Source organism: Bradyrhizobium sp. B025, from assembly GCF_042257955.1.
Classification (GTDB): Bacteria; Pseudomonadota; Alphaproteobacteria; order Rhizobiales; family Xanthobacteraceae; genus Bradyrhizobium; species Bradyrhizobium diazoefficiens.
Genome location: NZ_CP170150.1, coordinates 5272611 through 5382959 on the forward strand (window position 1 = coordinate 5272611; position 110349 = coordinate 5382959).

Here is a 110349-nt window from a genome sequence, read left to right on the forward strand (position 1 = left end):
GCTGCAATCCGTTCGGCACGTCGGGCATCGACAACGTGCCCCTCGCCGCGCCGCAAGACGCACGCTGGTATCTGCCCTGGCGCTACGGCCGCTGGCGCGGCGTCAACGCACCCTAAATTTGTTGCGGTCCTTTCTGCATCGCTGCCCTGAGTGGAACCGGAACTTTCTCCTCGCGTTGTTTTGATGCTCCCGCGGGAGGAAACAACAATGCGCTGGAAAATCAGCCCTCATCTTCACTTCAGACTTGGTCCGCATCCCAAATTCAGTCCAAGGGGGCACGATCCAAGAACAATCGATGTGCTCGCCATGGTCGCCCTGCTGGCGCTCGTGCTCGGCTCCGGCTGGTATCTGGCGACGAGCTTGGCCACGCCGCCCAGCAACACGGCGTTCATCGTGCCGAGCCAGAGTGTGCACTGGTAGCTCAGAGATCCAGCACCAGCCGCTCCGCGTCTGATCCGGCGACGCAAACCATGAGATAGCGCTCGCGCTCATATGGCGACAGGATGCGGTCGCGGTGCACGGGCTTGCCCTCGATCCATCCGACCTTGCAGGCGCCGCAGATGCCCCCGCAGCAGGAGGTTGCGATGTCGATGCCTCCTTCCTGCAACGCGGCCAGCATGGTCTGGCCGGCGCGGACCTGGATCTCGGCGCCCGAGCGCGCCAGTGACAGCGTGAAGGACTTTGTGTCGGGATCGATGACCGGCGGCGGCGCGATGAAGCGCTCGATATGGACATTGGCGGCTGGCCAGCCTGCGGTGACCTGCTCGAAATCCTCAGTCATGCCTTCCGGCCCGCAACAGGCGACCAGCGTGTCCGCCCCGCCCTCCCCGATGAGCGCAGCGAGATCAGGACGCCCGGTCCGGGACGTGCAGTGCACGACGACACGGCCCGCTTCGATCAGTGGCGCGAGATGCGCGGCGAGCGGTACCTCCTCGCGCACGATCAGATGCAGCACGAAGCCGGCATCGCCCGTCTGCACGAGGTGCCGCGCCATCGACAGGAACGGCGTCACGCCGATGCCGCCCGCGATGAACACATGGCGCGCAATGCCTGCACCGGGATCGAGCCCGCCGCGCGGCAACGAGACGCCGATCACGTCGCCAATACCGACCTCATCGTGAAGCGCGCGCGAACCGCCCCGCCCATCAGCCTCACGCTTGACCGCAACAACATAGCGCGCATTGTCGGCGGGCTCGTTGCACAGTGAGTAGGTGCGGACAAGTCCGTTCGGCAGATGCAGGTCGATATGCGCGCCGGGCTTGAAGGGCGGCAGCTCCCAGCGATCGGGATCGGCCAGCGTGAACAGTTTTGTGCCTGCCCCCGCCTCCTCGATGCCGGTGACGATCGTCTTGATCGTCGTGATCGGACGCACGTTCATGCCGCGTTCCGCACGGTATCGCCGACCTTGACGACGCCGCCTTGCAGGATCTTGCAGTTCAGGCCGGAGCGATTGATGAGGGGATCGAAGATCGCCTTGCCGGTGATCTCCTCGATATGCCGGCACGGCACCGACAGCCGGGTTGCCTCCAGCAGGGTTTCCCCGAGCCAGAAGCGGCGGCCGACCAGATGGTTCAGCGGCACGCCTTCGACCGTGACGTTGCGCCGATGCTCCTCCGGGCCGAGCTCGATGCCGGCGTCACGCTTGAGCGCGACCAGCGTCTCGAGCTCGAACAGGGTGACCTGCCGGCCTTCTTCCGGCTTGTGCGAATAAAACCCCTCCTCGTTGCCGATCATGTAGCGGTCGCCGTCGATCCCCCGGCCTGCGACGAGCGTGATCGTTTCCGCTGCGCGCATCGGCAGGAACGCACGCGGGGCGAGATGGAGGAAGCGCACCACGCCGGTCCAGCCGAGCTGCGTTGTCGTCTGCGCCGAGCCGGCGCTGATGGTGTCGAGCATGACAAAATCCTTGTGAGAGGCGTTGGCGCGCCGCCGGCAGTGGCGCGCCGCGGGATCAGGTCAGTTCCTTGTTCGCCATTTCCGGCGCGAACGTGGTCGCAGTTGCCGTGATGGCTGCGCAGGCGATCAGCAGCAGCGAGACCGGCCAGGTTGCGCCGCCGCTCCAGGCCATCAGCGACGCCGCGATCAGCGGCGTCAACCCGCCGCTCAGGGCCGCGCCGACCTGAAATCCGAGCGAGGCGCCGCTGTAACGCAGCCGCGCGGAGAACAGCTCGGAGTACCAGGGCGCGCCGATGCCGAACATCACCATCTGACCGAAGGTGATCGCGACCACGATGGTGCAGATGACGACGGCGGGATCGCGGGTGTTGAGCAGCCAGAACAGCGGAAAGGCAAACAGCGCCGAGAACAGGCAGCTCGCATAGAACATCGTCTTGCGGCCGACGAGGTCGGACAGCCAGCCGAACAAGGGAATGGCGAGCAGCGCGACCAGCGATGCGGCGAACGCGCCGTTCAGCACCACCGTGCGCGACAGGCCGAGATTGGCCGTGGCGTAGGACATCACGAACACCCCGCCGATGCTGGCATAGGCGATCTCGGAGATCTTCAGACCAACCGCGGTGAAGAACGGCCTGCGGTGATGCCTGAAGATCTCGACCAGCGGCATGCTTGCGACGTCCTTCTTGGCCTGGACCTGACGGAAGGCCGCGGTCTCTTCCATGTTGAGGCGGATGTAGAGCCCGACGCCGACCAGGAGGATCGAGATCAGGAACGGAATGCGCCAGCCGTAAGTCATGAAGTCGCTTTCCGGCAGGCTCGCCACCAGCGCAAACATGCCGATCGCGGCGAGATTGCCGATGGGATTGCCGACCTGCACCATGCTGCCGAGCAGGCCGCGGCGGTGGGTCGGGCAGCTCTCCACCACCATCAGCACCGCCCCGCCCCACTCGCCGCCGAGGCCGATGCCCTGGAGAAAGCGCAGGCCGATCAGCAGCAGCGGCGCGGCGATGCCGATCTGCTGGTAGGTCGGCAGCAATCCGATCAGGAAGGTGCCGATGCCCATCACCATGATCGTGATCGCGAGCATCGCCTTGCGGCCGACCCGGTCGCCGTAATGACCGAAGATCGCAGCGCCCAGCGGCCGCGCCAAAAAGCCGACCGCGTAGGTGCCGAAGGCGGCGATGGTGGCGAGCGTGGGATTGCCGGCCGCGAAGAAGACCTTGTTGAACACCAGCGCGGTCGCCGTGCCGTAGATGAGGAAATCGTACCATTCGACCGCGGTGCCGATCACGCTCGACCACACGATCCGTCGCAAGCTCGCCGCCTCGTCCGGCGCTACGCTCAGGGTTACGTCGTCTGCCACGGTCATCGATCTCTCCAAAAGGTACCGGCGCCTGGGAAAAGCAGTTGGTTCTGTCGCGGAGCCCATCGGCAGCCGCGGCGGTAAAATCGATCATGTTTACTAATGGAAATCAACGGCACGGAATGCGGCAAATGCCGCCGATCGCGGCAGAGCGCATCAATTGCACCATTATTCGGCTGATTTTCGCGATATACCAGCTCGCCTGCCCACAATATCCGCGGCGCTGCTCGAAATTTCTGCGCGATAGTTTTCCTTTGGAATACACCTGCACGTCCCCCGGAACTGCCCTGCGCGCGCCACCGGGCTGGCAGTTCGGCAGCATCTGATGCAAAAGAAGCATCAGCAGTTCAGGAGACTCATGCGTGCTTGACGTCAGCAAAGCGACAGCGGTCGGGGCCAATATCCGCCAGGCGCGGATTGCCAAGGGCCTGACGCTGGACCAGCTTGCCAGGCAGAGCGACCTCACGCGCGGCTACATTTCGCTGGTCGAGCGCAACCTCAAGATCCCTTCGCTCGCCGCGCTGCTGCGGATGGCCGCCGCCCTCGAGGTCAACGTCGCGAACTTCTTCGACCCGAACGCCGAGCCCGCGCCGCGCTACACGCTGTTCCGCCGCGAAGGCGGCAATGTCCCGCTGTTCCAGGACACCTTTGGCGTGGTGCCGCTGGCAACCGGCCGCACCCGCAAGATGATGGAGCCGTTCCTCCTCAGCCCGCCGCACAAATCGGCGACGCGCGCCTCGCATGCCGGCGAGGAGCTGCTCTTCGTGATCAACGGGAAAATTGCGATCAAGCTCGACGGCGAAGAGCTCGTCCTCGGCAAGGGCGATTGTCTGTATTTTTCGGGCGAGACGCCGCACGAGGTCCGGAGCCTCGGCCGGCAGAAGGCGGAGGTTCTAGTCGTTGTCGCTCAGAACGCGACGACGTAACCCCGGACTTCGGCAAATAGCCTAGCGGAACCAGAAGAAACGCCCGGACGGCGGGACGGATTCGGGCGGACGCGGCCGCTTCGGGCGCGGTGGCTTTGGCGTCGGTTCAGCGGACGAGGTGGTCTCCGCCCCCGGCGCGGTGTCGCTTCCCGGCACCTTCACCGACAGCAGCAGATTCGATTCATGCGTGCGCCAGCGATAACCGACGCCGAAATCGATCGGCTGGGCCCGCGCGAACAGTTCGGCATAGCGCTCCTGGTAACGGCCGGGGAATTCGGCGATCGGTCCGAGGTAGCGGCCGAACGGGAAGAACCGCCATTGCCGCGCATTGTAGTTCGCGAGCGGAATGCCGGAATCGTCCTGGATGATGGTGGCGCTGTTGGCCAGTAGCCAGTCGCGGACGACGGTGAAGTTGCCAGAGTGCAAGAGATAGGACGCGCTCTTGAGCAGGCTATTGCCGGGCCCGAGCGTCTCGCAGAACTTCAGGAATCCAGCCGCGCGCGCGCCGGGATTGGAGAGATCGGTGGAGAAATAATACAGCGTGCGCACTTCGCCATCGCTGCCGGCGAAGGTGATGCGGACGCCGCGCGTCGCGTTCGGTCCCGGATTGTCGTTGCCCGCGTGAATCCCGCCCTTGTCGTCGAGCGCAATCATCTCGACGTTGCGGATGGTCTTGCCGGAGCGGGCGAGGAAGACATAGAGGATCGGCAAGGTGCCGTTGACCTGGTTGGCGTGCAGGTCGACCTTCATCTGCTTGGTGATGAAGAAGGAGAAGCTCAGGATCGAGCCGAGCGAGCGTTCGACATTGTAGAGCGCGGCGCCGACCGAACCGCGCGGCAGCCGCGTCAGGTCGGGCACGGCGCCAACCGGCTCCAGTGCACCGAGCACGTAGGTGCTGGCCTTGGAATAGAAGGCGTCGGCGTAGAGGAAGTCCGGGCCGCTGAACATGTAGAACATGGTCGGCCTGGGCGCGGCCAGGTTGACGTCGGACCAGGTGCGGATCTTCGAGAGCTGCCGCTGCTCGAGCTGGGCAAAGGCGCCGTCGAAGAATTTTGCGTGATGCTGCCAGGACGGGTCTCTGGTCAGCGCCACCAGCGGCGAGTCCGCCGATGGCTGCATGCCCGCAAGGAAGCGCGCGGTGTCGTCGAAGGTGACGTCGGCGGCCCGCACGGACGAGACGGCCGCAGCCAGGAGGGCAACAGCGACAGCCGCAATTCTCAAGGGTCGAAACATGTCTATTCGCGATTGTGTGACGTGCCAGCGGCGACCGGCCGCCTGCGGAAAACAGCATAAATCAACAGGCCCGAGAGCATGACGAGCATCCCCGACAGCGACTGCACCGGCCGCTCGGTCAAGAGGTAGTACATCATGAACGCGGTCACGAGCAGGAAAACGAGGGGGGTGAAGGGGTATCCCCAGGCGCGATAGGGCCGCGGCAGGTCAGGATCGGTGATGCGCAGCTTGATCACGCCGGCGACCGTGAAGAACGAGCAGAACAAGAGCGCGAACTGGATGAAGTCGAGCACCGCCTCGAAACTGCGCGTGAACAGCAGCAGGGTCGCGACCGCGAGCTGAAACAGGATGGCATAGGCCGGCGCGCCGCTCGTCGACTTGCGCGAGAACACGCGCAGCGCCGGAATGTCCTCCCCCATCGTCATCATCACGCGCGGACCGATCCACATCATCGCGCTGATCGAGGAGATCAGGCCGACGCAGATCATGGCGCCGACGATCCGGCCGCCGAGGCTACCGAAGATGGCGCTGCCGGCGACACTGGCGACATCGAGCTGGCCGGCGAGCGCGCCGACCGGCGTGGAGTAGAGAAACACCGCATTCAATGCGACATACAGCACAAGCACGATCAGCGTGCCCGCGAGCAGCGCGCGCGGCAGGTTCTGCTGCGGCATGTTCATCTCGCCGATGATATAGGTCGCCGCATTCCAGCCCGAGAACGAGTACATCACGAAGACGAGGCCGATCGCGAAGGGCGCGCTGACGATATGCGCGAGGTCGCCCGGCTGCGGCGTGAAGGCGATCGGCTGCGGCACGCCGATGATGAAGCCGGCGACCAGGAAGGCGACGATCAGCACGACCTTCAGGATGGTCGAGATCAGCTGGAAGGTCGAGGAGTGCCTGACGCCGGTCAGTTGCACGAGCGAGACCAGCCACACCACGCCGATGGCGAGCGGGATCGGCGGCAGGTCGGGGACGACCGACTTGGCATATTCGCCGAAGGCCATCGCGGCGAGTGCAACCGGCGCGGCAAAGCCGACCGTCGCCGAGACCCAGCCGGCGAGAAAGCCGAAGGCGGGATGATAGGCACGGCCGAGGAAATTGTATTCGCCGCTCGAGCGCGGAAACATCGCGCCGAGCTCGCTGTAGGAGAACACCCCGCACAGTGCGACGATGCCGCCGACGCTCCACAGCAGCAGGATCGAGAAGCCGGACGGGATGTCCTTGACTTGGAAGCCGAGGCTGGTGAAGACGCCGACCCCGATCATGTCGGCAACGACGATGGCGGTTGCGACCAGAACGGAGACACCCGCCCCTCTTCCGGTCAACCGGCCAGTCCAGGGCGCAGTACCCGCATCTGATGCCGTCATCGGGGTCCTTAACCTCAGGCCTCACGTCTCGTGGGAAGCATCGTGCAGTTTGATCCAGTCAATTCAAGCAGGGTTAACAAGGGTTAAATGAGGCAAGGGAAATAGGTATCAAGGCACCTTCTTAGCACGGTCCTAGGCGATAAAGCTGCGCAAACACCGGAGAATCCCGTTTCCGATCCCCACAATCACGACACGATTGCGTGGTCCTTTTGAGCGTTCCGGATGTGGGGAAGTTTCTCCGGACACTTAACGTCACCTAAACGCCAGTCGGCTCAATTATCTCAAGATTGCCGCTGGGCTTGTGGTCATGACTTGGGGTCATGGGTGGATGGTCGGGGCCGTTCCGAAAACGAGAGCTGACATTCGTGCCGATCGGACGCCGTCCGATCGGCGCGGTCGTGCGCTCCGGATCGGCCTGATCTCAGCCTTGGTGCCGCTGTCGCTCACGCTGGTTCAATGCGGCCAAGCGCCGAATCCGACGGCGCTCGCAGCCAACTCGCAGGCCAATGTCCAGGTCGTCGCCAAGACCAATCCGCAAGTTGCGAGCGGCGACACGTTCGAGGATCGCTTCCCTGCCCCGCAGTTCAAGGAGCGCTTCCCCTCGGTGGGCGAGAGCTTCCTGCAACGGCAGATGTCGGACTTCTCGCCCAAGCGCGCCGTACAGCAGCAGCCGCAGCCGGAGCAGGCACCCTACAAGGTCGCTTCGCTCGCACCGCAGGCGCCCTACCAGCGTCCGCCCCGCGAAGACCTGACGACGCTCGTCAGCATGAAGTCGTCGGCCTTCCCCTATTTCGGCAACAACCCTGCCTCCGACGCGCCGTTCCTCAACATCTCCAAGGGTGACCGCCGCGGCCACCGCAGCTATTCGGGGCGCGTCTACTGGCAGGACGAGACCTACAGCGACAGCCGCGTGCTGGTGCACGTCCCCGAGCATTTCGACGCCCGCAAGCCGGGCGTGATCGTGGTGTTCTTCCACGGCAATGGCGCGACGCTCGAGCGCGATGTGCGCGACCGGCAGCTGGTGCCGCAGCAGATTACCGATTCCGGCGCCAATGCCGTCCTGCTTGCGCCGCAGATGGCCGTCGACGCCGCCGATTCCAGCGCCGGAAAATTCTGGCAGGCGGGCGGCCTCAAGCGCTTCATGGATGAATCGGCCAGCCACCTCGCCCGCCTCACCGGCGATCCCAACAGCGCGCGCGCGTTCGCCAATATGCCGATCGTCATCGTCGGCTATAGCGGCGGCTTCCTGCCGACGGCCTGGAGCCTCGAGGTCGGGGGCATCAGCGACCGCGTCCGCGGCGTCGTGCTGCTCGACGCCGTCTATGGCGAAATGGACAAGTTCGCCTCCTGGATCGCGAGCCACCGCTCGGGCTTCTTCGTCAGCTCCTACACTCACTACACGGCGCGGCGCGACCGCGAGCTGATGAGCATGCTCAGGCAGAAGGGCATCAGCGTCTCCGAGGACATGGACGGCCCCTTGCGTCCCGGCAGCGTGGTGTTCGTCGAAACCGGTGACGGCATCACCCATCGCGACTACGTGAACCGCGCGTGGACGCAGTATCCGCTCAAGGACGTGCTGGTGAAGATGTCGGCGACGCCGGCGCTGGCGCTGACGCGCGTGGCGGCGACCACTCCATCGGCATCGAATCGATAGTCCCGATATTGCGCCAGCCGGTATTTCCGTGCGCTGCCTGCAATTCTCTCAAGCCGTGATCAAAATGTGATGTTGATGGCCGACATCCCCGTGAGCCACCGGATTGTTTCCGCTGGCAACGATCATAGTTTGCCGGCCACGTTGGATTTGGAATTTCTGCGGGGACAGGTCGTGCGTCAGGGACTGTACAAGGTCGACTTCCACACGGTTCACGGAACCGGGTGCGGTGTCGTCTATGTGGTGGATGGCAAAATGCGCGGCGGCAATTCCGCCTTCGCCTTCATGGGCACCTATACGGGCGAAGGCGACGCGATCAAGGTCAAGATCTCGACCCAGCGCTACAACGACGACCCGTCCTTCAAGGGGCTGTTCGGCATCGACCGGATCACGCTGACGCTCACCGGCCGCGAGGACGGCGACGCGGCGGAATTCGAAGGCAACGCGCTGCAAGCGCCGGGCGTTGCCTTCAGGGCTGTGCTGAGCCGGATCAGCGACTAGCCGTCCGGCGTCTTGACCTTAGGTCTTGGGCAGCTTCGGAATGCTCTCGGCAAAACCGTTGAAGCAGGCCAGCCGCTCGTCCTCTTCCTTGAAGAAACGGCAATCGGCGTAGCCCTTGGCCTTCGCCGGCTTCGGCTTCGGCGCCGGCGGGATCACCGCGTCGTAGCAATTGAGGCGGTCCTTGGTGCCGTCATCGAGATCGAGGCAGGCCTGGAGCCGTGCGGCGATCGATTGCGGCTTGCCCTTCGGCGCTGCGGCCGGCTTGGCCGCTGCCTCCTTGGTCCCCGCTTTGGTCCCCTTGGGCTTGACCTGCACCAAGGGCTTGTCCCCCACCATCGGTGGCTTGTCGGCTTGCGCAAACGCGGAGGCTGAATAGAGCACCGCGGCAACCGCCAGAATCATCCTCATCTCAGTCAACTCTCTTTGGTCCCCATGACCGGCCTTCTAGCGCTCCCGCGCGCGGTTTGCCAAGCACCTTGCACGCACGAAAACGCAGGTTCAGGCCGCGGCAGCCGGCCCGGGCCGGGTCAGGATCACCAGCACCAGCGCCAGCACGACGAAGCCGACCGCAACGAAGCCGAGCGGGTGCAGGAGCTCGTGGGCGAACAGCAGCCCGCCGATGGCGGAGCCGACCGCCTGGCCGATATAGAGGACGGAGGTGTTGAGCGCGACGGTGGCGGACGCAAGCGGCGGCGCGGCCGCAACCAGCCGCACCTGCTGCATCGAATTGGTCGAGGCAAAGCCGAGGCCCCAGATCGCGACGGCACCTGCCATCAGGACGAACGTGCCGGCGCCGAGCGCCCAGCCCGCAATGCCCGCAAGCAGCAGGCAGGTGAACAGCAGCGAGGTGCGATAGGGACCCCAGGTATCGACGATGCGGGTCGCGATCACGACGCCGAGGAAACCGCAGAGGCCGTAGATGCCGAACACCATGCCGATTGCGTCCGGCCCCGCCCCGGTCAGCTTCTTGAGCAGCGGGCCCATGAAGGTGAACACCACGAACTGCCCGGACATTTGCAGCATGGTGATCGCAAGCAGCAGCAGAACCGTCCTGTCGCGGCCGACCGCGCTCCAGGTCTTCAGGTCCACCGGCGTGCCCTTCAGTCCGGCAGGCAGGCGCAGCAGCAACAACAAGAAGCTGATGCAGCCGAGCGCGCCGATCCCGCCATAGGCCGCGCGCCAGCCGTAGCGGCTGGCCATGAAGGTGATCAGCGGCAGGCCGACGGCGGCCGCCAGCGACCAGCCGAGAAAGATATAGGCAATCGTGCTGCCGCGCCGCTCCGCCGGCACGATCAGCGCCGCCGTGCCGGCCGCCTGCGGCGTATAGAGCGCGCCGACCGCGAGCATCACCAGGCGGATGACGAGGAGGCTCGCATAGTCGGGCGCGAACGCCGAGGCGAGATTGCCGAAGGCGAGCACCGCCAGCGTGGTCGCAAGCAGCGTCCGCCGTTCGATGCGGCTCGTGAGCCAGGCCGTGAGCGGCGAACCGATGCACAGCGTGATCGCGCCGAAGGTGATCAGGAGCCCGGCCGCGTGAATGCTGATGCCGAGCCCCGCCGACAATTCCGGCAGCATCCCCGCCGGCGCCAGCACCGAGCAGCCGGTGACGAGATTGCCGAGCATGAGGGCGGTTGGCGCGAAACGGCCGGCGGCGGGGGATTTTTGCATGCAACTGCATGTAGAGCCGGCTTGCCGCCTGTTAAAGGCCGCTGCCCGAAATAGTTGGTGCAAGGCCGCAGCTTTTGCGTGCCACTTTCTTGGAAATGCCGGATTGCGCAGGCCGAATCGCCTGATATATCGCTCGTTCCCGCTTACCTGCGCTCGTTCGCAGGAGTGAGCTTCAGGAGAAAAGCAATGACCGACCAGCCCAAATCCGAATCCGGCTTCCAGTACAGCCTCTCGAATCTGAAGCCCGTGACCCCCGCAGCCAAAGTCACCCTCACCTTCCCCGACGGCGCCCGGCGCGAATACGACAAGAGCATCACCGGCCTCGAGATCGCCAAGGGCATCTCGCCGTCGCTGGCCAAGCGCACGGTCGCGATGGCGCTCGACGGCGTGGTCGCCGACCTCGACGATCCCATCGAAGCCGATGCCAAGATCGAGCTGATCAACCGCGACGATCCGCGCGCGCTGGAGCTGATCCGCCACGACTGCGCGCACGTGCTCGCCGAAGCCGTGCAGACGCTGTGGCCGGGCACCCAGGTCACCATCGGTCCGGTGATCGAGAACGGCTTCTATTACGACTTCTTCCGCAACGAGCCGTTCACGCCGGAAGACTTTGCCGCGATCGAGAAGAAGATGCGCGAGATCATCGCGCGCGACAAACCCTTCACGAAAGAGGTTTGGGATCGCGAAAAGACCAAGCAGGTGTTCCGCGACAAGGGCGAGGCGTTCAAGGTCGAGCTGGTCGACGCCATTCCCGGCAACGAGCCGATCAAGATCTACTACCAGGGCGACTGGTTCGATCTGTGCCGCGGCCCGCATATGACCTCGACCGGCAAGGTCGGCAATGCCTTCAAGCTGATGAAGGTGGCCGGCGCCTATTGGCGCGGCGATTCCAACAACCCGATGCTGACCCGCATCTACGGCACCGCCTTCGCCAAGCAAGAGGACCTCGACGCCTACCTCAAGCAGATCGAGGAGGCCGAAAAGCGCGACCATCGCAAGCTCGGGCGCGAGCTCGACCTCTTCCATTTCCAGGAGGAAGGTCCGGGCGTCGTGTTCTGGCATCCGAAGGGCTGGACCATCTTCCAGCAGCTGATCGCCTATATGCGCCGCCGCCTGACCGGCGACTACAGCGAGGTCAACGCGCCGCAGATCCTCGACAAGGTCCTGTGGGAGACCTCGGGCCATTGGGGCTGGTACCGCGAAAACATGTTCGCGGCGCAGTCGGCCGGCGACGAGGCCGAGGACAAGCGCTGGTTCGCTCTGAAACCGATGAACTGCCCGGGCCATGTGCAGATCTTCAAGCACGGCCTCAAGAGCTACCGCGACCTGCCCTTGCGGCTCGCCGAGTTCGGCGTGGTGCATCGCTATGAGCCATCCGGCGCCATGCACGGCCTGATGCGCGTGCGCGGCTTCACCCAGGACGATGCGCACATCTTCTGCACCGAGGACCAGCTCGCCGAGGAATGCCTGAAGATCAACGATCTCATCCTGTCGACTTACGCGGATTTCGGCTTCACCGGCGATCTCACCGTGAAACTGTCGACCCGACCCGACAAGCGCGTCGGCACGGATGCGATGTGGGATCACGCCGAGCGCGTGATGGCGACGGTGCTGCGCGAGATCCAGTCGCAGAACAACCACATCAAGACCGAGATCAACCCGGGCGAAGGCGCGTTCTACGGGCCGAAGTTCGAATACGTGCTGCGCGACGCCATCGGCCGCGACTGGCAGTGCGGCACCACGCAGGTGGACTTCAACCTGCCGGAGCGGTTCGGTGCGTTCTACATCGACCATGACGGCGGCAAGAAACCGCCGGTGATGGTGCATCGCGCGATCTGCGGCTCGATGGAGCGCTATATCGGCATCCTGATCGAGCACTATGCCGGCAATTTCCCGCTCTGGCTCTCGCCGGTGCAGGCCGTGGTCACGACCATCACCTCCGAGGGCGACGAGTACGCCAAGCAGGTCCTGGAGCAGGCCCGGCGCGCGGGGCTTCGGGTCGAGATCGACCTGCGCAACGAGAAGATCAACTACAAGGTCCGCGAGCACTCGCTGGCCAAGATCCCGGCACTGCTCGTGGTCGGCAAGAAGGAGGCCGAGACGCATTCGGTCTCCGTCCGCCGGCTCGGCAGCGACGGCCAGAAGGTGATGACGACCGCCGAGGCGATCGCCGCCTTGGTCGAGGAAGCGACCCCGCCCGATGTCGTGCGGGCACGGGGCATCGTTTAGAACCTGCCACTGAACTTGACGAACAGGGCGCGCCTACCGGCGCGCTCTGCGCGTCTGCGCAGCAAGGTGGCCGCCCTCAGAGCGCGATACCAGCCCGACTTCCGGAGCACTACCCCATGAATTGGGGATACCGACGTACCGGGCTCCGCGCGAACATTGGTCATGTTTGGTGAACTCGATACGAATTTGCGAGCCGAGGCCGAGGCAGCCGGGTTTCGGCGGCCGGCTTCAGGTGCCGTCGTCGCTCTTGTCATGTTCGCAGTCGGGTTCATTGTCTTTCCCGAAGCTGTCTACGCCGAAACCTGCCTGCTCGATTCCGGCAGTGGCAGCGCGCCCGTTGCCGATTCATTCGCTTGTGGCAACGCTGCATCCGCTTCGGCTTCCAGCAGTACGGCGGTGGGGAACCATGCAGATGCAGCGGGAGCCTATAGTGTCGCGGTCGGTTTTCTGAGTAGTGCGTCGCAAAGCCACGCCACCGCGGTCGGAGCGACGAGCAATGCCAGCGGGACGGATTCGACGGCGGTGGGCTACGGAAGCGAGGCGACAGCAGCGCAGACTTCCGCCTTCGGCTCCTACAGCAGCGCGACCGCCCAGCAAGCCTCGGCTTTCGGTAATTCGAGCACGGCGAGCGGGACACAGTCCTCCGCCTTCGGCGCTTCAAGCACAGCGACTGGCGTAGCCTCCGTCGCCGTTGGCTACGCCGCGAGCGCCAGTGGTGACTACGCCATTGCGTTCGGCCGGCAGAGTCAGGCAACGATGCAGAGCGCGCTGGCGATCGGGCAGAGCGCCGAGGCAACCGGAGCGGACAGCGTCGCACTCGGCTCGGATGCGCTTGCCGACAATTCAGGCGCAATCGCAATCGGCAGTTCCGCCCAAGCCCATCTCGCCGGAACCGCTGTCGGACGGACGGCGCACGCCTATGGCGACTACAGTACGGCCGTCGGGCAAGCCGCGGCGGCAACCGGCCAGGGGAGTTCGGCCTACGGCTACACAAGTGTCGCGGGCGCCACAGCTGCGTCGGCATTTGGCTGGAACGCGCGCGCCAACGCCGTGGACTCGACCGCTCTTGGTTTCAATACAAATGTTTCAGCGGCGGCAATTTCGGGCGTCGCCATCGGTGAAGGTGCGCAAACGACTGCATCCAACGCGGTTGCGCTCGGTTCCAAGTCCGTCGCCAATGTCGCAAACACGATCTCGGTCGGCTCGGCCGGCAAAGAGCGCAGGATCGTCAATGTCGCCGCCGGCACGCTGTCTTCCACCAGCACCGATGTCGTCAATGGCGGCCAGCTCTACACTGCAAACCAGAGGGTCGCCGCAGCATTCGGCACAACGCTCGATGCCGGCGGACAGATGGTTGCGCCGAGCTACATGATCCAGGGCGTCTCCTACAACAACGTCGGCAGCGCGTTCTCTGCCGTGAACGCTGCGCTAAGCAGCACGGCGACCAGCATCAGCAACTTGCAGACGCAGATCGACAACGGGTCGATCGGCCTCGTGCAGCAGAATTCGTCGACTAAGGTCATCGGTATCGGCAGCAGCACGGATGGCACCGTGGTCGACGTGTCGGGCACATCGGGCAACCGCACCGTGACTGGCGTCGCCGCGGGCGCCGTTGACGCGACCAGCACCGACGCCGTCAACGGCAGCCAGCTCTACGCCACGAACCAGACCGTTGCCTCGCTGAGTGCGACGGTGGCCGGCATCGCCGGGACAACTCAGTACACAAGGTCAACAGCGCTGGCGCAGCGGCCAACGCCTCCGGTACCGATGCGATTGCGATCGGCGGCAATGCGCAGGCCACCAAGTCCGGCTCGATCGCAATTGGGTTGAATTCCGCCTCGACCGGCACCAATGCGATTGCGATCGGCACCGGTGCGGTGGCAACCGGCTCGGTAGCCGTCGGCGCAGCAGCCTCCGCAGGCAATGGCGGCGCGGCCTTCGGCGACGGTGCGGTTGCGACGGGCTCGAACTCGGCCGCGTTGGGCACCAATGCCTCGGCAACCGCGGCCAACTCAGTGGCGATCGGCACAGGCTCGACCAACACCGTCGCCAACACCGTGTCGTTCGGCTCGGCCGGCAATGAGCGCCGCCTCACCAATGTCGCCGCCGGCGTCAACCAGACCGATGCAGTCAATGTCGGCCAGCTCCAGTCGGCTGTCGCAGGCTTCCAGTCACAGATCGGCAGCCTGCAAAGCGAGATCGCCGCCAACCAGCAGGAGGCCCGGCGCGGCATCGTCGCCGCGGTGTCAGCCGCACCGGTGCTGATGCCGTCGGCGCGTGGCAGGACCACAGTCGCAGTGAACGCCGGATATTATCGCGGCCAATCCGGCGTGGGCATCGGCATCTCACATCGCCTGGACTGGACGACGCCGACGGTGCTGTTTGGCGGCTATTCCAATGGCGGTGGAAGCGAGCATATCGGCCGCGCCGGCATGGCGGTCGAGTTCTGAAGTTGGTGCCGCAGATGAAGCTTCCCTTCCCGGCCTTCGTGCTGGCCGCAGTCGTGCTCGGCTCCCGCCCTGTCGTCGCGCAACAGCCGCAACAACCGCCGCCGCAACAATTCCAGCCATCGGGCGAATGGGCCAAGCTTCCGCGCATGCAATTGGAACGGCAATTCGCCGGCCCGCTCCAGGATACGGTGGTCCAGCGCTTGCGCGATCCGGTCGACGGCACCATCTGCTATGTGTATCTGCCGATCTCGGCGCCGCACTCGCCGACGACGGCAACGGGTTTCGTACAATACGGCCCGAACGGCATCGGTAGCATCAACTGTATGCCGGGCACGCCAGCTGTCGCTGCGCCGACGAGGCACAAATAGGCCCCGATCACAATCGGTCTAAATGAGCCTGTTCAGTCTCGTGGCCGGGAGGATCGCATGCTATGCGGTGCCCAATTGGTTCCATGAGAGAGACGCCCGTGCCCGACGCCATCGAACTCCTGAAGACCCGCCGCTCGGTCAAGCCGCGCGAGATGACCGGGCCCGGCCCTTCGGAGGCCGAGCTCGAGACGATCCTCACCATCGGCGCGCGCGTGCCGGATCACGGCAAGCTCGCGCCCTGGCGCTTCATCATTTTCGAAGGCGATGCGCGCCAGCGCGCCGGCGAGGTGATTGCGAAGGTCTTTGCGCGGAAGAATCCGGGCGCGCCGGCGGCCGATGTCGAGATCGAGCGGAAACGGCTCACCGATGCCCCGCTCGTGATCGGCATCGTCAGCTTCACCAGGCCGCATCCGAAGGTACCGGCCTTCGAGCAGGAACTGTCGGCGGGCGCCAGCGCCATGAACATCGTCACGGCCGCGACCGCGCTCGGCTACGGCGCATGCTGGCTGACCGGCTGGTTCTCGTTCGACCGCGACGTGCTCGACGGCCTCGGCCTCAAGCCGGACGAAAAGCTCGCCGGCTTCATCCACATCGGCACGCCGACCAAGCCGAGCGAGGACCGTCCGCGACCGTTCCTTTCGGAAATCGTGACACGATTTTGATCGACGACATGTTGACGCCCTGAATATCTTGCGGCTTTGATCCCGGCGAGGGAGGGGTCCAGATGAAGCGGCGTGAATTTCTGGTCGGAGCCGCGCTGCTCGCCGGCACCATGGCGCGAAGCCGGGCCGCCGACATCCCTGCACCTGCGCCCGAAGGGCTCGACCGCATCACGGCGTTCTTCGACAACGAGGTGACGAGCGGCCGGTTGCCGGGCGCCGTGATCATGGTCCAGCAGCACGGCAAGCCGGTCTATCTGAAGACATTCGGCGTGCGCGACGTCAGGACGGGCCTCGCCATGACGCCGGATACGATCTTCGCCATCCACTCGATGACCAAGCCGATCACCTGCCTCGGCGCGATGATGCTGATCGACGAGGGCAAGCTTGCGCTTACCGATCCCGCATCGAAATACGTCCCCCTCTTCGCCGGCACCAAGGTGGGACTGGAGGTCACCGAGCCGGACGGCAAGCTGGAGCTGGACCTCGTGCCCCCGGTCCGTCCCGTCAACATCGAGGATCTGCTGCGACACACCTCGGGCATCAGCTACGATTATATCGGCGGCAAATGGGTCGAGCAGGCCTACAAGGCTGCCAACATTTTCGAGGATCCCTTCAACAACAGGAAATTCGCCGATCGCATCGCAAAATTGCCGCTGGCACGGCAGCCGGGAACGCTGTGGCGCTATGGCCATTCCACCGACGTGCTCGGCGCCATCATCGAGATCATCTCGGGCCAGACCCTGTACGACTTCCTGAAGCAGCGCATCCTCGACCCGCTCGGCATGAGCAGCACCAAGTTTGCACTCGCGACGGAAGACGAACTGGCTCGGATGGCGCGGCCGCTGCCGAACGATTACATCCTGCTCGCCGCCGAGCGCGACCGGCTCGACCATCCCGAATGGCAGTCCGGCGGCGGCGGCCTGCTCTCGACCATCACCGACTATCAGCGCTTCTCGCAGATGCTGCTCAACCGCGGTGAGTTCGAGGGCAGGCGTTACCTCAGCCCGGCCGCCTTCAAGGCCATGACGACCGATCACGTCGGTCCCGGCTCCGGCGTCGGACGCGACTATTTCTATTTCCCGGGTGACGGCTTCGGCTATGGCTACGGCCTTGCGGTGCGCACCGATCCCGGCAATGCGAAGCCGCCGCCCCCGGGCTCGATCGGCGAGTTGAAATGGGACAGTGGCAGCGGCACCTATTTCGGCGTCGATCCCAAGCTCGACATGGTCTACCTGATGATGCAGCAGACCCAGAACGAACGCAGCCGCATCACGCCCGCCTTCAAGGCGCTGGTCTACGACTGCTTTCCACCCGCGTTACGCCGCCCGTGAGGCGCGCTGGCCGAAATCGGCCAGCAGCTTTTCGATCTCGGCGGCGGGCCGCGCCGCGCTGAACAGAAAGCCCTGCACCTCGTTGCAGCCTTCGGCGCGCAGCCAGTCGAGCTGGTCCTCGGTCTCGACGCCCTCCGCAGTCGTGGTGATGTTGAGGCTGCGGCCGAGCCCCGAGATCGCACGCACGATCGCGACGCAATCGGGCCGCTGCGCCAGGTCCTTGACGAAGGAGCGGTCGATCTTGATCTTGTCGAAGGGGAAGCTGCGGAGATAGCTGAGGCTGGAATAGCCGGTGCCGAAATCATCCATGGAGATGCCGACGCCGAGCTCGCGCAGCTGATGCAGGATCGCGAGATTGGCATCGGTCTCGGCCAGGAAGATCGACTCGGTGATCTCCAGTTCGAGCCGCTTCGGCGACAGGCCGGACTGCGCCAGCGCCGAGATCACGACCTGCACCAGGTTGCGGCTGCGGAATTGCGCCGGCGACAGATTGACCGCGACCTTGACGTCGACGGGCCATTTCACCGCCTCGCTACAAGCCTCGCGCAGCACCCATTCGCCGAGCTGGGTGATCAGGCCGATGTCCTCGGCGACCGGGATAAACTCCGCCGGCGAGATCATGCCCTTGTCGGGGTGACGCCAGCGCAGCAGCGACTCGAAGCCGGAGATGCGGTCGGAGGCGATCGACACCAGCGGCTGATAGTGCAGCTCGAACTCGCCGTTGGCGAAGGCGCGGCGCAGATCGAGCTCCATGTCGCGGCGCTTCTGCGCCTGGAGGTCCATCTCGCGCTCGAAGAAGTGGTGCACGCCGCCGCCGTCGGACTTGGCCCGGTACAGCGCCATGTCGGCGTTGCGCATCAACTCCTCCGACGTCACGCCGTCGCCGGGCGACAGCGCGATTCCGATGCTGGCGCCGATCACCATCTCCTGGCCGTCGATCTCGTAGGGCGCCTTCAGCATGTCGATCAACAGCGTCGCGCAGGCGCTGGCCTCGTTCGGCGAGACGTCGGCCGCCAGGATCACGGCGAACTCGTCGCCGCCGAGCCGGGCTGCGAGATTGGCGCCGCGGACCGCGGTGGTCAGGCGCTCGGCGACCTCCTTCAACAGGCGGTCGCCCGCCGGATGCCCGAAGGAATCGTTGATGTTCTTGAACAGGTCGAGATCGATGTAGAGCACGCCGACCCGCTTTCCGCCGGCCTGGTCGAGCGCCTGCTTCAGGCGCTCCTGGAAATATTCGCGGTTCGGCAGGTCGGTGAGCCCGTCGTGGTGCGCCATGTGGGCGATGCGCGCCTCGGCCTTGCGCCGTTCGGTGATGTCGACCACCGCGACCAGATAGCCGTCGCGGTCGTCGAAGGCCACGCGGCGGCCGAAGGTGAGCACCTCGATCTCGCTGCCGTCGGCACGCAGGTGCCGCCAGTTGCGCGAGGAATGATAGGTGTCGCCGACACGATCGAGCGCTTCGGCGTGGCTGTCCCACTCGTCCTCCGGCCAGATCTCGTGCAGCTTCATGCGCAGGAAGGCGGCACGGCTGTAGCCGTAATGCTGGACCGCGGCATCGTTGACGCCGAGGAACTGCTTGGTCTCGGCGTCGAACACCCACATCGGCATCGGGTTGTTGTCGAACAGCAGCCGGAACGAGGCGTCGCGCCGTTTCAGCGCGGTGACGTCGGAGATCGTCAGCGAGAGCACGTCGGCGAAGGCAGTGGCGCTGAGCCGGAGATGCCGGCCATCGTGCTCGATCTCGAGCTGTTCGCCGCGGCCGCCGCGGACGGCCTTGAGCAGGAATTCCATGATGTCGGACGCAGCCAGCAGGGTGTTGCCCTCGCCGATCCGGCGCCACAGCAGGCCGGCACTCGCGACCTTCAGCAGCGTGGCGGCGCTCTGGTTGTGATGCACGATCTGGAGATCGAACGGCTTGCCGCCGGCATCGCGCAGCGTCGCCAGCGAGATCACCGCGTCGTCGGTCGAGGCGAAAATCGCATCGAGCAGATTGTATTGCGTGCCGCGCTCGTTGACATAGGCGCCGACCAGCGTCGCGCCCCAGCGCGAGGCGGTCGGCAGCGCCAGCACATCGTAGGTCCTGACCATGCCGTCGCGCACGCAATGCGCGCTCGCCTGGTGCGGCCGTCCGTTCGCAAGCGCGCTCGCCGCCGCTTCCGACAGCGCCGTGGCGCAATCGGGCGAGAGCTCGGCGACGGGGATGTCCCAGCGCTCCTCGCCGAGCCATTTCTGCACGTAGCGTCCGCTGCGCGATAGCTCGAGCGCACCGTCGTTCTTCAGCAGTGCGATATGGTCGGCGAGCCGGCCGAGGCTGCCGAGCATCACGTCCTCGTAGCGCGGCAGCCGTTCGCCCGGCTTCAACGCGGCGCGCCATTTGCGCTGAAGCACCGGGATGTCGTCAAACATTTCGGCGGCCGGTTTTCCCAGCATCTTCTTCGCGGCACTCATCGCAGTCCCCAACGCACTTTCCGAGCGCATCCAATGCAGGTGCACTTAACGGCGTGTAAAGAGCGCGCGGGCGCGGGTTCCATTCGGCGATTATGACAGTTTTAAGTCAGGCGTTGGTTAGTAGCCGTTAGAGACTATGACGGTTTTGTTTTTGCGGGCTGCGCGATGAGATGGCGATAGCGTCGCGCCACTCTCAGTGTCGTCCTGCCGAAAGCCAGGACCCATACCCACCGAACTTGGTTGCTGCGAACGCTGGTGGCCACATCGCGCTTCGGCAACGCCGACCGGGGTAATGGGTCCTGGCTTTCGCCAGGACGACATTGGAGAGGTGTGTACAAACTGCATCACCACCGTCATTGCGAGCGCAACGAAGCAATCCAGACTGTCACCGCGGAGGGATTCTGGATTGCTTCGCTGCGCTCGCAATGACGGAGTGTGGGTGACAACGTCGCTCTTTCAACTCGCATTCCCATCGCAGACACACCTTCACCCTCTCGCGGCTCATCTCGCCCGAGCTTTGCTTCGTCACTTCACCCTCAGATGAAAGAGAGCGCAGGGAAGGCCGGGAGCCGGTTGGCTCCCATCGACCGCCATGCGAGATGCAGATTGCGCTACGATGCACAGCGGGTAACAGGGCAACCGGAGACATCCCGGCCTTCCCTGCGCAGTGGTTGGAACGGCTTATGTCGTGCTCTCCCCGGGGAGCGATGCACTATTGCCCCCGTCGCCCTGCGGATGGCTGACGCGCGCGGTCCGGTCGGGCCGCACACATCACCGCAGAACTTGGCGCACAGACCCCGGGCGCCAGGACGACACGATTTGGCCGTACGCCGATCACACCGGTCGTGCGCGCGAGGTCTCCGCTCACAGTCGCCTGCCCTGCGAAGTCGATCGCGCCGATGTGACCCACGTCCACCGCCGCCCGGCCCGCGTTCGTGACGATCGCGATACGCCCCTCTTCCTTGGGCCGGAGTGAGGCGACACATACGCCGTTTCCGAATTTCGGTAAAGTGGAATATTTTCGACGATGGGCGTTGACCCGCATCTTGCGTGTTTTGCCCGACGGGCAACGCAAGGTCTTGTAGCCCGGGCGAGCTAAGCGACATCCGGGATTCTCGATCACCACCGGTCCCGGGTATCGCTTCGCTCACCCTGGCTACGAGACCATCACCCCGCCAGCCGCTCGATCACAAGGTCGAGCATCGCGCGCAGGCGGCCAAGGCGCTTGAGGTCGCGGTGATAGCCGACGAAGGTGTCGCGACCGGGCGGCGTCGAGCCGATGTCGAGCGCGACGAGGCGGCGGTCGCGGTCGCCGAGCGGACGCGGCAGCACGGCCAATCCACCGCCGCCGGCGCAGAGTTCGGCCTGCGCCTGGCGGTTATTGCTGCGCGAGGCGATTTCCGCCCTCGGCAGCACGCGCTTCAGCCACACTGCATCGGGCATGTCGGCGAATTCTGCGTTCATGGTGACGACGCGGACGCCGCTGCCGTCGCCGGCGCGCGGCGGCTTGCTGCCCTTCTTGTCGTAAAGCGCGTAGGGAATGTGAAGCAGCTTTCGCGAGATCACCTCGGGTTCACTGAACGGCTTGATGCGGAAGACGAGATCGGCCTCGCGGCGCGGCAGGCTGTAGAGGCGCGCGTCGGTCAGGAGCTCGACAGTCACCTTGGGGTGACGCTTGCCGAAGGCCGCGATCACCGGCGAGAGCATCACCGTCCCGAACCAGTCCGACGACGAGAGGCGCAGCAAGCCGTCGAGCTGCGTCTCCGCGCCGGTCGCATGCCGCTCCAACGCGAGCGCCTCCTCCTCGATCCGCTCGGCATGCCGCAGCACGGCGGTGCCCTCGTCGGTGAGGACAAAGCCGTCGGCGGTGCGCTGGAACAGTGTCTGGCCAAGCGCCGTCTCGAGCGCGCGAAGCCGCCGGCCCATCGTCGGCTGGGTCTGACCGATCTTTCGCGCGGCAGCGCCGAGCGTACCCTCGCGGGCAATCGCGAGGAAGATGCGCAGATCGCTCCAGTCCATCAAAACCATCCCATACACAAATGCACGACAACCGTACATCTTCGTTTCTTTCCATGCAAAAAATAATGGGCATATTGGAGGCCGACAACGGAGCAAGACGATCATGACCGGACACTCGACCATGCGCGCAAGCGTCCTGGAGGCGTACAACGCACCGCCGCGCGTCTCACAGATTTCCACGCCGGAGCTTGGCACCAATCAGGTGCTGGTCCGGGTGCGCGCGAGCGGGACCAATCCACTCGACACCAAGATCCATGCAGGCTCCGCGGCGCATGCGCGCCATCCAATGCCTGCTATTCTCGGCCTTGATCTCGCCGGCGTCATCGAACGCACCGGGCGCGACGTCACGCGGTTCAAGCCGGGCGACGAGGTCTACGGCATGACCGGAGGCGTCGGTGGTGTGCCGGGATCGCTCGCCGAATTCGCGAGCGTCGATGCCGATCTGCTGGCAACCAAGCCCGCCAATCTCAGCATGCGCGAGGCGGCCGCCCTGCCCCTGATCTTCATCACGGCCTGGGAAGGCCTGATCGACCGCGCCTCGCTGAAGGCCGGCCAGAAGGTGTTGATCCATGGCGGTGCGGGCGGCGTCGGCCATGTCGCGATCCAGATCGCGCATGCGTTCGGAGCAAACGTGTTCGCGACGGGCTCAGCGTCGCAGCGCGCCACGATAGAAGGCTTTGGCGCCGTCTTCATCGACCGCGACATCGCGGTTGAGACTTACGTTGCGCAGCACGCCGGCGGGCGCGGCTTCGACATCGTCTACGACACCGTTGGCGGCAAGGTGCTCGACGCCTCCTTCGCAGCCGTGCGCCGCTTCGGTCATGTCGTGAGCGCGCTCGGCTGGGGCACGCATGCGCTGGCACCGCTGTCGTTCCGCGCTGCCACCTATTCCGGCGTGTTCACACTGCTGCCGCTGCTGACAGGCGAAGGTCGCGCGCATCACGGGGAGATCATGAGCGAGGCAACACGCCTGGTGGAGGCCGGCAAGCTCGTGCCCCTGCTCGATGCAAGGCACTTCACGCTGGAGAGCGTTGGCGACGCCTACGCACTGATCAGGGATCGTGCTGCGAAGGGCAAGCTGGTCGTTGACGTCTGAGGTTGGGCTCGTAGCCCGGATGGAGCGCGTGTCCGGGCCACGGAGCGACGGTCGCGCTAGTCCTCGCTGGACGCGGCCGAGCGGTTGCGCAAATAGGCCTGCGACAACAGGAAGAACAATGCGCGCTCGCCATGATATTTGGCGGACGGCCGGGTGCGCTCGAAGCCGTCGGCAAAGATCTTGCCGGACTGGTCGCACACCTGCCATCGCCAGCCAAACCGCTTACGCCTGGTGAGGATCACTTCGAACATACCGACGGGCTTGGTCCCTGCTCCTGCCGGTCTCGCAAGCGCGCACGCCTGCTCCGGCCTCCCCCATTAGACGGATGCCCGACATATAACGCAGCAGGATGGAAAGAGAATAAAATTGATTATCGGAAATGCGTATCTTGCACCGGCTGTGACGAAGTCGCGACGCCCGTGGAATAAGCCGATGTTTGCGGTGTTTTGCGGCCGCTCGGGCGCCCTGATAGCGCTGACAGAGGTATTCAAATCAGAACACAGGACGAGGACGCCCGGTAAGCGAACGCTCACCGGGCGTTCATGCACGATGTCAGCGGCCGACTCGCGCCTGGAGATGCGCAGGATAGCGATCGCCCTGCACCGCCACCTTGGCCAGCACGGCCGCGATGGCAGCGAGATCCGCATCCGACAGCGTCACCGCGGCCGCGCCGACATTCTCCTCGAGCCGGTGCAGCTTGGTGGTGCCGGGGATCGGCACGATCCACGGCTTCTGCGCCAGCAACCAGGCGAGCGCGATCTGCGCCGGCGTCACTTTCTTCGCTGTTGCGATCTCGCCGAGCAGATCGACCAGCGTCTGGTTCGATTTTCGTGCGCTGGATGAGAAGCGCGGTACGATGTTGCGGAAGTCGCTCTTGTCGAACGTCGTGCTCTCGGTGATCGCGCCGGTCAGGAAGCCCTTGCCGAGCGGGCTGAAGGGAACGAAGCCGATGCCGAGCTCTTCCAGCGTCGGCAGGATCTCCTGCTCCGGCTCGCGCCACCACAGCGAATATTCGCTTTGCAATGCGGTCACGGGCTGCACCGCATGGGCGCGGCGGATGGTCTGCGCGCCCGCCTCCGACATGCCGAAATGCAGGACCTTGCCGTCGCGAATCAGGTCCTTCACCGCGCCAGCGGTGTCCTCGACCGGCACATCGGGATCGACGCGGTGCTGATAGAACAGGTCGATGCGGTCGGTCTTCAGCCGCTTCAAGGCAGCCTCCGCCACCGCCTTGACGTTGGCGGGCCGGCTGTCGAGCCCGTCTTCGACCTTGCCGCCCTTGAAGCCGAACTTGGTGGCGATCACGACCTTGTCGCGGAATGGCGCCAGCGCCTCGCCCAAAAGCTCCTCGTTGATGAAGGGGCCGTAGGCCTCGGCGGTGTCGAAGAAAGTCACGCCGCGCTCGAAGGCGGTCCTGATCAGCGCGATCGCCTGCGAGGTCTCCGTCGCCGGACCATAGCCATAGCTCAGTCCCATGCAGCCGAGGCCAAGCGCCGAGACCTCCAGACCACTCTTGCCCAGTTTACGCATCCGCATCGCAGCTCTCCTTGAAATCACGTTCGGCTGCGAATTTAGGTCGCGCGCGAGCCTGCCGATTAGGTGATAAAACCGGCATGTACTCATGATCCGGATTCATGAATGGCCCGCACCAACGTCAACGACCTCCTCGCCTTCCTCGCGGTCGCCCGCGAGCGCAGCTTCACCCGCGCGGCCGCCCAGCTCGGCGTTTCGCAATCCGCGCTCAGCCACACCGTGCGCGCGCTGGAGGAGCGGCTCGGCCTGCGGCTGCTCACCCGCACCACCCGCAGCGTCGCACCGACGGAAGCCGGCGAGCGCCTGCTGCGCAATATCGGACCGCGCTTTGCGGAGATCGACGCGGAGCTGTCGGCGCTGACCGCGCTGCGCGAGACGCCGGCCGGCACCGTCCGGATCACCACCGGCGAGCATGCGGCACAGACCATCCTGTGGCCGACGCTCGCCAGGCTGTTGCCGCGCTATCCAGATATCAAGGTCGAGCTCGTCGTCGACTACGGCCTCACCGACATCGTCGCCGAGCGTTACGATGCCGGCGTGCGGCTCGGCGAGCAGGTCGCCAAGGATATGATCGCGGTGCGGATCGGGCCGGAGATGCGCATGGCGGTGGTGGGCGCGCCGGCCTATTTCGCCGCGCGCGGCAAGCCGAAGCAGCCGCAGGATCTCACCGAGCACAATTGCATCAACCTCCGCCTGCCGACCTATGGTGGGCTCTATGCCTGGGAGTTCGAGAAGCGCGGCCACGCCATGAAGGTGCGGGTCGACGGCCAGCTCGTGTTCAACACCGGCCTGCTCAGGATGAATGCCGCGCTGGCGGGGCTTGGTCTTACCTATATTCCGGAAGATATGGTGAAGCGGGAGATCGCCGACGGGCGGCTGATCCGCGTGCTCGCCGACTGGTGCGCGCCGTTCGCGGGCTATCACCTTTATTACCCGAGCCGGCGGCAGCCGACGCCGGCGTTTGCCGTGCTGGTGGAGTCGTTGAGGTATCGGAAGTGAGGGGCCGCGCAGACGGTGTGCTCCCCCCGCAAGCGGGGAGAGGCGAAGTAGCCGCACCGGTCGGGCTAATTAGCGCGCGACGACTTCCACTTCGCCGTCGACGCCGTTGACGACGTTGAAGCCGCGCTCGTAGACCTTGCCCTCGTTCTTGGCGATGGCGCGGTATTCGCCTTCGGAGAGCACGACGCGCGGGAAGGCGCCGATCGATTCCTTGATGACGTCGCCGCCGGGGGTCAGAACCGACCAGGCGGTGTTGGCGAGGGCCTCGCCGCCCCTGTCGCTGACGAGCTTGAGCGTGATGACTGCGGCGCGATGGGTGATGGTGACGTCGGTGAGCTTGCCGGCCTGGACGCGAATGTCCGAGCGCACCACCGAGTTGGCATCGCCATAGTTTGAGACGATGTAGTAGGTGCCCTCCGGGATCAGCACGACGTCGCCGGCGGCGACGTTCGGCACCAGCGAGGCGCGCTCGCCGGATTCGAACTGGCTGCCCTTGTAGATCGCGAACGAGATCTGGTTCTGCGGGATGCGGCTGGTGCCGACGCGGCCTTCGATGCGCAGGCCGCCTGCCGGCAGCACGAAGGATTCGCGGTCAGTCTCGGCCTTCAGGCTGACGGTGCGCACCGCGCTGACGAGCCCGAAGGCGACGTGCACGACGTAATTGCCGGGCGGCAGCACGATGTTGGGCGTCGCGTTGCGGTCCTCCCGGATCAGCTTGAAGGTGCCGTTCTCGTCGGGACGGTCGGCGAAGACACGCCAGACCAGGCCGCTGGTGATCGGGGCCGAGTCCTTGCCGTATTTTGCGGTCAGCGACAGCACACCCTGTCCCGGCGCCGCCGCATTGAGCGGCGCGGCCGGCGGCACGGTCGTGACCGCGGGTGGCGGCATGCTGGGGGAAATCGGCTGGGTCAGGGTCGGCGGCAGGCTGGGGGGAGCCGCCCCCGGCCCGGAGGGCGGCGCCAGGCTGACGGCGCCGCCGGGGTCGGGCACCGATGCGGGGGGCACTGGCGGCGGCCGATCGGAGAAAAGCTGCGCCTGGGCAACACCTTGCCCCAGGATGACGAGGCTCGCGGCAAGGATCAGCGCCGGCAGCAGCGATACGCTGCGCCGCCATCCGATGATGCCGTCACCCCCGATAGTCATGCCACCTGCTTTTCACCGAAAACGCGGCAAATTCAAGCCTCTGAAACCCCAGGAAATACGGCCCCGCCACGGATTGATGGAACCTGGTTGACGCCTGCGTGATTAGACAGGAGGCAACCGCCCCTCGCCATACTCCTGCCCAGTGCCCTTTCCAAAGCGGCATAAACCATGCTTCGCCCCGGTTCTGGCGCAGAGCAGGTGCTATGCCTAGTCTGGTGGTGCGGCTGGCCACGCGTAGGAGAGTTTTGGTGCTGGACAGATTGAAGGGCCGCGGCGCGAATGGCTCGAACAGCGAGAAGATCGGCCTCGGCAGCATCCGCCGGCCGGTCATTGGCCTTGCCCTTGGCGGCGGCGCAGCGCGCGGCTTCGCCCACATCGGCATCATCAGGACCCTGCTCGCCAACGGCATCGTGCCCGATGTCGTGGTCGGCACCTCGATTGGCGCCGTGGTGGGCGGCCTCTACGCGTCCGGCAAGCTCGATACGCTGGAGGAGTGGGGCCGCGGTCTGCAAGGCATGCGCAACATCCTTGGTTATCTGGACATCCGCCTCAACGGCTCCGGTCTGATCGGCGGCGAGAAGCTGGCGACCCGGCTCGAGGCAGCGTGCGGCCAGACGTTGATCGAGGACCTCCCGATCAAGTTCGCCGCCGTCGCGACCGAGGTTCGCACCGGCCACGAGATCTGGCTGACACGCGGCCGCGTGGTCGACGCGATGCGCGCCTCCTACGCCCTGCCCGGTATCTTCTCACCCGTGCTGATCGGCGATCGCTGGCTGGTCGATGGCGCGCTGGTGAATCCGGTGCCGGTCTCCGCCGCCCGCGCGCTCGGCGCTGAAATCGTCATCGCTGCAAATCTTTCCAGCGACATCTTCACCTATTCGACGACGGTCTATTCGCACGGCGCGGCACCCGGACCGGCCGCACCTGCGGCCGAAGAGACGACGCCAAAACGGCGCTTCCCGAGATTCTTCTCGCCTGAGAAGACGGTGAAGCGCGAGTTCTTCGGCGGCGGGGACCGGCCCGGCCTCTCCTCGGTGATGGTCGATGCCTTCAACATCATGCAGGACCGCATCACCCGCGCCCGCCTCGCCGGCGATCCTCCGGACCTGCTGATCACGCCGCGGGTCGGCCAGTTCGGCTGGTTCGACTTCCACCGCACCGACGACCTCATCGCATTGGGCACCCGCGCCGCCGAGCGTGCGCTGGACTCGATCCAGGAGGCGATCCACGCGCTGGCGCCGCCGCCCGAGGGCGCGGCGCCCAAAGCCGGCGAGTGACGGCGGTCAGGCCGTCTTGATGTAGTCGCGCAGGGCTTCCTGCTCGGACTCGTATTCCTGGACACGGCGCTTGACGATGTCGCCGATCGAGATCAGGCCGACCACCTTGCCGTTGTCGATCACCGGCAGATGGCGGAACTTGCCTGTCGTCATCGTCTCCATGAGCTCGGCAACCGTGTCGGTCTCCTTGCAGGTCACGACCTTGCGGGTCATGACCTGGGAGACCGGCTCGTCCAGCGCGCCGGCGCCGCGCTCGCCGATCACGCGCACGATGTCGCGCTCGGACAGGATGCCTTCCAGCCGGCTCTGGTTCATCACCAGCACCGCACCGATCTTCTTCTCACCGAGCAGCTTTATCGCGGCGGCCAGCTTGGCGTCGGGCTCGACGCTCATGATCTGGTGGCCCTTGGTGTTGAGAATGGAACGTACCGTCATTGTCGCCTCCCTGAATCGGAGCCGTCCGCCTTTTGGCAGTCGGGACTTGTTCCTCGAGTCTTCAACTAACAGTTTCAGCGCCGGTTTCACGCTCAGGCGCTTTACGAAGCAAAGCCGCTACCCGCTTGTCGCTTCGGAACATTCTTCACGCGAATGATGGATGAATTCGGGCCGCGCCGCAAGCGCCGCTTCAAATACGGTCTGAAACGTCCTGTGATGACGCATCCGCAGCATCGCTTCGCACGCGCGGTACCGGATCGAACAGCGCGAACAGCAACAGGCCGGCGAAGAAGCCGCCGATATGCGCCTGCCAGGCGACGCTCGTGGTCTCGGCATCGACCCCGATCGCACCGACGCCGAAGATGATGTTGACGCCGAACCACACCGCGAGGAAGCCGACCACCCGCCCGTCGCGCAGCGCGCGCGACAGCGGCAGGGCTGGAACCTTTGCGGCGGTATCGGCGTCCGAACGGCTGAACGACAGGAAGCTGCCGCGGACGAAGGCAAAACGGATCGCCGCCGCCATCGCGCCCGACACCGAGGCCGAAGCGCCGATCATCGGCGCCACCGCATGCTCATGGGTGACGAGATGGGCGAGCGCGCCGGCCGCCGCCGTCACCGCGAGAAAGAGGAAGAACCTGATCGCGCCAAAACGCCGCGCCAGCGCGCTGCCGAACGGCAGCAGCCACAGCACGTTGAAGCCGAGATGGGTCAGATTGGCGTGCAGCAGCGAATAGGTGACGAAGCTCCAGACCTTGGCGCCGGCGCCGCCCGGGATCTGCAGATTGAGCAGCGAGGAATCGTAGCGCTTCGGGATGAAGCCGAAGACGTCGATAGTCCAGTTCTCCAGTTCCGGCGGCAGCAGCACCCGCAGATGGATCAGCGCCAGCAGGACGATATAGGCGGTCAGCGCGAACGGCAGCGTCAGGATCGGCTCGCGCGGAGCCGCCTCAACAAGGGCCGGCACGTCCGGCTGAGCATCGTGCGAATCTTGCGGGGAATCCAAGGCGGCTTCGCTTTCAGGCGCAATCGGAGCGATACGCTTGGAGATAGTCGCCTTTGCCGGCCTCGCGCAAGTGCACAAAAGGAAATCGTGAAGAGGGCTCGCCTCGAACCGAGCGAGGCACTGGGTCCCGGCTCAGCAGTGCATCGCTAAGGCGCTGCCCTGCGTCCGGGACACGGAGCCTTAGCGATCCGGACCGATCTCGTGTCCCGGACAAGGTGCGGCACGAAGTGACGCGCCGCCGAGCCGGGACCCAGATTGGCAGCGGGTTCGAATTGTACAACTTTAGGTAGCTGCAACGATCTGCCTCACGCCCATGCAAACCGCCTTCTTCGTCTATATCCTCGCGAGCAAACGAAACGGCCTGCGCTGCGTCCGGGGCACGAGAGAGTGTGCCTGAGAAAGGAAAAGGCAGGGCCCTGGGAAAGCCCTGCCTGTCCGTGTCGGACTTCCGGTACCCCGAGGGAATAAGGTGTATCCCCACCCCTCCCCGCGGCCCGTGACCAAACTGTTTGACGCCTGTGTACAGGCCCCGCCGAGAACCTGGAGAAAAGCGGCGAGGCTTGCGACCGCGGTCACCATAGCAGCGCTGCGGGAGGCGCAAAGCGCATAGTTAATTTAACGTTAACAACGCAAAGACCGGCTTAACAGGCGTGAAAACGCCCCTGCGGCATGGACGCTGCAAATCCCCTCCTGCACAACAACAGAAGGGATCGCGGGTGCACTGAAGCGGGACAGGTCTGTCCCACATGGTGTGGTCCCGGGGTAAGCGTTCAGTCATGAAACATCCGTCGAGCCGCGCATTCTTCGCGTATTGGGACAAGAGGCGCGGCGCTGCGCGGGCCCCCGACCGGGCCGACATCGACCCGGCCGCAGTCCGCGGCCTGCTCGGTGACATCTTCGTGCTGTCCTGCGAACAGAACCTCGGGTTTCCGTTCCGCGTCGCCGGCACGCGCGTCTGTGCGCTCGCCGGACTCGACCTCAAGGACCAGAGCTTTGCGGCGCTGTTCACTGAGGCCAGCCGCAGCGAGATCGGGGAGATCACGACTGTCGTCGCCGACGAGACGCTCGGCGCCATCGCCGGCGTCACCGCCGCGCGCGAGGACGGCAGCAAGGCGCATCTCGAACTGTTGCTGCTGCCTTTCAACGCCCGCCCGCACACACCCGTGAGCGTGACCGGCGTGCTCGCCCCCTTCGACGACGAATGCGGCGCGCTCGGGCCGTTCACCCTCACCTCCTGGCGCTATCTGCACCAGCCGGAGAAGCTGCTGCCGCGCGCCATCCGCAAATTGCAGATCGCACGCGGGCTGATGGTGTATGAGGGGTTGCGGTAGGAGCAGCCCTCGTGTCGCGCGCGCAGCTTCTGCAAACGGCCGACCAGGTTTTCAGCGCGCGAGTCAATTGAAGGTCAAACCGCGTCGGCGCGCGGCGCGCGATCCGTTATTGGAACCTTACCTGCCGAAGTGCGTTTGTCCACTTGCCGTGGCAAGTGTCGGCGCGGCAACGCGGCTCGGCCGGTGACGATGCTTTCGCCCGCCGCCGAGCCTCCGTCGAGGGGCTACTCCCGTGATGGAGCGCGCGACAAGAGTTGGTAATCGCCTGTTAGCTGCGTTACCGCCGGCCGACTTCGCTTTGCTTGCACCGCATTTACGGAAAGTACCGCTCCTGCACGACGCAGTGCTCGTTCGATCGGGCGACCGGATCGAGCACCTTTACTTCCCCTGCAGCGGCGCGATCGCCCTCATCATGGAGTTGCCGAACGGACAGACGGCCGCAACCGCGGTGATCGGCAACGACGGCGCCGTCGGACTCATGACGGCGCTCGGCCCCGTCCGATCTCCCCTGACGGCGGTTGTCCGCGTGGCCGGGACCGCACTGCAGATCTCACCCGCGCGATTTCAAGCGGCGCTCGAACGCAGTCCCGCCATCGCAAACGCGGTTCAGATTGTCACCAGGGCGATGATGACGCAATTCCTGCACGTCGCGGCCTGCAACGCGCTGCACTCCGTCGAAGCGCGCCTCGCCCGCTGGCTGCTTCACATTCACGACCGGACGGATGGCGGTGACATCCTGCCCCTGACCCAGGAGACGCTATCGGAATTGCTCGGCGTCCGGCGCACCACGGTCACGCACGTCGTGAGCGCACTGCGAGCATCAAGGGCCATCAAATCCAATCGGCGCGGCCAGCTCGAGATCGACAGGCAACGGCTCGAGGTCGTCGCTTGCGAATGCTACAAGGTGATGAGCCGCAGGATCGATCGGATCGTGTCGCAGGATGCGGTAAGGCTCCTTCACGCCGCGCCGGCGCGGAATGGCTGCCCGCCCCCGGACTTCCCGTTCGCCAAGACCGACTCGTAGACCCAGGCCTCCCTGGCGAACCACTCGTGCGTCGCCGCGCACATCCGGCAATAGGTGCGCGAGAAAAAGACCGCGCTGCAGCGAAACTTGTCGCTATCCACCTCGATGCCTGTCGGAATAGCGCTCCCCGTTTCCGGGCACTTGATCATCACCATACCCATCCCTGATTTCCCTCCAGCTTGGCATCACCTCACGGCGAGGCTGGCCGCCATCGGCTGGACGGCGTCTCTTCTCGCGAAGACGCTCGTCCAGCCGATCCACGTGGCCAGTAGCTTCGATTCAAGCAGCCCTATGCAGAACCCGGTTGAAGCTGTTCTTGATCGGCTCGGCCGTCTCGGTCGCGACCTTCTGGGCCAGATCCCAAAGCTCCCGATTCTGGGCGGAAGCCGCTTCAAAGGTCTTGCGACCGTGGGCGGTGGAGAGGTTCACGAGGTCCGCAAACGACCTCGCATCCGCAAGCTGGGAGAAGAATTCCAGCGCGGAGCTGGTATTGGCGTTGGATATTTCGATGACCTTGGTGCCGTAATCGGCGGAACGCTTGGCACTGGTCGAACAGGCGTCGCAGAGTGCCGCGGTAATCTCCTCGGACGTCACCTTCATCTGCTCGAAATTTGCCTTGGCCCGTGTCGCGGCCGGCGCGGCGAGATCGCCGAAGATCGCCTGGATGTTGAAAAACGGCATGTCGAACTTGAGCTTTGTATTTCCGTTCGCCGTCCCATTCAGCGGAGCGGCTTTCGTCTCGACTTTCATATCGGCATCACTCACGGGCTTTCATCCTTTCAAGCGAAACTAGATGATGGATTGAAGACTCCCCGACGCGTCCAGGTGCGTGCTGCAACGGGACGCCACTGCCCCTACTTTCACGATGGTGGGATGCTGCTGCGGATATTCCGCTCTCGCCCCCTGCCGGAGCCAACTATGGCCGACGACAATCGACGCTTCGGTTCGCTTTCGGACTCTCGCTTTGAATTTATTCGAATATTGCGACGAAGCGGCGCAGCGAGAATCCTGCGCCCTTAAAGTTGCGGCAATTGCATGCGCCAACTTCAGATCAGCACCGGCGAGCTATTCAGAGGCGTCGATCCCCGGAGCCGTTTGAGCCGGAATGTTCTACCGCCTGCGCAGCCGGCAAGTTGGCCTGCAACGGACCCTGTGCGACAAATTGGCCGGTCTACGCGGGCTGATGGTGTATGAAGGGCTGCGGTAGATTTCGTTTCGACGCGAGCGAGCGCCACAATCTCGATGCAGCCTCTCTCACCTGGACGAAGCAGCCATGCCCGACGTCATCAATTTCGGTACGCTCGAGCTCCGCTTCCTGCACAGCAAGGACGACACCGGCGGCAGCGTCGACATCTTCGAAATGACGTTGCAGCCGAATGCGCGGATGCCGATCCCGCACTATCACGACCGCTGGGACGAAACGATCTACGGGCTGTCCGGCGTCTCGACCTGGACGATCGACGGCCAGCAGACCGATGTTGGCCCCGGAGCCTCAGTCTTCATCAAGCGCGGCATCGTGCACGGCTTTACCAACCGTTCGACGGGGCCTGCGACATGCCTGTGCATCCTGAGCCCCGGGGTGCTGGGACCGCAATATTTCACCGAGATGGCAGCGCTCCTGTCGGCCGGCGCGCCGCCCGATCCCGTGAAGATGAAAGAGACGATGCTGCGCTACGGACTGGTGCCGGCGCCGGCCGCGTGAGCCAAGCTCGCCGGCGAATGGAAATGACCGAGCATCATGCGATCTCGTCGGTCCAGACCTTGAAGCTGACCAGCTCGTTCGGGCCGAAGGTCTGCGTGATCGGAACGTCGCAGGCATCGCGCCCCTGAGCGATCAGGACGCGGCCCTGCCGCGGCACGTTGTTGCGCGGGTCGAAAGTGTGCCAGCGCCCGCCGATGAAGGCCTCGAACCAGCCGGCGAAATCGCCCACCGCCCAAGGCTGCGGCGTGCCGACGTCGCTCAGATAGCCGGTGCAATACCGTGCGGGAATGTTCATGCAGCGGCAGAACGCAATGGCGAGGTGGGCATAGTCGCGGCAGACGCCCTTGCCCTCCTGGTATGCCTCCCACGCCGTCTTGGTCGCGCGCGCATGCTCGTAGCCGAAAGCGATGTGGCCGTGAACGAAATCGCAGATCGCCTGCACCCGCGCCCACCCCGGAGGCGTCTTCTCGAACAGCTTCCAGGCGATCTCCGAGAGCCGGTCGGTCTCGCAGTAGCGGCTGCCGAGCAGATAAACCAGCGTATCGGAAGGCAGCTCTTCGATCCTGTGCTGAACCGCCGACGCAACCACCGGATCCGGCAAGCCGCTGTCGCGAACCACGCCATCTGCTGCAAGGCGCATGCGACCGGCCGGCGCGACCATGCGGCTGCACCAATTGCCGAACATGTCCCGATAGGGCGTGATCTCGACCGCAGGCGTGGTGGTCAGGAAGTCCGGCACGATGACATCGGAGGCGCGCGTGAAATGCGTGCCCAGCACCATGATCATCGGAGTCGGTTGCGGGAAATCATAGAGCATTTCGAATCCGACACGGAATTTCATTCGAAATGCCTTTTTGCTGGGTGTCAGCTCGAAATGGCGATGAATCCGCCGATTACAAGGCATGCAGGCGAACTTGCGCGTGCTCCGCGCCATCATTGCAGTTCGCGCCCGGGCTGGCGAGTTCGTTTTGACAGCTTCACCGGCGCGGCCCGCGCGGCTAAGCTGTGCGCTCCAAAAGGATTTGATCTATGGGAAGAGCATGCTGACCGGAAGTTGCCTGTGCGGCGCCGTTGCGTATGAAGTGGATGCGGAGCCCGCGCCCTTCGTGCATTGCCATTGCCAGACCTGCCGCAAGACGCACGGCTCGGCGTTTTCCAGCGTGATGCCGGTGCCGCGCGCGGCGTTCCGGTGGGTGCGCGGCAACGAGTTGCTCGCCGCGTTCGAGTCCTCGCCCGGCAAATTCCGCCGCTTCTGCACCCGCTGCGGCTCGCACATCATGGCGGAACGGATCGCGCAGCCGAACGTGCTGTTGCGCATGGGATGCCTGGATACGCCGATCGCGGGCCCCGCGCGCGCTCACATCTGGCGCTCGGACGCGGCAAGCTGGTACGACCCCAAGGACGCGACGCCGGAACTGCCGGAAGCGGCCGCCAGCCCTCCCCCGGCGCGATAGAGTCCCTCGCGCGACACGCCGCCTGCGCTATCGGGCCGGACATCGCCTGCCACGGCGATCCCCGGCCCGTGCTGTCAATCGCTCACGGCATCGCCAGATGCCAGGCGCCGTTGAGGAAACCGTCGCCGGTGATGTCGCCGGGCTTGGTATCCTTGGCGAAAGTATAGAGCGGCTTGCCCTTGTAGGCCCATTGCCTGGAGCCGTCGTCGCGCGTGATGATGGTGTAGCCGTCGCCGGCGGCATCGCCGGCCTCGGCCTTCAGCACCGGCCAGTTCGTCGCACACGGACCGTTGCAGGCCGACTTGCCGTCCGCGTCCTTGTCGAAGGTGTAGAGCGTCATGCCCTTGGCGTCAGTGAGCACGCTGCCCTTGTCGGTCTTGCCGGTTTTCGTCGGCGGCGCGGCGAACGCGGCGGGAATGATTGCGAGCGACACGGCTAGCGTGAGCGCGAGGCGAATCGGGGATGTCGTCATGATCTCTCCTGTCATGCAATTGGCTTGCATGGGTAGGACGCCGCGCGAGCCGTCGTATTCCTTTGAGCGCGGCAAAGAAATTTTTCGCTGCACGCATCATTGCACCGGAATAAACTGGAATGAGTGAGACGGACCGACATGAGCAAGCTGCATTGGCGTCCCGCGCACGCCTCCGACCTGCCCGCGATCGGCGCGATCGCAGCGCGCATCCATCCTGGTCTGCCTGAACGCCTCGAGGTGTTCGCGGAGAAGATGCGGCTCTTTCCCGATGGCTGCCGTGTGCTCATCGCGGACGACGAGATCGCCGGCTACGGACTATCGCATCCTTGGCGTCGGCACCGGATTCCGCCGCTCGATGGATTCCTCGAACGACTGCCCGATGACGCGGACTGCCTCTACGTGCACGACGTCGCCGTGCTGCCGGATCATCGTGGCGGCGTAGCGCGTGCCTATGTCGAAACGATCGAGAAACTCGCGCGCTCGCGGGGTATCGCGACCCTCGCCCTGATCTCGGTCTACGCCACGCGACCGCTGTGGGAACGTTTCGGCTTTCGGCCCGTTACGGCGGATGCGGAGCTGCGCGCAAAGCTCGAATCCTACGGCGCCAGCGCGACCTACATGCTCCGCGATCTCACGGAGCCGTCGAGCGCCGGCACATGAGCTCGCCGTCCGATTCCCCGCTCACGCGGGCGTGAAGCCGCCGGCTCGAACCGGTTTCGATCAGCTTCCGTCGAAGGTTCGTGCGAGCCGTTCCGGTCTCGCCGACCCGAGGCTGGAGAATTTCATGAGACTCTCATTGTCGAAAGTTGCTTTCATTGCATGCGTTGCGGCGACCGCGTTCACGGCGACCAGCGCCAACGCGGTGCAGTTGCGGACCTATGGCTGCGACACGGCCTTCTTCGAGGGCTGCGCCGGCTTTGTCGAAGTGCCGCAGCAGCAGGCCGGACGGCGCGTCGTTCGCCTCACTCACGATACCTCGCCGATCTACATGAAGCAGACCGACCCTCGCTACAATTCGGCGATGCGTGATGCCGGCGGCGGTGGTGGTGGCGGAGGCGGCGGCGGTGGTGGCGGCGGCCGCTAAGCCCACCCGATCTTGCGGGAACGCCGCTGGTTCGTGCCAGCGGCGTTCATTCGTTCCGGCCAGGACACGCGGGTAATTCAGCCCCGATGCTTCTTCTTTGCCTTCTTTCCGGGCGCGCCCTTCACAGGCCACGCAGTGACCGCAGGCGGCTGTCCGGCGTGGCCGGGCTTGTTCTTATGCTTCTTTTTCTTCCCGAAAGCAGGAGCATCGTCGAATTTCGGCCCGCGCTCGCCGAAAGCCTTGCTGCGCGGCTTGAATCCCGCCTCGCGCGGGCGATCGTCGCGACGTTCACGATGATCGCTGTCGCCGCTCTCGCGCCGAGGCGGCTTTGACCGCTCTTCCGAAGGCGCTTGCCGCTGCGGCGCATCCGCCATCGGTTCGAGGCGGATATTGTCTTCCTTGTCCGGACGCTTGATCTTGGCAGCGAAGGAGTCCGCGACCCGCTCGGAAATTTCGAACTCGGTTGTCGTGTCCATGATTTTGATGGCGCCGATGTCGCCCTTGTCGATGCCGCCACGACGGCAAATCATTGGCAACAGCCAGCGTGCTTCCGCATTCTTTCTTCGTCCGATGTTGGCCCGGAACCAGACGCTACCCTCCGCCATGCCGTGCTTCGACGACGATTTCCCCGATTTGGGGCGGGCTCTTTCGGGGCGATCATCGCCGCCCTGGGCCCGGACATTGTCGCGACCGCGATCGTCGCGCGGCCGGCTAGCCCGCTCGCCGGGATCGATGATGTCTTCCGGCGACGGCAGCCGCGCGCGATAGAGCCGCGCCAGCGCCGCGGCGATATCCTCGGGCGATCGTTCGGCCAATAGCGCCTGCGCCAGCACCAGATCGTCGGCGGTCGTCTCCTCGGTGAAGAGCACGTCCTTCATGCGCTCGTGATCGAGCTTGCGGATCTCGTCCGCCTGGGGTGCCGTTCCCCAGACCGCGTCGATGCCTGAGAGATTGAGCAGCAGCTCCGCACGCCGCCGCCGTGCGGGCGGCACCAGCAGGACACTCGTGCCCTTTCGCCCCGCACGGCCGGTACGGCCCGAGCGATGCTGCATGACTTCGGCGTCGTTGGGCAGATCGGCCTGAATGACGAGGTCGAGGCTCGGCAGGTCGATGCCGCGGGCGGCGACGTCGGTTGCTACGCAGACGCGGGCACGCCCGTCCCTAAGCGACTGGAGCGCCAGGGTCCGCTCGTTCTGCGTCAATTCGCCCGATAGCGCGACGACGGAGAAGCCGCGCTCCAGCAGTGCCGCCTGCAAATGCCGGACGGCATCGCGCGTGCTGCAGAACACCAGGGCGCTCGGCGCCTCGAAGAAGCGCAGCACGTTGACCACCGCGTGCTCGACATCGGCGGGAGCGATCCGGATCGCGCGATACTCGATATCGGCGTGACCGCCTTCGTCGCCCGCGACCTCGATCCGGAACGCCTGCTGCTGATATTGCTTGGCCAGCGCGACGATGCCGCGCGGAAAGGTCGCCGAGAACAACAGGGTGCGGCGCGTCTCCGGCGTGGTCTCGAGGATGAACTCCATGTCCTCGCGAAAGCCGAGATTGAGCATCTCGTCGGCCTCGTCGAGGACGACGGCCTTCAATTCGGAGATGTCGAGACGGCCACGGCGCAAATGATCGCACAGCCGGCCCGGCGTGCCGACGACGATGTGCGCGCCGGCCGCCAGCTCGCGCTGCTCGCGCCGCGGATCCATGCCGCCGACACAGGAGACGACGCGCCCGTCAGCATGCTCGTACAGCCAGGCCAGTTCGCGCTGAACCTGCAAGGCAAGCTCGCGGGTCGGCGCCACGATCAGGGCGAGCGGCGCGCCCGCCCGCTCGAACCGCTCGATGCCATCAAGCAGATCCTTGGCCAGGGCCAGTCCGTAAGCGAGGGTCTTGCCGGAGCCGGTCTGGGCCGAGACCAGGAGGTCGCGGCCTGCGGCCTCCTCGGTGAGCACGGCGAGCTGAACGGGGGTCGGACGGTCGTAGTTGCGCTCGGCCAAAGCTCGGGCGAGCGGCGGACTCATGGTCGGGAATGACACGGGATAAACCTTGGTTGGTCCAGGCGCGGAACGTCGAGCCGCGCGACCTGAAGCTGCGTGCTCGGCAAATGGTCCGGCCGCACGCGTGGTGATTTGATTTGGACGCTCTTTACGCCAAGCGCGGGCAAATCACCATGCCTATGACGCATGGCTTTGGCGACATCGCGAATAAGCTTACCGGCGGTCCGACCTACTACATGCAGCGTTTCCGGGCCGTTTTGCTGCATATAGTGAGCTTTTGCTCCAAAGCGGCTGATTTTCGCGGCCGCCTCGCTTAAATTGTGCGCGATTGGACGTGCCGGGAATGCGCGCATGATCTCTTCCATCAAACGCACCTGCGGCGATTGCACGCTCTGCTGCAAGGTGATGGCCATCGAGGCGCTGGCCAAGCCCGCGAATGCCTGGTGCCGGCATTGCAAGCCCGGCCGCGGCTGCGCGATCTACGCCGAGCGGCCGGCCGAATGCGAGAACTTCGCCTGCTTGTGGCTGGTCAACGATCTCCTCGACGAGCGCTGGAAGCCGAGCCGGTCGAAGCTGGTCCTGACCACGTCAGAGGACGGTATCGAAGTCCGATCCGACCCGGGCTTTCCCGACGCCTGGCGCAAGCAGCCCTTCGCCGACGACATCCGCGCATGGGCGGTCGAAGGCGAGACCAGCAACATGACGGTGGTCGTGATCGTCGGCCAGCGCATGATCCTCGTCACGCCGGATCGCGAATTCGATCTCGGTGTCGTGGGGCCCGATGAGCGGATCGTGCGGGAGCTGGAGGGCACGAAGGTGGTGGGTGCGGCGGTGGTGAAGGAAAGCGAGATCGATACGGGGAGCGGCGCCCCGCCGACTTAGCCGGCGCCCCTTGGATCTCGCCAGCCAGGATCACGCGATTGACCGGATGCAAGTCTTGTCGCGCCCGCCACTTGATCCCAAATCGTGCCTCACGAGAGAGCAACGGGTGAAACATGACCGACAGCATATCGCTTGCCGACAAGCTCGCGACCTTTCAGGACTATTGGTCGCCGCGCACGATCACGACCTTCAACGATTGCGACGTGATGGTGGTGAAGGTGAAGGGCGAATTCACCTGGCACAAGCACGACGACACCGACGATTTCTTTCTGGTCCTGAAAGGCAATCTGGACATCGAATTGCGGGATCGCACGGTGACGCTCGGTCCGGGCGAGCTCTACGTCGTGCCCAAAGGTGTCGAGCATCGCCCGGTGGCGCGCGAGGAGGTTCACCTGATGCTGATCGAGCCGACCGGCACGCCGAACACGGGCGACAAGGCAACCGCCGCCGCGCGCAAGCTGGCATAGCGTGCAACGCGCCTGGCGCGGCCCTAATCCCTGGAGGTCGCCAGTTTGCTGAAGCTGCCGACCAGCTTGGCTCTTGCGCGCGCAACAGTGTTCTTGGCCGCGCGGGACAGGGCTCGGATGGCACGCCAGGCTTCGGTCGCCTGCAGCCACGCCTTCGCCGCGGCGTATTTTCCGTACGTCCAGGCAAAAGCGGGAATTCGCATCAGCTTGTCGCGCGTGAGATGAAACAGGCGCTCGACCAGCACCAGCTTGAGCAATTCGCCGACAATGAAAGTCACGGCACCACCCAGGACCTGACCGGTTGCGGCGAGGTACGCAGCAACCGGCTTGACCGGCTCCAGAAGAACGACGGGCACGGAGAACAAGGCGAGCGACGGATAAGGCGGCAGCGATTTGATCCAGGCGCGCAATCGCCTGAATTCGAAATGCCGCCCGATCCAGCGCCCAATCGGCCTCGCCACGGCCATGAAGACCGCATCCACCAGGAAGTAGATCGCAGCCAGGATGTAAGTGACAGGTTTCAGGATTTGCTTCACGGCACCTCTCCCGCGAAGTGAAAGTCGGAACTTGGGCCTAAGTTTCACCTCTGCGTGGATAGTTCGGGGATATCGGATGGAACTTTTGGGGCATCGGCTCCTGCTCAGATCTCCGCGTAGCCTCCAATAGATTGCCGTCTGGGTCGCGGAAGCAGGAAATCCCCGCCAAGGCCCGGGATATCGCTTCGCTCATCCGAGCTACAGATCTTCACTCCACCAGTTCCGGCCACGGCACGATCGTCGACTTCACCGTCTTCATCGCCATCGCATCCCTCACCGCCTGCGCGACGCCCTCTTCCGTGAACGGGTAAATCGTCTGCATCTTCAGCCAGGGGTATTTGCCCGCCGTGCGGTAGAGCATGTCCACGCCGAGCGGCAGGTCGTTGCCGGTAAAGCCCCAGGAGCCGAGCACGTTGAGGTCCTTGGTGCAGATGCGATGCCATGAGGTCTCGATCGAGCCGGCATCGGTGAACTGGCCCATCTCGACATAGGTGCCGCCGTCGCGCAGCATCTCGATGCCTTCGGGGCCGGCGGTCGGATGGCCCGAGCAGTCCATCACGAGATCGGCGCCGAAGCCGCCGACGATCTCGCGCACGTGCGCGATGCGCTCTTGCGGTGACTTCAGCTCGTCGATATTCACCGTCGCCTCCGCGCCGAACTCACGCGCGAGCTTGAGCCGCGGCTCCTCCGGCGCGCCGACGCAGATCACGCGCCCTGCCCCCATCTCCTTCGCGGCCGCGACCGCGAGAATGCCGATCGGGCCGGAGCCCTGGATCACCACAGTGTCGCCCCAGGAAAAACCGCCGGCACGGCTGGCGCGGTTGAAGGCGCGGATGCAGGAAGTCAGCGGCTCCGACAGCGCGCCCAGCCGCAACGACATGTCGTCGGGCAGCTTGTAAATCTTGGTGCCCGGCAGCATGTCGAGGTCGACATAGACATATTCGGCCCAGCCGCCCCACATGTGCGGCGCCTTGTCGAAGCCGAGATAGCGGCCGTAATAGACCGGCGTCAGGCACTTGTTGGCGGTCTGCGGATAATGGATGCAGTAATAGCAGCGGCCACACGGCATCAGCGGCGGGATCATCACCTTCGAGCCGACGGTCAGCGGCTTGCTCATGAAGTCCTCGGTGAACTCGTCGCCGCATTCGACGATGATTCCACCGAGCTCATGTCCCAGCGTGAACGGCCAGGGCAGCGGCTTCGGCCAGTGTCCCTTGAGGATGTGCAGGTCGGTGCCGCAGACCCCGCAGGCGCCGATCTTGATCAGCGCAGCCTTGCGGCCGACCTTCGGCCACGGCACGGTGCGGATCACAGGCTCCGAGCCCGGTCCTGCGTGAGTGCAGACGCGGATGTGCTCCATGGTGTGTCCTCGATGCCCGTCTGTTATGATTGATTGGCGCGGGCTGAGGCGAAGCGTATGTGAGATGCGCAGTCGTGCCAAGCGCGAGTCTCGTAGCCCGCATGAGCAAAGCGACACGCGGGAGCAGCGGTCCCGGATTTCGCCGCGCTCCATCCGGGCTACAGCGCCTGCCTGCCACAAGCTCAACCGTCATCCCCGCGCAACCGCAAAGCGGTTGTCGCTGGAGGTGCGAGCCTTGCGACGCGTCTGCGTCGCAAGGAGAAACCTCGAAGGATGACGGTGGTGCTTGTGGCAGCGGTGCATGGCTGATCTCCAAGCACACCCAAGTGTCTTGAGCGGTCGGCGCCGACCGTGTAGGGACGACTTAAGTCCCACCCAGGTGCCCCTTGAACCCCCTTCCCCAAAATCCCGTGGTCGCGTCCGGTTCGTTCGCGGCGATGAAGTCCGTGCCTTATCGTCTCCAGTTCATCGCCTACGTGCTGGCGATGATGGCCGACAATATCGAGCACGTGATCAGCTACTGGGTGGTGTTCCAGAAATTCCATTCGCCGACGCTGGGAGGCTTTGCCGTGCTGTCGCACTGGCTGCCGTTCCTGTTGTTCTCCGTCGCCGTCGGCGGGCTCGCCGACCGGTTCGATCCGCGCCGCATCATCCAGTGCGGCATGCTGCTGTTCATCGTGGCATCGAGCGGCTGGGGCTTCTTCTTCATCACCGACAGCATCCAGATGTGGCACGCGATGCTGCTGCTGGTGATCCACGGCTGCGCCGGCGTGTTGTGGCAGACGCCGAACCAGCTGCTGCTCTACGACCTCGTCGGCCCCGCCGATCTGCCGAGCGCGGTGCGGATGAACGCAATGGCGCGCTATCTCGGCATTTTGGTGGGCCCGGCGGTCGGCGGCGTCATCATGCTGACGCTCGGCACCTCGCACGGCATCATCTTCAACACGCTGTTCTACCTGCCGATGCTGATCTGGCTGTTCTGGGCGCCGGTCCGCGACAAGAGCGTCGCGGTACGGCGCTTCGCCGTGCGCGGTCTCGCCGACATCGTGCTGACGATGCGCGCCATCGGCACCCAGCCGGTGTTGACGGCGATGACGTGGCTCGCCGGCCTCACCTCCTTCATGATCGGCAACGCCTATCACGCCCAGATGCCGGGCTTTGCCGGCGATCTCGGCCATGGCGATCCCGGCGTGTCCTACAGCGTGCTGCTCGCGGCCGACGCCGCCGGCGCGCTGCTCGCCGGCATCGCGCTGGAATCCTGGGGGCGGCTGAAGGGCACGCCGCGCACCGCGATCCTGCTGGCGATGCTGTGGAGCGCCGCGCTGCTCGGCTTCGCCGCGGTGCGGATCTATCCCATCGCGATCGTGCTGCTGTTCTTTGCGGGGTTCTTCGAACTGTCCTTCAACACCATGGCGCAGGCGCTGGTGCAGCTGAACGCGCCGCCCGACATCCGCGGCCGCGTCGTCGGCCTTTATAATATGGCCGGGCTCGGGATGCGGGCCTTCAGCGGCATCACCGTCGGGCTGTTCGGCGCGGCGATCGGCATTCACTGGTCGCTCGGCCTCTCGGCCGCGGTGCTGCTGGCGCTGCTGCTGTGGCTGTATCGGCGGGGGGCAAGGCAGGCCTGACCGGCCGCCCTCGACCCCGGTCGCGCTGACGGTGGCCGGCCTGCCCGCCCCTGATGAGGCTTTTCGCGCGTATTGCGTGCGTCCAACATCGCTGCACCCGATCCTAACGCGGCATTAACCCTATGCACCTTAGGGTCGTCCCGGACTCCGCCAGGCGGGGGGTCGGGTTGTGAAAATGGCGTTGGCGAACAAAAAATTTCTTCCGGCCGCCGAGGAACGTCGGCGTTTCCAGCGGGTCAAGGTGCACCTGCTCGGCCGCTACATGCTGCCGGACCGCCGGGAATTCCCTTGCCAGGTGATCAACATGTCGCCGGGCGGCCTCGCTTTGCTCGCCCCCGGCATCGGCAATGTCGGCGACCGCGTGGTCGCCTATCTCGACCATATCGGCCGCGTCGAGGGCAAGATCACCCGTATCATCGACAATGGCTTCGCCATGACGATCGGGGCGACGCCCAGGAAGCGCGACAAGCTCGCCGCCCAGCTCACCTGGCTCGCCAACCGCGACATCCTCAACCTGCCGGAGGATCGCCGCCACGACCGTATCGTGCCGCGCAACCCGATCGCGGTGCTGACGCTCGAGGACGGCACCAAGATGACCTGCCGCATTATCGACCTGTCGCTGTCGGGCGCGGCCATCGCCGCCGAGAACCGCCCGCCACTGAAATCGATCGTGCTGCTCGGCCGGGTCCAGGGCCGCGTGGTCCGGAACCTCGAAGACGGCTTCGCGCTGGAGTTCATGCACGAGCAGCCGATCGAGACACTCGAAGAGAGCGTTACCGCGCGGTAAAGCGAAAGCGCGCCAAAACCACTGATTTTCCAGCCTCAAAGGCGGCCTCCGCGATGCGGACGCCGCCTTTTTCGTGCGCGGGGACGGGTCTGTGCGGGTTAACGCGGGACCTGTTTGCGCCTCGGAACGGCCGTTCCGCCAGCGTTTCCGCGTTAATCGATAAAACTTGAATCAATTGCAGTCATTTCAAATTTTATTCGAATTCGATTCAAGTATAGATCGAATTCGCCGCTCATTTTACTTGCATTCGTCTCGACTTGACTTGGCTGACTTAGCGGCAACGCAAAAGCTCCGTGCGAAATGTGGTCCCAACAAGAAACGGGGGCCGCAATGTTTGATTTCAGGGGACAGGGGAAGAGGCTGGCGATCGCCGCCATGCTCTTCGGAATCAGCGCGACGGTGCAGGCCGGTGAGAACCGTCTGCTCTACGCGAGCCTTGGCGACACCACGCGTGCGCCGATCGGCTGGGTCGAGTTCTGTGCCGACAATGCCGCTCAGTGCCAGGGCGGGTCGACGCAACCGCGCGACATCGTGATGTCGCAGACCGCATGGCGCGACCTCGTCAAGGTCAATCGCTGGGTCAACGAGACCGTCAAGCCTTTGACCGACCAGGAGCACTGGGGCGTGATCGAGAAGTGGTCGCTGCCATCGGACGGTTACGGCGACTGTGAAGACTACGTGCTGTTGAAGCGCAAGATGCTGATGGATGCCGGCTGGCCTCGCGAGGCGCTGCTCATCACCGTCGTGCGCGACAAGAAGGGCGAAGGGCACGCGGTGCTGACGGTGAAGACCGACAAGGGCGAGTTCGTTCTCGACAATCAGAACGAGAACGTCGTTGCCTGGACGGAGACCGGCTACCGCTTCGTCAAGCGCCAGTCGCAGAGCGATCCCAATGTCTGGGTCTCGCTCGGCGATACCCGGCCGGCGGTCTCCACCGCCAGCGCCAGGGACTAGCAGTCAGGAACAAGCGAGTTACGCGACCCGGTCACATCCCCACCCCTCCCCGTCCCAGACCGGTTCGCGCGCGGCCAGCCATCCCCCAATGGCTGGCCGCAACTTTCTTGGGAAACACGGTTTTCAGCGCGGAACGATATTCTTGTAGACCTTGCCGCCCTTCATGATCACGACGAAATTCTTCGCGGGATCTTCAACGAGGGTGATGTTGTCGAGCGGATTGCCGTCGACCAGGAGGAGATCGGCGAGCGCGCCCTCCTCGACCACGCCGAGCTTGCCGGGATAGGGGTTGCGCGGACCGGACAGGCTCAGCAATTCGGCATTGGCCGACGTCGCCATGGCCAGCGCTTCGGCCGGCGTGTACCAGCGCGTCAGTGCGGCCAGCATTGAGCCCTGTCTGTCCGCCAATGCCTTCGAGAACAGGACGTCGGTGCCGAACGCGGTCTTGATGCCGTACTTTTTCGCCAGCGCATAGACGCGGTCGGTGCCGGTGACCACCTGCCGCATCTTGTCCTGCTCCGCAGGTCCGAGCGCGGCAGCCATGGACATATCCAGGAACGGCTGGGTGCTGAGCCAGATGCCCTTCTCCGCGATCAGCTTCGCGCTCGCCTCGTCCATGAGATGACCGTGCTCGATGCATCTCACGCCGGCTGCGATCGAGCGCTGGATCGCGACCGGCGTATAGGCGTGCGTGGCGACATAGGTGCCCCAATTGTCGGCGGCTTCGACCGCCGCGCGCAGCTCGGGCTCGGTGAAGGTGGAGACGTCGAGCGGACTGAAGGGCGACGCGACGCCGCCGCCCGCCGTGAGCTTGACCTGCGAGGCGCCCTGCATGAGCTGCTCGCGCGCGCGAACACGCACCTCGTCGGGACTGTCGGCGACCATGCTGCCGCCGACCTGCTCCATGCGGCTGAGCATGCCGCCGATGGTTCGCGGCAGATCGGAGAGCTGCCGGAAGTCACCATGACCGCTGGTGATGGTGATGATGGCACCGGAGGGATAGATGCGCGGACCGGCGACGAGGTCCTCGTCGATCGCCCGCTTGAGGCCGAAACTGGGCCCACCCATGTCACGCACCGTGGTGAAGCCGCGCATCAGCGTCGCGGTCGCCTCGCTCGCGGCGAGCAGATTGTTGTAGCCGACGTCGCCGAGGGCCGCGGCCGGCGTCGGACGGACCAGCATCGCGTGCCAATGCGCGTCGATCAGCCCCGGCATCAGCACCCGGCCGCCGCCGTCGATTGCCTGGGCGTCAGCCGTGATGTTCGCGGTCGATATCTTCTCGATCCTCGTGTTCCTGACGAGAACATTGGACGCGGCGGAGAGCGCACCGCTCTTTCCGTCGAATATCCGGACGTTGCGGAACAGAACGGCGGAGTCCTGTTGGGCCCGCGTTTGCGACGAGAGACAGAGGCTCGTTCCAACCGACATGAGCAGTGCGGCGACTCTGAAGAGTCCGGCCGGCGTGGTCAAATCCCGCATATCCAATCTCCACGCAGATACGCCGCTGCGCAGTTCTGGCCGCAAGTTGCCGGAGCGAAAATCAGCCAGTCGCGCGGTGTGCGATGTTATCTGCGGATTGATGCCCGCAAACCGCATCGAGTCAATTTGCAACCACAGGAGATTATGCAAATCAGCCATACGACGCGATGAGCGACCTGCCCGGCGTCAAGCTCTACAGACAATGGGTAAGCGCGACTGCCGCACATGCGTCGAACTCAAATCAAACCGCGACTATCCGGCTTGGCGCGTGACCAACGACAGATTGCAACGTCTTCGCTCAGGAGTACGATCCTGCGCGATCTACGCGACTGCAGGCACTCGGCATCGCGGATTTTTGGCAGGGGGGATCTTGCAGCATCTCAAATGACGAGGCGTAACATGGTGGCGCAAACGAGTGACGGACACGTCCTGCTGGTCAAGAAACTCGGCGGACTCTTCGCAATCATACTTGGATGCCTGCTGACGGCCGTCGGCGTGACGTTCGAATCCGGCGGCACGACTTTTGTCGGCGTGCTGTTGCTGGTCCTTGGAGCCGGCCTGCTCGTGCTGAAGATCGTCAGGCGAAACCAGGCGCCTCCGCTGACCTAGCCGGCGGCCGCGGCGCGCTCACGCGCCCAGCACATCCGCGAGCCGCGTCTCGTCGGCGGCGGGATCCTTCAGGAACAGCTCGGCTTCGATCTCGTTCAGATGCGACAGCATCTGCGCGCGGGCAGCCTGCTTGTCGCGCTTGCGGATCGCCGCGACGATCCCGGCGTGGTGATCGGTGCCGCAGGCCGGCGTGTCGTGGCGGCGATAGAGCAGGATGATCAGCGAGGAGCGCGCGATCAGCTCCTTGAGGAAGCCGAGATAGATGCTGTGGCCACTCATCTCGGCGACGAGCTTGTGAAATTCGCCGGAGAGGCGGACCGAGGCGCGCGCGTCACCGCGCAGCTCCGCGTCGCGTTCCTCGGTGAGATGTCGGCCGAGGCGCTCGAGCCAGGCCGGCGACGCCGCCTCACACGCGTGGTCGACGATGGTGGGCTCAATCAGGCGGCGCGCCTCGAACACTTCGCGCGCGTCGGCGGGCGTCGGGCGCGCGACGAAGGCGCCGCGGTTCTTCTCGATGTTGACGATGCCCTCATGCGCGAGCTGCTGGAGCGCGGTGCGGACCAGCGTGCGGCTCGCGCCGTAGATCTCGCCGATCTCGTCCTCGCCGAGCTTCGTGCCCGGCAGCAGACGATGCTCGAGGATCGCCGCGGTCACGCCCTCCCGGATACGGCTGACGCGATCGCTCGCGTCTGGCGCATCGGATTTCTGGCGGGTCTTGGCGGCCATCGGTTCGAGGGGCTTGGGTTTGAGGGCTCGATCGGCGACGTTCGGCCCCGCATGGTAGTCGACCAGCTGTATCCAATCACAGGCGAAACTTTATACAATCCGAGCACATTTTGTGTGCATATTACTGCCTACCCGGCGAGCCGCGCCGCTGCGCCGGATTCGATCTAACGACCTGACTCCACTGCACAGTTTTGGAATTCGGCAGTCTCCGGGCGGTTGGCACGGACCTTGCGGAGAAAGCCGGAGCATCGCCCTCCCAGCGGACACGCCATGGCCACTCCTGCCGCTCTCGAACTGGTCGCCGTCACCAAGCGCTACGACACGACGCTGGCGGTCGACGACGTCAACCTCAAGATCCCGGCCGGCACCTATTGCTGCCTGCTCGGCCCCTCCGGCTGCGGCAAGACCTCGACCCTGCGCATGATCGCGGGCCATGAGGCGGTCAGCGAGGGCGACATCATCCTTGGTGCGCAGAACGTCACCGATCTCGAGCCCGCCAAGCGCGGCACCGCGATGATGTTCCAGTCCTACGCGCTGTTTCCGCATCTGACCGTGCTCGACAACGTGGCATTCGCCCTGAAAATGCGCGGGATCGACCGGGCGACGCGGCACAAGCGTGCCGGCGAACTGCTCGAGCTGGTGGCGATGACCCCCTATGCGGCCCGGCTGCCGGCGCAACTCTCCGGCGGCCAGCAGCAGCGTGTCGCGCTCGCCCGCGCACTGATCACCGAGCCGCAGATCCTGTTGCTCGACGAGCCGCTCTCCGCGCTCGATCCGTTCCTGCGGGTGAAGATGCGCGGCGAGCTGAAGCGGCTACAGCGCGAGCTCGGCATCAGCTTCATTCAGGTCACCCACGGCCAGGAAGAGGCGATGGCGCTCGCCGACCACATCGTGGTGATGAACCACGGCAAGATCGAGCAGCAGGGCACCGCCCGCGACATCTTCCACCATCCCCGCACCGAATTCGTGGCGCGCTTCATCGGCGGCCACAACGTCCTCAGCGACGCCGGCAAACTCATCGCCGTGCGCGCCGATCAGCTCGGCATCGTGCCGTTCGCCGACGGTGCGTACGGCGCGCCGGCGCTGCTGACCCAGACCGAGTACCAGGGCTCCTACATCGCCGTCTCGCTCACGCTCGACGACGGCACCGCCCTGTTCTCCCACCTCCCCGAGGCCGCTTTCGACGTTCACCCGTTCCGACCGGGCGATCGCGTGCTGGCCACCTGGGATCCCGCCAAGGCGCAGCGCCTGCAATAGCGCCGATCGATCACTGGAATGCGCAACAGAGGAGTGACTGATATGACCGAGACCACCAGGACAAAAGGCGTCAGCCGCCGCACGCTGCTCAAAGGCACCGCGGGTCTCGCCGGCCTTGCCGCCGGCTCCGGCGCCATCACCGGCTTTCCCTATGTGAAGTCGGCCGATGCGAAAGTGCTGCGCTATCTCGGCACCGCCGTGAACGAGGGTGACGACATCTCCAAGCAGTGCCTGAAAGACACCGGCATCAAGATCGAATACATCACCGCGACCACCGACGACGTCACCAAGCGCGTGATGACCCAGCCGAACTCCTTCGACGTGCTGGACACCGAATATTTCTCGCTGAAGAAGCTGGTGCCGTCCGGCAACATCCTTGCCCTCGACGCCAGAAAGATCAAGGAATTCGACAACATCACGCCGGTCTTCACCAAGGGCCAGACGCCCGGCGGCAAGAAGATCGGCAACCAGGGCACCGCGCCCTGGAAGGTGCTCTATCTCGAAGGCAAGGACTCCAAGAAGTTCGCCACCTCGGCGACCGAGTTCGTCACGCTGATCCCCACCGTCTACAACGCCGACACGCTCGGCATCCGTCCCGACCTGATCAAGCGGCCGATCAGCTCCTGGTCCGAGCTGCTCAATCCCGAATTCAAGGGCAAGGCGTCGATCCTCAACATCCCCTCGATCGGCATCATGGACGCCGCGATGGTCGTCGAAGCCACCGGCAAGTACAAATATGCCGACAAGGGCAACATGACCAAGGAAGAGATCGATCTCACCATGAAGGTGATGACCGAGGCCAAGAAGGCCGGTCAGTTCCGCGCCTTCTGGAAGGACTTCAACGAGAGCGTCAATTTGATGGCCTCGGGTGAAACCGTGATCCAGTCGATGTGGTCGCCGGCAGTCACGAAGGTGCGCTCGATGGGCATCCCCTGCACCTTCCAGCCGCTCAAGGAGGGCTATCGCTCCTGGGCCTCGGGCTTCTGCGTCTCCAAGGGCGTGTCGGGTGCGAAGCTCGAATGGGCCTACGAGTTCGTGAACTGGTTCCTGTCCGGCTATGCCGGCGCCTATCTCAACCGCCAGGGCTACTACTCCGCCGTGCTCTCCACCGCGAAGGCGCATATGGAGCCCTACGAGTGGGCCTACTGGATGGAAGGCAAGCCGGCCGAGAAGGACATCAAGGCGCCCGACGGCTCGCTGCTGGAGAAAGCCGGCGCGGTGCGCGACGGCGGCTCCTACGAGGACCGCATGGGCGGCGTCGCCTGCTGGAACGCGGTGATGGACGAGAACGACTACATGGTCCGCAAGTGGAACGAGTTCATCGCGGCGTAATTTGATGGACACGTCAGAGGACATCCTGCAACAGGCGTCCCCGGGATTGATCCCGGGGTCGGGCACAGCGCGCGCCGCAAAGCCGACACGCCTGTCGCCGTCCTTCATCTCCTGGCTCCAGGCCGGGCCGATGATGCTGGTGTTCCTCGCCTTCTTCCTGATCCCGCTGGTATTCGTCGTCATCGTCTCGTTCTGGGACTACAACGAATACCAGCTGCTGCCGGCCTTCTCGGGCCGCGGCTACACCGACACGTTCGAAGGCTGCATCGCGCAGCTCCCCGATCTCTGCACGATCGGCAAGACCTATCTGATGACACTGAAGCTGTGCTTCCTGGTCTGGGCGATCACGCTGTTCATCGGCTTCTGGGTGGCCTATTTCCTCGCCTTCCACATCAAGTCCAAGACCTGGCAGATGGGATTGTCGCTGCTCTGCACGATCCCGTTCTGGACCTCCAACGTGATCCGCATGATCGCGTGGATTCCGCTGCTCGGCCGCAACGGCCTCGTCAATTCCGGCCTCGTCAAGACAGGTCTCATCAACCAGCCGCTGGAATGGCTGTTGTTCTCCGAGTTCTCGGTCGTGCTGGCACTGGTGCACCTCTTCACCTTCTTCATGGTGGTTCCGATCTTCAATTCGATGGTGCGCATCGACAAGTCGCTGATCGAGGCCGCCTATGACGCCGGCGCCACCGGCTTCCAGACGCTCGTGAACGTCGTCATTCCGCTCGCCAAGCCCGGCATCGTGATCGGCTCGATCTTCGTCATCACCATCGTGATGGGCGATTTCATCACCATCGGCGTGATGGGCGGCCAGCAGATTGCGGCGGCCGGGAAGATCATCGAGACGCGGGTGAACGCGCTGCAGTTCCCCGCGGCAGCGGCCAACGCCGTCATCCTGCTCGCGATCACCTTCCTGATCATCACCATGATGTCGCGCATCGTCGACATCAAGAAGGAGCTCTGAGCATGAAGGAAGGACGCCCGCGCTCTTTCTACGTGCTCGCGATCTTCTTCGCGGCCTATGTGCTGTTTCTCTACGGCCCGATGATCGCGATCTACGTGCTGTCGTTCCAGGGGCCGCAGGGCGGCCTCACCTTCCCGATGAACGGGGTGTCGACTTTCTGGATCGCGAAATTATTCCAGGGCACCGGCATCGTCGATCTCGGCGCGGCTTTCCGCCGCTCACTGCTGCTCGGTCTCATCGTGATGATCGTCACCGTCGTGCTGTCCGTCGCAGCCGGTATGGCCTTCCGCCGCAGGTTCAAGGCGCAAAGCATCCTGTTCTACTCGGCGATCGCGAGCCTCATCGTCCCCTCGATCATCACCTCGCTCGGCATCTCGCTTGAATTCCGCATCATCGACGATCTGATCAAGGCGCATTGGAACGAGAATTTCGAGACCTCGATGGGCCTGCTCACCTCCGGGCTCGGCGCGCATCTGACCTGGACGCTGCCGTTCGGGCTGCTCATCATGTTCGCGATCTTCAACCGCTTCGACCCCAGGCTCGAGGAAGCAGCGCGCGATCTCGGTGCGACGCCGTGGCAGGCGTTCCGTCATGTCGTGCTGCCGATCATCCTGCCCTCCGTGATCGGCATCGGCCTGTTCGGCTTCACGCTATCCTGGGACGAGCTCGCGCGCTCCAGCCAGGCGATCGGAGCGGTGAACACTCTGCCGCTCGATCTCCAGGGCCTCACCACCACCGTGACGAACCCCGACATCTACGCGCTCGGCACCGTGATCTCCGCCGTCTCGTTCACGGTGATCACGCTTGCGCTCGGCACCATCCACGTGCTGAACAAGCGGCAGGCGGCCAAGGGCTCGGACGCCGGCAAGGGGCTGGTCTGATCCGATGCGACTTCACGTCGTCAATCCCAACACCACCGCGTCGATGACGGCGAAGATCGCCGCTGCAGCGCGCAGCGTCGCCCTGCCCGGCACCGAGATCGACGCGCGCCAGCCGACGATGGGCCCGGTCTCGATCGAGGGCTTTTACGACGAGGCCTTCGCCGTGCCCGGCATGCTCGGCTGCATCCGCGAGGCCGACCGAGACGGCGCTGACGCGCACATCATCGCCTGTTTCGACGACACCGGCCTCGACGCGGCACGCGCGGTGGCGAAGGCGCCGGTGATCGGCATCGGCGAAGCGGGCTTTCACATGGCGAGCCTGATCGCGGCGCGCTTTGCCGTGGTGACGACGCTCGGTGTCTCCATCGTGCCGATCGAGGACAATCTGACGAAGTACGGTCTCGCCGGGCGCTGCGCCCGCGTCCGCGCCGCCGAGGTGCCGGTGCTCGCGCTCGAAGAGCGCAACGCCGATGCGCTCGCAAAGATCTCCGCGGAGATCACGGCCGCGATCCGCGACGACCGTGCGGAGGCTGTCGTGCTCGGCTGCGCCGGCATGGCGGATCTCGCCGCTGAGCTCGCCGCAACCCACGGCCTGCCCGTGGTCGACGGCGTCGCCGCCGCCGTGACGTTGGCGGAAGCGCTGGTGCGACTCGGCCTGAAGACGTCCCGGCTCGGGCCCTACGCTGCGCCACGATTGAAGACCTATTCCGGGCCGTTTTCGCCGTTTCAGCCCTGATCGCTGCTTCCGGCGGGGGCCTTAGGAGGTCTCAAGGCCAGAAGATCGCTGGTTTTTCGCCCTCAGCCTCTTTTTGGTCCCATTTGTTGCCGAACTGTTACGTTTTCGGGACATCCCGGCGGCCCTTAGGCTGCCGGTCTTCGCCACTCACCAAGTTTCAATTTGGGTTTTGTCAGCGATGATCGATCTCGCACAGGACACACCGTCCAACCCCCTGCTTCGCCTCGGCGCCCAGCCCATCGCGCTGACCGCCGCCGCCCTTCTCCTGTTGATCGCCGGTGTGACTTCGATCGCGATCTGGCGCGCCTATACCGGCGCTGCGCCGGAGGCCGACAGGGTGGTTGCGTCACGGCAGCTCCAGGCCCGCACCGCCCAGGCCTCCGAGCAGCTGGTCGAGAAGACCAAGGGGCTGGAGGCAACCCAACAGGAATCGATCGACCAGCTCCAGGTCGTTCAGGACCAGCTCCAGACCGTGAAGCGGCTGCTCGCAGCTCAACAGGCCGATACCAAACGCCTGTCGGAGCAGGTGGCAACCCTGAACGAGTCCATCGACGGCCTGCGCCAGTCCTTTGCCAGCGCCCGGGCAACCGAGGCCGAAACGCCGTCGGTCACCCGCAGGAAACCGGCACGCCACCGCGTCCATGCCAGCGAGCGCAAGCGCTCGCGCGGCTGAGCGGATCACGGCCTGCGGGTTTAATTTTCTCCACTTGTGAACTGGATCACATTTGCCCGTATGATTCCACGCCATGCTCTCCGCTACCGGATGGCGTGAGCCGATTTCAATATCCGGGGCTGGCAAGGTCGTTGACGGTATACTGCGTCAACGACCTTGTTTTTTAGCAGGCTGGCAGGTCTTCCCGCCTCACTCGCAGACGTCGACGCGCCGGTATCGCCATCCCGAAGGCGTCATCACGCGCTTGCGCACGACATAGCAGCCGCCATAGCCGCCGTTATCGTAGCCGGTACCATAATAATACGGGTCGCCGTAATAGGGGTAGCCATAGCCGTAATAGCCGCCGTAGTAGCCGGCACCGGCAATGCCCGCGCCGATGGCGAGGCCGGGCCAGAAGCCGCCGCCGTGCCAATGGCCGCCATGGCCCCAGCCGCCACCGCCATGGCCCCAGCCGCCACCACCGTGGCCCCAGCCGCCGCCATGGCCCCAGCCGCCATGTCCAAAACCGCCGCCCGCCTGGGCCGCCTGCGGCGCCGAGAGCCCGACCGCCGCGACGGTCAGCGCCGCCATCATCATCTTCCGTAGCATTTACTCGATCCTCCGCGTGGACACGCTCCACGCTTCAACGCAGGATCAAGCTAATGCTATCGGGGCACTCGTGACAGCCATCCTGACTCACTTCCGCGCGAGCATCAGCGGCCGCGGCAGATGCTCTTCATCTTCTTGTCGAGCAGACGGTCCGGACCAAGACCGTTCCGGAACAAATGCCGTCACATCAGCTTGAACGAGGAGGCAGGCCCGATCATGCGCAAACTGATCGCGTTCGACGAGGACACGTTCGACAAGCTCAAGCAGCTGGGACGCGACCGGATGGCGACGTTCCAAGAGCTTGCGGATGAAGCCTTCGCCGACCTGCTGAAGAAGCATGGCATCCCCATCGATCTCCGGGACGCGTTGCGCAAGAGCGCCAGGCTCGGCGCCGAACCGGACAAGCCGGCCGCGCGTCCGAAGTCCGGAAAGGCCAAATCACGATGACCGATCGCGATCCATTTGCAGAAGGCGAGCGCGCTGCGCGCGACAACATCCCGGCCGAGGCCAATCCCTACTCGGACGGCAGCGACGAACATGCGCTCTGGGCTGCGGGGCACGAGAAGGGCGCAGGCGCGATGGAAGCGCGCGAGTCAGAAGGAAGCTGAATTCACCCGATCCGCTTCAGGCCCTTCGTGAAGCGAGGTCCGTTGGCGACGTAGAACTTCGCCGCGCTTCCCATCCTCTGCACCTGGGCATCGTCGAGCGTGCGCATCACGCGCGCGGGCGAGCCGATGATCAGGGAGCGTTCGGGAAACTCCTTGCCCTCGGTGATGACGGAACCGGCGCCGACGATGCTGTTGCGGCCGATCTTCGCGCCGTTCATCACGATCGAACCCATGCCGATCAGCGCACCCTCCTCAATCGTGCAGCCGTGCAGGATGACGTTGTGGCCGACGGTGCAGTTCTTGCCGATGACAAGCGGAAAGCCGAGATCGGTGTGGCAGGTCGAGCCGTCCTGCACGTTGGCGCCCTCGCCGATCTCGATCCATTCATTGTCGCCGCGCAGCACCGCGCCGAACCAGACGCTCGCCCCGGGCTTCAGGCGCACGCGGCCGATCACGGTTGCGGTCTCCGCGATGAAATAGTTGCCGTCGGCGGGAAGATCGGGCGCCTGCCCGTCGAGCTCGTAGATCGCCATGGAGGTCTCCTGTCACGCTGAGACTGGCATAGCGAAACGGCGGCGCGGAGGCAAAGGGCCACCCGCACCGGGCCCTGCAAAGCGTCAGCCCAGGACGCCGGTCGCCCGCAGTGTCATCAGGAAGAAGGTGCCGCTCATCATGCTCCAGAAGCCGGCGATGACGGTCGCCATCATCACGAATTCGAGGCGGCGGCTTTCCAGCCGCATGCCGCGCAGCGTGTTGCGCATGATGATGAAGGGGGCGGCGAACACCAGGAACGGCACCGCCGCGAAGGTCTTCGGGGCCACGCCGTCCTGCAACAGGCCGAAGCCGGCGGGCCGCTGCGCGACCGCCTGGTATCCGTTCACGAGTGCGCCAGCGAGCGCGAAACCGATGCCAATCGAGAAGAAGGAATTGAGAGCTTCAGGTGTCATCGGAACGGTCCGCCCTTACGCAACGCCGGAGCCTTCCTGTGACAAATAGTGCCGGTTAACGCTACATTATCCTTAAGGGAAGGTTAACGCCGACGGCCATCCGGCGCAGGGCCCTCCCCCTTTCCCCGCAGCCGGGGAACGCTCCGCGAAATCGCCGCCGCATGGCATATTCGCCGCTGATTCGTCGGCCATCGGCCGACCACGGGCCCACGCGCGCTAGTCATGACGGTGTTTTCGGCAGCCTCCCCTCGGTCCCCCCGGACGCGCACCCGGGCGCATATCGTCCCGATCGTGCTCGGCGGCGCGGCGGCGGTGTGCGCCGTCGCGCTCGTCGCCTATCTGTTGTGGCCGACCTGGGGCACCAGCGGCGCCAACGCCCCCGACAAGCTGCCGGTGAGCGTCGGCGGCACGCTGTTCAACCTGCCGACGACGGCAATCCGGATGAAGATCCAGCGTCACTCGGGGCCGCAGGAGCGCATCGATCTCGACTTCCTCTATCCCTCGCTGGAGCCGCCCGGCACGCCGAAGCACGTCAGCGCCGACACGGTGGATGCGTCATTGCTGCCGATCGACCGCATCTTCCTGTCGATCGCGGCCCATCACGATGCGCTCTCGCCCGAGCAGCGGACCGCCACGATCTATCCGCGCTATCTCGAGCCGGGCGCGACGATGCTCGAGGACGGGCTGACGATGCGGATGTTCCGCGCCGACACACCTTACGGCAGCGAGGATCTCTATTCTGCCGCAAGCCCCGCGCTGACCGCACGCTGCACGCGCGATGCGGCGACCCCGGGCATGTGCCTCTCCGAGCGCCGCGTCGGCGGCGCCGACCTCACCTTCCGCTTTCCGCGCAGCTGGCTGTCGCAATGGCGCGATGCGGCGGAGGCGATGGACCGGCTGACGGCGCAGTTGCGCGGACCGCGCGGCTGAGCGCGGCCTCTACGCCCGTGGCGAGACCAGTTTGCCGGGGCGGGCTTGAGGGCCCTCCCGATAAAAAATGTCGAAAACAACCCCATGCACAGTAGCCAAACATCGGCAGCATAGAGCGCTTTCGTATTTTTCGAAGTCGCGCTTGACCCGTCGGGCAAGACAGGGGCATGATGTCAGCATGGGGTAACCGATTGAACGATGCGGCCACACATCTCCCACCGGGCGCCCAGCTGCTGGGACGGGAATGGCTCGGCTTCGACGAGAGCGGGCATGCGCTGATCCGCTTCCAGGCTCAGCCCGCATTCACCAACAGGCACGGGACCATCCAGGGCGGATTCCTTGCGGCGATGCTGGACTCCGCCACCGGGATCTGCGCGCTCGCAGCGCTATCCCCTGACCAGACTGTGATCACGCGGAGCCTGGACACACGCTTCCTGAAGCCCGCAACGGTCGGACCGATCACGGCGCGGGCACGGGTCATCGAGCGGACGGAGCGCGACATGGTCGTGCAAGCCGACCTCGTCGATGCAGAGGACATCACTGTCGCTGATGCCACGGCGCGGCTGCGCATTCTTACAAGGAAATAGAATGAGGGGTCGCGGTGTGCGCGGCCCCATTGAGCGACAAGATCGCCGCGCTATTCCTGATCGACGAGATCGTCCTCGAGGATCGCCATCTGAAACTGGAACGAGCGATCGTCGTCCTCGTCGTCGACGAACAGCACGCCGATGAACTCCTCGCCGATATAGACTTCGGCGGAATCGTCCTTCTTCGGCCGCGGCACGACGCGGATCTTGGGATTGCCGAATACGCGTTTCAGATACGCGTCGAGCTTCCTTACTTCCTTGACGTCCACGGCAAGTCTCCAATCGAAATCTGGGTTGGCGGGGTTTTAGGCCGAGACGCGACGAACCGCCAGCATGAATTGCCAAAGAATTTGGGGACGGACAGGGCCGGAGAATCCGGCCCCTCTTCTTGAACTCAAAGCCCCATCGCGTTGATCATCTGATCCATGGTGCGCGACGGCTCGGCGCAGCCGGCCTCGCCGACGATCTTGGCGGGCACGCCCGCGACCGTGACGTTGTGCGGCACGGGCTTGACCACGACCGAGCCCGCCGCGATGCGCGCGCAATGGCCGATCTCGATGTTGCCGAGGATTTTCGCGCCCGCGCCGATCAGCACGCCATGGCGAATCTTCGGATGACGGTCCTCGTTCTCCTTGCCGGTGCCGCCGAGCGTGACGCCGTGCAGGATCGAGACGTCGTCCTCGATCACCGCCGTCTCGCCGCAGACGAACCCGGTGGCATGGTCGAGGAAGATGCCGCGGCCGATGCGCGCGGCGGGATTGATGTCGGTCTGGAACACCGCAGAGGCGCGGCTCTGGAGATAATACGCGAAATCCTTGCGGCCCTTCAGCCAGAGCCAGTGCGCAAGGCGATGGGTCTGGATCGCGTGGAAGCCCTTGAAGTAGAGCAACGGATCGATGAAGCGGGAGGTCGCGGGATCGCGATCGTAGACGGCGACGAGATCGGCGCGGAAGGCGTTGCCGAGATCGGGATCGTCGCGCAGCGCCTCGTCATAGGTCTGGCGCACGAGATCGCCCGACAGCGCGGAATGATCGAGCCGGTCGGCGAGACGATGGATCACCGAATCCTCGAGACGGCTGTGATGCAGCACCGTCGAATAGATGAAGGTCGCAAGCTCCGGCTCGCGATGGACGATGTCCTCCGCTTCGCTCCGGATCCGGTCCCAGATCGGATCGAGGGATGCGAGCTTTCCTCCCGGATTGACCTGATGCACTGCCATGGGATCTGCTCTTTCGAATGGGCTCGTTTTGTTGGTTCTATAGCACAGTCTAGGCGACAAAGTCCTGACGGGCTTGCCTGAGAGTGAACAGCACCTTGCCCCGCGAAAGCCGCCAACGCGTTGAAACACAACAATTTCTTCTGACGCCCCCAGGCGGCAAGGTCGGCTAAAAGTGGTCAGGGTTTTGCCAAATTCAAGCCGGGCAGCGTCAAACTATTGGTGAATTCTCTCCCACCCCTTATTGCAGGCATGGTCCGGACGACGACGGAGCGGATTTGACCACCACCACCGATCATTTGCGCGCGCGCCCCGCAGGCTCGCTCTGGGTGCGGCTCGCCGCTCTGGCCCTCCCCCTCCTGATGATCGCGCCGGCGTTCTGGAACGGCTATCCGCTGTTGCAGTGGGATACCGGCGGCTATCTGGCGCGCTGGTACGAGGGCTATCTCGTCCCCAGCCGGTCCACCGTGTTCGGCCTCTATCTCCACTCCGGCGAAAGCTTCGGCTTCTGGATCAACCTCGCGATCCAGTCGCTGGCGACGCTGTGGCTGTTGCAGCTCAGCTTGCGCGTCCTCGGCCTGTTGCAGACGTTCCGCTTCGTCGCGATCGGCCTGCTCCTGATCCTGTCGACCGCGCTACCCTGGCTGGCCAGCATGCTGCTCACGGACATCTTCGCGGGACTGTCGGTGCTGTCGCTGTTCCTTCTCGTCGTCGGAGCCCAGCGCACGTCGCCGCACGAAAAAATCGCGCTGTTCGTCTTCACCGCCTTTGCCGCCGCAACCCACAGCGCCACGCTCGGCGTGCTACTCGGACTCTGCCTCGCCGGCTGGATGGCGCGGCCGTTCGTGGGCCGCAGGCTTCCGCTCGCCGGACTGGCGCAGGCGAGCATGACCATCGTCGCGGGCGGCCTGATGCTGGTCTCGGCGAACCATGCGCTGTCGGGCAAATGGGCCTGGACGCCGGGCGGCTACGGCGTCGCCTTCGGCCGCATGATGCAGGACGGCATCGTCGCGCGCTATCTCAATGACCACTGCCCGCGCGAGAGCTTCAAGCTCTGTCCCTATCGGAACGAATTGCCGGCGACCGCCGACGAATTCCTGTGGGGCAAGAGCATGTTCAACACGCTCGGCCGGTTTGAGGGCATGAACGACGAGATGAGCTATATCGTCGTGCACTCGCTCGCCGACTATCCGGCCTGGCAGGCCGGCGCCGCAATGCGGGCGGTGGGCCAGCAATTGCTGCACGTGGCGACCGGCGAAGGCACCAGCGGCTGGATCCCGCACACCTACGGCATCATCGAGCGCTACATCCCCGCACAGATCGCGCCGATGCGCGCGGCGCGGCAACAGCAATGGGATGTCAATTTCGACTACGTCAACTGGCTGCATGTTCCCGTCGCGCTGGCCTCGATGCTGGCGCTGGTCGGGTTGCTCGCGCATGCGCTGGCGCGCCGCCGGCTCGACGATCTGACGTTGCTGGCGGCGACGGTGACGCTCGCGCTGCTCGGCAACGCCTTTATCTGCGCCGTCATCTCCGGTCCGCACGACCGCTACGGCGCGCGCATGGTGTGGGTTGCGACCTTCGTGGTGCTGATGGCGCTGGCGCGCGCGTTCGGCGACGAGGAACCTAAAGGCTCAGCCGCGGCGTGAGAGAAAATCGAGCACGCCAGTCTTGTAGACCTTGTCGCCGACCGCGCGCATGTGATCGCGGCCCGGTATGTCGAGCACTTCCGAGCCCGGAATGATGGCGCCGAGCGCGCTGGCCGAGCCAGCGACGTCGTCGGTAGAGCCGACCGCGATCAGCACGGGCACGTCGATGCGTGCAGCTTCGCCCCTGGTCATGAGGTCGCGCGTGCCGCGCAGGCAGGCGGCGAGCGCCCTCCGATCAGAGCGGGTCTGATCGGCAAACGCGCGGAAGGTGCGCCCCACGGGATCGGAGACGTCGTCGAGCGCGGGGGCTTCCAGCGCCTTCGCGACATTCTCGCCGGGCCCGGTGCCCTCGATCAGGCCGCCGATGCCGATGCCGCCGAGGATCGCCGAGCGCAGGCGCTGCGGCTCGTTCAGGGAGAGCCACGCCGTCATCCGCCCACCCATCGAGTAGCCCATGATGTCGGCCTGCGGGATGGCGAGATGGTCCATCAGCGCGAGCACGTCGCCGGCCATGGTCGGGATCGAGTATTGCGCGGGCTCGTAGAGCTTTGCGCTTTCGCCGTGGCCGCGATTGTCGAGTGCGATGACACGGCGGCCGTTCTTGCGCAGCTCCGAGACCCAGGTCGGATAGACCCAGTTCACGTTCTTGCTGGAGGCAAAGCCGTGCACCAGGATGATCGGATCGCCCTCGCCTTCGTCGAGATAGGCAATTTCAACGGCGCCGTTGTGAAAGCTCGGCATCAGATATTCCGCGGTGTTGAGGGGAAGGGTTGATTTTAGGCCGGACCGGCCGCAACTGCCAGAGCGGCTTCGGCGGCGACCTGCGCCCGGCGAAGCCGCCGCGCCCGTCTGCGATCGCACCAGGCCTGCGTCAGGCGCTCGGTGGTGGCCTTGATCGAAGACAACAGGCCGAACAGCGTCAGCACCGCACCGAACAGCCAGAGCGCAAGATCGAACGCGCCGCCGACGAGCAGCAGCGCGCCGCGGCCCAAGAGCTTCATGATCGCGCGGGTCTTGCTGCCCTGCGCTTCGGCAAGCCGCGCCGCGCGCGCGACGTCCTTGGGGCCCTCGGCGATGCGCAAGCTGTCCATCGCGCCGCGCGTGCCGGTCTTCTCGGCAACGCGCGTGACGTCCTTGCCGAGCCGGACCAGGGCACCTGCCTTCTCGGCACGGAACGCGGCCTTGATCGCGCTCACGGTCTGGCCCGGCCGCAGCACCGAGCCGGACGCCACCGCGTTCTGGAGCACCGGCGTGTCGACAACCTCGCGCGCGGACCGGCCGGCCCAGGCCGCGAGGCCCTCGCCGAGCCGCCCGACTTTCCGCGCATCCTTCACCAGCGTCAGGCCGGCGCGCACGGGCGCGGCGCCGCCGATGGACACATAGGTTGCCGCCGTCACCGCAAGGCCGGCGGCTGCAAGGCCCAGCACCAGACGGTCGGTGTCCTCGCCCATGGCGAGATGCTTGCCCTCGCGCACGACGTCCCTGACGTCGCCGATCACGAAGAGATCGCCGGCCACGGTTCCGGACAGGCTCGCCACATCGTCGGCGTTGCCGGTGACGAGACCGGTGGCGAAGCGCCTGGCAAAATGCGAGGTGGAGTTTTCGTCCTTGACCGCATCGCTCACCCTGGCGAGGAGGTCGTCGGGCAGCGCGATGTTGCGGTCACGCGCCAGCGCAACAAAACTGTCGGCGAGATCGGCATCGCCGGCGGCGAGCGCGGCCTCGATATTGTCCTGAACCAGGCGGTCGTTCTGTCGCAGTACGGCGTCGAGCTTCAGCTCGGACAGCGCGGCCGGATCATCCTGGGCGGCGAGAATCGCGCCGGCCTCGCGGGCGTGCGGCGCGACCTGCGCGAGCATGAAGCTGCATGCCGCGATGCCGGTCAACGCTGTGCTGATTCGCAGCCACTTCATGCCAAGAGCCCGGATGTTCCCAGATCGTTTGCCTGGATCGTTTGCGCCTGAAGGTTGATCTTTTGCCCCAATTCCACTCGTCCACAGACATAGTATGCCAAAATTGCGACACAACGTCCCCGACGAAAGAAGGGCTTCTCTCAGGCCGCAAGATTGTGTCGAATTTGCATGAGCAAATGAGCATGGGGCAGTTGCGAACCTTTCGGTTCCGCCGGGCTAGCAATCATCTGCACCCGCCAGTATGGTCCGCGGCGCCTCAAAGATGCCGCGTCAGTTGTGATTGTGTCTGCCGCCACTGCCACTCCAGGATGAGTTACGATGTCCGACCATGTCGTCCCGCACTTCCATAACGATGCCGGTGTTCCCGTCATCGAGATCGGCTCGCAAGAGTTCATGTGCGTGGGCGCCAACCCTCCGTTCGATCATCCTCACGTCTTCCTCGACCTCGGCAACGACAACGAGATCATCTGCCCCTACTGCTCGACGCTGTACCGCTTCGCGGCCGACCTGAAGGCCGGCGAAGCCCGTCCGCCGGAATGCGTCCTGAAGGACAAGGTGGCCTGACCGCGTCCACCGGTCAGGGGTGGCGCTCTCCCGAACGATTGTCATTGCCGGAGCCGGAATCGGTGGACTGACGGCCGCGCTTGCGCTGGCCGCCCGGGGCTTCCGTATCGTCGTGCTGGAAAAAGCCGAGCGCCTCGAGGAAGTCGGTGCGGGCCTGCAACTCTCCCCCAATGCGAGCCGCGTGCTGGTCGGGCTCGGCCTGACCGAACGGCTCAAGCTGCGTGCCGTCGTCCCGGAGGCGGTCTCGATCATGAGCGCGCGGGCGGGCGGCGAACTGCTGCGCATGCCGCTCGGCGAAGCGGCCTCGGTGCGCGCCGGCGCACCCTATTGGGTGGTGCACCGTGCCGACCTGCAATCCGCGCTCGCCGGCGCGGTCTCCGACCATCCCGACATCCACCTGAAGCTAGGTGCGACCTTCGAAGACGTCGCGCCTCATGCCAAGGGGCTGACCGTCGTCCATCGCAGCGGCACGATCCGCCGCAGCGATCTCGCCAGCGCGCTGATCGGCGCCGACGGCATCTGGTCGACGGTACGCCAGCATCTGTTTCCCGAGATCCAGCCGCGCTTCTCCGGGCTGATCGCCTGGCGCGGCACACTCGACGCCACGCAGCTGCCGAAGGACTACACCGCGCGCCGGGTCCAGCTCTGGATGGGCCCGAACGCCCACCTCGTCGCCTATCCGATCGCGGGCGGACGACAGATCAACGTGGTCGCGGTGCTGCCTGGCACCTGGAACAGGCCGGGCTGGAGCACGCCCGGCGATCCGCGCGAGGTGATGGATGCGTTCGCCGCGCCGCGCTGGCCGTCGCAGGCGCGGATGATGCTCGCCGCAGTCGATAGCTGGCGCAAATGGGCGCTGTTCGGCGTGCCCGACGGCTGCCCCTGGAGCAAAGGCCCGGTCGCGCTGCTCGGCGACGCCGTGCATGCGATGCTGCCGTTCGCCGCGCAAGGCGCCGGCATGGCGATCGAGGATGCCGCCGTGCTGGCACAGCATCTGAGCCCCGAGACTGCCGAGAGCACGGACGGCATCGTCGCAGCGCTGAAACAATATGGCCGTGCACGCCAGGCGCGCGTGCGACGGGTGCAGCGGACCGCACGGCAGCAGGGCCGCATCTATCATTTCAGCGGACCGCTCGCGATCGCGCGCGATGTTGCGATCCGGGCGCTCGGCCCGGAGCGCATGCTGGCGCGGCAGGACTGGATCTACGGCTGGCGCCCCTGATGCGAAGCGCTGCAGGCGCGGCGCTTCAGCGGACCGCCTTCCCGGATTTCGGCGCAGGCTTGGCGGCAGCTGCAGGCGCCGGCGCAGCAGCCGGTGCCGGCTCGGGCGGCGTTTCGCGGCACCTGTTGCGGCGCCAGGCCTCTTCGGCCAGCTGCGCCTGACCACGCACCGCGACGTACTCGTTGCGATAGGCGAGTTCGGCCACGACGGCGCCGCCGGCGCCGGTCTGCGCCTTGTCCATCAGCCTCTGCAAGTCCGCGGTGCGGCTGGCGAGCCCCTTGCGCTCGGACTCGAGCTGCTTGCAATCATACAGATCGTATCTTGCCGGATCGGCAAACGCCGGAGCGACCGTCTCGCTCATGCTCGCGCAGCCGGACAGCGCGCCGCCCGCGAGCAGCACGAAAAGCGCGCCGCAAAAGCGCAGGCGATGGGAAAGCGAAGCAACCATGCCGGATGAATAGTCCCCGTGGATTGAGAATGCCTAAAGCAGCAACAGATGTCCGGATTGAGGCTTTGCCTTGTGCAGCCGGCTCGCTTAAGGAAGAACCACCCACCCGGCCCGCGAAGCGCCAATTCCAAACGGCCGAAGGTGGACTTAAGTGTTTGATCTCGTTGGATCAAGCGGGCATGGCGGAATTGGTAGACGCAAGGGACTTAAAATCCCTCGGTGCGCAAGCGCTGTGCCGGTTCGACCCCGGCTGCCCGCACCACGAGAGTTGACGGCGCGAGGACGGCGGATGGCGCCGTCTGCAATCGCATCGCTTTCGTCCCGGTACGCTGACGTCATTTCGAGTCCCGGCGTAACTCAGACGGCGACATTCCGCTCGACCCTGAGCTCCCTGAACACCTTCGTGACCGGCAGGTGAAGCGGCAAATCCGTGTTGGTGTGGTGCCAGCTGAACGGGCACGACTTCTCGATCGAGATTCCCGGCGTCGAGTTGAGCGCGCCGAAGCCATCGATCGTGCCCATCACGTCGACGATCTTCTTGTACCGGGGCGGCATCGCGACCGCCGCAGACACCGTGACAATCCAGAACTTGTCGTCGGGAATGGTCTGTTCGATCGCCGGCTGCTCCCTCAGCTCGTACAGCGCTTCCGAGACCACGAGGTTGCCCTTGGAGTGTCCGGTCACCAGCGAAAAGCTGAAGCGATCATCGGCCAGCAAAGCCATGACCGTCCTTGTATCCAGGCTGACGCGGCCGAGTTCGAGCGGTGATGTCGGCGGACTGACGGTCTCGGGCCGGTTCAGCGCCCGGCTGACGTCGTCCAGCTCCTCGAACTGATGGCGCAGGCGGTTGAGCGTGCCGAACCAGAACCAGCCACCGAGCGCCTCGGTCAGGAGATCGGCAAGCCCGTAGCCCGACACCACGGCAGCAGCCGACACGCCAAACGCGTCGGCGACATTCCGTGCGAAGGCCGCCGCCCCCAGCGCCGAACTGCCGACGCCGGCCACCGCCAGGATACGGACATCGGCGCCGCCAGCATTGGCGAAGTCTTCCACGGTGTTGCAGAGCTTGAGCGATCCGGCGCCGGATGGCGGGACGATCAGGATCGCGCCCTCGCGCGCGAGCCAAGGCGCAGTCTCGTGGGCCTCCTCTTGGGTCACCTTGCCGATGTCGTAGAAGATTCCGTCGAGCACCGCGTTTCTGCGGCGAAACGACTCCAGGGCGGCCTCGCGCAACGGCGTCCGGGACTCGAAGATCTCCTCGAAGCTGTTGCGGCCGAGCTGGGCCGTCGCGAGCGAGCGTTGCGTAGAGAGCATCACGGTTCTCCGCGGCCATTCCGGCGACGGATACCGTAGCAAGAATCCTGCCACCTTGGGTGGTATCGCCGCGCCGCTTCGTCAGGCTGTTGACCGAACGCCTTCCAGGCGGCGTGGCCGGTGCAACGGCGCTCGCGCCCCAGCCGACCTGTCCCGGAGCGACGGCGGGCCTCACCAAGCCTTGTCCGCTCCCGCTCCGCCTGACAGCCATCTCAAAACATGGGTTGTGCGCCGCAGCATGGACAATACATAAAGCCTTCCAATTAGAGGTGAGCTCCTTGTCCGACGTCAATGCCGACAGCTGGGTGTCCTCGGGACACCGGCCCATGGGTTTTCCCGAATTCGTCATCGTGATCGCGTCCATCATGGCGCTGAATCCGCTTGCGATGGACATGATGCTGCCGGCGCTGCCCAATATCGGGACCGCCTTCAAGATTCCCGTCGCCAACCATCTCCAGCTCGTGCTGTCGACCTTCCTGATCGGCTTCGGCGTGGGTCAGTTCGTCATGGGTCCGTTGTCGGACCGTTTCGGCCGTCGCCCGGTGTTGCTCGGCGGCATGGCGGTCTATGCGGTGGCGAGCGTGCTGGCGGTTGCCGCCCCCTCGTTCGAGACGCTGCTGCTGGCGCGCGCGCTGCAAGGGCTCGGCACCTCGGCAACGCGCGTGATCGCGACCTCGATCGTGCGCGACTGCTATGTCGGCCGCCGCATGGCGAGCGTGATGTCGCTTGCCATGATGGTGTTCATCGCGGTGCCCGTGATCGCGCCGTCGTTCGGACAGGCGGTGCTGCTCGTCACGCAATGGCGCGGCATCTTCGTCGTGCTGATGCTGTACGGCCTGCTCGCGCTCGCATGGTCCGTGCTGCGGCTGCCCGAAACCCTCCCTCAGTCAGAACGCAGGTCGCTGGCGCCCGCCGACGTGCTCGCGGCGTTCCGGCAGACCCTGACCAATCGCCAGACCATCGGCTATGCGACGGCCGCCGGCAGCGTCATCGGCGCACTCTTCGCCTATGTCTTCTCGGCCCAGCAGGTCTTCACCGGCGTCTATCACCTCGGTCACTACTTCCCGCTCGCCTTCGCTGCGATCGCGGCCGGCACCGCCATTGCCGGCTTCCTCAATGCGAGGCTGGTCGGACGGCTCGGCATGCGCGTGATCTCGCACGGCGCCCTGACGCTTTATGCCGTGGTCGCCAGCGTCATGCTGGTCACCGAAATCCTGAACGTGCTGCCGCTTGCTCTGTTCATGGCACTGTCGGCGCTGATGATGTTCTCGTTCGGCATGATGGTCGCCAACTTCACCGCGCTCGCGATGGAGCCGCAGGGCCATATCGCCGGCACCGCCTCCTCGCTCTACGGCTCGATCACGACGCTGATCGGCATCGTGGTCGGCATGGCGATCGGGCAGAGCTTTGACGGCACGCTGCTGCCGTTCTCGGTCGGCTTCTTCCTGTCGACGCTGGCTGCGCTCGCGATCGTGCTGGTGGTGGAGAAGGGTCGGCTGTTCAAGCCGCATCATCGCCCCACCGCATGAGGAACTTCCGGCCGGCCTCGATGTTGTAGTGCAGCAATTCGAGAGGCCGCCGCTATGGAACCGGAACACCGCGAAGACCCCACCCCGGATCGGCCTGATACGGGGCGTTCCGAGCCAAACGCCGAGCAGACTGCGTTCAACGCGCCTTTCGCAAGCGAAGGCCTCGAGCGGCTGCGCGACAGCCATTGTTGAGCGCGCAGCCTATTCCGTCGGACGCCGGCTCGCACTGAAATCATTTGCGCTGCTCTCGGGCGCGGCGCTGCTTCCGCGCGGCGGCACCATCAGCACGACCACCTCCCGCGTGAGACCGGGCCGGCCCCACAGCGTGGCCTGCACGGTGAATTCACGCCTGACGAACTGTCCGGCGCCCGAGGACACCCGTTCCATCCAACGGTTGCAATAGTCCTGGCCGCGGAAACAGAGCGCGGCCCAGCCGCGATCCAGCCGCCGCAAAAGCCAGCGCATCATCGCCGCTCACGGCGCTCAGCGGCTCGCCGGTCAGCTCGCGCCACTCGCGCGTCAATTCGCCGGCCGCCTGCGCGTAGAAGTTCCGGCCCTCTTCGTAGCCGTGATTGTTGCGATAGACGGCATGGATCGGGGCCGCGACCAGGACGGCGGCGAGCGCGACGCCGGCCGCGGTCACCGCGAGGTTGACGGTGTAGAACCGCTCGATCGGATAGCGCGTGCCGCAGACCACGAGAATGACGAACAGGAACAGCCCCTGCAACGCCCACAGCGACGGCAGATCCGTTCCCATCACAAGCGACGTCAGGACCGGCAGCACGATCGTGCCGATCGCAATGGAGAAGAGAAGCCGCAGGCCCGGACTCATCGCCATGAAGTCGGCCGGAAACTGCTTCAGCCGCGTGCCGGCGATGAGCATCCAGAGCACGGCCGACACGCTCATGGCCGCAACCAACCCCAGCAGGAAATTCTTCGCCTTACCGAGCGAGCTCACAGCGTTGCCGTTGGCGTGAGCCAGCGCATAGGTGAAGGCCGACGCGCCCGTCGTCGCGAGCCAGTAGAGGTGCGGCGACAGCGCCGCGAGCCCGACGGCGACCGAGATCCAGGGCGAAGCCGAGGTGAAATAGGCGCGCCGTGCCGGATGCGCCAGCGCGGCAAAGGCGAAGCTCGCGACGAGAAAGATCGAATAATATTTGCCGACCATCGCGAGCGCCGTCGTGCATCCCACAGCGACCGCCCACAGCTTGCCGCGCGTCTCGAATGCGCGCAGGAAGCACCAGGTCGCCAGCGGCCAGGTCGCGAGCAGCACCGCATTGGCGTTGAAGCGCTGGGCGTGGAATTGATAGGCCGGCGTCAGCATCAACAGCAGCAGCACCAGGACGCGCTTGTGCCCGGTCACGAACTGCCGCGAGATCAGATCGACGAAGAACAGCGCAAGCCCGGCATTGGCCATCGCCAACAGTTGCAGCGACCCGTCACTGAGCGGAAAGACGAAGGTCCATGCCGCCGCGACCCACCCCATCAACGGCGGATGCTTGTGATAGCCCCAGGCAAAGTTCCGTCCGAGCGTCCAGGCCTCGAGCGTATCGGGGTGCAGGCCGCCGCCGGCATAGGCGATGGCCAGATAGAGCGTCCAGATCGCAACGAAGCAGGCGATGAGAAGCGGCACGGCCCAGCCCGCTTCGACGCCGTCGAGCCAGCGCAGGAAGGGCCGGCGCCATCGCGCCGGCGCGCGATCGGACCGTTCGGCCATCGCCTGGAATGCAAAATCGACTGGCACAGGAATCAATTGGGACACGGAAAGTGATGCGCGAAGACGGCACATCTATTTCAGGTTGGAAACAAATAGCAATGATTGGAAACTGGAAGAGTTAAAGGCTCCACGGTCGTCTCGAGCCGGTAAACGACAACGGCGCCGCTGGTGACAGCGGCGCCGCGTGATAATCCGGACGAAAGGCGGAAGGACCCGCCCGCCTACTCCGACTTGTCGACGTTCCAGAACAGGGGCGTTGCGGGGCCGTCGAGCACACCGCTCAGCGATTTGCGCCAGCCGCTCGGCAGCAGATACTGCCCCAGCGGAACGTAGATCACCTGCTCATAGGCTTCTTTCTGGATGTCGGCGGCGATCTTCTTCTGCTCGTCGACCGACGGCGCGCGGACGAAAGCATCCTTGAGCTGCTCGATCTTGGGGTCTTCCGCCCAGCCGAACCAGCCGCCCTTCTTGCCCTGGCCGCCGATCGAGAGATTGGCGATCGGGTTGGAGACGTCGGCCGCGACCCAGTTGGTGAAGAACATGTTCCAGCCGCCCTCCTTCGGAGGCTTCTGGCTGGCGCGGCGGCTCACCACCGTCTGCCAATCGGTCGCTTGCAGATCGACCTTGAAGCCGGCCTCGCGCAGCAACTGGGCCGCAACGATCGGCTGCGCCTTGAGCGTCGTGACGTCGCCGGGCGCCATCACCACGACCGGAGTGCCGTCATAGCCGGACTCGGCGAGCGCCTTCTTGGCTTCCGCCATGCCATTGCCCTTCACCAGGGTCTCGGCGCCGACGTCGGTCGCGAGCGGGGTATCGCACACGAAGAACGCGCCGCAGACCTTCTGATATTTGGCGTTGCCGACGAGCGCATCGAGAACGTCCTTCTGGTTCATCGCCAGAAAGGCAGCACGGCGCACCTTCACGTTGTCGAACGGCGGATACAGGAAGTTCATCCGGCCGAGCGTCTGGAAGCCGAACTTGTTCGAGACCTCGATCGTGATCTCCTTGTTCGCTTCCAGCACCGGCAGCATGTCGTACGGCAGGTTCTCCACGAAGTCGATGTCGCCCGACTGCAGCGCGTTCACCGCGGTCTGCGAGTCCGGCATCGTGATCCACTCGACGCGGTCGACCTTCACCACCTTGCCGCCGGAGGTCCAGCTCGCCGGCTCCTTGCGCGGCACGTAATCGGTGTTCTTGACGTAGACAGCCTTCACGCCGGGCTGGAATTCCGACTGCACGAACTTGAACGGGCCCGAGCCGATCTGCTCGGGGATCTGCTTGTCCGGCGGCGTCTCGGCGAGGCGCTTCGGCATCATGAAGGCAACGCGCGAGGACGGCTTGCCGATGGAGTCGAGCACGAGGCCGTAGGGCTCCTTCAGCTTCAACGTGATGGTCTTGGCGTCGGTCGCCTCGAGGCTCGCGGTGAAGTCCATGAGCTTCTGGCCCATGCCGTCGACCGCGCCCCAGCGCTTCAGCGAGGCAACGCAGTCTTCCGCGGTCACCGGCGCACCGTCATGCCACTTCAGGCCGTCGCGCAGCGTGAAGGTGTAGGTGAGCTTGTCGTCGGAGATCTTCCAGTCCGCCATCTGCGGCTGGATCTTGAAGTTCGAATCGGTGGCCACCAGCGTGTCGTAGACCATGTAGCCGTGGTCACGCGTGATATAGGCCGTGGTGAAGATCGGATCGATGATGCGCAGATCGGAATGCATTACCGCGGTGAGGGTCTTGCCGGCTGCAAGCACTGGCGAGGCCAGCGCGGTCGAGAGCGCGACGACCGACAGCGCAAGTTTGGAGGCGAACGCGCGAGGTGCCCGGCGCATGAAGTGGAACATAAAAAGTTTCTCCTGACGTGAAACTGTTCAAAGGCAGGTTATTGGTTGGGCATTCGGTTCGTTCTTTGGGCGAACTAACCTCATGCAATGCCTTTATCTTTTCGAGATTTGCAGACAGTGCCGAGCGCGTCAATCCGGTTTCGCTGCAGGCCCAGGCGGCGCGCGCACGGGCTCCCCAAAGATCGGTTTGGCTCTACAACGCTCTCCGCTTGTCCTGCCCCGCGCCGATGCAATGCGCGTTCCATCTTTCGAAGCTTGAGAGACATTACGATGAATCCAGCCAATCTTCCCTTCGATTCCGAGGCGATGCTCGAGGGCCTGCGCGGATGGGTGGAATGCGAAAGCCCGACCTGGGACGCGGGCGCCGTGAACCGCATGCTCGATATCGCAGCGCGGGATATGGCAATCATGGGTGCGACGATCGAACGCATCGCCGGCCGCCAGGGTTTTGGCGGCGTGATCCGTGCGCGCTTTCCCCATCCGAAGCAGGGCGAGCCCGGCATCCTGATCGCCGGACACATGGATACCGTCCACCCGGTCGGCACCATCGAGAAGCTGAAATGGCGGCGTGAGGGCAGCAAGTGCTACGGCCCCGGCATCTGCGACATGAAGGGCGGCAACTATCTCTCGCTGGAAGCGATCCGGCAGCTGGCGCGCGCCTCCTTCACCACGCCGCTGCCGATCACCGTGCTGTTCACGCCGGACGAGGAGGTCGGCACGCCCTCGACACGCGACATCATCGAGGCCGAGGCTGCGCGCAACAAATACGTGCTGGTGCCCGAGCCCGGCCGTGCCGACAACGGCGTCACCACCGGACGTTACGCGATCGCGCGATTCAATCTCGAGGCGACCGGCCGGCCGAGCCACGCCGGCTCGACATTGTCGGCGGGCCGCTCGGCGATTCGCGAGATGGCGCGGCAAATCCTCGCCATCGATGCGATGACGACGGAGGACTGCACCTTCTCGGTCGGCGTCGTGCATGGCGGACAATGGGTTAATTGCGTTGCTACGATCGCCACCGGCGAAGCGCTTTCGATGGCCAAGCGCCAGGCCGATCTCGATCGCGGCGTCGAGAGGATGCTGGCGCTGTCAGGCACAACCAATGATGTTGCGTTCAAGGTGACGCGTGGCGTCACCCGGCCCGTGTGGGAACCCGATGCGGGCACTATGGCGCTGTACGAGAAGGCGCGCGACATCGCCAGATCGCTCGGCGCCGAGCTGCCGCATGCGAGCTCGGGCGGCGGCTCGGACGGCAACTTTACCGGCGCAATGGGCATCCCGACGCTCGACGGCCTGGGCGTGCGCGGCGGCAATGTCCACACGCTCGAAGAGTATATCGAAGTCGAGAGCCTGGTCGAACGCGGCCGCCTGATGGCCGGACTGCTGGCCACGCTGGAGTGATTAGAATCGTCATTCCGGGGCGCGTCGAAAGACGCGAACCCGGAATCTCGAGATTTCGATGCTGGCGCATCGCCCCGGAATGACGCCGCAAGAAAATAACTGGCCGTACTGCAAAACCTGTGGCCCTGATGGCACGGGAATTGCTCAAATGTTAGGCTGATGGCAGAACAGGCAACGACCGCTGCCGCCGATTTGACTCTAATCTGACGGATTCAACTTGCTCGGATATCTCCTTCGCCGAATCTTCGCCGCCGTGCCCGTGATGGGCGTCGTCGCGCTGTTCGTCTTCCTCCTGCTCCGCCTCACCCCCGGCGATCCCGCCGCGATCCTCGCCGGCGACAACGCGACGCCGGAACGGCTGGAGCGCATCCGGACCTCACTCGGCCTCAACGAGCCCCTGATCGTGCAGTTCATCACCTGGGTGAACAAGCTGCTGCACGGCGATCTCGGGACGTCGCTGATCTCCAACCTGCCGGTGATGAAGATGATCGGCCAGCGCGTCGAGCCGTCGATCTCGATCGCGCTGTCGACCATCATCCTCGCCGTCATCGTCGCGGTCCCCTTGGGGGTGATCGCGGCGTGGAAGCACGGCACCTGGATCGACCGTTTCGTGATGGGTCTCTCGGTGCTCGGCTTCTCGGTCCCGGTGTTCGTGGTCGGCTATGTCCTGATCGAGGTCTTCGCGATCGACCTACGCTGGGTGCCGGTGCAGGGCTTCAAGAGCATCTCGAACGGCTTCGGTCCGTTCTTCGAGCGCATGATCCTGCCGACCTGCGCCCTCTCCTTCATCTACATCGCGCTGATCGCGCGCATGACGCGCGCGGCGATGCTCGACGTGCTCGGCGAGGACTATGTCCGCACCGCGCGCGCCAAGGGCATCAATGAAGTCGCCGTGATGATGCGCCATGCGCTGCGCAACGCCGCCGTGCCCGTGATCACCGTCATCGGCACCGGCTTTGCGCTTCTGATCTCCGGCGTCGTCGTCACCGAGAGCGTGTTCAACATCCCCGGCATCGGCCGCCTCACCGTGGATGCGGTGCTGGCGCGCGACTATCCGGTGATCCAGGCGATGATCCTGCTGACCTCGCTGATCTATGTCGTCGTCAATCTCCTGATCGACGTCGCCTACACCCTGCTCGATCCCCGGATCCGGTACTGAGGCAAGGATAAGGACAAAAATGTCGGTCGATACCCTTCCCCAGTCGTCCATTCCGATCACGTCGCCGCTGCGGCCGCGCTTCGGATTCCTCACCTCGACGCCAATCATCGCCACGGCGACGGTCCTGCTCGCGCTGATCGTGCTGATCTCGATTCTGGCGCCGCTGATCGCGCCGCACGATCCGATCCAGCTCGCGCCGTCGCAACGATTGAAGCCGACCTCGGCGCAATTCCTGCTCGGCACCGACGCCTACGGACGCGACCTGCTGTCGCGCGTCATCTATGGCGGCCGCATCTCGCTGCTGATCGGTGTCGGCTCGGCGATCCTGTCGATCGTCATCGGGCTGGCGATCGGCCTCGTCTCCGGCTTCTTCAAGCTGGTCGATTCCGTCCTGATGCGGGTCATGGACGGCCTGATGGCGATGCCGAGCATCCTGCTCGCGATCGCCGTGGTGTCGCTGTCCGGTGCCAGCATCTGGACCGTGCTGATCGCGATCACGATCCCCGAAGTTCCGCGCGTGGCGCGCCTGGTGCGCTCGGTCGTGCTGTCGGCGCGCGAGGAACCCTATGTTGAAGCGGCGATCTCGGTCGGCTCATCCCTGCCGAAGATCATGTGGCGGCACTTGATGCCGAACACGATCGCGCCTCTGATCGTGCAAGGCAGTTACGTCTGCGCCTCCGCGATCCTCACCGAGGCGATCCTCTCCTTCCTCGGCGCCGGCATCTCCCCGGAGACACCGACCTGGGGCAACATCATGGCCGAGGGCCGCCAGTACTTCCAGATCAAGCCGTCGCTGATCTTCTGGCCGGGCCTCCTGCTCTCGATCGCCATTCTCAGCATCAACCTGATTGGCGACGCCGCCCGCGACGCCCTCGATCCCCGCATGAAGCAGCGGGAGGGGAAGTGATGACCAAGAGTTCAGTCATTCCGGGGCGCGACGAAGTCGCTTGCCCGGAATCCATTTCACCTCTTGTACTGCGGCCCGATGGATTCTCAGGTGCGCAATCGCGCACCTTAGTTCGCACTAGCGCGCGACCCGGAATGACGAGCGAAAGTTTTGCGGCATGACCAACCCTGTTCTCGACATCAACAACCTCGTCGTTTCCGTCGGCAAGAAGCCGAAGGCGGCGAACATCATCGACGGCATCTCGATCCAGGTGCGCGAACGCGAGACGCTGTGTCTCGTCGGCGAAAGCGGCTCGGGCAAGTCGGTGACCTCGCTGACCACGATGGGCCTGCTGCCGAAGGGCACGCTGGTGCCCACCGCCGGCAGCGTCAAGCTGGTCGGCGAAGAGCTGCTCACCGCGACCGACCGCCGGCTGCGCCAGCTCCGCGCGACGCAGATGGCGATGATCTTCCAGGAGCCAATGACCGCGCTCAATCCGGTCGTGCCGGTCGGCCGGCAGATCGACGAAGTGCTGCGCGCGCACACCAATCTCGATGCCAGGGCACGAAAGAAGCGCATCCTCGACATGATGGAGCAGGTGCGCCTGCCCCAGGTCGAGCGCATCTTCGCCTCCTACCCGCACCGCCTCTCCGGCGGCCAGCGCCAGCGCATCATGATCGCGATGGCGCTGGTGCTCGAGCCGAAGCTGCTCATTGCCGACGAGCCGACTACCGCACTCGACGTCACCACGCAGAAACAGATCCTGACCCTGATCCGCGACCTCCAGCGCGATCACGGCACGGCCGTGCTGTTCATCACCCACGACATGGGCGTGGTGGCGGAAATCGCCGACCGTGTCGCCGTGATGCGGCAGGGTCGCCTCGTCGAGACCGGTCAGCTCGACGCCGTGCTGCGCAATCCGACCATGGAATACACCCGCAACCTGCTCTCGGCGGTGCCGAGCCTCGTGCCGCGCGCGGCGCGGCCCGAGACCAAGGAACCGGTGGTGCTGGAGGCCAACGACCTCAGCAAGGTCTATAAGGAGCGCGCCTTCTTCGGCAAAGGCCGCGAGGTCGTCGCCGCCGACAAGGTGACGCTGACGCTGCGCAAGGGCCGTACGCTCGGCATCGTCGGCGAGAGCGGCTCGGGCAAGTCGACGGTGGCACGCTGCATCGTGCGCCTGATCGACCCGACCTCCGGCGGCGTGCGCCTGTCCGGCCGCGAGATCTCCGACATCTCGCGTCGCCTGCTCCAGCCGCACCGGCAGAAGATCCAGATCGTGTTCCAGGATCCCTATCGCTCCCTCAACCCGCGCATCACGGTGGGCGAGAGCATCGCGGAAGGCCCGATCAATTACGGCGTCTCGCATGCCGACGCGATGAAGCGTGCGCGCGAGCTGCTCGAGCTGGTCGGCCTGCCGGCCGATGCGGTGTCACGCTATCCGCACCAGTTCTCCGGCGGCCAGCGCCAGCGCATCGCGATTGCGCGTGCGCTCGCGCTCGATCCGGACGTGCTGGTCGCGGACGAAGCGGTCTCCGCGCTCGACGTCTCGGTGCAGGCTCAGGTGCTGGAACTGCTCGACGAGATCCAGAAGCGGCTCGGCATCGCGATCCTGTTCATCACCCACGATCTCCGCGTCGCAGCGCAAATCTGCGACGAGGTCGTGGTGATGCAGCACGGCCGCGTTGTCGAACAGGGCCCCGCCGCCGAAGTGCTGACGCATCCGAAGGAGGCCTACACCAGGGCCCTGCTGGAGGCAGCCCCCGGCCGCGGTTGGGACTTTGCGAACTTCCGGCCGGTGTCGGAGGGCTTGGTGGCGACGGCGTAGCAGCATTCTCTCCTCGTCATCCCGGGGCATCGCGAAGCGATGAGCCCGGAATCCATCAGGCCGCAGACTCTGTCGCATGATGGATTCCGGGCTCGCGCAAGTTGCGCGCCCCGGAATGACTGCGGAGCAGCATTCCCAAAACGATCTGACCCTATGCACGGCGCGATTGCTTCTCACCTTGCTCTCGCCGCAAGGGCAAGGCTAACGTCGAAGGCTAGCGCGCGCACTTTCAATCGACTGGACTTGAATTGATGACACGTATCGCGGTCGGCGGCTTCCTGCACGAGACCAACACCTTCGCCCCGACCAAGGCGACGTTTGCGGACTTCCAGCATGGCGGCGGCTGGCCGGCGATGACTGAAGGTACCGACGTGCTGAAGGTGATGCGCCGCATCAATGTCGGACTCGCCGGTTTCGTCGACAGCGCCGAAGCCAACAGCTGGGAACTCATTCCGACCATCGCCTGCGGCGCGAGCCCCTCCGCACATGTCACCAAGGATGCGTTCGAGCGCATCGTGAAGGTGATGGTTGACGGCATCGCAGCCGCGGGCCCGATCGACGCGGTCTATCTCGACCTGCACGGCGCGATGGTGACGGAGCATCTCGACGACGGCGAAGGCGAAATCCTGGCACGGGTACGCCGCGTCATCGGCGAGGATGTTCCGCTCGTCACAAGCCTCGATCTTCACGCCAACGTCACGCCCGCGATGATCGGGCATGCCGACGCGCTGATCGCCTACCGCACCTATCCGCATGTCGACATGGCCGAGACGGGCCGCGCCTCGGCGCGACATCTCGCGCTGCTGTTGAAGACCAAGCAGCGCTTTGCGAAAGCCTTCCGGCAACTGCCGTTCCTGATCCCGATCAGCTGGCAGTGCACCAACGACCAGCCGACCAAGGGCATCTACGAGAAGCTCGCCGCGCTCGAGAGCGACGGGGTTCCGACGCTGTCCTTCGCGCCGGGCTTCCCCGCCGCCGACTTCCGCGATTGCGGGCCGAGCGTGTTCGCCTATGGCAAGACGCAAGCCGACGCCGATCGCGCCGCGGATGCGATCGTCAAGCTGATCGAAAGCCACGAGGACGATTTCGACGGCAAGATCTGGTCGCCCGACGACGGCGTGCGCCATGCGATGGAGCTCGCGAAGGGCGCCAGCAAGCCGATCATCATCGCCGACACCCAGGACAATCCCGGCGCCGGCGGCGATTCCGACACCACCGGCATGCTGCGCGCGCTGGTGCGCAACAAGGCCAGCGCCGCGACCGGCGCGATCTACGATCCGGAATCGGCCAAGGCCGCCCATGCGGCCGGTGTCGGCGCCACGGTGACGCTGTCGCTCGGCGGCAAGTCCGGCATTCCAGGCGACGAGCCCTATCGCGAGACCTTCGTCGTCGAAAAATTGTCCGACGGCCGCTTCATTGCGCCAGGCCCCTATTACGGCGGCCGCGAGATGGAGATGGGTCCTTCCGCGGCCCTGCGCATCGGCGACGTTCGTGTCGTCGTCTCCTCGCACAAGGCGCAGCTCGCCGATCAGGCGATGTACCGCTATGTCGGCATCGAGCCGACCGAACAGAAGATCCTGGTCAACAAGAGCTCGGTGCACTTCCGCGCCGATTTCGAGCCGATCGCGGAACAGCTGATGATCTGCGCCGCCCCCGGCGCGATGCCGGCCGATACCGCCTCCCTGCCCTGGACGAAGCTGCGCCCGGGCATCCGCATCAAGCCGAACGGCCCCGCTTTCAATCCCCCTTCACGCTAACCGGACAGGACACATGCCCACGATCGACCGCATCGACGGCTATGCCGACGAACTCACCGCTATCAGGCGCGACCTCCACGCCCATCCCGAGATCGGCTTCGAGGAAGTGCGCACTTCCGGCATCGTTGCGGACAAGCTGAAGGGCTGGGGCATCGAGGTGCATCGCGGCCTCGGCGGCACCGGCGTGATCGGCGTCATCAAGGGCAAGGGGTCGAGCGGCAAGCGCATCGGGCTGCGCGCCGACATGGACGCGCTGCCGATGGAAGAGAACACCAATCTGAAATGGAGCTCGAAAATCCCCGGCCGCTTCCACGGCTGCGGCCATGATGGCCACACCACCATGCTGCTCGGCACCGCGCGCTATCTCGCCGAGACCAGGAACTTCGACGGCACCGTGCACCTGATCTTCCAGCCGGCCGAGGAAGGCCTCGGCGGCGCCCGCGCGATGATCAAGGACGGGCTGTTCGAGAAGTTTCCGTGCGACGAGCTCTACGGCCTGCACAACGCGCCCGACCTCAACCATGGCGAGATCGCGATCCTGCCCGGCCCGGCGATGGCCAGCGCCGACTTCTTCGACCTCCGCATCACCGGCTATGGCGCGCATGGCGCGATGCCCGAACGCTCCAAGGACGCGGTGATCATCGCAACCACGCTGGCGCAGGCGATCCAGACCATCGTCAGCCGCAACGTCGAGCCGCTGCAGGCTGCGGTGGTGTCGATCACCCAGATCCATGCGGGCTCCGCCTACAACGTCATTCCCGGCGACGCGCATCTTTGCGGCACCATCCGCACCTTCTCGAAAGAAGTCCGCACCCTGGTCAGCGAACGCATCCGCACCATCTGCGCCGGCATCGCGGCCGCGTATCAGTGCGCGATCGACGTCGACATCCGCGACACCTTCAACGTGCTGGTCAACCAGGTCGAGCAGTCCAAGGTGGTCGAGGAGGTGGCGCGCACCGTCGTCGACCCCGCCAAGGTGATCACCCGCACCCAGCCGAAGATGGGCAGCGAGGATTTTGCCGACATGCTGGAGACCATTCCCGGCGCCTATTTCTGGGTCGGCCATGACGGCTCGGTGCCGGTGCACAATCCCGGTTTTGTGCTGGACGACAAGATCCTGCCGATCGGCGCCAGCATGTTCGCCCGCATCATCGAAACGCGCATGCCGGTCGTTTAGCAATGCAAAAAAAGAGTGTCGAAGAGGCGGTCACCTCGCTGCACGATCTCTCCGCGGTCGATCTGATCGCGGGCTATCGCGCCAAGCAATTCTCGCCGAGCGAGGTGCTGGAGGACGTGCTCACGCACGTCGCCGCGTGGGAGCCGCACCTCAGGGCACTCTATGCGTTCGACCCCGACGGCGCGCGCGAGGCCGCAAAGGCCTCGACCGCGCGCTGGACCGGCGGCGAGCCGTCCGGCCCGCTCGACGGCGTGCCTGTCACGGTAAAGGACAACATCGCGACCAAGGGCGTGCCGGTGCCGCTGGGGGCGGCCAGCGTCAAGCTCGTGCCGGCCGAGAAGGACGCCCCGCCCGCCGCGCGGCTGCGCGAGGCCGGCGCGATCATCTTCGCCAAGACCACCATGCCCGATTACGGCATGCTGTCCTCCGGGCTCTCCAGCTTCCACGCGCTCGCGCGCAACCCCTGGGACCTCTCTAAGAATCCCGGCGGCTCCAGCGCCGGTGCAGGCGCCGCCGCGGCGGCCGGCTACGGCCCCCTGCATCTCGGCACCGATATCGGCGGCTCGGTGCGCCTGCCCGCGGGCTGGTGCGGCCTCGTCGGATTGAAGCCGAGCTTCGGCCGCGTACCGATCGACCCCACCTATGTCGGCCGCGTCGCCGGCCCCATGACCCGCACCGTCGACGATTGCGCGCTGATGATGAGCGCGATCGCAAAGCCCGACCGGCGCGACGGCATGAGCCTGCCCGCCGAACCCCTCAACTGGAAAGGGCCGGAGAAGTCTCCGCGCAAATTGCGGATCGGCCTGATGCTCGATGCCGGCGTCGGACTGCCGGCAGAACGGCCGGTCCGTGACGTTGTCGTGAAAGCCGCAAAGGCGTTCGAATCCGCAGGTAGCGTCGTCACCGAGGTCGACGGCATTTTGACCCGCGAGATGCTCGACGGCCTCGACAATTTCTGGCGCGCGCGGATGTGGGACGATCTGTCTAAGCTGACGCCGGCCGAGCAGGCAAAGGTGCTGCCCTACATCTTCAAATGGGGCGCATCCGGCGCAAAGCTCTCGGGTGTGGATGTCATCCGCGGCTTCAACCAGACCATGGCGATCCGCGCCGTGGCGTCAAAGCTGTTCTGCGAGCTCGACTACGTGATCTCGCCGACCGCACCGAACGTGAACTATCCGGCCGACTGGGCGTCGCCGACCAACGATCCCATGAGGCCGTTCGAGCACATCGCCTATACCGTGCCGTGGAATATGTCGGAGAACCCTGCGGTCTCCCTCAACGGCGGTTTCGACGCCAACGGCTTTCCCATCGGCGTGCAGATCGTCGGCCGCCGCTTCGACGACATCGGCGTGCTCGGCATGGCCAAGGCCTTCGAGGGCTTGCGCGGCCCGCAGCGGCCCTGGCCGAAGCCGCCGGCACGCTGAATATCCTCCGTCATTCCGGGGCGTCGCGAAGCGACGAGCCCGGAATCCATAACCACCATCGTGAGTATGGATTCCGGGCTCGCGCCAAGAGGCGCGCCCCGGAATGACGTGCTACAGAGAGAATAAGAAACAAAGGAAGGAAATAACCCATGGCGTATGAGACGATCAAATACGAGGTCGCCGAGCAGATCCTCACCATCACGCTGAACCGGCCCGACAAGCTCAACGCCTTCAACGCGCAGATGCAAGCAGAGCTGATCGACGCGTTCGATGCCGCCGACAAGGACGACAACGTCCGCGCCATCATCGTCACCGGCTCCGGCCGTGGTTTTTGCGCAGGCGCGGACCTCTCTTCCGGCGCCGACACGTTTGATCGCGACGCGCGGCGCGGTCCCGTCAAGCGCCTCGCCGACGGCAAGGTCGATTACAGCGATCCGCAGGTGCGCGACGGCGGCGGCCAGGTGACCTTGCGTATTTTCAAATGCCTCAAGCCCGTGATTGCCGCGGTGAACGGCCCTGCCGTCGGCATCGGCGTCACCATGCAGCTCGCGATGGACATCCGCATTGCCTCCGACGCCGCCCGCTTCGGCTTCGTGTTCTCCCAGCGCGGCATCGTGCCCGAGGCCGCCTCGAGCTGGTTCCTGCCGCGCATCGTCGGCATCTCGCAGGCGCTGGAATGGTGCTATTCGGGCCGCGTCTTCCCGGCGCAGGAAGCGTTTGCTGGGCGTCTCGTCAGCAAGGTGGTGCCGCCGGATGATCTCTTGCCGACCGCCCGCGCGCTCGCCAAGGAATTCGCGGCGAAAACCGCGCCGGTATCGGTGGCGCTGATCCGGCAGATGATGTGGCGCATGATGGGTGCGGACGATCCGATGGAAGCCCACAAGGTCGACAGCCGCGGCATCTACGCCCGCGGCCGCTCCGACGACGTCAGGGAAGGCGTGGTGTCGTTCCTGGAGAAGCGTCCGGCGCAGTTCAAGAACAAGGTGTCAAGCGACATGCCGGATTATTTCCCGTGGTGGACGGAGCGGGAGTACAAATAGCGCTCTCGTAGGGTGGGCAAAGCGAAGCGTGCCCACCATTCTGGTTTCGGCTAGTGACAAAGGGTGGGCACGGCGCAAGAGGCGCCTTTGCCCACCCTACGGCACCGTCACTCCATCACCAGCGCCACGCGACCGATCGCCTTGCGGTCGATCAGCAACCGCATCGCCTTCGCGTAATCCCCAAGCGGCAGGCGGTGCGAGACGTTGGGGCGCAGCTTGCCTTCCTCCGCCCACTGAAGCAGCGCCTTCAGGCGCACCTCGCCGAGCGCGGGATTTTTCCGCACGGCCTCTCCGGCGCGCACGCCGAGTACACTGGCGCCCTTGATCAGCAGCAGATTGGTCTTGGCCGAGCCGATGCCACCCGTAAAACCGATCACCAGCAGCCGCGCGCCCCAGGCGATGCAGCGCATCGAGCTCTCGAACACCTCGCCGCCGACGGGATCGAACACGACGTCGGCGCCGCGGCCGTCGGTGATGCGCTTGACCGCATCGCGAAACGGCTCGCGATCGTAACGCACGAGATGATCGGCGCCGCGCGATTTCGCAATGGCAAGCTTCTCGTCGCTGGAGGCGGTCGCGATCACGGTCGCGCCCAGCATCTTGCCGATCTCGACGGCGGCAAGGCCGACGCCGCCGCCGGCGCCATGCACGAGCAGCACCTCGCCCGGCTCGACCCTGCCGCGGTCGATCAGCGCGTGATAGGCGGTGCCGTGGCCGGCGAGATAGGTCGCAGCCTCCGCGTAATCGAAGGTGGACGGCATCGGCGTGAGCTGCGACGGCGCGACGACCGCTTCATCGGTGAAAGCACCGTGGCGCATCTTCACGATCACCTTGTCGCCGACGGCAACGCCCCTCGTCTCCGCGCCCACTTCGGTCACGTCGCCGGCGGCCTCCATGCCGGGCGTGAACGGCAACTCCGGCTTGAGCTGATATTCCCCGGCCGCCATCAGCACGTCGGGAAAATTCAGCCCGGCGGCGCGGATCGCGACGCGCACCTCGCCCGGCTTCAGGGCACGCGAGGGAAACTCTTCCAGCAGCAAGCTTTCGGGCGCGCCGAACTCGCGGCAGACGACAGCGCGCACCATCAGGCCGCGCTCGCCCTGCGGCGCTTGAGCGCCTCGCGGATCAGCGGCAGGCGGTCATTCCCGAAATACATGTCGGTCTTATCGACGAAGATCGTCGGCGAGCCGAAGCCGCCGCGCGCGACGACCTCTTCGGTGTTGGCCTTGAGCTGGTCCTTGATCCCCTGCTCCGAAATGCCTGCAAAGAATTTCTGCTCATCGATGCCAACCGTCCTGCAGATCTCGGCGAGCACCGTGTCCTGCGAGATGTCCTTGTCGCCGCTCCAATAGGTTTCGAACACGGCGGTCGCGAACGACACCATGTCCCGACCCAGCCAGATGCAGCCGCGCATCGCCTTGACGCTGTTCACCGGAAACACCGTCGGCGGCATCTTGATCGACAGGCCGGCCGAGCGCGCCCAGTCCTGGAGATCCTTCTTCATGTAGCGTGCCTTCAGCGGCACCGGCTTTTCCCGCTGCGCGTAGACACTCGGGTTGACCGTGTTGAAGATGCCGCCGACCAGGATCGGCCGCCAGGCGATCTCCGCGCCGAGCTCCTTGGCCAGCGGCTGGATGTTGTGAAAGGCGAGATAGGTCCAGGGGCTGGAACAGTCGAAGAAGAATTCGATCATGGCGTTTCCTTTGCTCTTGTCATTCCGGGGGCGCCCTCTTGGGCGCGAACCCGGAATCCATTCCACCAGTTTTATTGCGGCCCGATGGATTCTCAGGTGCGCAATTGCGCACCTTAGCTCGGCGCTTCGCGCCGCCCCGGAATGACGGGTGCAGCCTACTTCTTTCCCAACACTTCCTTCGCACGCTGGCCGAACATGATCTTGCGTGATTCCTCGTCGAACGGCTCTTTCACGAACTTGCCGATCGCGAGCCCCGCCTGCACCGGCGGCCTGGCACGGACCTCGGCGTACCATCGCTTCACGTTCGGATAGTCCTCTAACGTAAAGCCCTGCGCCTTGTGGGTCATGGTCCAGGGGAAGCAGGCGATGTCGGCGATGGAATAGTCGCCGGCGACATAGGCGCCGGTCTTGGCCAACTGCCGGTCCAGCACGCCGTAGAGCCGCGCCGCCTCATCGCGGTAGCGCTCGATCGCGTAAGGGACCTTCTCGGCCGCATAGAGCGCGAAGTGGCCGTGCTGGCCGAGCATGGGCCCGAGCCCCGCCATCTGCCACATCACCCACTGGATGGTGGTGGAGCGGCCGCGCAAATCTCCGGCCAGGAAACGGCCGGTCTTCTCTGCCAGATAGATCAGGATCGCGCCGGTCTCGAAGGCCGAGAAAGGTGCGCCGCCATCGGCGGGTTCGTGATCGACGATCGCGGGAATACGGTTGTTCGGACTGATCGCGAGAAACTCGGGGTTGAACTGCTCGCCCGCGCGGATGTTGACGGGCTTCACGCGATAGGGGAGCCCGAGTTCCTCCAGCATGATCGAGATTTTCCAGCCGTTCGGCGTCGGCGCATAATAGAGATCGATCATCGCCTTCCCTGTCGTCGCCGCTGGAATAGAGAGCGACTTTTGTTGTTCTGTACCTCGACGTTAAGACATGGCAGGAAGAGGCGCAACATAACCTGCCGGGAGAGCCGCCATGCTGTTTCCAACCACGATCGCCGGCTCCTTGCCGAAGCCCGAATGGCTCGCCGAGCCCAACATGCTCTGGGCGCCCTGGAAGTCGCAAGGCGATGAGCTGCTCCGCGCCAAGCGGGACGCGACACTGATCTGGCTGAAGATCCAGGAGGACGCCGGCATCGACATCGTCACCGAGGGCGAGCAGGCCCGCCAGCATTTCGTGCACGGTTTCCTGGAGAAGATCGACGGCATCGATTTCGCCCACAAGGTCGAGATGGGCATCCGCAAGGACCGCTACAAGGCGATGGTGCCGCAGGTGGTCGCGCCGCTCCGGCTCAAGGGCCGCGTCCATGCCTTTGAGGCGCGCGTGGCGCGCACGCACACGAAGAAGAAGCTGAAATTCACCCTGCCCGGCCCGATGACCATCATCGATACGATTGCCGATCGCTACTATGGCGACCGCGTCAAGATGGCCTTTGCGTTCGCCGAGCTGCTCAACGAGGAAGCCAAGGCGCTCCAGGCCGACGGCGTCGATCTCGTGCAGTTCGACGAGCCTGCCTTCAACGTCTACATGGACGAGGTCAACGACTGGGGCATCAAGGCGCTGGAGCGCGCCGCGCAGGGGCTGACCTGCGCCACCGCCGTGCACATCTGCTACGGCTACGGGATCAAGGCCAATACCGACTGGAAGGAGACGCTCGGCGCACAGTGGCGGCAGTACGAGCAGATCTTCCCCGCGATCGACGCGAGCCCGATCCAGCAGGTCGCGATCGAGTGCCGCAATTCCAAGGTGCCGCTCGACCTGCTGGCGCTGCTCAAGACCAAGATCGTGCAGGCCGGCGTGATCGACGTCGCCAGCGACACGGTCGAGACCGCCGAGGACGTCGTGAAGGTGATCGACGCGGTGTCGAAATTCGTGCCCAAGAGCAACATCATCGCCACCACCAATTGCGGCATGGCGCCGATGCGACGCGAGATCGCCGAAGCCAAGCTGATGGCGCTCGGCGCAGGTGCCGCAATGGCGCGCGAGAAGCTGGGATGATGACGGTAAGCCGCTGCGCTAGCTGCGCGCTGTCGGATGCAACGCAGGCCGATAGCCGGCGACGATTGCGCGCAGCGTAGAAGGCGGCGTCAGCAGCTTGGCTTCGGCGAGCTCGCGGTTAACTGCCGCATAGCCTGCCGGCGACCACAACAGCGCCCTGCCCCGCGCCACCAGAAAGCTCTCCTCGCCCTGCTGCACCATCGCGCCGTCGGGCAATTCTGCCAGCGACATCGGCAGCGCGTGCAGCTGCTTCCTGCCGCGATCAAGGCGCTCGCGATGCAGCGCGGCGTCGATCGCCTTCGCGCTGACGTCGCTTGCAGCATTCCCCGCTTCCCACGCTCTGCGAAAGCGCCTGGCATCGTCGCGGCGACAGAAGAAACACGGCCGATGGCCCGCGGCAAACGAGGTGGCTTCGTCGAGGAAGAACAGCTCGGTCCAGCTCCGGCGCGCCATCACCGGGCGCCGCCAGCCGCGGAATTCGCAGAGGCAAGTAATCCAGGCCGGCGACGACCAGCGCTTCTTCAGAAGCGTCTTCGTCGCGGGATCGTGGATGATGCCGCGATTGCCGGTGAACATTCCGCGATGCGGGGTGGCGATGATCTCGCCGGTCGGCGTGACGCGATTTTGCAGGGGCATGGGTGCACGCCCGTTAAACTGACGTCATTCCGGGGCGGTCCGCAGGACCGAACCCGGAATCTCGAGATTCCCTGGTGCGCAATTGCGCACCATAGTTCGATGCCTTGCATCGCCCCGGAATGACTCCGTCCCTCACGCCGCCCCGTCGCGGAGCGGCGGGTGATAGGACAGCGCGGTGTCCCAGGGGAAGAAGATCCAGGTGTCCTGCGACACCTCCGTGATGTAGGTGTCGACCAGCGGGCGCCCCTTCGGCTTGGCGTAGACCGTGGCGAAATGCGCATCGGGCAGCATCTCGCGCACCAGCTTGCCGGTCTTGCCGGTGTCGACGAGGTCGTCGACGATCAGGAGCCCCTTGCCGGTGCCGCCGCCGAGTTTCATCGCAGCTTCCGAGATGCCCTTGAGGACCTGAAGCTCGCCCTGCTTGTTGTGGTCGTAGCTGGCGATGCAGACCGTGTCGATCACGCGCACGCCGAGCTCGCGGGCCACGATCGCGGCCGGCACCAGGCCGCCGCGGGTAATCGCGATCACCGCGTGGAACGGACCGACCTCGTTGAGCCGCCAGGTCAGCGCCCGGCAGTCCCGGTGAAACTGGTCCCACGAGACCGGAAAGGCCTTGCCTGCCCGCTCCTGCGCGCTCAGTTCCGGTGCTTCACCGCCCATCATCCTCTCCTGCAAATCGTCGTCCGGCGGCCTTTCTGCTACCGGGTGATGTTCAATCCTGCCAGCATTTCCTTCACCGCGGCCATGGCTGCGGCGAGCTTATCCGCATCCCGCGAACGCACCACCAGATTGGTGTTCGGCTTCGAGTCCTCGTCCATGAAGGGATAGCTGCCGATGATGGTGTCGGGATGAGCGGCGGCGATTGCCCGCAGGGGGCTGCCGATGTCGCCTTCCCGCGCATTGGCGCGGACCGATTCGGAGAGCATGCGCACGCCCGATTTCAGCTTGGGCGAGACGATGTCCATCATCGCCTGCATGATCGAGGGGACGCCCGCCATGACAATGACATTGCCGATCTTGAAGCCGGGCGCGAGGATGGTCGCGCTCTGGATCAGCTCGGCGCCGTCGGGGATGCGGGCCATGCGCAGGCGGGCCTCGTTGAGATCCTGCTCGCTCCAGCGCTCGCGGAAACGGGCGACCACCTCCGGGTGATGGTCGATGCCGACGCCGAACGCCTTGGCGACGCTGTCGGCGGTGATGTCGTCATGGGTCGGCCCGATCCCGCCGGTGGTGAAGACATAGGTGTAGCGATGCCGCAGTGCATTCAATGCGGCGATGATGTCGTCCTCGTCGTCGGAGACGACCCGGACTTCCTTCAGGTCGATGCCGATATTGGTCAGGTATTCGGCAATGAAGCCGATATTCTTGTCCTTGGTCCGGCCGGACAGGATTTCGTCCCCAATGACCAGAATGCCCGCCGTGACGATCTCGCTCATGCCTTAAGTCCCTCACCTGTAGCGCCGACTTTGCCGAGGTAACGCGTTGAAGTCACGCGGTTTTGCTGCCGAAATAAGCAGTCCTCAGCCATTTTTTCAGGCAAGCCGCCGGCCATCCCCGGTAAATGCTGCCAGTCCATGCTTATCGCGCTGGCCCGCCCCTTGCTACCACCTGAAAGTCATGCACTCTTGCCGCATGGCCAGGACGTTGCGGTCTTCACCAAGGCCTGACGACCTGTCCAATGGCGCAACGCCTTGCGGGGACAAGTCGGGATCTATGGCAGTCGCGTTTGATGAAATGAACATTCCCGGCGGGGACCTTCGCCCCGCCTATCAGGAGCTGGCTCGCTGGCTCAAGGAGACGCCTCCCGAGGCGCTCGAATATCGCCGCCAGGAAGCTGAGCTCCTGTTCCGCCGGATCGGCATCACCTTCGCCGTCTACGGCGAATCCGAGTCGACCGAGCGCCTCATCCCCTTCGACGTGATCCCGCGGATCATGTCGGGCAAGGAATGGGCGCTGCTGGAGAAGGGCCTGAAGCAGCGCGTCCGCGCGCTCAACATGTTCCTGCGCGACATCTATCACGGCCGCGACATCCTCCGCGCCGAGGTCGTGCCCGACGATCTGATCTTCCAGAACCCGGTCTTCCGCCCCGAGATGAACGGCCAGCAGGTGCCGCACGACGTCTACGTGCACATCGCCGGCATCGACATCGTCCGGGTCGACGCCGAAGACTTCATCGTGCTGGAGGACAATGCGCGCACGCCGTCGGGCGTGTCCTACATGCTGGAAAACCGCGAGATCATGATGCGGCTGTTTCCGGACCTGTTCGCCCGCCACCGAGTGGCGCCGGTCGAGCGCTATCCGGACGAGCTGCTCGCGGCCCTGCGCTCGGTGGCGCCGCAAGGCGCTTCGGGCGAGCCGACGGTCGCCCTGCTCACGCCGGGCGTCTACAACTCCGCCTATTACGAGCACTCGTTCCTTGCCGACAAGCTTGGCATCGAGCTGGTCGAGGGCCGCGACCTCATCATCAAGAACAACGAAGTGTTCATGCGGACGACCGAGGGGCTGAAACGCGTCGACGTGATTTATCGCCGCGTCGACGATGACTTCATCGACCCCCTCACCTTCCGCCCCGATTCCGTGCTCGGCGTGCCCGGGCTGATGTCGGCCTACGCGGCCGGCAACATCACCCTCGCTAATGCGGTCGGCACCGGCATCGCCGACGACAAGGCGATCTACTCCTACATGCCTGACATCGTGAAGTTCTATCTCGGCGAGGAGCCGATCCTGAAGAACGTGCCGACCTGGCGCTGCCGCGAGCCGAAGGACCTCGCCTATGTGCTGGACAATCTGAGCGAGCTCGTCGTCAAGGAAGTGCACGGCTCCGGCGGCTACGGCATGCTGATCGGCCCCGCCGCAACGAAAGCGACCATCGAAGCGTTCCGCGAGAAGCTCAAGCGCGAGCCGGAAGGCTTCATCGCGCAGCCGACGCTGGCGCTCTCGACCTGCCCGACTTGTACGGCCACCGGCCTTGCTCCGCGCCATGTCGACTTGCGGCCGTTCGTGCTGACCGGCAGCAAGAGCACCACGATCGTGCCGGGCGGGCTCACACGCGTCGCGCTGAAGGAAGGCTCCCTGGTTGTGAATTCGAGCCAGGGCGGCGGCACCAAAGACACCTGGATTTTGGACGAGTAGTCAGATGCTGTCGCGTACCGCCGAAAACCTCTACTGGCTCGCCCGCTACGTCGAACGGGCCGAATATCTTGCGCGCACCATCGATGCGACGCTGCGCGTCACCGCGCTTCCCGCCGCCTACATCGGCAAGACCAACGAATGGGACTCGGCGCTGCTGACCGCCGGCGTCGCCGCAAGCTTCTATCAGACCTATGAGGAAGCCAACGAGCACAACGTCGTCGAATACCTCTCGTTCTCGCCGAACAATCCGTCCTCGATCAGGAACTGCATCGAGGCGGCACGGCTGAACTCGCGCTCGGTGCGCACCGCGCTCACCAGCGAGATGTGGGACACCATCAACTCGGCCTGGATTGAATTGCAGGAGGTCTGGAGCAAGGGCACCTCCACGCGCGAGGACCTCGCAAAATTCCTGCGCTTCGTACAGGAGACTTCGCTGCGCTTCGACGGTTCGGCCTACCGGACCATGCTGCGCAACGACGCCTACTGGTTCTCGCGGATGGGCGTCCATCTGGAACGCGCCGACAACACCGCGCGCATTCTCGACGTGAAGTACCACGTGCTGTTGCCCGAGGAGGAGCATGTCGGCGGCCCGCTCGACTTCTATCAGTGGAGCTCGATCCTGCGCTCGGTCTCGGCGCTGACCGCCTATCACTGGGTCTATCGCGAGACGCTGAAGCCCTGGTTGATTGCGGACCTGCTCATCCTCAACGACACGCTGCCGCGTTCGCTGGCCAGCTGCTACGGCAATCTCGTGCGCAACCTCGACCAGATCGGCGTCGCCTATGGCCGCCAGGGCCCGGCCCAGCGCCACGCCCGCGGCATCCGCAACCGGCTGGAACACAGCAATATGAACGACATTTTCCAGCATGGCGTGCATGAATTCATTCAGGAATTCATCGCGGACAATTCCAGGCTGGGCGAAATCATCACGAAGCAGTATTTGATCTGATACACGCCGTCATTCCGGGATGGTCCGAAGGACCAGACCCGGAATCTCGAGATTCTCAGGTGCGCAATTGCGCACCATAGTTCGGTGCTGTGCACCGCCCCGGAATGACGCCAGAACAACGGTCCACCATGCGCCTGCGAATCCAGCACACCACGACCTATCGCTACGAGCCGCCGGCGACCAGCGTGATCCAGATCCTGCGCATGACGCCGTGCAGCCATGACGGGCAGTATGTGGCGGAATGGCAGATCGACGTCTCGACCGATACCAAGCTCGACACCCATGAGGACGCCTTCGGCAATGTCACCCATGTGCTGTCCTGCGGGCCCGTCGGCGATATCAAGATCACGGCCGAGGGCCTGATCGAAACCCACGACACCGGCGGCGTGCTGCGCGGCGCCGACGAGCGCTTTCCGGCCGGCATGTTCCTGCGCACCACCGACCTCACCTCCGTCAATCCGGCCATGGCCGCAGTCGCGCGCCAGTTGCGCAGCGAGGCCGAGAGCGACACGCTCGGGTTCCTGCACACGCTGATGAGCGAGATCGGCGACCACATGACGTTCGACGAGGATCCGACCAACAGCGGCACGTCGGCGGCGGAAGCCTTCACGCTCAAGCGCGGGGTCTGCCAGGACTACGCGCATATCTTCATCGCCTGCGCCCGCACCGGCGGGGTGCCGGCGCGCTTCGTCTCCGGCCACTTTTTGCGCTCGGACGGCACGGTGCACCAGGATGCCGGCCATGCCTGGGCGGAGGCCTATGTCCCCGATCTCGGCTGGGTCGGCTTCGATCCCGCCAACAGCATCTGCGCCACCGACGCCCATGTCCGCGTCGCGATCGGGCTCGACTATCTCGGCGCAGCCCCCGTGCGCGGCACCCGCTATGGCGGCGGCGCGGAGACGCTGTCGGTGGCCGTCAAGGTCGAGCAGGCCGGCCGCGGCGGGCAATCGCAGTCGCAGCGGCAGAGCTAAATCCGGCGAGATCGCGTCGCGAGACATCTGCGGCGTAATCAAGCCGCTACGTTACAGCTGTAATCCACGACCGCCGCGCTGAAACCGCCCCGTAGCACCATCTATTCAACGTCTGTCGCGATCCGTTTCCGCAACAGAGGTTGAACAGATGCAGCTTCACGAAAAAAACAAAAGCCATTCGGCGCCCCTGCGCGATCCCCACCAAGACATGCTGGTGGGCATCCGGGAGCTCGCTCCCGAGATCAAGGCACGTGCCGTCGAGATAGAAGCTGCACGCCGCATCCCGCCCGACCTGGTGGAGCGGCTGAGGTCGATCGGACTCTTTCGGATGTTCGTGCCGCACAGCCATGGCGGGCTGGAGCTGGAGTTTCCGGCGGGACTGGAGGTCATCAAGGCACTGGCCCGTCTCGACGGCTCGATCGGCTGGATCGCGGCTGTCGCCGGGGTCAGCAGCCTCTTCGTCGCCGCGTCACCCCCGGAATTGTACAAGCGCGTCTACCAGGACGGACCTGATACGGCGATCTGCGGCTCATCCCAGCCGGGTGGAACGGCAGAGCGCGTGGCCGACGGCTACCGCGTCAAGGGCCGCTGGCCGTTCGCCAGCGGTTGCATGCATGCGGACTGGATCGGTGGAATCTGCATTGTCACCGAAAATGGCAAACCGGTCCCCGGCCCGCAGGGCAAGCCACTGCTTCGCGCCGTTATGCTGCCGGCTCGCGACTGGGAGATCGAGGACACCTGGCACGTGGCGGGGCTCGAGGGCACCGGCAGCCATCACGTCACGCTGCGGAAGACACTGGTTCCCGAGGCCAATTTCTTCGATCTCGATGCTGCCCCGCGCCAGTCGGGTCCGCTCTATCGAGCATTGCGGCAATTGCTGCCATTGGTGCACGGCGCATTTGTGGTAGGCATGGCCGAGAGCACCGTCGATGAACTGCTCGCGCTGGCCAATACCGGGAGGCAGCAATTGTATGCGGCTGTCCCGATGCGGGAGTCCGAGATATTCCAGTACGAACTCGGCCGGATCTCCGCCGAGCTCAGGGCCGCGCAGGCGTTTCACGAGGTCCAGGCTGCCAGTCACTGGCGTCACGCGCTGGCCGGAACGTTGAATGACGAAGACCTTGTCGTCGAAGGGACCCGATCGGCGACCTGGCTCGCCACGACCTGCGTCGGCATCGCCGACGCCTGCTTTAGCCTGGCCGGAAGCAGTGCGGTCTACGACAGCTCGCCGCTGCAGCGGCGCCTGCGTGACCTTCACGTCGCAGCACAGCACGCCCACGCGCAGCAGAGGCAATATGTCGATGTCGGCAAGCTGGCCTTGCGCCGCTCGACTGAACATGCCGGCTGACCGCATGGGGCGTGCTATGATCGCAGGGTCAGATCAGACCCTGCGAGGCCCCCCATGGCGACTGTGAAACTGCTTTCGGACGATGAACTGTCGAGCGAGGCGCGCGCCGTTTTCGACGACATCCGCAAGGTGCGGCAGTCGGATTTCGTCAACAATTTTTGGCGCGCGCTGGCGCATGATCCGAAGACGCTGCGGCGGACCTGGGAGAGCATCAAGGAGGTGATGGCGCCGGGGGCGCTCGATCCCAAGGTCAAGGAAATGCTCTATGTCGCGGTTTCGGTGGCGCATGGCTGCAGCTATTGCATCCATTCGCACACCGCCGGCGCACGAGCCAAAGGCTTGACCGAGGCCGAATATGGCGAGCTGCTCGCCATCGTCGGCATGGCTGCGGAGACGAACCGGCTGGTCACGGCGCTCGGCGTTCCCGTCGACGAGGCGTTTCTCGTCGGCGCCGCCGACTGAGGTCAGCCGTCGCGCCCGGGAATGACGACCTCATCCCGGGAATTGGGGTTGGAGCGGCCCCCGAAATTGGCTAGTAATTCCGCGCAAACGCGTTCGGGGACTGGAAATGACCTATTGTTGCGGAATCCTGGTTCGGGACGGTTTGGTGATGATCGCCGATACCCGCACCAATGCCGGCCTCGACAACGTCTCGACCTTCCGCAAGCTGCACATCTTCTCCAAGCCCGGCGACCGCATCATGGCGATCGCCAGCGCCGGCAACCTCGCCATCAGCCAGTCGGTGCTGTCCACGCTGACCGAAGGCCTCGAGGACCCCAATACGGGCGAGATCGAGACGCTGATGAACGCGCCGACCATGTTCCAGGCCGCCCAGCGCATCGGCCGGGCGATCCGGGCGGTGCATGCGACCGAAGGGCCCGCGCTGAAATCCGAGGACGTCTCGTTCGACGTCTCCTTCCTGTTCGGCGGCCAGATCAAGGGCGCGCGCATGCGGCTGTTCATGGTCTACACCGCCGGCAACTTCATCGAGTGCACCACCGACACGCCCTACTTGCAGATCGGCGAGCACAAATACGGCAAGCCGGTGCTCGACCGTGCCATGCATTACGACGTCGAGCTCTACGAGGCGCTGAAGACCGGCCTGATCTCGATGGACTCGACCATGCGCTCCAACCTCGGCGTCGGCCTGCCGATCGACGTGCTGGTGGTGCGCGCCGACGCCTGCGATGCCGATCTCAACCACCGCATCGAGGCGGGCGAGCCCTATTTCCACGATCTGCGCTCGCGCTGGTCGGCAGCCTTGCGCGCCGCGCACCAGAACATTCCGCGCCCGCCCTACAAGAACGAAAAAGAACCCAAAACCTGACAGCTTAAGAGAAAAGGCAGGAAACGATGAGTGAAGCAAAAAAGATCGCAGTGGTGACGGGCGCCGGCACCGGTGTCGGCCGCGCGGCCGCGCTGGCGCTGATGAACACCGGCTTCACCGTGGTGCTCGTGGGGCGCCGCATGGAGATGCTCGAGGAAACGGCGAAGCTCGGTCCCGCGGGAAAGAGCCTCTGCGTCACCGCCGACATGACCAAGCCGGACCAGATCGCCGCGCTGTTTGACAAGGTGAAGGCGACCTATGGCCGCCTCGACGTGCTGTTCAACAATGCCGGCATGGGCGCGCCGGCGGTGAACTTCGAGGATCTCAGCCTCGAGCAGTGGCAGGCGGTGGTGAACACCAACCTCACCGGCCCGTTCCTGTGCACCCAGCACGCCTTCCGCATCATGAAGGACCAGACCCCGCGCGGCGGCCGCATCATCAACAACGGCTCGATCTCGGCGCATGCGCCGCGGCCGTTCTCGGCGGCCTACACCTCGACCAAGCACGCCATCACGGGCCTCACCAAGGCGAGCAATCTCGACGGGCGCATGTACGACATCGCGGTCGGCCAGGTCGACATCGGCAATGCGGCAACCCCGATGACCGACCGCATGGTCAACGGCCCCGGCGTGCTCCAGCCCGACGGCACCACCAAACACGAGCCGCGCATGGACGCCAAAGCGGTCGGCGATGCCGTCGCCTACATGGCCGGCCTGCCGCTGGACGCCAACGTGCTGACCATGACGGTCATGGCGACCAAGATGCCGTTCGTCGGACGGGGCTAAGACCGTTACTGGTTCTTGCCCAGGGCTTCTGACACCAAATGAAGCCCGCGATCCTTGGCCGCGATCAACCGTCGTTGAAATGCGGCCAAGGTCGCTTCTTTGCTGTCGGGCGCAAGTTCGCTGGCCAGGGCAGCGAAGTGGCTATCGGCCTCGTCGAACCGGCCGAGACGCCGCAGCATCTCGCCGGTCAGAAGCCGATCGTCGAGGCGCGCTTCTGCGCTCCTGGTTGTGTCGGCAACGTCCACTGCCAGCCGCGCCAGCAGTTCAGTCGCATAGCGAGTGTAGCGTTCGCCGGTCGTGCCTTCCGCCATCAGGCGCCGGACGAGATCCTGAGCATCCTTGGCGGACAGGCCAGGTCTGTTCACCCGGCTCCGTTCGCCAAGCTCGGTTCGTCCCGCCTCCCACGTCGCCTGCAGCAGCAGACTGGATACTTCCGCGTGAGATGAGCCGGTGTGCTCCATGATCCAGGATGCGCGGTAATAAGGCGTCTCACTCCGGATGCCCTGAAACTCCGGTGACAGAATCAAAGGCCGAAGCCTCTCCTGCTCGTCGTCCTCGTACTTCGCCTTGACGAAGACAAATCCGTTGGTCGGGCAACTCGCGAGCGGCCAGGGGCTTTCAATCGCACCGACCGGCATCCAATCGAGCTGCTTGCCAAAGGACGTGCCGGAGTTCTGCGCGCTGTAGGTGAATTTGACGCCGTCGTAGGGACAGGTCATTTCGACGATGCTTCTGGTCATTGCATGAGCAGCGAAAGCGCCGCCGGCCAGAACGAGCCACGCCAGAACTAGCAGCCTTGATCGCCTGCCCATCTCCCCCTCTATCCTACGTGGAGACCGATCCCTCGGACTACCATGCCGTCCGGAATACGCCGTTCGTGTGGCGCCGCTGAAACGGGCCTCGCTCCTGCCTGACTCAAAAAGTGAAAAACAACCCCATGCACAGTAGGCGTCAAGGGGCGCCAGCAGGCGGTCAGCCGTGGGGGTGACGTGAACTAAAGCCCCGCGCTGCCTCCACAATCGTCATTGCGAGCGCAGCGAAGCAATCCAGACTGCCTCCGCGGTGAGATTCTGGATTGCTTCGTCGCAAGGGCTCCTCGCAATGACGTGGAGAGAGCGGAGTCTACTCCAGGCTCTCCACCCGCCGCAGGCTGGGAAACAGCTTCATCCAGAGCAAAGCCACCGCGACCGTGCAGACGCCGCCGAGCACCGCGGCCGGCATGGCGCCGAACAGCGCGGCCGCCACTCCGCTCTCGAACTGGCCGAGCTGGTTGGAGGCGTTGATGAAGAGGAAATTCACCGCGCCGACGCGGCCGCGCATCTCGTCGGGCGTTGAGAGCTGCACCAGCGAGAAGCGGATCACGACGCTGATCGTGTCGGCGGCGCCGAGGATCGCGAGCGACAGCACCGACAGCCACATCCATGACGACAGCGCGAACACGATGGTCGCGATGCCGAACACGATCACGGCCTGGAACATGCGCAGGCCCACATGCCGCGAGATGGCGTGGCGCGCCAGCACCATGGTCATCAGCAGTGCGCCGACTGCCGGCGCGGCGCGCAACACGCCGAGCCCGACCGGGCCGGTCTGGAGGATGTCGCGGGCATAGATCGGCAACAGCGCGGTGACGCCGCCGAACAGCACCGCGAACAGGTCGAGCGAGATGGTGCCGAGGATCGCCGGATTGCTCCGGATGAAGCGAACACCGGCGAAGATGTTGTCGGCGTCCGTGCCCTCCTTGGCGACCGCCTGCGGGCGCGGCCGGATGAAACCGGTCAGGATCATCCCGAGAATCCAGAACAGCAGCATCACGGCATAGGCAAGATGCGGCGCGACCGCGTAGGCAAAACCGCCGAGCGCGGGACCCGTGATGGTCGCGACCTGCCCCGCACCGCTCGCGACGGCCGTTGCCCGCTGGAGCGAGCCCTGCGGCGCGATCAGCGGCAGCAGCGCCGCGGTGGTCGGGCTTTCGAAGGCGCCGGCAATGCCGAGCACGAAGGTCGCGATGAAGATCTGCACTTCGCTGACTGCGCCGAGATAGGTGATGATTGCGAGATAGAGCGCGGTCGCGGCCTCCACGAGCTGGCAGAGCTGGACCACGCGCTTGCGCTCGAAGCGGTCGGCGGCGTGGCCGGCGACGAACACGAGCAGCGCGGTGGGCAGGAACTGCACGAGGCCGACCATGCCGAGGTCGAAGGCCGAGCCGGTGAGGTCGTAGATCTGCCAGCCGATCGCGACCGCCGCGATCTGGCTGGAAAAGCGCGACAGGCTGCGCGAGAGCAGGAAGAACAGGAAGGCGCGGTGGGAGAGGAGCACGCCGGCGCTGACCGGCGGATTTTCGGATATTGGCTGCTCTGGCATCGCCTTTTGGGTCACCCTCGGACCGCTCGCCCCCTTGACGTCGACATGCCCCCGCGTGACTGAGGCGGGCCGGCTTGTCAACAGCCGGGCGTTTCCCGCATGTCCCGGCATTGCGTTTGCAACGCACGCGCGGCCATAATCACAGAGGGTTTGGGGACATCATGCTGCGGCTGCAATCGGCACTCGGCATTTTCGCATTGCTGCTGATCGCGTGGGCATTGGCAGAGAATCGCCGCGCGGTCTCGCTGCGCCAGGCGGCGATCGGCCTTGTCATGACCTTCGTCACCGCGGCCGTGCTGCTGAAGCTGCCGGCCGTCGCCCATGCCTTCGGCGCCATCAACGACGCGGTCGGCGCGATCTCGGCGGCCTCGCGCGCCGGCTCCTCCTTCGTGTTCGGCTATGTCGGCGGCGGTCCCCTGCCCTTCGACCTGAAGGTACCGGGCGCCGACTTCATCCTGGCGTTCCAGGCGCTGCCGATCGTGCTCGTCATGAGCGTGCTGACGACGCTGCTGTTCTATTGGCGGGTTCTGCCGCCGATCGTGCGCGGCATGGCCTGGCTGCTCGAACGCACGCTCGGCGTCGGCGGCGCGGTGGGCTTGTCGACCGCGGCCAACATCTTCCTCGGCATGGTCGAGGCGCCGCTGTTCGTGCGGCCGTATCTGGCACAGATGACACGCAGCGAATTGTTCCTGGTGATGACCGGCGGCATGGCCGGCATCGCCGGCACGGTGCTGGTGCTCTATGCGACGCTCCTTGCTCCGCTCATCCCCGACGCCGCCGCGCATTTCGTCATCGCCTCGGTGCTGGGCGCGCCGGCCGCGATCCTTGTCAGCCTGATCATGGTGCCGGAGACGTCGGACAAGCGCACCGGCGGCGCGCTGGAGGATCCCGAGATGGCGGTCTCCGGCACGATGGATGCGATCGTGAAGGGCACCGGCGCGGGGATTGAGCTGCTGATCAATATCATTGCGATGCTGCTGGTGCTGGTGGCGCTGGTCTACCTCGTCAACGCCATCCTCGGCCTGCTGCCGCACATCGGCGGCGCGGCGATCTCGTTGCAGCGCATGCTGGGGCTTGTGATGGCGCCGGTGTGCTGGCTGATGGGATTGCCCTGGGATCAGGCGGTGACGGCCGGCAGCCTGATGGGCACGAAAACCGTGCTCAACGAACTGATCGCCTATGTCGACCTGTCGAAGCTCGCGCCGGAGGCACTGGACGCACGCTCGCGCCTGATCATGCTCTACGCGATGTGCGGCTTCGCCAACTTCGCCAGCCTCGGCATCATGATCGGCGGCTTGGGGGTGATGGCGCCGGAGCGCCGCGAGGAGATCAACGCGCTCGGGCTGAAGTCGATCGTGTCGGGGACGCTGACGACGTGCTTGATGGGAGCGGTGGTGGGGGTGTTGGCGTAAGTCTCTCCACCGTCATTCCGGGGCGCGACGAAGTCGCGAGCCCGGAATCCATTTTACCGCGCGTATTGCCGCCCGATGGATTCCGGGTTCGCCGCTACGCGGCGCCCCGGAATGACGAGCGGAGAGACCGGAGCCCAAGAGAGAGCGCCTCACGCCTTCAGCTCCACCGTCTTGAACTCCGCCGGCAAAATCACCTCCAGCAGTTCCACGTCGTCCGAGTAATCCAGGATCATGTGCTTGATCCTCGGCGGCTGGGTCCAGGCGCTGCCTTCCTTCATCAGCGTCTCGCCCTCGCCCTCCATGTAGGTCTTCACCCAGCCCTTGAGCACGTAGACCATCTGGAATTCGACGTCGTGGAAGTGAAGCTTCGAGACTTCTGCGGGATTGCAGGGGCCCTGCAGCCGGATCACGTGCGCTTGCGCGAGGCCGTGGCTTGCTTCGGCGATACCGAGGTCGCGGTACTTCGCGTAGGCGCGCAGGCCATCGGCCTTGAAGTCTTCCTCGCGGTGATGACTGATAGCGATGCGCTGCTTCGGACGTACGGGCTTCTTCGGAGAGGCTGTGCGCGCCTTCGCCTTGACCGCCTTGCGTGCCGAGGATCGCGCCGCGGCCTTGGTGCCGCTCCGCTTCTTCACCGCGGTCTTGCTTGCGGGTCTTGATGCCTTTTGCTTGGCCATTGTCTGCCTCCCTGATCTGAGCCGCGCCCGCCGGATGGGTGCAACCGGACGGCAGATTAGCCAGTCCTGGACGAGGCAGCAATTGCAGGGCTTGGATCAGCAGCGCGATAATGGGATCGTTCGTAGCTTGTCCGAAGCTGTCGTCGCGAACGGCCGTCGTCTCGTATTCGTTCCCTCGCCGATTTAATCTCGCCGGGAGATTCTGGGGGATTGATTCATGAGCAACAGCGTAGGTCAGCGTGCATTTCAAAATGCCCGGCTTCAGAAGCGGCAGAAAGCCGATGTGCTGCCGTTGCTCGGGCAGGCCCTCCAGTTGCACAAGCAAGGGCTTCTCGCCCAGGCCCAGGCTGCCTACCGCCAGGTCCTGCAGCTGGCGCCCGACCAATTCATCGCGCTGCATATGCTCGGCAGCTTGGAGTCAGATACCAAAAACTATCAGCAGGCCGAAATTCTGCTGAGCCGGGCGGTTGCCGTGGATCCGAGATCTGCCGATGCTCACATGAGCCGAGGCGTCGCGCTGAACGGGCTACGACGTCACGGTGAGGCCTGTGAGAGCTATCGAAGGGCCCTCGCCTTGCGCCCCAACTTCGCCGTAGCCCTGTCCAATCTCGGTAACGCGAGCGTGACCCTCGATCTTCAGGAAGCGCTCGCGTGCTTCGACAAGGCGCTCGCAATCGACGGAAACCTTGCCGAAGCCCACAACGGCCGGGGTTGGGTGCTCTGCCGTCTGCGCAATTATGACGAGGCCATCGCCAGCTTGAACCGTGCGCTAGCGATCAAGCCCGCCTATGCCTCGGCGCTGGCGAACCGCGCCCTCGCTTTGCAGGAGCTTCTGCGGATTGACGAAGCCATGGCGGATTGCAATCGGGCAATCGCCGTGGAGCCCAACGATATGAACGGGTGGCTCGGGCGCGCCAGTGTCTGGCTCCAGGTCCAGCACATGGCCGAAGCGCTGCACGATAGCGAGAAAGCGATCGCTGTCGATCCCGATGCTGTTCAAGCTCACCTGGTACGGGGCATTTGTCTTGCCGCACTTGGGCGGGTCGACGAAGCCCTGGCCAGTTACGACAGAGCCCTTGAAATCGAGCCTGACTTCCCGAGCGCGATCTCCAACAAGATATTCACGCTCGATTTCGCGGCGGATGCCAGCGTCGAGCAGCATCAGCGAGCGCGGCAAGTCTGGTGGGAGCGGATCGGCGCGAAGTTCGCCTCAGAAGCGGCGAGACCGCACGACAACAGCCGCGATCCGGATCGCCCCCTGGTGCTCGGCTATGTCTCGTCGGATTTCAACGCGCATTCGGCCGCGTTCATATTCAAGCCGGTCCTGCAATACCGTGACCGGGCACAATTCGAGATCGTATGCTACTCTTGTTCGTCGAAAGTGGATGCGGCGACCGACGAATTTCGAAAGATCGCCGATCGCTGGCGCGACGCCTCGCAATGGAGCGACGATCGCCTCGCCGCCGAGATCCGCGCCGATGGCGTCGATATCCTGATCGATCTATCCGGCCACACCAAAGGAAACCGCCTCGGCGTGTTTGCGCGCAAGCCGGCGCCGATCCAGGCCCATGGCTGGGGTCACGGCACCGGCACCGGGCTGCCGACGATCGATTATCTGTTCTCCGACCCGGTCGCGATTCCTGCCGCGGTCCGGCATCTGTTTGCGGAAACCGTTGTCGACCTGCCGTGCTTTGTGACGCTGGAGCCGCTGCCGATCGAGCTTGCGCGGGCGTCAACGCCGGCGATCTCGAACGGCTTCGTCACATTCGGTGTCTTCAACCGCATCAGCAAGATTTCGGACCAGGCCGCGCAGGCCTGGTCCCGGATTCTCGAGCGGGTGCCGGGGTCACGACTGCTGATCAAGGATGTTGCGCTGGACGATCAACTGGTCCGCGACAATCTGCTGGCAAGGCTTGCAACTTGCGGAGTGCCGGCCGAACGCGTCGATCTGCTCGGAACCACCTTGCGAGTCGATCATCTGGCATCGTTCAATCGCGTCGATATTGCCCTCGACCCGTTCCCGCAGAATGGCGGCGTCAGCACGTTGGAAGCCTTGCAGATGGGCGTGCCCGTGGTGGCGAAGCTCGGGAACAGTCTGCCCAGCCGTGCCGCCGGCTCCATCCTCACCGCGCTTGGCCTGCCGGACTGGGTTACGGACAGCGAGGAGGCATATGTCGACATCGCGGTGAGCCGCGCGACTGAGATCGACGACCTCGACAAATTGCGCCGCGAGTTGCCCGGACAGGTCAGGGCTGCGCCCGCCTGCAACCCGGTCGCCTACGCGCAAGCGGCGGACGAGGCCTATCGCGCGATGTGGAAGCGCTATTGCAGCAGCGACGCCTGATCGCTGCGTCAATGCAGCCTGAACACGCCGTCCACCGCACGTAGCTCGGCCGGCTTGATCAGCTTGGAATGCGCGACGGTGACCGAATAGAGGGGACCGTCGAGCTTTTGCTGCCAGAACGCCAGGAAATCGGTCAGCGCCGGGAATTTCGGGAAGAGATCGTAGTTCTGCCAGACATAGGTCTGAAGCAGCGAAGGATGATCCGGCATCCGATAGAGAATTTCAGCCGTCGTCAGCCCGTAACCCAGCACCTGTTTCCGGAAGTCGTCGGAAACAACCCCAACCCGCGAGACCATGCCAACCTCCTTTGCAGGAGCGCATTCAGGGTGGCTTGATCCGGCACGCTGCTTACGAGCCACCCGGTGGAGATGCGCTCACATGAGAGAAATGTGACGCAAACTGATAATCCATCTCAAGCCCAAAAGTTTAACAAGCTGTTGAAATTCAATGCGTTAGCAGCAGAGACGGCTCCGTGCTAATACGGTCCGGCGGACGGTTAACGATGGGAAAGAGATTCTGGCAGCCGGGCCTTCCGAGTGCTTATTTTTCTGCTAGAAGCCCTTGCCCCCGCAAAATTCCTGTCCTATTTCAGCCTCACCCGTGCTAGCACTCGCGGGCACAGACTGCTAACAATCTGAAATCATCAACCCGAGCAATTGCTTAGGAGGACTGCATGAAATTCCGTCCGCTTCACGACCGCGTCGTGGTCAAGCGCATCGACGCAGAAGAGAAGACCGCTGGCGGCATCATCATTCCCGACACTGCCAAGGAAAAGCCCTCCCAGGGCGAAGTCGTCGCCGTCGGCCCCGGTGGCCGCGACGAAGCCGGCAAGCTGATCCCGATCGACCTGAAGGTCGGCGACCGCGTGCTGTTCGGCAAGTGGTCCGGCACCGAGGTCAAGATCGACAGCGTCGATCTCTTGATCATGAAGGAAAGCGACATCATGGGCGTCCTCGACGTCCCCGCTTCCAAGAAGAAGGCGGCCTAAGAGCCCCCTCTCGCCCCCAGCCAACCTCAAGGAAAAATCCAGATGGCAGCTAAAGAAGTCAAATTCTCGGTTGATGCGCGCGACAAGATGCTGCGCGGCGTCGACATTCTCGCCAACGCGGTGAAGGTCACGCTCGGTCCGAAGGGCCGCAACGTCGTGCTCGACAAGTCGTTCGGCGCTCCCCGCATCACCAAGGACGGCGTTACCGTCGCCAAGGAGATCGAGCTCGAGGACAAGTTCGAGAACATGGGCGCGCAGATGGTGCGCGAAGTCGCCTCCAAGTCCGCTGATGCGGCCGGCGACGGCACCACCACCGCGACCGTGCTCGCCCAGGCGATCGTGCGCGAAGGCGCCAAGTCGGTTGCCGCCGGCATGAACCCGATGGACCTCAAGCGCGGTATCGACCTCGCGGTCGAAGCCGTCGTTGCGGACCTCGTCAAAAACTCCAAGAAGGTCACCTCGAACGACGAGATCGCCCAGGTCGGCACCATCTCGGCCAACGGCGACGCGGAGATCGGCAAGTTCCTGGCCGACGCCATGAAGAAGGTCGGCAACGAGGGTGTCATCACCGTCGAGGAAGCCAAGTCGCTCGAGACCGAGCTCGACGTCGTCGAGGGTATGCAGTTCGACCGCGGCTACATCTCGCCCTACTTCGTCACCAACGCCGACAAGATGCGCGTTGAGATGGACGACGCCTACATCCTCATCAACGAGAAGAAGCTCTCCTCGCTGAACGAGCTGCTGCCGCTGCTCGAGGCCGTGGTGCAGACCGGCAAGCCGCTGGTCATCGTCGCCGAGGACGTCGAGGGTGAAGCCCTCGCGACCCTGGTCGTGAACCGTCTCCGCGGCGGCCTGAAGGTCGCGGCCGTCAAGGCTCCGGGCTTCGGCGATCGCCGCAAGGCCATGCTGCAGGACATCGCGATCCTAACCGGCGGCCAGGCGATCTCGGAAGACCTCGGCATCAAGCTCGAGAACGTCACGCTCAATATGCTCGGTCGCGCCAAGAAGGTGATGATCGACAAGGAGAACACCACGATCGTCAACGGCGCCGGCAAGAAGGCCGACATCGAGGCGCGCGTGTCCCAGATCAAGGCGCAGATCGAGGAAACCACCTCGGATTACGACCGTGAGAAGCTCCAGGAGCGTCTCGCCAAGCTCGCTGGCGGCGTCGCGGTGATCCGCGTCGGCGGCGCGACCGAGGTCGAGGTGAAGGAGCGCAAGGATCGCGTTGATGACGCGATGCACGCGACCCGCGCGGCTGTGGAAGAAGGCATCGTCCCGGGCGGCGGCGTCGCTCTGCTCCGTGCTTCCGAGCAGCTCAAGGGCTTGCGCACCAAGAACGACGACCAGAAGACCGGCGTCGAGATCGTGCGCAAGGCGCTGTCGGCTCCCGCTCGCCAGATCGCGATCAACGCCGGTGAAGACGGCTCGGTGATCGTCGGCAAGATCCTGGAGAACAAGACGTACGCCTACGGCTTCGACTCCCAGACCGGCGAGTACGTCAACCTGGTCACCAAGGGCATCATCGACCCGACCAAGGTGGTCCGCACCGCGATCCAGAACGCAGCCTCGGTTGCGGCTCTGCTGATCACCACGGAAGCCATGGTCGCCGAGCTGCCCAAGAAGGGCGGCGCCGGCCCCGCAATGCCCCCGGGCGGCGGCATGGGCGGCATGGACTTCTAAGCGACGAAGTCGTCCCGGACGCGGTGCAGCGCGAAGCGATGCACCGCAGATCCGGGATATCGCTCTACAAATGCGAAGCCCCGGCAGCGATGCCGGGGTTTTTGTTTGTGGCGCAACTCTCCCCACCCCGTCATTCCGGGGCGCGCGAAGCGCGAGCCCGGAATCCATAACCACGAACCTTAGTAGGCTATCCCGGGATAGAGATCATCCCAACTCGGGTTCTGCTCCTCGATCAAGCGCGTCTTCCAATCCCGACGCCGCTTCTTGAGCTCCTTCTCGCGTGCGATGGCGCTCGCGGGGTCGTCGTAGACCTCGAACAAAACGAGCTTGTCGACGCCATACTTCGTCGTGAAGCCGGGGACGGCTTTGCTCCTGTGCTCGTAGACACGGCGCACGAGATCATTGGTCACGCCAATGTAGAGCGTGCCGTGCTTCCTGCTCGCGAGGATGTAGACGTAGTAGGCCATTCCATCCGCCTGGGGTTATGGATTCCGGGCTCGGCGCTTTGCGCCGCCCCGGAATGACCAAAGCTACCACACCTTCCCCATCCGCTCGCCTCGCAAGCGGCCGTCGGCGTCGAGCGACCAGAAGATCCGCGTCACCTTGCCGACGAGATGGTCCATCGGGACGAAGCCCATCGCCGACATCATGCGGCTGTCGGTGGAGTTGTCTCTGTTATCGCCGAGCGCGAAGAAATGGCCCGGCGGCACCGTGTAGACGCTGGTGTTGTCGAGGTAGCCATTGTCGACGCAATCGTAGGTCAGATAGCTCGCGCCGTTCGGCAGCGTCTCGCGCCAGCGCTTGATCTTCGTGCCGTCGTCGGTCCCGCAGACGGCCCCGCCCGCCACGCTCGCCAGCGCGACGCGGGTCACCGGCCTGTCGTTGAGGACGAGTTGCCCACCGCGCATCTGGACCCGGTCGCCCGGCAGCGCCACCACACGCTTGACGTAGTCCACCGAGGCGTCCTTCGCCGTGCGAAACACGACGACGTCGCCGTAGTCGGGATCGGCGGCAAAGAAACGGCCCGAGATCCAGGATGGCGCATAGGGAAACGAATAGCGGTCGTAGCCGTAGGCCGATTTTGCGGCGAAGACGTAGTCGCCGACCATCAGCGTCGGCGCCATCGAATTCGAGGGGATGTTGAACGGCTGGTACAGGAAGAAGCGAAACAGGAACGGCGGCGACCACAGCACCGGGACCAGCAGGATCAGGATGACGATCGCCTTCCATTCCCGCGATTGCGCCGAGGGGCGGATCGTTTGCTCAAGAGTGGTCATGGGCTTGCCCTGATCAAGACCGTGATCGTCATCGTGAGATTACGCAACCCTTGCGGGCGCGCAATCCCCTCGCAGGATTTTGGTCGCACGGGCCCGCTTGCGCGTTCACCGCAAGCGAGGACAACGCAGATATGAAGGGCCGCCCATGGGCGGCCCCTCTGCTTCACGCGCTCTCGGGCGCCTTCAGGCGCACGAGCCGGGTCAGGAGGGCATCGAGGCCCTCGCCGTTGCCGGCATGGAGGTCGATGCGGCCGACCTTCTCGACCAGCCGCTCCAGCGACTCCAGCTCCTTGAGCCGCAGCAGCAGGGGGTTCTCCTCCATCAGGCGGGCGGTGTTCAGGAGCGAACGCGTTGCCGCGGTCTCCTCCTGCCGGCGGATCAGGTTCGCCTTCGCGACCCGCTCCGCCTCCACCACCTTGTTCACCAGCTCCCGGATCTCGCCGGGCAGGATCACGTCCTTGACGCCGAGCTCGGTCACCTCGACGCCAGACTCCGCGATGCGTGCACGCACATAGTCGCGCAGCTCCGCATCCAGCGCCGCCTTCGCAGACAGCACCTCGTCCAGCGTCCGGCCGGCGACCGCCTCGCGGATCGCGAACTGCACCAGGCGGTACAGCCACGCATCCACGTCGGGCACGGTCGCAACCGTGCGCTCGGGATCGACGATCCGGCGGAACGCCGTCAGCGTCACCCGCAGCGCGATGCGATCCTTGGTCAGCATCTCCTGCGCGGTGATCTCGACCGCCTGGGGCCGCAGGTCGAGGCGCTTCACCTCGATCTTGCGGCCGACGGTCCAGAAGGCGTGCCGGCCGGGCGCAAGCCGCTCCACGAGCCGGCCCTCGACGTAGAGCAGGCCCGCCTCGTGGTTCTCGACCACCGCTTCCATCACGACGGTCGAGCGGTTGCGCTCGATCATGGTCAGGTGCCGCGCGCCGACCTTGGGATCGGCGGACACATCGATGCGCTCGACATCGATGCGGGTCGCGACCTTCCAGTAGACGCGCACCTGCCAGGGCGTCATCAGATGCACGGGCCGGCCGTCGAGGCTGACGATGGCGATCTCGTCCGCCTTGGTCTCGACCGCCTCGAACAGCTCGGCGGCGAGATCAGGCCGCGCGGCCTTCAGCACCGCGTAGCGATCCGCAGAGAATTCGCTGCGAACCACGTCGAGCACCTCGGCCTTCAGCTCGTGCAGGGGATCGAACAGCCGGTGCTTGCCGGGCGCGAGCACGCGCACGAGCTGCCCGTTGCGCGTCAGCAACGCACGCTCGCCATCCTTCACCGTCACGTTCAGCATCAGCAAGTGCCAAGTCATGGCACGCCTCCTTCATTTGCGCCCGGCCGGATGCCGGACAACAGGCTTCGTTTGCAAAGGACGTGAGGACGCGGACGACGCTTCCCGGGAAATCGGCGGGCCTGGGCTTGAGCTTGCGTGACGACGGGCGCACGCGCGCGATCGCTCGACGCGTGTCGAGCGGTCATGCGGAGCCACCCGGCATCGGCGCAAGCGGTATCGACCCGCGGCGCAAAGCCGGTCTCACAGTGTCTAGGTTCGGACGGAAAGCCTTTCGGCAAAACGGCCGGACTGCGACTGAAGCGCGCGTCCGGTCCTCGTCAGAGGTGTCAGTTTTTCAGGCTGACCCGGAGCGATGGAGCGGGAATCGAACCCGCGACAAGATGATCAACAGTCATCTGCTCTAACCAACTGAGCTATCCTTTGTGCAAGAGACCGGAATCGAACCGATGCCTTCGGGCGTTCAGCCCGACGCTCTCCATGAGCTACGTCCTGCGTTTCTCCTTCATTCGGCGGAACACGAAACCGGAAACCGGCCCGCGCCAGTCGGGATCTCAGAGAGCCCGAACCCATGGCCTAGCGAAGGAGCGGGCTAATAGACGAGGCAGGTTCGGGTTGCAAGGGGGAAAGCTGAGATTTTTCGTCGCGCGTCTTGCGTTGTGACGCGATCGTCACACCGCGACGTGACGTCAACTGCGCGACATCTCCTGGAAACACGCTCTCACCCAGTCGATCGTCACGCGCGTTGCGGCGTCGCGCTTGAGGTGGTTTTGCACGAGCAGCCAGACGTCGCGCCGCTTCGGCAGCAGCGTGGCGCGCAGGCGGCGATCGCCGAGCAGGTCCGTGCAAACATGCTCCGGCAACACGCCAGCGGCCTGATGCGCGCGGATCAGGTTACGGATGACGCGAACGTTGTCGGTGACGCAGCGCGCGCGGGCTTGCTTCATTCGCAGGAATTGCATCTCGGGAATGGCACCGAGCTCGTCCGGATAGGCGCACAGCATCGGCTCGCCCTCGGTCGTAACAGGCTCGAAATAATAGAGCTTGACGTCGCGGAGCCTGGAGATCGCGAAGTCACCCTTGTCGGGTTTGCGCAGCCGGATGGCGAGATCGGCCTCCCAGCGCGAGAACTTGACGTTCTCGCTCGAGGTAAGGAATTGCAGCGTCAGGCCGGGATTGGCGCGCAGGAAGTCGCTCGCGCGCGGCGACAGCACCTCCTCGGCGACCGTGTTGGTGGAGGCGATGCGCAGGCGTCCCACCGGACCTGCCAGGCTCTCGCCGACGCGACCGATCTCGGCGGCATGTGCGGCCATCGCCTCGACATGCGCCAGCACCGCCTCGCAACTCCGCGTCGGCCTGCGGACGCCGTCGGCGGCCTCGAACAGGCGCAAACCGAGCGCACGCTCGATGCGCGACAGCCTGCGCCCGACCGTCGTCTCGTCGATGCGCAGCCGCGCGCTGGCGCCCGCGTAGGTGCCTTCGTCCCTGACGGCAGCGATGATGCGCAGATCGTCCCAGTTCATTGTTTGAGGTTATACCGGCCGGGCGCAGCCTGCAATATTGCAGCCACCCGCTGCAATATCCCTGCATATCGGCAGGCACTCCCGGGGCTATGTTCGCAGCGCCTTTTGCCCCGGAGATTTCCAAGACCATGACGACCGCAAAGACCCTGCTGCAGCTCGCCGGTGCCGATCTCAACCCGCCGCGTCTTGGCGACGCCGCGCTGGTGCTGATCGATATCCAGAACGAATATCTCGCAGGCCCTCTCGCGTTGCCCGACGCCCGCGCTGCGATCGCGCGGGCGGCTGCGCTCCTGGCGCGGGCACGCGAGAGCGGAGCCGCGATCATCCATATTGCCCATCGCGGCAAGGCCGGCAGCCTGTTCGATCGCGGCACCGAGCGCGGCGCCATCGTCGCCGAGCTAAGCCCCCGTGCCGGCGAGCTGGTGATCGAGAAGGAGTTGCCGAATGCGTTTGCCGGCACGGATTTGCAGGCGCGCCTTGCCGCAACCGACAGGAAGAACATCGTACTGGCCGGCTTCATGACGCATATGTGCGTCAGCTCCACGGCGCGCGCCGCGCTCGACCTCGGCTTTCGTACGACCATCGACGCCGACGCCTGCGCCACGCGCGACCTGCCCGACGGCCGCGGCGGCACGCTGGACGCCCGGACCATCCACGAGGTTGCACTCGCCGAGCTATCCGACCGTTTCGCGATCATCGCGCGCGGCGACGCGCTGAAATAACGGAGCAACGCGATGCTGCAACTCTATTTCTCGCCGATGGCCTGCTCGCTCGCGAGCCGCATCGCGCTGATGGAAGCCGGCCTCGATGCGCGCTATCATCAGGTGCATCTCTTGACGAAGAAGGTCGTGGACGACGACAGCGACTTCCACGGCGCCTCGCCGAAGGGCGCGGTGCCGGTCCTGGTTCTGGAGAACGGCGAACGGCTGACCGAGAGCGCGGCGGTGCTGCAATACATCGCCGATCTGAAGCCGGAGACGGGGCTCGCGCCGCGGTTCGCCGATCCCGATCGCTATCGCCTCCAGGAATGGCTGAGCTTCATCGGCGCCGAGATCCACAAGGCGTTCCTGTTTCCGACCTTCTGGTACAAGGACGACGGCTCGCTCGCCAAGCCGCGTGCACGCATCGCGCAGACATTGTCGGTACCTGCCGCGCACCTTGCGGGCCGCGAATTCCTCGTCGGCCACAGCTTCACCGTCGCGGATGCCCACCTCACCTGGGCCTTGCTGCTGCTGCGTCCCGCAGGGGTCGACGTCGCGCAATGGCCATCCCTGGCGGCCTATCTCGAACGCATGCAGGCGCGGCCCGCCGTGAGGGAGGCGATCGCAACCGAGATGGCGCTGCGCAAGACCGTGGCGGCGAACCCGGCGTGACAGGATGTCACGGCCGGCAAAATTGACGGTTCCACAGCGAGGCCATTGATGCCGGCGCGGCATGCGCTAATCTGGAGGAATATTTTTCAATATTTCCCTGGAAGGCATTCATGCGTGCTCCTTCTGGAATTTTGCCTCGATTTTTCCTGGCCCTCCTCGCCTGCTGGCTGTGCCTGGGTCCCGCATCGGCGGAGACTAGGGTGGCGCTGGTGATCGGCAACGGCGCCTATGCCTCGACGGCGCAGCTTCCCAACCCGCCGCACGATGCCGAAGACGTAGCAAGCTCGCTCAGGCGCAGCGGTTTCGAGGTGCTGGAGGGTATCGACCTGCGCCAGGCCGACATGCAGGACCTGACCATCCGCTTCGCGCGCGCGGCGAGCCGGGCCGACGTCGCCATGTTCTACTACAGCGGCCATGCGATGCAGTACAACGGCGTGAACTATCTGATGCCGGTCGATGCCGTGCTGACCGACGAAGCCGACCTGAAGCGCTTCGTGCGGGTCGACGACATCGTGAACGACCTGCAACAGGCCAAGAACCTGCGTATCCTGGTGCTCGATTCCTGCCGCGACAATCCGCTGGCGGAAAACCTCAAGCGCTCCGCGACTCGCGCCGCCTCGCTCGGACGCGGATTGTCGAAGGTCGAAGCGCCGCGCGGGACGATCGTGTCGTTCTCGACGCAATCGGGGCAGGTCGCCGCCGATGGCACCGGTCGCAACAGCCCCTACACGACGGCGTTCCTGAAGCACATCGAGGAGCCGCAGGAGATCGGCGACGTCTTTCGCGACATCAGCAGCGACGTCTATGACGCCAGCGGCAAGACCCAGCTGCCGGAGCTGTCGCTCTCGATCATCGGCAAGTTCTACCTGAACGGGCCGGTGGCGGTCACGGTCGCGCCAGCGGCCCCGCAAGCCGCGC

The 110349-nt window shown here is 65.0% G+C and carries 111 protein-coding genes, 3 tRNA genes and 1 pseudogene (2 of these 115 running past the window's edge); 65 read left to right on the top strand and 50 right to left on the bottom strand.

Features of this window, described 5'->3' with window-relative positions:
• Together yidD and ACE10W_RS24650 are read left to right on the top strand one after the other, a co-directional pair.
• A protein-coding gene (gene yidD / locus ACE10W_RS24645; protein ID WP_011088273.1) for a membrane protein insertion efficiency factor YidD crosses the window boundary here: on the top strand, positions 1 to 116 show its final stretch. It extends 223 nt beyond the left edge of the window; the window shows 116 of its 339 coding nt (coding positions 224-339); its start codon lies beyond the left edge, outside the window; its stop codon occupies positions 114 to 116.
• 91 nt (positions 117 to 207) lie between these two features.
• Positions 208 to 420: a hypothetical protein gene (locus tag ACE10W_RS24650; protein ID WP_038967523.1), complete on the top strand. Its 213-nt coding sequence runs from the start codon at positions 208 to 210 to the stop codon at positions 418 to 420.
• Between the two features lies 1 nt (position 421).
• On the opposite strand, the gene ACE10W_RS24655 is transcribed toward ACE10W_RS24650, so the two are convergent.
• Genes ACE10W_RS24655 through ACE10W_RS24665 form a run of 3 tightly spaced genes read right to left on the bottom strand, consistent with a single transcriptional unit; the run spans position 422 to position 3265 of the window.
• Positions 422 to 1378 carry a PDR/VanB family oxidoreductase gene (locus tag ACE10W_RS24655; RefSeq protein ID WP_182872011.1) on the bottom strand — a complete coding sequence of 319 codons (957 nt, stop codon included), beginning with the start codon at positions 1376 to 1378 and terminating at the stop codon, positions 422 to 424.
• Positions 1375 to 1896 (bottom strand): MOSC domain-containing protein, encoded by a 522-nt coding sequence (locus ACE10W_RS24660; protein WP_182872012.1) that lies wholly within the window; start codon positions 1894 to 1896, stop codon positions 1375 to 1377. The genes ACE10W_RS24655 and ACE10W_RS24660 overlap by 4 nt, the downstream gene beginning before the upstream one ends.
• Positions 1897 to 1951: 55 nt before the next feature.
• Positions 1952 to 3265, bottom strand: a complete 1314-nt coding sequence (locus ACE10W_RS24665; RefSeq protein WP_182872013.1) for an MFS transporter — start codon at positions 3263 to 3265, stop codon at positions 1952 to 1954.
• Positions 3266 to 3390: 125 nt separating this feature from the next.
• Here ACE10W_RS24665 and ACE10W_RS24670 point away from each other — a divergent pair, with 125 nt between their 5' ends.
• Together ACE10W_RS24670 and ACE10W_RS24675 are read left to right on the top strand one after the other, a co-directional pair.
• Positions 3391 to 3585 (top strand): hypothetical protein, encoded by a 195-nt coding sequence (locus ACE10W_RS24670; RefSeq protein WP_028175869.1) that lies wholly within the window; start codon positions 3391 to 3393, stop codon positions 3583 to 3585.
• Between the two features lie 36 nt (positions 3586 to 3621).
• The gene (locus ACE10W_RS24675) at positions 3622 to 4185 is read left to right on the top strand and encodes a helix-turn-helix domain-containing protein (RefSeq protein WP_011088278.1); all 564 of its coding nucleotides are present in this window, start codon (positions 3622 to 3624) and stop codon (positions 4183 to 4185) included.
• Positions 4186 to 4206: 21 nt separating this feature from the next.
• On the opposite strand, the gene ACE10W_RS24680 is transcribed toward ACE10W_RS24675, so the two are convergent.
• Positions 4207 to 5418 (bottom strand): hypothetical protein, encoded by a 1212-nt coding sequence (locus ACE10W_RS24680; protein WP_011088279.1) that lies wholly within the window; start codon positions 5416 to 5418, stop codon positions 4207 to 4209.
• A 2-nt stretch (positions 5419 to 5420) separates the two neighbouring features.
• Positions 5421 to 6788: an APC family permease gene (locus tag ACE10W_RS24685; RefSeq protein WP_097532342.1), complete on the bottom strand. Its 1368-nt coding sequence runs from the start codon at positions 6786 to 6788 to the stop codon at positions 5421 to 5423.
• A gap of 328 nt (positions 6789 to 7116) precedes the next feature.
• Between ACE10W_RS24685 and ACE10W_RS24690 the strand changes: the two genes are divergently transcribed.
• Together ACE10W_RS24690 and ACE10W_RS24695 are read left to right on the top strand one after the other, a co-directional pair.
• Positions 7117 to 8442: an alpha/beta hydrolase gene (locus ACE10W_RS24690; RefSeq protein ID WP_182872014.1), complete on the top strand. Its 1326-nt coding sequence runs from the start codon at positions 7117 to 7119 to the stop codon at positions 8440 to 8442.
• 75 nt (positions 8443 to 8517) lie between these two features.
• Positions 8518 to 8940, top strand: coding sequence for a GrlR family regulatory protein (locus ACE10W_RS24695; RefSeq protein ID WP_244651789.1), 423 nt, complete (start codon positions 8518 to 8520; stop codon positions 8938 to 8940).
• 18 nt (positions 8941 to 8958) lie between these two features.
• On the opposite strand, the gene ACE10W_RS24700 is transcribed toward ACE10W_RS24695, so the two are convergent.
• Positions 8959 to 9348 (bottom strand): hypothetical protein, encoded by a 390-nt coding sequence (locus tag ACE10W_RS24700; protein ID WP_011088283.1) that lies wholly within the window; start codon positions 9346 to 9348, stop codon positions 8959 to 8961.
• Positions 9349 to 9438: 90 nt separating this feature from the next.
• Positions 9439 to 10608, bottom strand: coding sequence for an MFS transporter (locus ACE10W_RS24705; protein ID WP_182872015.1), 1170 nt, complete (start codon positions 10606 to 10608; stop codon positions 9439 to 9441).
• A gap of 186 nt (positions 10609 to 10794) precedes the next feature.
• On the opposite strand from ACE10W_RS24705, the gene thrS reads away from it, so the two are divergent.
• The 6 genes from thrS to ACE10W_RS24735 all read left to right on the top strand — a co-directional run bounded on the left by thrS (position 10795) and on the right by ACE10W_RS24735 (position 17648).
• A complete protein-coding gene (gene thrS / locus ACE10W_RS24710) occupies positions 10795 to 12837 on the top strand; it encodes a threonine--tRNA ligase (RefSeq protein WP_049832605.1) in 2043 nt (680 codons plus the stop codon).
• Positions 12838 to 12999: 162 nt separating this feature from the next.
• Entirely contained in the window at positions 13000 to 14667 is a 1668-nt protein-coding gene (locus tag ACE10W_RS24715) for a hypothetical protein (RefSeq protein ID WP_370204487.1), read from the top strand.
• Positions 14616 to 15287: a YadA family autotransporter adhesin gene (locus tag ACE10W_RS24720; protein WP_370205774.1), complete on the top strand. Its 672-nt coding sequence runs from the start codon at positions 14616 to 14618 to the stop codon at positions 15285 to 15287. Before ACE10W_RS24715 ends, ACE10W_RS24720 begins: the two co-directional genes overlap by 52 nt.
• A gap of 14 nt (positions 15288 to 15301) precedes the next feature.
• A complete protein-coding gene (locus ACE10W_RS24725; protein WP_161534469.1) occupies positions 15302 to 15655 on the top strand; it encodes a hypothetical protein in 354 nt (117 codons plus the stop codon).
• Positions 15656 to 15753: 98 nt separating this feature from the next.
• Complete coding sequence (locus ACE10W_RS24730) at positions 15754 to 16317, top strand: nitroreductase (RefSeq protein WP_038967533.1); 564 nt, start codon at positions 15754 to 15756, stop codon at positions 16315 to 16317.
• 62 nt (positions 16318 to 16379) lie between these two features.
• Positions 16380 to 17648 carry a serine hydrolase domain-containing protein gene (locus tag ACE10W_RS24735; RefSeq protein ID WP_375762009.1) on the top strand — a complete coding sequence of 423 codons (1269 nt, stop codon included), beginning with the start codon at positions 16380 to 16382 and terminating at the stop codon, positions 17646 to 17648.
• Here the strand turns inward: ACE10W_RS24735 and ACE10W_RS24740 are convergent.
• A complete protein-coding gene (locus ACE10W_RS24740) occupies positions 17634 to 20096 on the bottom strand; it encodes a bifunctional diguanylate cyclase/phosphodiesterase (protein ID WP_271551837.1) in 2463 nt (820 codons plus the stop codon). The genes ACE10W_RS24735 and ACE10W_RS24740 overlap by 15 nt on opposite strands.
• 1167 nt (positions 20097 to 21263) lie before the next feature.
• Complete coding sequence (locus tag ACE10W_RS24745) at positions 21264 to 22115, bottom strand: LysR family transcriptional regulator (protein ID WP_028175857.1); 852 nt, start codon at positions 22113 to 22115, stop codon at positions 21264 to 21266.
• Positions 22116 to 22236: 121 nt separating this feature from the next.
• Here ACE10W_RS24745 and ACE10W_RS24750 point away from each other — a divergent pair, with 121 nt between their 5' ends.
• On the top strand, positions 22237 to 23211 hold the full coding sequence (locus ACE10W_RS24750) for a zinc-dependent alcohol dehydrogenase family protein (RefSeq protein WP_271612030.1): 975 nt from the start codon (positions 22237 to 22239) through the stop codon (positions 23209 to 23211).
• Positions 23212 to 23267: 56 nt separating this feature from the next.
• Here the strand turns inward: ACE10W_RS24750 and ACE10W_RS24755 are convergent, their stop codons facing one another.
• Together ACE10W_RS24755 and ACE10W_RS24760 are read right to left on the bottom strand one after the other, a co-directional pair.
• Positions 23268 to 23462, bottom strand: a complete 195-nt coding sequence (locus ACE10W_RS24755; RefSeq protein ID WP_018322145.1) for a hypothetical protein — start codon at positions 23460 to 23462, stop codon at positions 23268 to 23270.
• Positions 23463 to 23763: 301 nt separating this feature from the next.
• Positions 23764 to 24747: an aldo/keto reductase gene (locus tag ACE10W_RS24760; protein ID WP_271551846.1), complete on the bottom strand. Its 984-nt coding sequence runs from the start codon at positions 24745 to 24747 to the stop codon at positions 23764 to 23766.
• A gap of 102 nt (positions 24748 to 24849) precedes the next feature.
• Here ACE10W_RS24760 and ACE10W_RS24765 point away from each other — a divergent pair, with 102 nt between their 5' ends.
• The gene (locus ACE10W_RS24765; protein ID WP_375762010.1) at positions 24850 to 25743 is read left to right on the top strand and encodes a LysR family transcriptional regulator; all 894 of its coding nucleotides are present in this window, start codon (positions 24850 to 24852) and stop codon (positions 25741 to 25743) included.
• 69 nt (positions 25744 to 25812) lie between these two features.
• Here ACE10W_RS24765 and ACE10W_RS24770 read toward each other — a convergent pair whose 3' ends face one another.
• A complete protein-coding gene (locus ACE10W_RS24770) occupies positions 25813 to 26886 on the bottom strand; it encodes a hypothetical protein (protein WP_097532350.1) in 1074 nt (357 codons plus the stop codon).
• A 248-nt stretch (positions 26887 to 27134) separates the two neighbouring features.
• Between ACE10W_RS24770 and ACE10W_RS24775 the strand changes: the two genes are divergently transcribed.
• On the top strand, positions 27135 to 28163 hold the full coding sequence (locus ACE10W_RS24775) for a patatin-like phospholipase family protein (RefSeq protein ID WP_028175852.1): 1029 nt from the start codon (positions 27135 to 27137) through the stop codon (positions 28161 to 28163).
• A 6-nt stretch (positions 28164 to 28169) separates the two neighbouring features.
• Here ACE10W_RS24775 and ACE10W_RS24780 read toward each other — a convergent pair whose 3' ends face one another.
• Both ACE10W_RS24780 and ACE10W_RS24785 read right to left on the bottom strand, forming a co-directional pair.
• Positions 28170 to 28598, bottom strand: a complete 429-nt coding sequence (locus tag ACE10W_RS24780) for a CBS domain-containing protein (protein ID WP_011088299.1) — start codon at positions 28596 to 28598, stop codon at positions 28170 to 28172.
• A 190-nt stretch (positions 28599 to 28788) separates the two neighbouring features.
• Positions 28789 to 29604, bottom strand: a complete 816-nt coding sequence (locus ACE10W_RS24785; protein WP_060908042.1) for a rhomboid family intramembrane serine protease — start codon at positions 29602 to 29604, stop codon at positions 28789 to 28791.
• 776 nt (positions 29605 to 30380) lie between these two features.
• Here ACE10W_RS24785 and ACE10W_RS24790 point away from each other — a divergent pair.
• A complete protein-coding gene (locus tag ACE10W_RS24790) occupies positions 30381 to 30935 on the top strand; it encodes a PAS domain-containing protein (protein ID WP_375762011.1) in 555 nt (184 codons plus the stop codon).
• A 232-nt stretch (positions 30936 to 31167) separates the two neighbouring features.
• Complete coding sequence (locus ACE10W_RS24795) at positions 31168 to 31959, top strand: Crp/Fnr family transcriptional regulator (protein ID WP_011088302.1); 792 nt, start codon at positions 31168 to 31170, stop codon at positions 31957 to 31959.
• Positions 31960 to 32238: 279 nt separating this feature from the next.
• Here the strand turns inward: ACE10W_RS24795 and ACE10W_RS24800 are convergent, their stop codons facing one another.
• Positions 32239 to 32724, bottom strand: a complete 486-nt coding sequence (locus ACE10W_RS24800; protein ID WP_011088303.1) for a phasin — start codon at positions 32722 to 32724, stop codon at positions 32239 to 32241.
• A 508-nt stretch (positions 32725 to 33232) separates the two neighbouring features.
• On the opposite strand from ACE10W_RS24800, the gene ACE10W_RS24805 reads away from it, so the two are divergent.
• Positions 33233 to 33661, top strand: coding sequence for a cupin domain-containing protein (locus ACE10W_RS24805; protein ID WP_375762012.1), 429 nt, complete (start codon positions 33233 to 33235; stop codon positions 33659 to 33661).
• 34 nt (positions 33662 to 33695) lie between these two features.
• On the opposite strand, the gene ACE10W_RS24810 is transcribed toward ACE10W_RS24805, so the two are convergent.
• Complete coding sequence (locus ACE10W_RS24810; protein ID WP_011088305.1) at positions 33696 to 34502, bottom strand: transglutaminase family protein; 807 nt, start codon at positions 34500 to 34502, stop codon at positions 33696 to 33698.
• Positions 34503 to 34581: 79 nt separating this feature from the next.
• On the opposite strand from ACE10W_RS24810, the gene ACE10W_RS24815 reads away from it, so the two are divergent.
• Positions 34582 to 35115 (top strand): GFA family protein, encoded by a 534-nt coding sequence (locus ACE10W_RS24815; protein WP_244651886.1) that lies wholly within the window; start codon positions 34582 to 34584, stop codon positions 35113 to 35115.
• Positions 35116 to 35197: 82 nt separating this feature from the next.
• On the opposite strand, the gene ACE10W_RS24820 is transcribed toward ACE10W_RS24815, so the two are convergent.
• Positions 35198 to 35587, bottom strand: coding sequence for a hypothetical protein (locus ACE10W_RS24820; protein WP_028175845.1), 390 nt, complete (start codon positions 35585 to 35587; stop codon positions 35198 to 35200).
• Between the two features lie 138 nt (positions 35588 to 35725).
• Between ACE10W_RS24820 and ACE10W_RS24825 the strand changes: the two genes are divergently transcribed.
• Complete coding sequence (locus ACE10W_RS24825; RefSeq protein WP_182872023.1) at positions 35726 to 36247, top strand: GNAT family N-acetyltransferase; 522 nt, start codon at positions 35726 to 35728, stop codon at positions 36245 to 36247.
• A 124-nt stretch (positions 36248 to 36371) separates the two neighbouring features.
• Positions 36372 to 36671 (top strand): hypothetical protein, encoded by a 300-nt coding sequence (locus ACE10W_RS24830; protein WP_162603611.1) that lies wholly within the window; start codon positions 36372 to 36374, stop codon positions 36669 to 36671.
• A 77-nt stretch (positions 36672 to 36748) separates the two neighbouring features.
• Here the strand turns inward: ACE10W_RS24830 and ACE10W_RS24835 are convergent, their stop codons facing one another.
• Entirely contained in the window at positions 36749 to 38686 is a 1938-nt protein-coding gene (locus ACE10W_RS24835; protein WP_179883786.1) for a DEAD/DEAH box helicase, read from the bottom strand.
• Positions 38683 to 39075, bottom strand: a complete 393-nt coding sequence (locus tag ACE10W_RS24840) for a hypothetical protein (RefSeq protein ID WP_202633247.1) — start codon at positions 39073 to 39075, stop codon at positions 38683 to 38685. Before ACE10W_RS24840 ends, ACE10W_RS24835 begins: the two co-directional genes overlap by 4 nt.
• Here ACE10W_RS24840 and ACE10W_RS24845 point away from each other — a divergent pair.
• Both ACE10W_RS24845 and ACE10W_RS24850 read left to right on the top strand, forming a co-directional pair.
• On the top strand, positions 39068 to 39544 hold the full coding sequence (locus ACE10W_RS24845) for a hypothetical protein (RefSeq protein WP_246740586.1): 477 nt from the start codon (positions 39068 to 39070) through the stop codon (positions 39542 to 39544). The genes ACE10W_RS24840 and ACE10W_RS24845 overlap by 8 nt on opposite strands.
• Before the next feature lie 113 nt (positions 39545 to 39657).
• Entirely contained in the window at positions 39658 to 40011 is a 354-nt protein-coding gene (locus ACE10W_RS24850; protein WP_271612033.1) for a cupin domain-containing protein, read from the top strand.
• 23 nt (positions 40012 to 40034) lie between these two features.
• Here the strand turns inward: ACE10W_RS24850 and ACE10W_RS24855 are convergent, their stop codons facing one another.
• Positions 40035 to 40547, bottom strand: a complete 513-nt coding sequence (locus ACE10W_RS24855; RefSeq protein WP_271612034.1) for a hypothetical protein — start codon at positions 40545 to 40547, stop codon at positions 40035 to 40037.
• A 208-nt stretch (positions 40548 to 40755) separates the two neighbouring features.
• Complete coding sequence (locus ACE10W_RS24860; RefSeq protein WP_028175838.1) at positions 40756 to 41907, bottom strand: zinc-binding dehydrogenase; 1152 nt, start codon at positions 41905 to 41907, stop codon at positions 40756 to 40758.
• A 437-nt stretch (positions 41908 to 42344) separates the two neighbouring features.
• On the opposite strand from ACE10W_RS24860, the gene ACE10W_RS24865 reads away from it, so the two are divergent.
• The 3 genes from ACE10W_RS24865 to ACE10W_RS24875 all read left to right on the top strand — a co-directional run bounded on the left by ACE10W_RS24865 (position 42345) and on the right by ACE10W_RS24875 (position 45276).
• On the top strand, positions 42345 to 43535 hold the full coding sequence (locus ACE10W_RS24865; RefSeq protein WP_375762774.1) for an MFS transporter: 1191 nt from the start codon (positions 42345 to 42347) through the stop codon (positions 43533 to 43535).
• 175 nt (positions 43536 to 43710) lie between these two features.
• Positions 43711 to 44322 carry a PilZ domain-containing protein gene (locus ACE10W_RS24870; RefSeq protein WP_028176079.1) on the top strand — a complete coding sequence of 204 codons (612 nt, stop codon included), beginning with the start codon at positions 43711 to 43713 and terminating at the stop codon, positions 44320 to 44322.
• Positions 44323 to 44652: 330 nt separating this feature from the next.
• Positions 44653 to 45276 (top strand): transglutaminase-like cysteine peptidase, encoded by a 624-nt coding sequence (locus ACE10W_RS24875; protein ID WP_038967896.1) that lies wholly within the window; start codon positions 44653 to 44655, stop codon positions 45274 to 45276.
• Positions 45277 to 45399: 123 nt separating this feature from the next.
• On the opposite strand, the gene ACE10W_RS24880 is transcribed toward ACE10W_RS24875, so the two are convergent.
• Entirely contained in the window at positions 45400 to 46755 is a 1356-nt protein-coding gene (locus tag ACE10W_RS24880) for an amidohydrolase family protein (protein ID WP_375762013.1), read from the bottom strand.
• 399 nt (positions 46756 to 47154) lie between these two features.
• Here ACE10W_RS24880 and ACE10W_RS24885 point away from each other — a divergent pair, with 399 nt between their 5' ends.
• On the top strand, positions 47155 to 47364 hold the full coding sequence (locus ACE10W_RS24885) for a hypothetical protein (RefSeq protein ID WP_375762775.1): 210 nt from the start codon (positions 47155 to 47157) through the stop codon (positions 47362 to 47364).
• Between the two features lie 18 nt (positions 47365 to 47382).
• Here ACE10W_RS24885 and ACE10W_RS24890 read toward each other — a convergent pair whose 3' ends face one another.
• Positions 47383 to 48090: a GntR family transcriptional regulator gene (locus ACE10W_RS24890; RefSeq protein WP_375762014.1), complete on the bottom strand. Its 708-nt coding sequence runs from the start codon at positions 48088 to 48090 to the stop codon at positions 47383 to 47385.
• A 270-nt stretch (positions 48091 to 48360) separates the two neighbouring features.
• Between ACE10W_RS24890 and ACE10W_RS24895 the strand changes: the two genes are divergently transcribed.
• The 6 genes from ACE10W_RS24895 to ACE10W_RS24920 all read left to right on the top strand — a co-directional run bounded on the left by ACE10W_RS24895 (position 48361) and on the right by ACE10W_RS24920 (position 53933).
• Positions 48361 to 49347: an ABC transporter ATP-binding protein gene (locus ACE10W_RS24895; RefSeq protein ID WP_028175400.1), complete on the top strand. Its 987-nt coding sequence runs from the start codon at positions 48361 to 48363 to the stop codon at positions 49345 to 49347.
• 42 nt (positions 49348 to 49389) lie between these two features.
• Positions 49390 to 50679, top strand: coding sequence for a PotD/PotF family extracellular solute-binding protein (locus tag ACE10W_RS24900; RefSeq protein WP_028175401.1), 1290 nt, complete (start codon positions 49390 to 49392; stop codon positions 50677 to 50679).
• 4 nt (positions 50680 to 50683) lie between these two features.
• Positions 50684 to 51643 (top strand): ABC transporter permease, encoded by a 960-nt coding sequence (locus tag ACE10W_RS24905; protein ID WP_011088323.1) that lies wholly within the window; start codon positions 50684 to 50686, stop codon positions 51641 to 51643.
• Between the two features lie 2 nt (positions 51644 to 51645).
• Complete coding sequence (locus ACE10W_RS24910) at positions 51646 to 52524, top strand: ABC transporter permease (protein ID WP_011088324.1); 879 nt, start codon at positions 51646 to 51648, stop codon at positions 52522 to 52524.
• A gap of 4 nt (positions 52525 to 52528) precedes the next feature.
• The gene (locus ACE10W_RS24915; RefSeq protein WP_060908082.1) at positions 52529 to 53260 is read left to right on the top strand and encodes an aspartate/glutamate racemase family protein; all 732 of its coding nucleotides are present in this window, start codon (positions 52529 to 52531) and stop codon (positions 53258 to 53260) included.
• A gap of 178 nt (positions 53261 to 53438) precedes the next feature.
• Positions 53439 to 53933, top strand: a complete 495-nt coding sequence (locus ACE10W_RS24920; RefSeq protein ID WP_375762015.1) for a hypothetical protein — start codon at positions 53439 to 53441, stop codon at positions 53931 to 53933.
• Between the two features lie 189 nt (positions 53934 to 54122).
• Here the strand turns inward: ACE10W_RS24920 and ACE10W_RS24925 are convergent, their stop codons facing one another.
• The gene (locus ACE10W_RS24925) at positions 54123 to 54521 is read right to left on the bottom strand and encodes a hypothetical protein (RefSeq protein WP_060908083.1); all 399 of its coding nucleotides are present in this window, start codon (positions 54519 to 54521) and stop codon (positions 54123 to 54125) included.
• Between the two features lie 216 nt (positions 54522 to 54737).
• On the opposite strand from ACE10W_RS24925, the gene ACE10W_RS24930 reads away from it, so the two are divergent.
• Together ACE10W_RS24930 and ACE10W_RS24935 are read left to right on the top strand one after the other, a co-directional pair.
• Positions 54738 to 54968, top strand: a complete 231-nt coding sequence (locus tag ACE10W_RS24930; protein ID WP_038967754.1) for a hypothetical protein — start codon at positions 54738 to 54740, stop codon at positions 54966 to 54968.
• On the top strand, positions 54965 to 55129 hold the full coding sequence (locus ACE10W_RS24935; protein ID WP_165448165.1) for a hypothetical protein: 165 nt from the start codon (positions 54965 to 54967) through the stop codon (positions 55127 to 55129). The genes ACE10W_RS24930 and ACE10W_RS24935 overlap by 4 nt, the downstream gene beginning before the upstream one ends.
• A gap of 2 nt (positions 55130 to 55131) precedes the next feature.
• On the opposite strand, the gene ACE10W_RS24940 is transcribed toward ACE10W_RS24935, so the two are convergent.
• Together ACE10W_RS24940 and ACE10W_RS24945 are read right to left on the bottom strand one after the other, a co-directional pair.
• Positions 55132 to 55662, bottom strand: coding sequence for a gamma carbonic anhydrase family protein (locus tag ACE10W_RS24940; RefSeq protein WP_011088329.1), 531 nt, complete (start codon positions 55660 to 55662; stop codon positions 55132 to 55134).
• A gap of 84 nt (positions 55663 to 55746) precedes the next feature.
• On the bottom strand, positions 55747 to 56076 hold the full coding sequence (locus tag ACE10W_RS24945) for a DUF6949 family protein (RefSeq protein ID WP_011088330.1): 330 nt from the start codon (positions 56074 to 56076) through the stop codon (positions 55747 to 55749).
• A gap of 222 nt (positions 56077 to 56298) precedes the next feature.
• Between ACE10W_RS24945 and ACE10W_RS24950 the strand changes: the two genes are divergently transcribed.
• Both ACE10W_RS24950 and ACE10W_RS24955 read left to right on the top strand, forming a co-directional pair.
• Positions 56299 to 57006, top strand: coding sequence for a hypothetical protein (locus ACE10W_RS24950; protein ID WP_375762016.1), 708 nt, complete (start codon positions 56299 to 56301; stop codon positions 57004 to 57006).
• Between the two features lie 167 nt (positions 57007 to 57173).
• Complete coding sequence (locus tag ACE10W_RS24955) at positions 57174 to 57593, top strand: PaaI family thioesterase (RefSeq protein ID WP_011088332.1); 420 nt, start codon at positions 57174 to 57176, stop codon at positions 57591 to 57593.
• Between the two features lie 50 nt (positions 57594 to 57643).
• Here the strand turns inward: ACE10W_RS24955 and ACE10W_RS24960 are convergent, their stop codons facing one another.
• Positions 57644 to 57862, bottom strand: coding sequence for a DUF3126 family protein (locus ACE10W_RS24960; RefSeq protein WP_007602550.1), 219 nt, complete (start codon positions 57860 to 57862; stop codon positions 57644 to 57646).
• 125 nt (positions 57863 to 57987) lie between these two features.
• Complete coding sequence (cysE, locus tag ACE10W_RS24965) at positions 57988 to 58812, bottom strand: serine O-acetyltransferase (protein WP_028175407.1); 825 nt, start codon at positions 58810 to 58812, stop codon at positions 57988 to 57990.
• A gap of 275 nt (positions 58813 to 59087) precedes the next feature.
• On the opposite strand from cysE, the gene ACE10W_RS24970 reads away from it, so the two are divergent.
• Positions 59088 to 60458, top strand: coding sequence for a hypothetical protein (locus tag ACE10W_RS24970; RefSeq protein WP_375762017.1), 1371 nt, complete (start codon positions 59088 to 59090; stop codon positions 60456 to 60458).
• Here ACE10W_RS24970 and ACE10W_RS24975 read toward each other — a convergent pair.
• A complete protein-coding gene (locus ACE10W_RS24975; protein WP_038967757.1) occupies positions 60444 to 61199 on the bottom strand; it encodes an alpha/beta fold hydrolase in 756 nt (251 codons plus the stop codon). The genes ACE10W_RS24970 and ACE10W_RS24975 overlap by 15 nt on opposite strands.
• A gap of 35 nt (positions 61200 to 61234) precedes the next feature.
• Positions 61235 to 62371, bottom strand: a complete 1137-nt coding sequence (locus tag ACE10W_RS24980; protein WP_375762018.1) for a hypothetical protein — start codon at positions 62369 to 62371, stop codon at positions 61235 to 61237.
• 318 nt (positions 62372 to 62689) lie between these two features.
• On the opposite strand from ACE10W_RS24980, the gene ACE10W_RS24985 reads away from it, so the two are divergent.
• Together ACE10W_RS24985 and ACE10W_RS24990 are read left to right on the top strand one after the other, a co-directional pair.
• On the top strand, positions 62690 to 62935 hold the full coding sequence (locus ACE10W_RS24985) for a zinc-finger domain-containing protein (RefSeq protein WP_007602543.1): 246 nt from the start codon (positions 62690 to 62692) through the stop codon (positions 62933 to 62935).
• Positions 62936 to 62954: 19 nt separating this feature from the next.
• Positions 62955 to 64157, top strand: coding sequence for an FAD-dependent monooxygenase (locus ACE10W_RS24990; RefSeq protein WP_375762019.1), 1203 nt, complete (start codon positions 62955 to 62957; stop codon positions 64155 to 64157).
• A 25-nt stretch (positions 64158 to 64182) separates the two neighbouring features.
• Here the strand turns inward: ACE10W_RS24990 and ACE10W_RS24995 are convergent, their stop codons facing one another.
• The gene (locus tag ACE10W_RS24995) at positions 64183 to 64605 is read right to left on the bottom strand and encodes a hypothetical protein (RefSeq protein ID WP_060908086.1); all 423 of its coding nucleotides are present in this window, start codon (positions 64603 to 64605) and stop codon (positions 64183 to 64185) included.
• 173 nt (positions 64606 to 64778) lie between these two features.
• On the opposite strand from ACE10W_RS24995, the gene ACE10W_RS25000 reads away from it, so the two are divergent.
• Positions 64779 to 64867: transfer RNA gene (locus tag ACE10W_RS25000), tRNA-Leu, on the top strand.
• 95 nt (positions 64868 to 64962) lie between these two features.
• Here the strand turns inward: ACE10W_RS25000 and ACE10W_RS25005 are convergent.
• Positions 64963 to 65919, bottom strand: coding sequence for a hypothetical protein (locus ACE10W_RS25005; protein WP_038967760.1), 957 nt, complete (start codon positions 65917 to 65919; stop codon positions 64963 to 64965).
• Positions 65920 to 66197: 278 nt separating this feature from the next.
• Here ACE10W_RS25005 and ACE10W_RS25010 point away from each other — a divergent pair, with 278 nt between their 5' ends.
• Positions 66198 to 67448, top strand: coding sequence for a multidrug effflux MFS transporter (locus ACE10W_RS25010; RefSeq protein WP_161534414.1), 1251 nt, complete (start codon positions 66198 to 66200; stop codon positions 67446 to 67448).
• A 201-nt stretch (positions 67449 to 67649) separates the two neighbouring features.
• On the opposite strand, the pseudogene ACE10W_RS25015 reads toward ACE10W_RS25010, so the two are convergent.
• Both ACE10W_RS25015 and ACE10W_RS25020 read right to left on the bottom strand, forming a co-directional pair.
• Positions 67650 to 69237: pseudogene (locus ACE10W_RS25015) on the bottom strand (glycosyltransferase family 39 protein).
• Positions 69238 to 69386: 149 nt separating this feature from the next.
• Entirely contained in the window at positions 69387 to 70997 is a 1611-nt protein-coding gene (locus ACE10W_RS25020) for an ABC transporter substrate-binding protein (protein ID WP_028175414.1), read from the bottom strand.
• 270 nt (positions 70998 to 71267) lie between these two features.
• Here ACE10W_RS25020 and ACE10W_RS25025 point away from each other — a divergent pair, with 270 nt between their 5' ends.
• The 8 genes from ACE10W_RS25025 (at position 71268) to ACE10W_RS25060 (ending at position 81669) form a co-directional block, all read left to right on the top strand.
• The gene (locus tag ACE10W_RS25025) at positions 71268 to 72398 is read left to right on the top strand and encodes a M20/M25/M40 family metallo-hydrolase (RefSeq protein WP_060912602.1); all 1131 of its coding nucleotides are present in this window, start codon (positions 71268 to 71270) and stop codon (positions 72396 to 72398) included.
• Positions 72399 to 72615: 217 nt separating this feature from the next.
• The gene (locus tag ACE10W_RS25030) at positions 72616 to 73557 is read left to right on the top strand and encodes an ABC transporter permease (protein WP_028175416.1); all 942 of its coding nucleotides are present in this window, start codon (positions 72616 to 72618) and stop codon (positions 73555 to 73557) included.
• 19 nt (positions 73558 to 73576) lie between these two features.
• Entirely contained in the window at positions 73577 to 74464 is an 888-nt protein-coding gene (locus ACE10W_RS25035) for an ABC transporter permease (RefSeq protein ID WP_011088345.1), read from the top strand.
• A gap of 157 nt (positions 74465 to 74621) precedes the next feature.
• Positions 74622 to 76271, top strand: coding sequence for an ABC transporter ATP-binding protein (locus tag ACE10W_RS25040; RefSeq protein WP_271612051.1), 1650 nt, complete (start codon positions 74622 to 74624; stop codon positions 76269 to 76271).
• A 251-nt stretch (positions 76272 to 76522) separates the two neighbouring features.
• Positions 76523 to 78028: a M81 family metallopeptidase gene (locus tag ACE10W_RS25045; protein ID WP_375762020.1), complete on the top strand. Its 1506-nt coding sequence runs from the start codon at positions 76523 to 76525 to the stop codon at positions 78026 to 78028.
• 13 nt (positions 78029 to 78041) lie between these two features.
• The gene (locus ACE10W_RS25050; RefSeq protein ID WP_011088348.1) at positions 78042 to 79205 is read left to right on the top strand and encodes a M20 aminoacylase family protein; all 1164 of its coding nucleotides are present in this window, start codon (positions 78042 to 78044) and stop codon (positions 79203 to 79205) included.
• A gap of 2 nt (positions 79206 to 79207) precedes the next feature.
• A complete protein-coding gene (locus tag ACE10W_RS25055; RefSeq protein WP_375762021.1) occupies positions 79208 to 80629 on the top strand; it encodes an amidase in 1422 nt (473 codons plus the stop codon).
• A 149-nt stretch (positions 80630 to 80778) separates the two neighbouring features.
• Positions 80779 to 81669 carry a crotonase/enoyl-CoA hydratase family protein gene (locus ACE10W_RS25060; RefSeq protein ID WP_375762022.1) on the top strand — a complete coding sequence of 297 codons (891 nt, stop codon included), beginning with the start codon at positions 80779 to 80781 and terminating at the stop codon, positions 81667 to 81669.
• A gap of 107 nt (positions 81670 to 81776) precedes the next feature.
• On the opposite strand, the gene ACE10W_RS25065 is transcribed toward ACE10W_RS25060, so the two are convergent.
• The 3 genes from ACE10W_RS25065 to ACE10W_RS25075 form a co-directional block, all read right to left on the bottom strand.
• Positions 81777 to 82754 carry an NADPH:quinone oxidoreductase family protein gene (locus ACE10W_RS25065; RefSeq protein ID WP_375762023.1) on the bottom strand — a complete coding sequence of 326 codons (978 nt, stop codon included), beginning with the start codon at positions 82752 to 82754 and terminating at the stop codon, positions 81777 to 81779.
• Positions 82754 to 83362 (bottom strand): 2-hydroxychromene-2-carboxylate isomerase, encoded by a 609-nt coding sequence (locus ACE10W_RS25070; protein WP_375762024.1) that lies wholly within the window; start codon positions 83360 to 83362, stop codon positions 82754 to 82756. The genes ACE10W_RS25065 and ACE10W_RS25070 overlap by 1 nt, the downstream gene beginning before the upstream one ends.
• Positions 83363 to 83517: 155 nt before the next feature.
• A complete protein-coding gene (locus tag ACE10W_RS25075) occupies positions 83518 to 84219 on the bottom strand; it encodes a glutathione S-transferase N-terminal domain-containing protein (RefSeq protein ID WP_011088353.1) in 702 nt (233 codons plus the stop codon).
• Positions 84220 to 84328: 109 nt separating this feature from the next.
• Here ACE10W_RS25075 and ACE10W_RS25080 point away from each other — a divergent pair, with 109 nt between their 5' ends.
• Positions 84329 to 85351 (top strand): methionine synthase, encoded by a 1023-nt coding sequence (locus ACE10W_RS25080; protein ID WP_011088354.1) that lies wholly within the window; start codon positions 84329 to 84331, stop codon positions 85349 to 85351.
• 18 nt (positions 85352 to 85369) lie between these two features.
• Here ACE10W_RS25080 and ACE10W_RS25085 read toward each other — a convergent pair whose 3' ends face one another.
• The 3 genes from ACE10W_RS25085 to ACE10W_RS25095 all read right to left on the bottom strand — a co-directional run bounded on the left by ACE10W_RS25085 (position 85370) and on the right by ACE10W_RS25095 (position 87423).
• Positions 85370 to 85987: a hypothetical protein gene (locus ACE10W_RS25085; RefSeq protein WP_011088355.1), complete on the bottom strand. Its 618-nt coding sequence runs from the start codon at positions 85985 to 85987 to the stop codon at positions 85370 to 85372.
• A 132-nt stretch (positions 85988 to 86119) separates the two neighbouring features.
• The gene (gene gpt / locus ACE10W_RS25090) at positions 86120 to 86647 is read right to left on the bottom strand and encodes a xanthine phosphoribosyltransferase (RefSeq protein ID WP_028175425.1); all 528 of its coding nucleotides are present in this window, start codon (positions 86645 to 86647) and stop codon (positions 86120 to 86122) included.
• Between the two features lie 38 nt (positions 86648 to 86685).
• On the bottom strand, positions 86686 to 87423 hold the full coding sequence (locus ACE10W_RS25095) for a molybdopterin-binding protein (RefSeq protein WP_011088357.1): 738 nt from the start codon (positions 87421 to 87423) through the stop codon (positions 86686 to 86688).
• A 277-nt stretch (positions 87424 to 87700) separates the two neighbouring features.
• Between ACE10W_RS25095 and ACE10W_RS25100 the strand changes: the two genes are divergently transcribed.
• The 7 genes from ACE10W_RS25100 to ACE10W_RS25130 all read left to right on the top strand — a co-directional run bounded on the left by ACE10W_RS25100 (position 87701) and on the right by ACE10W_RS25130 (position 94499).
• Entirely contained in the window at positions 87701 to 89119 is a 1419-nt protein-coding gene (locus ACE10W_RS25100; RefSeq protein WP_028175426.1) for a circularly permuted type 2 ATP-grasp protein, read from the top strand.
• 4 nt (positions 89120 to 89123) lie between these two features.
• The gene (locus ACE10W_RS25105) at positions 89124 to 90068 is read left to right on the top strand and encodes an alpha-E domain-containing protein (protein ID WP_011088359.1); all 945 of its coding nucleotides are present in this window, start codon (positions 89124 to 89126) and stop codon (positions 90066 to 90068) included.
• 128 nt (positions 90069 to 90196) lie between these two features.
• On the top strand, positions 90197 to 91039 hold the full coding sequence (locus tag ACE10W_RS25110; RefSeq protein WP_038967763.1) for a transglutaminase family protein: 843 nt from the start codon (positions 90197 to 90199) through the stop codon (positions 91037 to 91039).
• Positions 91040 to 91187: 148 nt separating this feature from the next.
• Positions 91188 to 92387 carry a flavin-dependent monooxygenase gene (locus ACE10W_RS25115; protein WP_375762025.1) on the top strand — a complete coding sequence of 400 codons (1200 nt, stop codon included), beginning with the start codon at positions 91188 to 91190 and terminating at the stop codon, positions 92385 to 92387.
• Between the two features lie 54 nt (positions 92388 to 92441).
• The gene (locus tag ACE10W_RS25120) at positions 92442 to 92849 is read left to right on the top strand and encodes a carboxymuconolactone decarboxylase family protein (RefSeq protein ID WP_375762026.1); all 408 of its coding nucleotides are present in this window, start codon (positions 92442 to 92444) and stop codon (positions 92847 to 92849) included.
• Positions 92850 to 92955: 106 nt separating this feature from the next.
• Entirely contained in the window at positions 92956 to 93714 is a 759-nt protein-coding gene (locus ACE10W_RS25125; protein WP_011088363.1) for a proteasome-type protease, read from the top strand.
• Between the two features lie 26 nt (positions 93715 to 93740).
• Positions 93741 to 94499, top strand: coding sequence for an SDR family oxidoreductase (locus tag ACE10W_RS25130; RefSeq protein ID WP_011088364.1), 759 nt, complete (start codon positions 93741 to 93743; stop codon positions 94497 to 94499).
• A 5-nt stretch (positions 94500 to 94504) separates the two neighbouring features.
• On the opposite strand, the gene ACE10W_RS25135 is transcribed toward ACE10W_RS25130, so the two are convergent.
• Positions 94505 to 95311 carry a hypothetical protein gene (locus ACE10W_RS25135; protein ID WP_375762027.1) on the bottom strand — a complete coding sequence of 269 codons (807 nt, stop codon included), beginning with the start codon at positions 95309 to 95311 and terminating at the stop codon, positions 94505 to 94507.
• Between the two features lie 310 nt (positions 95312 to 95621).
• Positions 95622 to 96860: an MFS transporter gene (locus tag ACE10W_RS25140; RefSeq protein ID WP_375762028.1), complete on the bottom strand. Its 1239-nt coding sequence runs from the start codon at positions 96858 to 96860 to the stop codon at positions 95622 to 95624.
• Positions 96861 to 97021: 161 nt separating this feature from the next.
• On the opposite strand from ACE10W_RS25140, the gene ACE10W_RS25145 reads away from it, so the two are divergent.
• Positions 97022 to 98272: a NupC/NupG family nucleoside CNT transporter gene (locus ACE10W_RS25145; protein ID WP_028175432.1), complete on the top strand. Its 1251-nt coding sequence runs from the start codon at positions 97022 to 97024 to the stop codon at positions 98270 to 98272.
• A gap of 149 nt (positions 98273 to 98421) precedes the next feature.
• On the opposite strand, the gene ACE10W_RS25150 is transcribed toward ACE10W_RS25145, so the two are convergent.
• Entirely contained in the window at positions 98422 to 98949 is a 528-nt protein-coding gene (locus ACE10W_RS25150) for a cupin domain-containing protein (protein ID WP_028175433.1), read from the bottom strand.
• Between the two features lie 217 nt (positions 98950 to 99166).
• On the opposite strand from ACE10W_RS25150, the gene ACE10W_RS25155 reads away from it, so the two are divergent.
• A complete protein-coding gene (locus tag ACE10W_RS25155) occupies positions 99167 to 101293 on the top strand; it encodes a tetratricopeptide repeat protein (RefSeq protein ID WP_375762029.1) in 2127 nt (708 codons plus the stop codon).
• An 8-nt stretch (positions 101294 to 101301) separates the two neighbouring features.
• Here ACE10W_RS25155 and ACE10W_RS25160 read toward each other — a convergent pair whose 3' ends face one another.
• Positions 101302 to 101589 (bottom strand): usg protein, encoded by a 288-nt coding sequence (locus ACE10W_RS25160; RefSeq protein WP_011088370.1) that lies wholly within the window; start codon positions 101587 to 101589, stop codon positions 101302 to 101304.
• A gap of 377 nt (positions 101590 to 101966) precedes the next feature.
• Here ACE10W_RS25160 and ACE10W_RS25165 point away from each other — a divergent pair, with 377 nt between their 5' ends.
• Both ACE10W_RS25165 and groL read left to right on the top strand, forming a co-directional pair.
• Positions 101967 to 102281, top strand: coding sequence for a co-chaperone GroES (locus ACE10W_RS25165; RefSeq protein WP_011088371.1), 315 nt, complete (start codon positions 101967 to 101969; stop codon positions 102279 to 102281).
• A 42-nt stretch (positions 102282 to 102323) separates the two neighbouring features.
• Positions 102324 to 103964 (top strand): chaperonin GroEL, encoded by a 1641-nt coding sequence (gene groL, locus ACE10W_RS25170; RefSeq protein ID WP_011088372.1) that lies wholly within the window; start codon positions 102324 to 102326, stop codon positions 103962 to 103964.
• A 179-nt stretch (positions 103965 to 104143) separates the two neighbouring features.
• Here the strand turns inward: groL and ACE10W_RS25175 are convergent, their stop codons facing one another.
• From ACE10W_RS25175 to ACE10W_RS25200, 6 genes are all read right to left on the bottom strand, one after another.
• A complete protein-coding gene (locus ACE10W_RS25175; RefSeq protein ID WP_375762030.1) occupies positions 104144 to 104431 on the bottom strand; it encodes a GIY-YIG nuclease family protein in 288 nt (95 codons plus the stop codon).
• A 63-nt stretch (positions 104432 to 104494) separates the two neighbouring features.
• Complete coding sequence (gene lepB, locus ACE10W_RS25180; RefSeq protein ID WP_110116492.1) at positions 104495 to 105241, bottom strand: signal peptidase I; 747 nt, start codon at positions 105239 to 105241, stop codon at positions 104495 to 104497.
• Positions 105242 to 105404: 163 nt separating this feature from the next.
• Positions 105405 to 106556: a slipin family protein gene (locus ACE10W_RS25185; protein ID WP_161534400.1), complete on the bottom strand. Its 1152-nt coding sequence runs from the start codon at positions 106554 to 106556 to the stop codon at positions 105405 to 105407.
• A 335-nt stretch (positions 106557 to 106891) separates the two neighbouring features.
• Positions 106892 to 106957: transfer RNA gene (locus ACE10W_RS25190), tRNA-Asn, on the bottom strand.
• A gap of 4 nt (positions 106958 to 106961) precedes the next feature.
• A tRNA-Phe gene (locus ACE10W_RS25195) sits at positions 106962 to 107031 on the bottom strand.
• A gap of 193 nt (positions 107032 to 107224) precedes the next feature.
• Entirely contained in the window at positions 107225 to 108058 is an 834-nt protein-coding gene (locus ACE10W_RS25200; RefSeq protein ID WP_375762031.1) for a LysR family transcriptional regulator, read from the bottom strand.
• Positions 108059 to 108186: 128 nt separating this feature from the next.
• Here ACE10W_RS25200 and ACE10W_RS25205 point away from each other — a divergent pair, with 128 nt between their 5' ends.
• The 3 genes from ACE10W_RS25205 to ACE10W_RS25215 form a co-directional block, all read left to right on the top strand.
• On the top strand, positions 108187 to 108780 hold the full coding sequence (locus ACE10W_RS25205; protein WP_028175439.1) for a cysteine hydrolase family protein: 594 nt from the start codon (positions 108187 to 108189) through the stop codon (positions 108778 to 108780).
• Positions 108781 to 108792: 12 nt separating this feature from the next.
• The gene (locus ACE10W_RS25210) at positions 108793 to 109431 is read left to right on the top strand and encodes a glutathione binding-like protein (RefSeq protein WP_375762032.1); all 639 of its coding nucleotides are present in this window, start codon (positions 108793 to 108795) and stop codon (positions 109429 to 109431) included.
• A 110-nt stretch (positions 109432 to 109541) separates the two neighbouring features.
• A protein-coding gene (locus ACE10W_RS25215) for a caspase family protein (protein ID WP_028175441.1) crosses the window boundary here: on the top strand, positions 109542 to 110349 show its 5' portion. Its footprint extends 542 nt past the window's final position; only the first 808 of its 1350 coding nucleotides appear in the window; its start codon is at positions 109542 to 109544; its stop codon lies off the right edge, out of view.

What these genes read in the sequence shown, in the direction of transcription:
- ACE10W_RS24690 (WP_182872014.1), top strand. Translation starts at nt 7,117, where the DNA reads ATGGTCGGGGCCGTTCCGAAAACGAGAGCTGACATTCGTGCCGATCGG.
- ACE10W_RS24950 (WP_375762016.1), top strand. Translation starts at nt 56,299, where the DNA reads ATGACGGTGTTTTCGGCAGCCTCCCCTCGGTCCCCCCGGACGCGCACC.
- ACE10W_RS24790 (WP_375762011.1), top strand. Translation starts at nt 30,381, where the DNA reads ATGAAACATCCGTCGAGCCGCGCATTCTTCGCGTATTGGGACAAGAGG.
- ACE10W_RS24760 (WP_271551846.1), bottom strand. Translation starts at nt 24,747, where the DNA reads ATGCGGATGCGTAAACTGGGCAAGAGTGGTCTGGAGGTCTCGGCGCTT.
- ACE10W_RS24725 (WP_161534469.1), top strand. Translation starts at nt 15,302, where the DNA reads ATGAAGCTTCCCTTCCCGGCCTTCGTGCTGGCCGCAGTCGTGCTCGGC.
- ACE10W_RS25045 (WP_375762020.1), top strand. Translation starts at nt 76,523, where the DNA reads ATGACACGTATCGCGGTCGGCGGCTTCCTGCACGAGACCAACACCTTC.
- ACE10W_RS25055 (WP_375762021.1), top strand. Translation starts at nt 79,208, where the DNA reads ATGCAAAAAAAGAGTGTCGAAGAGGCGGTCACCTCGCTGCACGATCTC.
- ACE10W_RS25135 (WP_375762027.1), bottom strand. Translation starts at nt 95,311, where the DNA reads ATGGGCAGGCGATCAAGGCTGCTAGTTCTGGCGTGGCTCGTTCTGGCC.
- ACE10W_RS24945 (WP_011088330.1), bottom strand. Translation starts at nt 56,076, where the DNA reads ATGACACCTGAAGCTCTCAATTCCTTCTTCTCGATTGGCATCGGTTTC.
- ACE10W_RS24705 (WP_182872015.1), bottom strand. Translation starts at nt 10,608, where the DNA reads ATGCAAAAATCCCCCGCCGCCGGCCGTTTCGCGCCAACCGCCCTCATG.
- ACE10W_RS24810 (WP_011088305.1), bottom strand. Translation starts at nt 34,502, where the DNA reads ATGAAATTCCGTGTCGGATTCGAAATGCTCTATGATTTCCCGCAACCG.
- lepB (WP_110116492.1), bottom strand. Translation starts at nt 105,241, where the DNA reads ATGACCACTCTTGAGCAAACGATCCGCCCCTCGGCGCAATCGCGGGAA.
- ACE10W_RS24735 (WP_375762009.1), top strand. Translation starts at nt 16,380, where the DNA reads ATGAAGCGGCGTGAATTTCTGGTCGGAGCCGCGCTGCTCGCCGGCACC.
- ACE10W_RS24825 (WP_182872023.1), top strand. Translation starts at nt 35,726, where the DNA reads ATGAGCAAGCTGCATTGGCGTCCCGCGCACGCCTCCGACCTGCCCGCG.
- ACE10W_RS24890 (WP_375762014.1), bottom strand. Translation starts at nt 48,090, where the DNA reads ATGGCCGCCAAGACCCGCCAGAAATCCGATGCGCCAGACGCGAGCGAT.
- ACE10W_RS25165 (WP_011088371.1), top strand. Translation starts at nt 101,967, where the DNA reads ATGAAATTCCGTCCGCTTCACGACCGCGTCGTGGTCAAGCGCATCGAC.
- ACE10W_RS24885 (WP_375762775.1), top strand. Translation starts at nt 47,155, where the DNA reads ATGGTGGCGCAAACGAGTGACGGACACGTCCTGCTGGTCAAGAAACTC.
- ACE10W_RS24685 (WP_097532342.1), bottom strand. Translation starts at nt 6,788, where the DNA reads ATGACGGCATCAGATGCGGGTACTGCGCCCTGGACTGGCCGGTTGACC.
- ACE10W_RS24835 (WP_179883786.1), bottom strand. Translation starts at nt 38,686, where the DNA reads ATGAGTCCGCCGCTCGCCCGAGCTTTGGCCGAGCGCAACTACGACCGT.
- ACE10W_RS25145 (WP_028175432.1), top strand. Translation starts at nt 97,022, where the DNA reads ATGCTGCGGCTGCAATCGGCACTCGGCATTTTCGCATTGCTGCTGATC.
- ACE10W_RS24865 (WP_375762774.1), top strand. Translation starts at nt 42,345, where the DNA reads ATGAAGTCCGTGCCTTATCGTCTCCAGTTCATCGCCTACGTGCTGGCG.
- ACE10W_RS25110 (WP_038967763.1), top strand. Translation starts at nt 90,197, where the DNA reads ATGCGCCTGCGAATCCAGCACACCACGACCTATCGCTACGAGCCGCCG.
- ACE10W_RS24985 (WP_007602543.1), top strand. Translation starts at nt 62,690, where the DNA reads ATGTCCGACCATGTCGTCCCGCACTTCCATAACGATGCCGGTGTTCCC.
- ACE10W_RS25125 (WP_011088363.1), top strand. Translation starts at nt 92,956, where the DNA reads ATGACCTATTGTTGCGGAATCCTGGTTCGGGACGGTTTGGTGATGATC.
- ACE10W_RS24820 (WP_028175845.1), bottom strand. Translation starts at nt 35,587, where the DNA reads ATGACGACATCCCCGATTCGCCTCGCGCTCACGCTAGCCGTGTCGCTC.
- ACE10W_RS25095 (WP_011088357.1), bottom strand. Translation starts at nt 87,423, where the DNA reads ATGAGCGAGATCGTCACGGCGGGCATTCTGGTCATTGGGGACGAAATC.
- ACE10W_RS25175 (WP_375762030.1), bottom strand. Translation starts at nt 104,431, where the DNA reads ATGGCCTACTACGTCTACATCCTCGCGAGCAGGAAGCACGGCACGCTC.
- ACE10W_RS24655 (WP_182872011.1), bottom strand. Translation starts at nt 1,378, where the DNA reads ATGAACGTGCGTCCGATCACGACGATCAAGACGATCGTCACCGGCATC.
- ACE10W_RS25105 (WP_011088359.1), top strand. Translation starts at nt 89,124, where the DNA reads ATGCTGTCGCGTACCGCCGAAAACCTCTACTGGCTCGCCCGCTACGTC.
- ACE10W_RS25210 (WP_375762032.1), top strand. Translation starts at nt 108,793, where the DNA reads ATGCTGCAACTCTATTTCTCGCCGATGGCCTGCTCGCTCGCGAGCCGC.
- gpt (WP_028175425.1), bottom strand. Translation starts at nt 86,647, where the DNA reads ATGGGCGGTGAAGCACCGGAACTGAGCGCGCAGGAGCGGGCAGGCAAG.
- ACE10W_RS24900 (WP_028175401.1), top strand. Translation starts at nt 49,390, where the DNA reads ATGACCGAGACCACCAGGACAAAAGGCGTCAGCCGCCGCACGCTGCTC.
- ACE10W_RS24745 (WP_028175857.1), bottom strand. Translation starts at nt 22,115, where the DNA reads ATGGACTGGAGCGATCTGCGCATCTTCCTCGCGATTGCCCGCGAGGGT.
- ACE10W_RS24695 (WP_244651789.1), top strand. Translation starts at nt 8,518, where the DNA reads ATGGCCGACATCCCCGTGAGCCACCGGATTGTTTCCGCTGGCAACGAT.
- ACE10W_RS25120 (WP_375762026.1), top strand. Translation starts at nt 92,442, where the DNA reads ATGGCGACTGTGAAACTGCTTTCGGACGATGAACTGTCGAGCGAGGCG.
- ACE10W_RS24650 (WP_038967523.1), top strand. Translation starts at nt 208, where the DNA reads ATGCGCTGGAAAATCAGCCCTCATCTTCACTTCAGACTTGGTCCGCAT.
- ACE10W_RS24700 (WP_011088283.1), bottom strand. Translation starts at nt 9,348, where the DNA reads ATGAGGATGATTCTGGCGGTTGCCGCGGTGCTCTATTCAGCCTCCGCG.
- ACE10W_RS24770 (WP_097532350.1), bottom strand. Translation starts at nt 26,886, where the DNA reads ATGACTATCGGGGGTGACGGCATCATCGGATGGCGGCGCAGCGTATCG.
- ACE10W_RS24740 (WP_271551837.1), bottom strand. Translation starts at nt 20,096, where the DNA reads ATGAGTGCCGCGAAGAAGATGCTGGGAAAACCGGCCGCCGAAATGTTT.
- ACE10W_RS25075 (WP_011088353.1), bottom strand. Translation starts at nt 84,219, where the DNA reads ATGATCGATCTCTATTATGCGCCGACGCCGAACGGCTGGAAAATCTCG.
- ACE10W_RS24880 (WP_375762013.1), bottom strand. Translation starts at nt 46,755, where the DNA reads ATGCGGGATTTGACCACGCCGGCCGGACTCTTCAGAGTCGCCGCACTG.
- ACE10W_RS25200 (WP_375762031.1), bottom strand. Translation starts at nt 108,058, where the DNA reads ATGAACTGGGACGATCTGCGCATCATCGCTGCCGTCAGGGACGAAGGC.
- cysE (WP_028175407.1), bottom strand. Translation starts at nt 58,812, where the DNA reads ATGGCAGTGCATCAGGTCAATCCGGGAGGAAAGCTCGCATCCCTCGAT.
- ACE10W_RS24680 (WP_011088279.1), bottom strand. Translation starts at nt 5,418, where the DNA reads ATGTTTCGACCCTTGAGAATTGCGGCTGTCGCTGTTGCCCTCCTGGCT.
- ACE10W_RS24665 (WP_182872013.1), bottom strand. Translation starts at nt 3,265, where the DNA reads ATGACCGTGGCAGACGACGTAACCCTGAGCGTAGCGCCGGACGAGGCG.
- ACE10W_RS25150 (WP_028175433.1), bottom strand. Translation starts at nt 98,949, where the DNA reads ATGGCCAAGCAAAAGGCATCAAGACCCGCAAGCAAGACCGCGGTGAAG.
- ACE10W_RS25025 (WP_060912602.1), top strand. Translation starts at nt 71,268, where the DNA reads ATGAATCCAGCCAATCTTCCCTTCGATTCCGAGGCGATGCTCGAGGGC.
- ACE10W_RS24860 (WP_028175838.1), bottom strand. Translation starts at nt 41,907, where the DNA reads ATGGAGCACATCCGCGTCTGCACTCACGCAGGACCGGGCTCGGAGCCT.
- ACE10W_RS24870 (WP_028176079.1), top strand. Translation starts at nt 43,711, where the DNA reads ATGGCGTTGGCGAACAAAAAATTTCTTCCGGCCGCCGAGGAACGTCGG.
- ACE10W_RS24750 (WP_271612030.1), top strand. Translation starts at nt 22,237, where the DNA reads ATGCGCGCAAGCGTCCTGGAGGCGTACAACGCACCGCCGCGCGTCTCA.
- ACE10W_RS24660 (WP_182872012.1), bottom strand. Translation starts at nt 1,896, where the DNA reads ATGCTCGACACCATCAGCGCCGGCTCGGCGCAGACGACAACGCAGCTC.
- ACE10W_RS24955 (WP_011088332.1), top strand. Translation starts at nt 57,174, where the DNA reads ATGATGTCAGCATGGGGTAACCGATTGAACGATGCGGCCACACATCTC.
- ACE10W_RS25035 (WP_011088345.1), top strand. Translation starts at nt 73,577, where the DNA reads ATGTCGGTCGATACCCTTCCCCAGTCGTCCATTCCGATCACGTCGCCG.
- ACE10W_RS25205 (WP_028175439.1), top strand. Translation starts at nt 108,187, where the DNA reads ATGACGACCGCAAAGACCCTGCTGCAGCTCGCCGGTGCCGATCTCAAC.
- ACE10W_RS25085 (WP_011088355.1), bottom strand. Translation starts at nt 85,987, where the DNA reads ATGCCCCTGCAAAATCGCGTCACGCCGACCGGCGAGATCATCGCCACC.
- ACE10W_RS24715 (WP_370204487.1), top strand. Translation starts at nt 13,000, where the DNA reads ATGTTTGGTGAACTCGATACGAATTTGCGAGCCGAGGCCGAGGCAGCC.
- ACE10W_RS24875 (WP_038967896.1), top strand. Translation starts at nt 44,653, where the DNA reads ATGTTTGATTTCAGGGGACAGGGGAAGAGGCTGGCGATCGCCGCCATG.
- ACE10W_RS25005 (WP_038967760.1), bottom strand. Translation starts at nt 65,919, where the DNA reads ATGCTCTCTACGCAACGCTCGCTCGCGACGGCCCAGCTCGGCCGCAAC.
- ACE10W_RS25140 (WP_375762028.1), bottom strand. Translation starts at nt 96,860, where the DNA reads ATGCCAGAGCAGCCAATATCCGAAAATCCGCCGGTCAGCGCCGGCGTG.
- ACE10W_RS24805 (WP_375762012.1), top strand. Translation starts at nt 33,233, where the DNA reads ATGCCCGACGTCATCAATTTCGGTACGCTCGAGCTCCGCTTCCTGCAC.
- ACE10W_RS25065 (WP_375762023.1), bottom strand. Translation starts at nt 82,754, where the DNA reads ATGGTGCGCGCTGTCGTCTGCCGCGAGTTCGGCGCGCCCGAAAGCTTG.
- ACE10W_RS24915 (WP_060908082.1), top strand. Translation starts at nt 52,529, where the DNA reads ATGCGACTTCACGTCGTCAATCCCAACACCACCGCGTCGATGACGGCG.
- ACE10W_RS25100 (WP_028175426.1), top strand. Translation starts at nt 87,701, where the DNA reads ATGGCAGTCGCGTTTGATGAAATGAACATTCCCGGCGGGGACCTTCGC.
- ACE10W_RS24850 (WP_271612033.1), top strand. Translation starts at nt 39,658, where the DNA reads ATGACCGACAGCATATCGCTTGCCGACAAGCTCGCGACCTTTCAGGAC.
- ACE10W_RS24780 (WP_011088299.1), bottom strand. Translation starts at nt 28,598, where the DNA reads ATGACGGTACGTTCCATTCTCAACACCAAGGGCCACCAGATCATGAGC.
- ACE10W_RS25185 (WP_161534400.1), bottom strand. Translation starts at nt 106,556, where the DNA reads ATGACTTGGCACTTGCTGATGCTGAACGTGACGGTGAAGGATGGCGAG.
- ACE10W_RS24925 (WP_060908083.1), bottom strand. Translation starts at nt 54,521, where the DNA reads ATGCTACGGAAGATGATGATGGCGGCGCTGACCGTCGCGGCGGTCGGG.
- ACE10W_RS24905 (WP_011088323.1), top strand. Translation starts at nt 50,684, where the DNA reads ATGGACACGTCAGAGGACATCCTGCAACAGGCGTCCCCGGGATTGATC.
- ACE10W_RS24995 (WP_060908086.1), bottom strand. Translation starts at nt 64,605, where the DNA reads ATGGTTGCTTCGCTTTCCCATCGCCTGCGCTTTTGCGGCGCGCTTTTC.
- ACE10W_RS25040 (WP_271612051.1), top strand. Translation starts at nt 74,622, where the DNA reads ATGACCAACCCTGTTCTCGACATCAACAACCTCGTCGTTTCCGTCGGC.
- ACE10W_RS25155 (WP_375762029.1), top strand. Translation starts at nt 99,167, where the DNA reads ATGAGCAACAGCGTAGGTCAGCGTGCATTTCAAAATGCCCGGCTTCAG.
- ACE10W_RS25020 (WP_028175414.1), bottom strand. Translation starts at nt 70,997, where the DNA reads ATGTTCCACTTCATGCGCCGGGCACCTCGCGCGTTCGCCTCCAAACTT.
- ACE10W_RS25160 (WP_011088370.1), bottom strand. Translation starts at nt 101,589, where the DNA reads ATGGTCTCGCGGGTTGGGGTTGTTTCCGACGACTTCCGGAAACAGGTG.
- thrS (WP_049832605.1), top strand. Translation starts at nt 10,795, where the DNA reads ATGACCGACCAGCCCAAATCCGAATCCGGCTTCCAGTACAGCCTCTCG.
- ACE10W_RS24975 (WP_038967757.1), bottom strand. Translation starts at nt 61,199, where the DNA reads ATGCCGAGCTTTCACAACGGCGCCGTTGAAATTGCCTATCTCGACGAA.
- ACE10W_RS24930 (WP_038967754.1), top strand. Translation starts at nt 54,738, where the DNA reads ATGCGCAAACTGATCGCGTTCGACGAGGACACGTTCGACAAGCTCAAG.
- ACE10W_RS24980 (WP_375762018.1), bottom strand. Translation starts at nt 62,371, where the DNA reads ATGAAGTGGCTGCGAATCAGCACAGCGTTGACCGGCATCGCGGCATGC.
- ACE10W_RS25070 (WP_375762024.1), bottom strand. Translation starts at nt 83,362, where the DNA reads ATGATCGAATTCTTCTTCGACTGTTCCAGCCCCTGGACCTATCTCGCC.
- groL (WP_011088372.1), top strand. Translation starts at nt 102,324, where the DNA reads ATGGCAGCTAAAGAAGTCAAATTCTCGGTTGATGCGCGCGACAAGATG.
- ACE10W_RS24840 (WP_202633247.1), bottom strand. Translation starts at nt 39,075, where the DNA reads ATGGCCATCACCTTGCAGCAGAGCGTGCAATCGCCGCAGGTGCGTTTG.
- ACE10W_RS24845 (WP_246740586.1), top strand. Translation starts at nt 39,068, where the DNA reads ATGGCCATCGAGGCGCTGGCCAAGCCCGCGAATGCCTGGTGCCGGCAT.
- ACE10W_RS24670 (WP_028175869.1), top strand. Translation starts at nt 3,391, where the DNA reads ATGCCGCCGATCGCGGCAGAGCGCATCAATTGCACCATTATTCGGCTG.
- ACE10W_RS24895 (WP_028175400.1), top strand. Translation starts at nt 48,361, where the DNA reads ATGGCCACTCCTGCCGCTCTCGAACTGGTCGCCGTCACCAAGCGCTAC.
- ACE10W_RS24940 (WP_011088329.1), bottom strand. Translation starts at nt 55,662, where the DNA reads ATGGCGATCTACGAGCTCGACGGGCAGGCGCCCGATCTTCCCGCCGAC.
- ACE10W_RS25130 (WP_011088364.1), top strand. Translation starts at nt 93,741, where the DNA reads ATGAGTGAAGCAAAAAAGATCGCAGTGGTGACGGGCGCCGGCACCGGT.
- ACE10W_RS25080 (WP_011088354.1), top strand. Translation starts at nt 84,329, where the DNA reads ATGCTGTTTCCAACCACGATCGCCGGCTCCTTGCCGAAGCCCGAATGG.
- ACE10W_RS24920 (WP_375762015.1), top strand. Translation starts at nt 53,439, where the DNA reads ATGATCGATCTCGCACAGGACACACCGTCCAACCCCCTGCTTCGCCTC.
- ACE10W_RS24765 (WP_375762010.1), top strand. Translation starts at nt 24,850, where the DNA reads ATGGCCCGCACCAACGTCAACGACCTCCTCGCCTTCCTCGCGGTCGCC.
- ACE10W_RS24755 (WP_018322145.1), bottom strand. Translation starts at nt 23,462, where the DNA reads ATGTTCGAAGTGATCCTCACCAGGCGTAAGCGGTTTGGCTGGCGATGG.
- ACE10W_RS24935 (WP_165448165.1), top strand. Translation starts at nt 54,965, where the DNA reads ATGACCGATCGCGATCCATTTGCAGAAGGCGAGCGCGCTGCGCGCGAC.
- ACE10W_RS24830 (WP_162603611.1), top strand. Translation starts at nt 36,372, where the DNA reads ATGAGACTCTCATTGTCGAAAGTTGCTTTCATTGCATGCGTTGCGGCG.
- ACE10W_RS25115 (WP_375762025.1), top strand. Translation starts at nt 91,188, where the DNA reads ATGCAGCTTCACGAAAAAAACAAAAGCCATTCGGCGCCCCTGCGCGAT.
- ACE10W_RS25050 (WP_011088348.1), top strand. Translation starts at nt 78,042, where the DNA reads ATGCCCACGATCGACCGCATCGACGGCTATGCCGACGAACTCACCGCT.
- ACE10W_RS25060 (WP_375762022.1), top strand. Translation starts at nt 80,779, where the DNA reads ATGGCGTATGAGACGATCAAATACGAGGTCGCCGAGCAGATCCTCACC.
- ACE10W_RS24910 (WP_011088324.1), top strand. Translation starts at nt 51,646, where the DNA reads ATGAAGGAAGGACGCCCGCGCTCTTTCTACGTGCTCGCGATCTTCTTC.